Below are 115,343 nucleotides of genomic sequence, written 5' to 3'. Positions count from 1 at the left end.
AGCTGACCGAGGGCCCACAGCCGCCGCTGGGCGGGGGTCAGGGGAAGGGTGGTCATGCGACGGCCTCCGGTTCCGGGGTGCCCGCCTCGTCGCCGGAGCCGCCGCGCAGACCGGGGACGAGGAGGGCCAGGGCGGCGACCACCAGAACCGCGCCGGCCACCACGATGGAGGCCGCGATGCCGACGAGCCCGGCGAGCATGCCGCCGACGACCACGCCGAGGACGGTGAAGTTGACCATCAGGGCGTTGAGCAGGCCGACGCCGCGGCCACGCAGCTCCTCGGGCAGGTCGCTGAGCAGCGTGTTGGCGACCGGCACCTGGAACAGTCCCGAGCCGAGCCCGGCGAGGACGCACCAGAGCAGGACGACGGTCAGGCCGAGGCCGCCCCGCTCGGTGGCTTCCCACACCGTGCCGGTGGGCGCGAGCAGCAGCAGGGACGCGCCGAACAGCACGATCGAGCCGATGAGCAGCCCCCGGTCGGAGAACCGGCGCACCAGCGGCGGACCGGTGAGCGCGCCGATCACACAGCCCGCGCCGAACCCGGCCTGCGCCAGGCCGTACTCGAAGGCGGGCAGCTCGAAGACGCTCAGGAGCTGGGAGTTGAGGTTGGTGGTGAACAGGCCGAGGACCAGCATCACCGGGACCATGACGATGGCCAGGAACCGCAGCGACGGCACGGCGAGCACACCGGAGATCCCGGTGCGCAGCGAGGACCAGTACCCCTCGCGGCCGCTGTCGGCGCCCCGTACGGGCACCTCCCGCAGCACGGCCATGCTGGCGAGCAGCACCGCCGAGATCACGAACGTCGCGGCGTCCAGCACGAAGACCGCCGTGACGCTGCCGAACGCGATGAGCAGTCCGCCGAGCGCCGGGCCCACCAGGTTGAGGGTGTGGTTGGTGGACTGGAAGAGGGCGACCGCCGTCGGGATGCTGTGCCCGCGCACGATCAGCGGGATCGCGGTGATGCGTGCGGTCTCGAAGAAGGCCTTGGCGATGCCGCTGAGCAGGATGAGCACGAGCAGCAGCAGCGGCGAGTCCTGTACGACGATCATCCCGAGCACCAGGACGACGCGGACCAGGTCCGAGCCGACCATGAGCAGCCGGGCCGGCAGCCGGTCGGCCAGCGGTCCCACGAACGCGCCGAGCGCCCCGAAGGGCAGCAGCTGCGCGATGACGACCAGGGACACGTACAGGACCGGGTCGTCGGTCTCGGTGGCCACGACGTAGATCAGGGTGATCTTCGTGATGGCGTCACCGAGGAAGGAAGCGACCACGGCCAGCCAGTAACGGATGTACGTCCGGTCCTTCAGCAGGTCAAGCACGGTCGCCCTCCCCGTTCCGTGCGGTGCCGTTCAGCAGGTCGTTGAGCACCGCTGCGACGCCCTCGATGTGGGGGTGGCGCATCATCGTGTAGTGGTTGCCGTCGACCGTGCGGACGTCGAAGTGCTGCCCGGTCAGCTCGTTCCAGGAGGCGGCCAGGTCCCACTCCTCCTCGCCGGCGCGGAGCAGCGTGACCTTGCCCTTGACCGGGCTCGGCCGGAAGTTCCACACCAGGCGCAGGTTGGCGACCCACAGCTCGTGGATGTCGCGGATCTGCTCGCGGCCGGCGTCCGGCGGCAGGTAGCCCGAGGCGCGGGCGATGCCGAGCAGGTAGTCGAGGTGTTCGTCGGCGCCCATGGCCCGGAGTTCGGCGAGCGACTTGAGCCGGTCGCCGTAGTCCCACTGGAGGTTGGCGGCGATGGCCTCGACGATCTCGGCGGGGTCCGGCTCGGAGCCGGCCGGCACGACGGCGGGCGCGTGCGAGTCCATCATGAGCACCGACACCTCGGCGCCGCTCTTCTCCAACTCGCCCGCGACGGCGAAGGCGTTGGCGCCGCCGTAGCACCAGCCGACGACGGTGTAGGGGCCCTCGGGCTGGGTCTCGCGGATCAGCTCCGCGTACTGGGCGGCACGGTCGCCGAAGCCGGTGAACGGCAGCTCGCCGTCGACGGGCGGTGGAGAGGCCAGCGCGTACAGCGGGCGCCCGGCGGGCTCCACGAGCGCGGCGAACGGCATGTAGCAGACGACCTCGCTGCCGGCCGGGTGGGCGAAGAACACCGGGGAGCCCGTGCCGTCGCCGGAGCCGAGCTCGACCAGGTGCACCCCGGTCTCGTCCTGGTACCCCTCGCGCAGCATCCGGGCGAACCGCTCGACGGTGGCGCCCCGGAAGATCGCCGCCATCGGAAGCTGCCGCCCGAACCGCTTCTCGATCTCCGCCATCAGGCGCAGTACGAGCAGGGAGTGGCCCCCCAGGTCGAAGAACCGGTCGTGCAGGCCGATCGGGGAGACCCCGAGGACCTCCTCCCAGATGTGCGCGACCTCCAGCTCGACGGCGTCGCGCGGCGGCACGTATCCCGCCGCGTCGCGTTCGACGGCGGGGGCGGGCAGCGCGCGGCGGTCGATCTTGCCGCTGGTGCCCAGCGGGAAGGTCTCCAGGCGGACGATCGCGGCGGGGACCATGTAGTCGGGCAGGAGGCCGCGCAGGTGCTCACGCAGCTCCTCGGCGGTCAGCGACTCGTCGGCGGACTCGACGTACCCGGTGAGCCGCTTGTCGCCGGGGCGGTCCTCACGGACCAGGGCGACCGCGCGGCGCACCGCCGGGTGCTCCTCGAGCCGGGCCTCGATCTCGCCCGGCTCGATGCGGAAGCCGCGCAGCTTGACCTGGCCGTCGTCGCGGCCGAGGAAGACGAGCGTGCCGTCCTCGCGCAGCCGCGCCTTGTCGCCGGTGAAGTAGAGGCGGGCGCCGGGGCGGGCGCCGAACGGGTCGGGTACGAACCGCTCGGCGGTCAGGCCCGGCCGGCCGCGGTAGCCGCGGGCGACGCCGGTGCCGCCCAGGTACAGGTCGCCGGGCATGCCGACCGGGACCGGTTCGAGCCGTTCGTCCAGGACGTACACCTGGGTGTTGTCGAGCGGCCGGCCGATGGAGATCTGCTCGGCGCCGCTGTCCAGGCGCTGGAAGGTGGACCAGATGGTGGTCTCGGTGGGGCCGTACACGTTCCACGTACGGCCGGGCTCGCGGACCAGCTGCTCGGCCAGGGCGGGCGGCAGGGCCTCGCCGCCGACCAGGACGCGCAGCGAGCCGTCGTTGTGCCAGCCCGCCTCCACCAGGAGGTGCCAGGTGGCGGGGGTGGCCTGCATGACGGTGGCGCCGGTCTCCGCGAGCAGCTCGGCGAGCCGCCGGCCGTCCACGGCCTGCTCCTTGGTGACGACGTGCGTCCGGGCCCCGCTGATCAGCGGGGCGTACAGCTCCAGGCCCGCGATGTCGAAGGTGACGGGGGTGACGGCCGCGAGGGTGTCGCCCGGGGCGAGCCCCGTCTCGCGGGCCATCGCGAGGAGCAGGTTGACCAGGTTGCGGTGGGTGACCTCGACGCCCTTGGGGCGGCCGGTGGAACCCGAGGTGTAGATGACGTACGCGAGCCGGTCGTCGCCGGAGGCGGGCTTCGCCGGCGTGGCGGGCGCGGCGGCGATCACCTCGGCGTCGGTGTCCAGGCAGACCCGCTCGCCGGGGCACTCGGCGAGCGCGTCGAGCAGGTCGCCGCGGGTGAGCAGGAACGCGGTGCCGGCGTCGCCGGTCATGTCGGCGAGGCGCCGCGCCGGGTAGGCGGCGTCGAGCGGCAGATAGGCGCCGCCCGACATCAGTACGCCGAGCAGGGCGACGACGAGGTCCACCGAGCGGTCCAGGCAGACGCCGACGACCGTCTCGGGGGTGACGCCCCGGGCCTGCAGGTGGGAGGCCAGCCTGCCGGAGCGCTCGACGAGTCCGGCGTACGTCAGCTGCTCGTCGCCGCAGGAGACGGCGACCGCGTCCGGGGTGGCGGCGGCCTGACGGCGCACCAGGTCGTCCGGGCACAGGCCGGGCTCGCGCTCGACCGCGGTGCTGTTCCACTCGACGAGCAGGGTGTGTGCCTCGTCGGCGTCGATCAGGGACAGCTCGCCCAGGGCGCGTCCGGCGTCCTCGGTCATCTGCTCCAGGACGCGCACGACCTGGCGGGCCATCCGGGCCATCGTGCTCTCGTCGAACAGGTCGGTGTTGTACTCGAACATGCCGTGGAGGTGGTCGGCGGCGAGCATCGGGTCGTCGACGAAGCCGAGGAACACGTCGTCCTTGGCGGTGGCGTTGTCGAGCATCAGCTCCTCGACGCGCAGCCCGGCCATCGGCGGCGGATCCTCGTGGACGAAGTCCACCAGGATGAACGAGGCCTGGTAGATCGGGGTGCGGCTGGGGTCGCGGACGATGTCCAGCTCGTCCAGGAGGGTGCCGAACGGTATGTCGAAGTGGTCGAAGGCGCCCAGCATGGTCGAGCGGGTCGCCTGGAGCAGCTCGCGCACGGTCATGGTGGGCGAGACCGTGGTGCGCAGCGGCAGCATGGTGAGGAAGTAGCCGATCATCGGCTCGATCTCGGGCCTGCCGCGGGTGGAGGAGGTCGTGCCGACGACGATGTCCTCCTGGCCGCTGAGCCGGTGCAGCAGCGTCTTCCAGGCGGCGAGCAGCACGATGTTGATCGTCACGTCCTCGCGCTTGGCGAGGTCGCGGATCGCCTGGGTCAGCTCCGGGGTGAGCGGGAACTGGTAGCGGGCGCCGTTGGAGGTCATCAACGGCGGGCGCGGCCGGTCGGTGGGCAGTTCCAGGACCAGTTCGGCGCCTTCGAGCTGCTTCTTCCAGTACGGCAGGTGCTTGCGCTCGACCTCCTCGGCCAGCCACCGCGGCTGCCACTCGGCGTAGTCCGCGTAGTGCACCTCGATGGCGGGGAGCCGGGGCTCCCGACCGGTCGCGAACGCCGTGTAGAACTCGGCGAACTCGGCGTTGAAGATGCCCATCGAGCCGCGGTCCCAGACCAGGTGGTCGACCGTGCCCACGAGCACGTGCTCGTCGTCGGCGACCCGCAGCATCGTGATGCGCAGCAGCGGTCCCTCGACCAGGTCGAAGGGGGTGCGCATCTCCTCGGTGGCGAGGCGCGTCAGTTCGGCCTCGCGCTCCTCGTCCGGTACGGAGCGCAGGTCGACGTGGCGGACCGGCACCTTCATGGCCGGGTGGACGACCTGGACGGGGGCGTGGCCGTCCTGCTCGAAGGTGGTGCGCAGGGCCTCGTGGCGCTGCACGAAGGCGTCGGTGGCGCGCTGGAGCGCGTCGCGGTCCAGCTCACCGTGCAGCTTCGAGGCGAAGTACACGTTGTAGAGCGGGTCTTCGTCGTCGAACTGGTGGATGAGCCAGATGCGTTCCTGGTCCACGGTGAGCGGCACCCGGTCGCCGCCCTTGCGCCGGGGGACGGGGCCGGCCGTCACGGGCGTCCGGGCGCGCTCCCGCATCTTCTTGTCCAGGAGGGCCCGCTGGGCGGGGGTGAGGCCGGCCAGCCGGCTGGCGAGTTCGGTCACGGCTGCTCTCCTTCGGCGTCGGCCTCGGCGGCCCGGTACCGGTTCTTGAGTTCGGTGAGGTGTTCCAGGCCCTTGACGACCTGGTCCGGCGCGAGGCCGAAGTCGACCAGGCAAGCCACCTCGTCCACGCCGATGTCGACCAGGTCCTCGATCAGGGACTCGCACTTGTCGGGCGTGCCGAGGAGCGCGAGCGTGTCGAAGTACCGCTCGAAGGTGGCGTTCAGCATCACGTCGCGCTCGGTCGCGGAGAGCTTGGAGAAATCGCTGCCGAAGCTGTCCTGCTGGGCGAGGAAGGTCTTGAGGTAGCCGGTCAGCGGCGCCCGCACGATCTCCCGGGCGCCGTCGTCGTCGGAGTGCAGGAAGGTGTGCACCATCGCGGTGACCTTGGCGCGGGCAGGGTCGTGCCCGGCGCCGACGAGCGCCTCGCGGTAGGCGGCGATCTTGTCCTTGAGGTCGGCCGGCCGCTGGGCGACCAGGCCGGTCAGCAGGTACGCACCGGCCTCACCGGCCTTGACGAAGGTGTCGGGGCTGCCCTGCGCCGCCACCCATACGGGGAGCTCGGCCTGGAGCGGGCGCGGCAGGGTGCGTACGGACTGCGTCGAGCCGTCGGCGCGCGGAAGCCCGACGCTCTCCCCGGCCCACAGCCGCTGGATCGTCTCGATCGCCTCGAACATGTCCTCCTTGCGGTGCGGGTAGCGCTGCTGCCCGTCGCCAGGGGCCAGGAGGAAGTCGTCGGGGTGCCAGCCGGAGGCCGCGGCGATCGCGGCCCGCCCGCCGGACAGGTTGTCGACGACCGCCCACTCCTCGGCGACCCGCACCGGGTGGTGCAGCGGCAGTACGCAGCTGCCCGCGCGGATCTGGATCCGCTGGGTCTGTACGGCGATGGCCGCGGCCAGGACCGACGGGTTCGGGTAGAGCCCGCCGAAGTCCACGAAGTGCCGCTCGGGCACCCAGATCCCCGCGAACCCGTTGGCGTCGGCGAACCGGGCGCTCTCCATGAGCATGTCGTACTTCCCCGGTCCGGCGGCGGTGCCGTCGCCGGAGAAGAAGAACAGGCTGAACTCCATGGTGCTCTCCGGGCGCCGGGCGCGGCGCGGCGCGGCGGCCCGCCTGGCGTCGGCGTTCTCCCCCGCGTCCACGCCGGTGGGCGCCTTGACGCCGCGCTCCCGCATGGAGCGCTCGAGGACCGCGCGCTGCTCGGGGGTCAGCGAGGAGAGCCGTTCCCGGAGCCTGCGCGCCTGCGCCGCCTCGATGCCGGTGTGCGTGTTCTCGTCAGCCATGGTCAGCTGTCACCCTTCAGCTTCTGCTCGGCCTCGGCGGCGGAGAGGGCTTCGACTTCGCGCAGCATCGCCTCGAAATCGTCCAGACCGATGGACTCGGCCTGGTGGGCGCGGATCGCCGCCGCGAGCCCGGGTACGGTCGGCGCCTCGAAGACGGCGCTCATCGGGAAGTCGCCGTGCGCCTGGCGCAGCCGGCCCACGATCTGGATGGCGAACAGCGAGTTGCCGCCCAGGTCGTAGAAGTCGTCGTCCGGGCCGATCGGGGAGGCGCCGAGCATCTCCTGCCACACCCGGGCCACTGACTGGGCCAGTTCGTCGTCCGGCCACACGGTGGCGGGGTCCCAGTCGCCGGCCTCGCCGCGGCCGCTGCCCAGTGCGTCGGTGAACGAGGTCGCGGTCAGGCCCTCCTGGTCGGCCAGGACGTCATGGAAGTCCGCTCGGGACACGACCAGTTGGGGCAGCCCGGCGAAGAGTGCGGCGCGGGCCAGCGCGAGGCCGTCGGCGACGGGGATGCCCTGGGTCAGGCGGAGCCGCTCGTACAGCTCGCGCACCTCGGGCAGCCCGGCCATCTGCTGCTCGAACCAGTCGTCCCACTCCCACTGCGACCAGTCGAGGGTGACGGTGTTGCGTCCCGCGGCGGATCCGGCGGCGGCGAAGGCGTCCAGGAAGGCGGCGGCCGCGCAGTTGTCGGCCTGACCGAAGCCGCCGACGATGCCGGTGGTGGCCGAGCAGGTCAGGAAGAAGTCCGGCTCGTCGGCGGCGAGCAGCTCTTCGAGGAGCAGCGTGGAACGCACCCGCGCCCCGAGCACGGCGTCGAAGTCGTCCCGCGACTTGAGCGCGACGAGTCCGGTGCCCCGGGCGTCCGCGCAGTGCAGTACGCCGTTGACGGCGCCCAGCACGGTCCGGGCCTCCTCGACCAGGAGCCGGGCCTGCTCCGGGTCGGCCAGGTCGGCGGCCCGGTAGGTGACGGCACCGGGCCGGGCGGCGCGCAGCGCGGCGAGCCGCTCGGCGCGGCTGCGCTCGGCCCCCGCGGGCAGCGCGTCCCAGTCGCTCTCGGCCGGGAACTCCGGGTCCCCGACGAGCACCAGGCGGGTGCCTGCCTCGGCGAGCTGCTCGGCGAAGCTGAGCCCGGCCTCGCCGGACGCACCGGTGACCAGGTAACCGGCGCCGGCCCGCCATGCCCGCCCGGCGGGTACGGCGGCCGGCTCGACCGGTGCGAACGCGCGGCGCAGCCGCTGGGCGCCCCGGTAGGCGACGAGCGGTTCGGCGCCGGGACCGGTCAGTTCGGCGGTGAGCTGCGCGGTCAGCAGGGTCCGCGCGGCGGTGTCCGCCGGGGGCAGCACGTCGATGCTGCGGCAGGTCAGCCAGGCGTACTCCTGCGGCAGGACGGTGACCGCGCCGTACAGGGCGGCCCGCTCGGGGCGGGTCACGGCCGAACCGTGCGCGTCCTGCAGCCGGTCGGTGAGCACGTCGACGCGCACGGGGGTGTCCGTGCCGCTCTCGCCGAGCGCCTGCGCCAGCGAGACCAGGCTGTGGAAGCCGGTGGCCAGACCGTGGGCGTAACGGTCCTGCACGGTCGAGGGGGTGGTGCTCTCCGGGTCGGTCACGGACCAGGCGTGCACGATCCGGTCCGGGACCGGCCCCTCCTGGCGCAGCTCCTTCAGGATGCGGCCCAGGTGCTCGGCGTCCGCCGGGTCGGCGTCGAAGCCGTGCTCGGAGGTGCGGGCGTACGCCGTCGCCTTGCATACGACGGTGACGCTCTCGCCGCGCTCGCGCAGGGCGGCGACCAGGTCACCGGTCAGCCCGCGGCCGTCGGCCAGGACCAGCCAGGCGGCCGGCCCGGCCTGCTCCGGCCCGGTCCGCTCCGGAGCGGCGGTGGCCAGCGGCGCGCGGTGCCACACCGGTGCGTACGTCCACCGGGCGCTGTCCGTCCGGACGCCGGTGGTCACGGTCGGCTTGGGCAGCAGGAAGCTTCGGCCCTGGAAGGGGTAGGCGGGCAGCGGGACCCGGCGGCGCGCGCCGCCGGTGTGAAGGGCCGGCCAGTCGACGCTGACACCGTGGCGCCACAGCTCGGCCAGGCCCTCGCGGACCGCGCGGCCCTCGGCGGGGACCTCGGCGCCGGCCCGCGGCTTGCGCAGCAGGCTGACGACGGGGCCCGGCTCCGGGTGGGTCCTGACGAGCCCGCCCAGCTGGCTGCCGGGACCGGCCTCGACGAACACGACGGGGCCGCGCCGGGCGAGGGTGGCGACGCCGTCGGAGAACCGGACGGGCCGGCGGGTGTGGGCGACCCAGTACGCCGGGTCGGTGGCCTGCTCGTCGGTGATCCAGGTGCCGGTGACGTTGGACAGGAAGGGGATCCTCGGCGCGTGCAGCGTGACCGAGCGCAGCACCTCCTCCAGGGCGGGCAGGGCGGGCTCGACCAGCGCGGTGTGGAAGGCGTGCGAGGTCTCCAGCTCACGCACCGAAGCGCCCTGTTCCTCCAGTACGCGGCGGGCCTCGGCGACCTCCTCGGGCGTACCGGCGACCACGCAGGAGCCGGGCGCGTTGACCGCGGCGATCGTGGCGCGGCCGTCCAGCGCCTTCGTCAGCGCCTCCTCGTCGAGGAGCACCGACAGCATCCGGCCGGGCGCGAGGTCCTGCATCAGCCGGGCGCGGCGGGCGACCACGCGCACGATGTCCTCCAGGCTGAACACCCCGGCCAGGCAGGCCGACACGTACTCGCCGAGGCTGTGCCCGGTCATCGCGTCCGGCGTGACGCCCCAGGAGAGCAGGAGCTGCGCGGTGGCGTAGTCGAGGGAGAAGACGGTGGGCTGGGTGTAGAGGGTCTGCCGCAGCCGCTCGCGGGTCTCCTCGCCGTCGTCGGCGAATGCCACGTCCCGTACGTCCCAGCCCAGTTCGGGCCGGAGAAGCTCGGCGCACCGGTCGAGGGCCGCGCGGAAGACGGGCTCGGTGCGGTACAGGTCCGCGCCCATGCCCGGGTACTGGGCCCCCTGGCCGGGGAAGAGGAACACCACGCCGGGGGCCTGGTCGCCCTGCCCGGCGGCCACGGCGGGCCGGTCCTGGCGCAGCGCGGCGGCGGCGCCCTCCCGGCTGTCGGCCACCACGGCGCGGCGGTGGGCGAACTCGGCCCGGCCCGACTGCAGCGTGTGGGCGGCATCCGCGAGCCCGGCACCGCTCTCGGTGAGCGCGGTCGCGAGGCGCTCGGCGGCGGCGTCCAGGGCTTCGGGGGTACGGGCCGACAGTGGCAGAACCTGCCAGTCGCCGTCCGCCTCGGGCTCCGTGGTCACGGCGGCGTTCACGGCGGGCGCGGCCTCGAGGACCACGTGCGCGTTGGTGCCGCCGAAACCGAAGGCGCTCACCCCGGCGCGCGGCGGGGTCGCCGTCCGCGGCCACGGGGTGCCTTCGCCGCTGACCACGAACGGCCCCTTGTCCAGGGCGAGTCGGGGGTTGGGGGCACGGAAGTGCGCGGTCGGCGGGATGAAGCGGTGCTCCAGGGCGAGCGCGGCCTTGATGAGGCCGGCCACGCCCGCGGCGGCGTCGAGGTGGCCGATGTTGGCCTTCACCGAGCCCAGGTGGACCGAGCCGGCCGGCGCGTCGGTACCGAACACCTCGGTGAGCGCCTCCACTTCGATGGGGTCGCCGAGCGGGGTGGCGGTGCCGTGCGCCTCGACGTACTGGACCGTGCCGGGCTCGACGCCCGCGACGGCCAGCGCCTCTGCGATGACCTCGGCCTGGCCGTGCGGGGACGGTGCGGTGAAGCCGATCTTGGCGGAGCCGTCGTTGTTGACGGCCGAGCCACGGATCACGGCGTGGATGTGGTCGCCGTCGGCGACCGCGTCCTCAAGGCGCTTGAGGACGACCAGGGCGACGCCGTCGCCCGAGACGGTGCCGGAGGCGTCCGCGTCGAACGGGCGGCAGTGGCCGTCCGTCGAAAGGATCGCGCCCTCTTCGTAGCGGTAGCCGCGGGGCTCGAACGCGCGCACCGCGACACCGCCGGCGAGGGCGAGGTCGGATTCCCGGCCGAGCAGCGACTGCACCGCGAGGTGCACGCCCACCAGCGAGGAGGAGCAGGCGCTCTGCACGGTGAAGCTGGGCCCGGTCAGGCCGAGCTTGTAGGAGACGCGCAGCGCGAGCATGCCGGGGTCGTTGCCGATGGCGACCTGGATCTCGTCGGAGGTCTGCCCGTCCGAGCCGGGGCCGGCGACGCGCTCGCGCAGGTAGCCGCTGCCCGAGGTGCCGGCGAAGACGCCGGTGCGGCCCTCGAAGGTGCCCGCGGGGTAGCCGGCCCTCTCCAGGGCCTGCCAGGCGGTCTCCAGGAGCAGCCGGTGCTGCGGGTCCATGAGTTCGGCCTCGGATCGGGTGACACCGAAGAACTCGGCGTCGAACCGGTCGAACCCGTCGACGGGGAAGCCGGACTTCACATAGGCCGGGTCGGCGAGCAGCCGCTCGGGCACGCCCGCCTCGGCGAGCTGCTCGTCGGAGTAGTCGGTGCGCCCTTCTTCGCCCGCCGCCACCATGCGCCACAGAGCGTCGACATCGCCGGCACCGGGGAAGCGGCCGCTCATTCCGATGATGGCCACGGACTGCTCGGGCAGCGGCGGTTCCGCTTCGTACGTCATGCGTTCTCCCCGTACGGGTTGGTTATGGACTGTGCGGCGAGCAGCTCTTCCACGGCGCCCGCGAGTTCCCGGACCGTGGGCAGGTCGAAGAGGAGCCGCAACGTCACGGCGACGCCGAACTGCTCCTTCGAGCGGGCCACGACCTGGGTCGCGAGCATCGAGTGCCCGCCGAGTTCGAAGAAGTCGTCGTCGAGGCCGACGCGGTCCACCGAGAGCGCATCGGCCCAGATGTCCACGAGGGCCTTCTCCACCGGGGTGCCGGCCGCCTCGAAGCCGCCGCCCAGGTCGGGACGTACGGCCTCGGGCGCGGGCAGCGCGCGCCGGTCGACCTTGCCGTTGAGGGTCAGCGGAAGCCGGTCGAGCTCCACGAAGACGTTCGGCAGCATGTACGCGGGCAGGGTGCGCCCCAGGTGCTCGCGCAGCTCGGTGGTGCTGTCGGCGAGTCCGGCCCCACCGGACACCCAGTACGCGACCAGGCGCGGCTCGCCGACCGAGTCCTCGTCGACCGTCACGACGCAGTCCCGGACGTCCGGGTGGCGGGTCAGGGCGTTCTCGATCTCGCCGAGTTCGATGCGGTAGCCGCGCACCTTCACCTGGTGGTCGAGCCGCCCGAGGTACTCGTGGTCGCCGTCCGCGCCGCGCCGGGCGCTGTCGCCCGAGCGGTAGCGGCGGGAGCCGGGCACGGCCGCGTCCGGGTCGGGCAGGAAGCGCTCGGCGGTCAGGGCGGGCCGGCCCAGATAGCCCCGGGCCACCCCGGCGCCGCCGACGAACAGCTCGCCCGCCTCGCCGTCGGCCGTTTCGGTGCCGTCGGCGGCGGCGACCTTCGTCGTCCAGCCCTCGAAGGCGCCGCCGATCATGCTGCCGGCCGCGGCGTCGAGGTCGGCCGAGGTCATCCGGCGGTAGGTGGAGTGCACGGTGGTCTCGGTGATCCCGTACATGTTGACCAGCTCGGGCCGGTCCTCGCCGTGCCGGGCGATCCACGGCCGCAGCGTCTCGGGCGGCAGGGCCTCCCCGGCGAAGACCACGAGTCGCAGCGCGTCGAGGGGCGCGGGGCCGCCCGTCGGGCCCTGCTCCTCCTCGTACCGCACCAACTGCCGGAAGGCGGACGGGGTCTGGTTGAGGACGGTCACCCGCTCGCGGTGCAGCAGCGCGTGGAGCTCCTGCGGCGAGCGCCGGGTCTCCTCCGGCACGACGACGAGCCGGCCGCCGTGCAGCAGCGCGCCCCACATCTCCCACACCGACACGTCGAAGGCGGCGGAGGCGAACATCGACCAGACGTCCTCGGGGCCGAAGCCGAAGTGGGCCCGGGTGCCGGTGAGCAGGCCCGTCACATTGCGGTGCTCGATCATGACGCCCTTGGGGGTGCCGGTCGAACCGCTGGTGTAGATGACGTACGCGAGGCCGGCCGGTCCGGTGCCCGGCTCCTCGGGCGCGGTGTCCGGGTACGCGGCCAGGTCGGTACCGCCGGGGCCGGTCAGAACGGTGTGCTCGGCGGCGAGACCGCGCCCGGCCCGGTCGGTGACCAGGACGCCCGCGCCGGCGTCGGCGAGCGTGAAGGCGATCCGCTCGTCCGGGTTCGCCGGGTCGAGCGGCACGTACGCGCCGCCCGCCTTGAGCACCGCGAGCAGCGCTGTCACCAGGGCGGTGGTGCGCTCCATGCAGACGGCGACCGGCACTTCGGGGCCGACGCCGAGGGAGCGCAGGTGGTGGGCGAGGCGGTTGGCGGCGCGGTCGAGCTCGGCATAGGTCAGCCGGCCGTCGGTGCCGGTCACGGCGACCGCGTCGCCCCGCTCGGCCGCCTGCCGCCCGAACCAGGCGTCGATGGTGCCCGGCTCTGTGGTGGCCAGTGGGTCAGCGGTCACGGTGAGTGTTCCTCTCGGAGCCGGACACCTGGAACCGGACCGCTGCGAGATCCAGAACCGGCTTGTCCGGGAAGGTGATTGCGTCGTGCAGCGTCTGCTCGTAGGCGGCGAGGAATGCGGCCGGGGTCTCGGGTCCGAACAGGTCGGTGTCGTATTCGAGGGTCAGCGCGACGCCCGAGCCGCCCTCCTGCGCGTACAGACTGAGGTCGTACTTCGCGGTGTCCTGCGGTCCCGTGAGGTCGAGGGAGCAGTGGTCGAGCCCGGCGAAGAGGGGCGCGGACTGCTCGTTGAGGAAGCTGAACATCACCCGGAACACCGGCAGGAAGTCGCGGCTGCGCCGGGAGACCAGGGCCTCGACCAGCTTGTCGAAGGGCAGTTCCTGGTGCGCGGAGGCGTCGAGCAGCGCGGTACGGGTGCGGGCGTGCAGCGCGCGGAAGCCCGGAGCGCCGCCGAGTCCGACACGGACCGGGACCATGTTGATGAAGCAGCCGAGGAGCTCCTGGAGCTCGGGCCGGGTGCGGCCCGCGACCGGGATGCCCACCGTGACGTCGTCGGTCCCGGACCAGCCCGCGAGCAGCGCCTGGAACCCGGCGAGCAGCGTCATGTTGAGCGTCCCGCGCTCGCTCCGGCCGAACTCACGGAGTCGGGAGGTGAGTTCGGGCCCGAGCTCGCGGGTGACGACCGCGCCCCGGAAGGAGCGGTACCGGGGCCGGGGGCGGTCGGTGGGAACGGCGAGGGCCTGCGGGTCGTCGCCGAGCACCGCGCGCCAGTGGGCGGTCAGGGCGTCCAGTGTGTCGCCCTGGAGCCGGTCACGCTGCCAGACGGCGTAGTCGGCGTACTGCAGCGCGGGCCCGTTGCCCGTATCCGCGCCGCCGTACAGCTGCCCCAGCTCCCGGAAGAAGATCTCCACGGACCAGCCGTCGATGGCGATGTGATGGAACGTCATCACCAGGTGGTGCTCGTCGGAGCCGAGCCGCAGCAGGTGGGCCCGCAGCGGCGGGCCGACGGCGAGGTCGAAGACGTGGGCACCCGCCTCGGCGGTGATGCGGGCCGCCTCGGCCGCAGGGTCGCCCTCGCCGGTCAGATCGGTGTACGGGAGCGCGACCTCCCCGGGCACGGCGACGACTTGGTGCGGTACCCCGGACGACGTCTCGTAGCTCGTACGCAGCACCTCGTGCCGGGCGACGAGCGCGGTCAGCGCCCGGCCGAGCCGGCCGCGGTCGAGGCCGCCGTGCAGCCGCAGCACGGTCGGCACGTTGTAGAGCGTGGTGTCGGGATCGATCTGCTGCATGAACCAGAGCCGTTGCTGGGCGAAGGACAGTGGCGGCCGCTCCGGGCGCGCCCCGGACCCCGGGCCCGCCGGTCCGGCCGCCGCCGGCCCGGCCGTCGTGCTCCTGGCCGCCATGGCGTCCCGTACCAGGCGGGCCATGCCCTCCAGGGTGGCCGCGTCGAGCAGCCCCTCGGGCTCGACGCGCGTGCCGAGCTCTTCGTCGATCCGGTCGGCGAGGGTGCGTACCGTCTCCGGCCCCCCGCCGAGCGCGCGCCAGCCGGAGGCGAGCGTCACACCGGTGACGTCCAGGATCTCGGCCCACATCTGGGCGAGCTCTTCCTCCACGAATCCCATGACCGTCATACCAGTTGTGTCCCGGGGTGAGAGTGACGCACGGCGTCCTGGAGCAGTTCGAGGAACCTCGGCGGGTTGCCGCTGAAGTAGAAGTGATCGCCCTCGAAGACGTGCACGGTGGCGCCCGCTGTCGTGTGGGCGCCCCACGCACCGGCCTCGGCGGGCGGCACGTCGGGGTCGTTGTCGGCGACGAAGACCGTGACCGGGCAGGCGATCCCGGCACCGTCGTCGAGCCGGTAGCCCTCCAGGGCGCGCAGGTCGGCGCGGATGGCGGGAAGCACGAGCTGCAACAGCTCCGGGTTCTGGCGCACCCCCTCACGGGTGCCGCCCAGGCCCATGATGCGGGTCAGCACGGCTTCGTCGGTCTCGGCCTCGCCGCGGGACGCGCCGCTGCCGGCGGTCAGCCGGTCCGTACGCACCGAAGGCGCCGAACTGGCCGACACGACGAGGGCGTCGGGGACAGGCCCCCCGGCCGACTCCAGCCGCCGGGCGACCTCGAAGCCGATGAGCCCACCCATGCTGTGTCCGAAGAAGGCCGGGCGCCGCGGCAGCCGGGGACGCAGCGCCTCGTACACGCCGTCCGCCAGCGCCGCCACGGAACCCGCGGGCTCCTCGAAGAGCCGTTTCTCGCGCCCCGGGTACTGGATGACCAGCATCTCGATGTCCGGGTCGAGCGCCGCCGAAAGGCCGAAGTAGTAGCTGGCCGACCCTCCCGCGTGCGGAAAGCAGACCAGGGTGTGCCGAGCCGTGGGCTTCGGGTGGAAGCAGCGGATCCAGGGGGTGGGGGCGGGGGCGGAAGCGGGGTCGGGGGCCGTCGCCGTGGCCGTGCCGCTGTCGGGACAGTGGCCGTCGTCGGTGCCGCTCATCGGGCGGACACCGCCTCGGCCGTGAGCGCCCGGAGCGCCCGGTGGGCCCGGCGTGCCTCCGCGAACTCGACCACCTGCCCGGCCAGCGTGGTCAACTGCCCCTGGATGTGCGGGTCGTCGCACGCGCCGTCCGCGCCGAACCCGGCCGTCGCGCTGTTGAGCGCCACCCCCAGCGGGGTGGTCCAGCCGCGCAGGGCGTGCACGATGTCCCGGAGCGCGGCGAGCGTCGTCACGGCACCCTGCCAGCCCAGACCGACGGAGATGCAGCCGACGGCCCGGCCCGAGAGGTACGGCCGGGCGTCGTCCCGGAGCTCCTCGGTGTAGTCCAGGGCGTTCTTCAGGAGCCCGGACACCGTGCCGTGGTACGCGGGGCTGGCCAGCACCACCCCGTCCGCCGAGGCCACCTTGTCGAGCAGCCGGCGCGCCTGCGGCGGGCAGCTCGCCACGCGCGGGTCGTACAGCGGCATCACCAGGTCGGCGCCGCTGACGAGAGCGACCTCCGCACCCAGCCGGGCGGCCTCCGCGAGCACCACCCGCAGCCCCAGCTCCGCGGTAGCGCCGGGTCGGGGGGACCCTCCGATTCCGACGACCTTCACGGCCTGCTGCATGAACTCCCCGTTCCCCAGTGGTCGATGCGGTCGATCGCCCGGTCGATCAGGACCGGCCACAGCCTTCGGCAAGCGAACGTGCAGGTGCAACGCCCGCCGTCCGGGAGTTCCGATGGCCGGGTTCAGGCATTCCGATGACGCTCGCGTCGGTCCGCGGTCGATCGTTCCCGCTGATGGGAGCCATCGGAGATGCCCGTCGGGCACCCGTTGCCGCCCGCCCCGGATGCGTGGATCATCGGTCCGGCGCCGATCGCGCACACCGCCCCACGCCGAGCTTCCGGCGCGTACTCGAACAGGGTCATGTCCCGGAGCCGACGGCCCACACGGCCGTCTGGTGTCCGTGTCCTTCCCTGCCCTCCGCGGATCCGAGAAGCCCATGCCCAAGGTCGACGACCCCACCGCCCCCCGAATCGCCGTCGTCGGAGCGACCGGCGCGGTGGGCGGGACCCTGCTCGAACTCATCGAGGGCCGCCGCCTCCCGTACCGGCGACTGCATCTGCTGGCCTCCCCCCGCTCGGTCGGCCGTACGATCCCCGTCGACGGCCGGGACCACCGCGTCACCGAGCTGTCCCGGTTCGACTTCGGCGTGGTCGACGCCGCGCTGTTCTGCGCCGGCGAGGAGGTCAGCAGGGCCTGGGTCCCCGTCGCTGTCGCCCACGGCGCCCTGGCCATCGACAGCACCCCCGCCTTCCGGATGGCTCCGGGCACTCCTCTGGTCGTCCCGCAGCTCAACGCGGGCGAGCTGGGCCGCCGTCCGGCCGGCGGGGTGATCGCGGTGCCCGGCGCCGTCACGGTCCCCCTGGTCCGCGTGGTGCGGGACGTGGAGCGCCGCTGGGGGATCCGCCGGATCGTCGTCAGTACGTACCAGGGGGCCTCGGGCGCCGGGCACGCCGGCGTCGAGGAGCTCCAGGACGGCTCGCGTACCGTCCTGCAGGACCCGGGGGCCACCGTGGTCTCGGCGGAGTTCTCGCCCGCGCTGGCCTTCAACGTGCTGCCCGGCATCGGCGACGTGCTCGAGGACGGCTCGACCCGCCAGGAGCGGGAGGTGGTCGACGAGGTCCGCAAGGTCCTGGGTCTTCCCGGCATCGAGGTCACGGCGACCTGCGTACGGGTCCCGGTGGTCAGCGGGCACGGCGCGGCGGTGCGGGTGCAGTGCCGTTCCGTGGTGGACCGTGCCGAACTGGTCGCCCTGCTCAGGGCGTTGCCCGAGGTCACGGTCCATGACGGCGCCGGCCCGACCCCGGCGGCGCTGAGCGACCCGGACCGCCTCCACGTGGGTCGGATCCGGGTCTCGGCCACCGCCCCCGACGGCTTCTGGCTGTGGCTGGCCAGCGACAACCTCAGGGTCGGCGGCGCGCTGGACGTCGTACAGATCGTGGAGGAGCTCCTGGCCCGGGGCACCCTGTGAGCGGTCAGTGGGCCACCAGCGGCCGGTCCTGCTCCATGAACCGGACCATCCAGTCGATGAACACCCGCATCTCACGCGTGAGGTGACGCCCGCACCGCCAGGCGATCTGCGTGTACACCTCGAACGGCGCCTGCCAGTCCAACACGGTCAGCGACTTCGCCGCGACCTCGTCGGCCACCGCCATCGCGGGCAGCACACTGACGCCGAGACCGGCCGAGATCCCACGCTTGATCGACTCGATGTTGCCGAACTGCAGCAGTGGCACGGGCTCCTCGGCGCCGCCGTTGAGCTCCGCCTCGAACATCGCCCCGTACGAGCAGCCGGCCTCCGGCGCCAGGATCGGCACCGTGCGCAGATCGCTGGTGGAGACGTCGCGGACGCCGGCCAGGACATGGTCCGGGGCGGCGACCGCGACCAGCGGTTCGGGGCCGAGGACCTCTGTCCTGACCCCCGGGTGCTCGGTGTCGGCCTCCATGAGGAAGCCCAGGTCGAAGCTGCCCTGCCGCAGCGCCTCGCAGGTGTCCCTGCACAGGCTGGGCCGCAGGGCGAGCTGCAGCCGCGGGTAGCGGTGGTGGAAGTATTCGAGGACCGGGGGCATCCGGTAGGAGGTGATGCTCTCCATCGTGCCGATGGTGAGGACCCCGGACGGCTCGGCCCGGCCGGTTGTCCGGTCCCGGGCCTCGTCGACCAGGGACAGGATCTGCTCGGCGTACGGTACGAGCCGCTCACCGGCCGGTGTCAGCCGGATCCGCCCCCGCAGACGCTCGAAGAGCTCCACACCCAGCGCCACCTCCAGGCCCTTGACCTGGGCGGTCACGCTGGACTGCGCGTACTTCAGGTCGGCCGCGGCGCGGGTGAAGCTGAGCAGCGTCGCGACCCGGTGGAAGGTGGTGAGCTGCTTCAGATCCATGCGCTGTCCCGGCGCCGCGCCGTCCCCGGGGTGGCGGCGGTCACTGCCAGCCCATGTCCGGCCGCGGGGCGCCCGTGACCGGCGCGGACGCCTCGACGGCCTGCGGCACCGCGGTGGTGGCGGCCTGTGCGGCGGCGGGCGCGAGCAGCGCCGCGGCGCCTATGGCGATGGTTGCGGCGGCCTTGACCATACGTATGCGAAGCATGACGAACATCCCCCTGTGATTTCGCTCAGCCACAGCATCACCATCCATCACAGGGCCGGGAAGGGTTTCCGGGTGGCCGGATTGGGCCCTGGCCCAATCCGGCCACCCGGGCCGTGTCGGCCGTGGCAGGGATAATGGCGGCTACGGGATGGACGGGGGCCGATGCTCGAACCACTGGGACTGGACAAACCGACCGAGGCTGTCTACCGGGCGATGCTGAGCCGCCCCCGGGACGACGCCGAAGCGCTGGCCGAGCGGCTCGGGATGTCGGAGGAGGCCGTGCGCGAGGCGTGGGACCGGCTGTCCGAACTCTCGCTGGTGCAGTACGCCCAGGACGCCGCCGACCGCCCGACCGGCGCTTCGGCCCCGCCCCGCGCGGTCAACCCGGAGGTCGGCCTGGACTACCTGCTGGCCCAGCGGCAGGCCGAGTTCGCCCTGGAGAGCCAGCGCATCGCGGGCGCCCGGGCGGCGGCGCGGCAGCTGATCTCCGAGTACGAGGACCTGCGCCCGGTCGGGGCGCCGGTCAGCGTGGAGCACCTCGCCGACGTCGACGAGGTCCGGGCCCGCCTCGCGGTGCTCACCGAGAACGTCCGGACCGAGGTGATGGCCTTCGTCCCCGGCGGGGCGCAGACGGAGGCGAACATGGCGGCGTCCCGCCCGCTCAACGAGCGGCTCCTGGGCCGGGGCGTCACCATGCGGACGATCTATCTGGACAGCGTGCGCAACCACCAGGCCGGCGAGGCGCACGCCAAGTGGCTGACGGAGCTGGGCGGCGAGGTCCGCACGGTCGCCGTGCTGCCGCTCCGGATGACCATCGTCGACCGTACGACCGCGATCCTCCCCGTCAACAGCGAAGACAGCGGTGAGGGCGCGGTCGCCCTCACCGGCCAGGGCACGCTCACCGCCTTGTGCACCCTCTTCGAGACGGTGTGGCAGAACGCCCGCCCGCTGGGCCGGGCCCCGCGCCGCGACGAGGGCGAACTGGACCACCAGGAGGCGGCCGCCCTGCGCCTGCTCGCCGAGGGCCACACCGACGAGGGCATCGCCAAACGCCTCGGCGTCTCCTACCGCACGGCCCGCCGCATCGCCACTGTCCTGATGGAGCGCCTGGGAGCCCGAAGCCGCTTCGAAGCCGGCGCCCGAGCGGTCCAACGCGGCTGGCTTCCCCCGGGCGCGTAGCCCTACCGCACGCTCAGCGGCCGCTGGTCCGTCCACACCTCGTCGATGTGCGCGAGGCACTCTTCCCTGGTCCCCGCCACACCCGTGTCCCGCCATCCCAGAGGCAGTTCGCGCCCTTCGGCCCAGATCGAGTACTGCTCTTCCCCGTTGACGACAACGGTGAACCGCTCCACGCCGCACCTCCACGTACACGCCGGCCCGACAGCCCGGCTACCTCATTGCGCGCCCCAGCCTGATCGGCCCACCCGCGCACCACAACACCCACCCCATACCGGCTCCCGAACCCCACTATCGCCGCAGCCGATTGCCGCAGCCGCAGCGGCTTCTGGGTGAGCCGTCCTCGGGATCCGAACCTCAGAGCTCAGCTGACGCGGTGATCCAGCCGACTCCGTGTTCATGGCCCCGCACTTGGGCCAGGGCAGTGGGCCCGGTGGCTTCGTTGCTGGCGCAGCACCGTCGGAAGGCGTGGGGACCGTGGCAGGAGTGGGACCTTCAGCTGATGCCCCGCCTTGAGCGATAGAAATCAGAGCACAATCAGAGTACAGTCTGAGTATGGGCATCGCATCTTTGGCATTCGAATCGGAGTCTGTCTCGTTCACCGATCTGTCGCGGAACCCGAAGGCTGTCGCCGCCAGGGCCGCCGCCCTGGGATGCCTGCGTGTCACGCACCGTGACGCGCCCGACATGGTGCTGACCACGGCCATACACGCAGAGCGCACCGAGGAGAACCTGACCACCGCGTCCCGGCTGTTCCTTGCACTCATGAAGCAGGACGACGGTGCCAAGTCGCTTCTGCTCGCGTTGCCCGAGGTGTTCCCGTGGGTGCGTCACCTGGACGCCGAGGAGGTCCGGGAATTCACTGTCGAGCTCCTGGGAGCGCTGTCCGACGCCGCTGAGCTGGGCGCCAGGGAGGCTGTGCATCGAGCGATCGTCTCGTGGCGGGCAACTGCCCGCATCAACGCCGACCCCGACCAGCTCAGGGAAGCCCTCCGTCCGCTCGGTGACGTCGACCTCGGCCCGGTCGAGGTGCACGAGTGAGCCCGAAGAAGGGCGATCGGGTCAGCGTCCCTCCGCTGAGCGGCTGGAACGTCATCCACGGGACGACCGAGGCCGCGACCGGTTGGGAAGAGTTGTGCCGGGTGGCGCTGCCGAACGCGCACCGCTGCCTGGAAGCCCTTCGCACGGACCCGCTGTCGCGGGCCGACTGGAACCGTCAGCACCAGCTCCGCGGTCGGCATGCCACCAGGGAGTGGAAGGGCTCCGAGCTGGAGCAATGGGAGTACGAGATCACCAGCGGCGGCCGGGTCCGCTACTTGGTCAGCCCGGAGACCTCGACCGTGATCCCCGTCTATGCCTCCCCGCGACACCCGAAAGACACTGAGTAGCACCGTCGCTCCAGGTGCTGGCGAGGCCGACACGACGGGCGGTCCTTCGATCAGTCGGCGGCTGGGCAGGGCAACCGTCGGTACGCGGACAACGTCCCAGCCTCTGCGGCACCGGCGTAGGCGGCCTCGGCCGGGCGGGCGAGGCCGCCGTTTCGTCGAGGGAGCGCAGTTTCAGGAGGACGAAATCGTCCTCCGCGTCGATCCGTTCGGCGCGGCCCAGCGCGGTGGACCACAGGGCCCATTCGCATCGGCGTCTCGGTGATCCGTGGACGGCGGACGCGGCCCGCGGCATGCTGCGGCGGGCCGCCACGGGCTGCCTCGGGTAACGTCCAACCTTCTTGCTTGGGGAGAGCCCGGCAGACACCCCCGCATCGCTAAAAGGCCGCCTTGAGTCGCTTGGCTGCCTCCTGGAGGACCTCCGTCTGCTTGCAGAAGGCGAACCGTACGAAGGGTGCGCCGGCCTCGCGGTGGTCGTAGAAGACGGCGTTGGGGATGGCGACGACGCCCGCTCGCTCCGGAAGCGCACGGCAGAAGGCGAAGCCGTCGGACTCGCCGAGCGGGCGGATGTCGGTGGTGATGAAGTACGTGCCCGCGGTCCTGAACACCGAGAAGCCCGCCTCGGTCAGGCCCGCGCTCAGCAGGTCACGCTTGGCCTGCATGTCCGCGCGGAAGGCGGCGAAGTACGCCTCGGGCAGGTTCAGCGCCTCCGCGACGGCGTACTGGAATGGCCCCGACGACACATACGTCAGGAACTGCTTCGCCGACCGGACCGCCGTGACCAGTTCCGGCGTCGACGTCACCCAGCCGACCTTCCAGCCGGTGAACGAGAACGTCTTGCCCGCCGAGCCGATGGTGACGGTCCGGTCCCGCATCCCGGGGAACGTCGCGATCGGCAGGTGCTCGGCGCCGTCGAAGACCAGGTGCTCGTATACCTCGTCGGTGACGACGAGCAGGTTCCGTTCGACGGCCAGGTCCGCCACCGCGGCCAGTTCCTCACGCGTCAGGACGGTGCCGGTCGGGTTGTGCGGGCTGTTCAGCAGGATCAGCCGGGTGCGTGCCGTGACCGCGTCGCGTAGTTCGTCCACGTCGAGGACGTGGCGGCCGTCACGCGGATGCAGGGTGACGGGTACGCGGCGGGCACCCGCCATGGCGATGCACGCGGCGTAGGAGTCGTAGTACGGCTCCAGCGCGATCACCTCGTCGCCGGGCTCCAGCAGCGCCAGCAGGGACGCGGCGATCGCCTCCGTGGCGCCCGCGGTGACCAGGACCTCCGTGTCGGGGTCGTGGACCAGCCCGTACAGCCGCTGCTGGTGGTCGGCGATCGCGGTGCGCAGTTCGGGCACTCCGGGGCCCGGCGGGTACTGGTTGCCGCGCCCGTCGCGCAGGGCCCGGACCGCGGCCTCACGGATCTCCTCCGGCCCGTCGGTGTCGGGAAAGCCCTGGCCGAGATTGATGGAGCCGGTCCGCACTGCCAGTGCGGACATCTCCGCGAAGATCGTCGTTCCGAATTCCGCGAGACGGCTGCCGAGCAGCGGTCGTCGGGGCTCCTGCGAAAGGCGTCCGCTCATGGCGGCCATCCTGCGCAAAGCTCTGGACTTCCTCAAGTGTGCTTTGACCCGGCGTGGCCCGGGGGATCCCTGGCACAAGCGATCGAAGGAAGAAATCGAGCCGATTCGGGAAGCAGGTGGGGATCATGGGAGCGGTCGTCTTCGTGATCGTGGTACTGGCAGTGGTGGGCGTGGTGCTGGCCATATCCAAGGCAGCCGGTTCCGGGGGCGCCGACCGGGCGCGCAGGCGCCGTCGCCGCAGCTGGGCCGGTGACTCCTTCTCGTCGTACGGCAGCGGATCTTCCTCCTGCGGCGGCTCCTCCTGCGGCAGCTCGTCGTCGTGCGGCGGGGGCGGAGGCGGGGGCTGCGGCGGCGGCAGCTGATTCCGGCCTATGCCCGGCGGATTTGCTCCACCATTGAACAGTTGAACCGTGTGGCCCCCGAGGGGATGGAAACCGCGCGAAGTTGGGTAAAAACGCTGTGAGCGCTGCGCAGTTCATGATTCCCTCGCTGTTGAGAAAACAACAGCCGTTGTTCCTCACGGGCGGACCCCAGCAGCCGGTCCGGGTCCCCCTGTTCCCCCACACGTTCCGCCGGACGATCCCGGCCAAGCCGCCTTATGTGTGTTTGCGGAGCCCACCCATGCTCACGAGCCTCAAGACCGCCTATTCCGACACGCGTGCCGCCGATCTCGCCTGGGCCCTGGGCCGGGAACCCCTGCCGGCCCTCGCCGTGCTCGACCTCGAACTCTCCGGTGCCCGGATCCAGTTGAGGCTGCTGGGCGCCTCGCACCAGGTCCTCCTCGAAGAGGAGGCCGGAACGTGTTCCGAGACGGTCGCCTGCATGCCCGGCAGCAGCACCCCGCTGCCGCTGGGCGTGGCCAAGCACTTCGGTGCCTGGGAGTACGAGTTCGCGGCACGCGTCGAGACGCTGTCCCAGGGGTCCTTCGCCGGCCGGGCTCAGGAACTGCTGGCGCTGGTCGCCGACCACCCCAACGGCCTGGCCGGCACCTTCCCCGGCAGCCCGCACGCCTTCACCGCGATGCTCGCACAGCGGTACGAGGGACAGGTGTGGTGGCGCACCTGGCACGCCTATCCCCAGGACGGACAGCTGGTGGTCACCAGGACCAGGGTCGGGGTGCGCGCCCACGCCACGCTCTGAACGGCACTCCGAAGTCACCGACTTGCACTCGTGTGGGTGACAAGCGGTCCAAGGGCTCGTGACGTAGCGTTCCCGACATGATCGAAGCGCAGGGCACCGTCGTGTCCGGTGGCCCGGTGCCGCCCGGACCCCCGGGGAGCGCCCGGCGGCTTCCCGTCGGCCCCCGCACGGGCCGGCTGCTCGTCCTCGCCACCGTGTTCCTCTGCGCCGCCTGCGGCCTCGTCTACGAGCTCGAACTGGTCGCCCTCGCCTCCTACTTGACCGGCGACTCCGTCACCCAGGCCTCGGTGGTCCTGTCCGTCATGGTCTTCGCCATGGGCATCGGCTCCCTGCTGGCCAAACGGCTCCGCTGCCGGGCGGCCGTGGGATTCTGCCTGATCGAGGCCGCGCTCGCCGTAGTCGGCGGCAGCTCGGCGATCGTGCTGTACGCGAGCTTCGCCTGGCTCGGCGGCGAACGGTACGCGCTCGTGGCCTTCTCCCTCGCCATCGGGGTGCTCATCGGTGCCGAGATACCGCTGCTGATGACGCTGATCCAGCGGGTCTCCCGGCAGGACGCGGGCGGCGCAGTCGCCGACCTCTTCGCCGCCGACTACGTGGGCGCGCTCGTCGGCGGCCTGGCGTTCCCCTTCCTGCTGCTGCCGATGCTCGGCCAGCTGTCCGGCGCCCTGCTCACCGGCGCGGTCAACGCCGCGGCGGGCGGCGCGCTGGTGCTGTGGCTGTTCCGCCGGGACCTCACCCCCCGCCTCCGCGTGCTGCTCCTCGTCGTCAACCTCACCGTCGTGACCGGACTGGTCTGCGTCTCGCTCCTCGTCGACGACTTCGAGCGGGCCGCCCGGCGCGCCGTGTACGGGCCGCAGGTGCGGGTCGCGGTCCGGACGGAGGTGCAGGAGGTCGTCCTCACCGGCCGGGCCGGCGGCGGGCCGCTCGCCCTGTACATGGACGGCCGGCTGCGCGTCAGCGGCCGGGACGGGCGCCTGTTCCACCGTGCCCTGGTGCGGCCCGCGATGCGCGGCCGGCACGAGCGGGTGCTGATCCTCGGCGGCGGTGACGGGCTCGCGGCCCGCGAGGTGCTCGACCGGCCCGGCGTCCGCTCCGTCACCCTCGTCGAGCTCGACGAGACCGTCGTCCGGCTCGCCCGCACCGACCCGGCGCTGGCCGCGCTGAACGGGCGGGTCTACCGCGATCCGCGGCTGCACGTCGTCACGGCCGACGCGTTCCGCTGGTTGCGCACGGCGCCACGGCACGCCTTCGACGTGGTGATCTCGGACCTGCCCGATCCCAGCGCCACGGCGAGCGCCAAGCTCTACTCCGCTGAGTTCTACGGCCTCGCCTCCCAGGCCCTCGACGACGGTGGCCGTCTCGTCGTCCACGCGTGTGCCCCGTCGGCGCGGCGGCAGGCCTTCTGGACCGTGGACGCCACCCTGCGCTCCGCGGGCCTGCGCACCCTGCCCTACCGGGGTCCGGACGCGGCCTGGGGCTTCATCCTCGCCTCGCCCCGCGAGCCCCTGCCGATCGGGACCGGGACCGGACTGAGCCCGCTCGGCACCCCGCCCCTGCCGGGGCCGCCGCCGTCGACACTGGTGCATCCGCGGTACGCGTGGCATCCGTGAGGCCCGGCAGACCCGTGCGGCTCCGCGTTCGGGGGTCACACGGCACGGTCCATGGGTACGCTCGGGTTCCATGGAACACGAGGTCTACCTTCCGGTTCCCGCAGAGGCGCTGCGCGAGGTGCTGCGCGATCCCGCGAGGGTCGCCGGATGCGTTCCGGGCCTGCAGCAGGACGCCGGCGGCGCCCCTGGCAGCGGCCGTCTGAGGATCCGCATCGGCGGGCACTCCATCACGTACCGGGGCGCGCTCCGCGTCTCGGAGGGGGACGACGGCTTCGCCGTCGAGGGCGAGGGCACGGAGGCCCGTGGGACGGGCTCCGTGAAGCTGGCCCTGACGGTCGTCCTTACCCCCGCCGGCAGCGGTACGTCCCTGGCAGTCACGGGCGAGGGGCACCCCGAGGGCCGTATCGCGGAGCTGGACCCCGCGGTGGTGTGTGCCGCGTCCCGCCGGCTGCTGGACCGGTTCGCCGAGGCGCTGGCCGGTGCGGCGGGTACGGCGACTGCGGCGCGGCCGGCGGGTACGGTCACGGCCGACGCGGGTGACGACGGGAGCCCCGGGGGACGCCCCGATCCCGAGGACCCTGACCGCCCGGAACCGTACTCAGGCGACGACACCTCCGCCGACGACGAATCCCCGGAGGACGCCGAGGAGGCCGAGGCCGCGGCCGACGAGTCCGCCGACGAGTCGGACCGCGCGGACGCCGAGGCCCCGGCCGTACGGGACACCGCCGCGGACGTCGGCGCCGACCCCGAGGACGACCCCGACGACGAGGGCGAGGACGCGGGCAACGGCAACGGCGGCGAGAACGGCGAGAACGGCGAGGGGAACGGCGACGAGAACGGCGACGACGTGATCGGTGACGATCTCGACGCCGAGCTCGGCGTACCGGACTCCGACGGCCGGCGTTCGGTGTTCGACGCCGAGGTCCCGCCGCCCTCGCTGGATCCCCTGTCCGAGGAGGAGTTCGAGCTGCTGGAGGAACCAGAGCCCGCCGCCGAGGCCGCGCACGCCCGCCGCACGATGATCGGCCGCAGCGCGGAGGAGGTCGACCACGCCCCGCCGCGCGGCCGCTACGCACCGGTGCCCGCCCCTTCCGCGGCCACCGCGGGCACCACCCTGCGCTGGATCGCCCCGGCCGCCGCGCTCGCCGTGGCCTCCGCAGTGGTGGTCGGGCGCGTCCTGCGGCGCCGCAAGTAGTGTCGGGCTGTGAGTAGCGAACACGAGAGCACCGGGCGCGACGGGGTCCTCCTGTCCGCCGCGGACGTGGAGTTGACGGTCCGTCCGGAGGACGGCTGCCGGATCGCGAGCCTGCTGGTCGGCGGCACGGAGCTGCTGCGGCAGGGCGACGACTACGGATGCTTCCCCATGGTCCCCTGGTGCGGGCGGCTGGAGCACGGCCGGTTCCGCGACGGCGCCGCCGTCCACCGGATGCCGCTGAACGCCCCGCCGCACGCCATCCACGGTCTTGCGCGGGACGGGGTCTGGCATACGGCGCAGGCGGGCAAGGCCGAGGCCTCCTTCACCTACGACCTGGCCGACCCCTGGCCGCACCCCGGCAGGGTCACCCAGGTCTTCGAGCTGGAGCCGGACTCGCTCACGGTCCGGCTCGGCATCGAGACGTACCAGGACTCGTTCCCCGCGCAGGCCGGCTGGCACCCCTGGTTCCGCCGCAGCCTCGACGACGGCTCGGGCGACGGGGACGTACGGATCGCCTTCACCCCGGCGTGGCAGGAGGAGCGCGGTGAGGACCACCTGCCGACCGGCCGGCGCATCGGTCCGGCCCCCGGCCCGTGGGACGACTGCTTCGGCATGCCGGACGGCGTGGACGTGACGCTCACCTGGCCGGACCGGCTGGAGCTGAACGTGCGGAGCCGTGAGCAGTGGGTCGTGGTCTACGACGAGCAGGACGAGGCGGTGTGCGTCGAGCCGCAGTCGGGCCCGCCGAACGGTCTGAACACCGCTCCGCGCCTGGTGACCCCCATCGATCCGCTGGAGGTCTCGATGACCTGGTCCTGGCGGCGGCTGGGCCGCTGAGCGCGCATTAGGCTCGTGAGCATGAGCGACGCACGTGGTGACCTGCTTCAGCAGATCAAGGACAAGGCCGTGGTGCACGGCAAGGTGACCCTCTCCTCCGGCAAGGAGGCCGACTACTACATCGACCTGCGGCGGATCACCCTCGACGGCACGGCGGCGCCGCTGGTCGGCGAGGTGATGCTCGACCTGACGGCCGAGCTGAACTTCGACGCCGTCGGCGGACTGACCATGGGCGCCGACCCGGTCGCGGGTGCCATGCTGCACGCCGCCGCGGCCCGCGGCCGCGCCCTTGACGCGTTCGTCGTCCGCAAGGCGGCGAAGGCCCACGGGCTGCAGCGCCGTATCGAGGGCCCGGAGATCAAGGGCCGCCGGGTCCTGGTGGTCGAGGACACCTCGACCACCGGGGGCTCCCCGCTGACCGCCGTCGAGGCGGTGCGCGAGGCGGGCGGCGAGGTCGTCGCCGTGGCCACGATCGTCGACCGCGCCACCGGCGCCGGCGAGAAGATCACCGACGGCGCGGGCGTTCCGTACCTCTTCGCGTACTCGCAGGAGGACCTCGGTCTGGCCTGACCCGGGTGCCGGAGCGGCCCGGTCCCGGCCGCTTGTCCGGGCCACCTGTCCGGCTACCGGTCGGGCCGCCGGACCGGGGTCCCGGCCGGGCTACCGTCAGGCCCGGTCCGGAGCCTTCCGGAACCTGACCTTCCGTCGGCTGCAGGCCTGGTGGCCAGCGGTTATTGCGCCGCGTGGAGAGTTTCACGTGAAACGCTCCACCCCAGGCCGCGAAGAGGGGAGAGTCTGGGAAGATAGGGCGCGACGATGACGTCGACCCCAGGTCAGGGCCAGCACAAATCGCACACCCGCACATCACAAGGAGCGGACGTATGCCCATCGCAACCCCCGAGGTCTACAACGAGATGCTCGACCGGGCGAAGGCAGGCAAGTTCGCCTACCCGGCCATCAATGTGACCTCGACGCAGACCCTGCACGCTGCGCTGCGCGGCTTCGCGGAGGCCGAGAGCGACGGCATCATCCAGATCTCCACCGGCGGAGCGGAGTTCCTGGGCGGCCAGCACAAGAAGGACATGGTGACCGGCGCGGTCGCGCTCGCCGAGTTCGCGCACATCGTCGCCGAGAAGTACGACGTCCACGTCGCGCTGCACACCGACCACTGCCCGAAGGACAAGCTGGACGGCTACGTCCGCCCGCTGCTCGCCGTCTCCGAGGAGCGCGTCAAGGCCGGCCGCAACCCGCTGTTCCAGTCGCACATGTGGGACGGCTCCGCCGAGACCCTGGCCGACAACCTGGCCATCGCCCAGGAGCTGCTGCCCCGCGCCGCCGCCGCGAAGATCATCCTTGAGGTCGAGATCACCCCGACCGGTGGCGAGGAGGACGGCGTCACCCACGAGATCAACGACGAGCTGTACACCACCGTCGAGGACGCGATCCGCACCGCCGAGGCCCTGGGCCTGGGCGAGAAGGGCCGCTACCTGCTCGCCGCGTCCTTCGGCAACGTCCACGGCGTCTACAAGCCGGGCAACGTCGTGCTGCGCCCCGAGCTGCTCAAGGACCTGCAGGCGGGCGTCGGCGCCAAGTTCGGCAAGGCCGCCCCGTTCGACTTCGTCTTCCACGGCGGTTCCGGCTCCAGCAAGGAGGAGATCGCCACCGCCCTGGAGAACGGCGTCGTCAAGATGAACATCGACACCGACACCCAGTACGCCTTCACGCGTCCGGTCGCGGACCACATGTTCACGAACTACGACGGTGTCCTCAAGGTCGACGGCGAGGTCGGCAAGAAGAGCACCTACGACCCGCGCAGCTGGGGCAAGCTCGCCGAGGCCGGTATGGCCAAGCGTGTCCTGGAGGCCTGCCACGACCTGCGTTCCGCGGGCACCAAGCTGAAGTAGCAGTCCCCGCACCAGCCGTCCGGGCCCGGCGCTCCCGCTCCGCGGGGGTGCCGGGCCCGCGGAACGCGGGGACCATCGCGGTATGGGCACCACCGGCCAGCCCGTCCCCGCCGGCGGGGTACGCCTCTCGACCGCGACCGGGCGCCGGGTGCTGCTCACCACCGTCCTCGGATCCGGCATGGCGATGCTGGACTCCACCGTCGTCAACGTCGCCCTGCCCCGCATCGGCGAGGACCTGGACGCCGATCTGGCCGTCCTGCAGTGGACCGTCAACGCCTACATGCTCACCCTCGCCGGGCTGATCCTGCTGGGCGGGGCCCTCGGCGACCGCTACGGACGGCGCCGGGTCTTCGTCGTCGGCGTCGTGTGGTTCGCGGCGGCCTCGCTGCTGTGCGGCCTCGCGCCCACTGCCGGGGTGCTGATCGCGGCCCGGGCCCTCCAGGGCGTCGGCGGTGCGCTCCTCACCCCCGGGTCGCTCGCCCTGATCCAGGCGAGCTTCCAGCCGGACGACCGCGCCCCCGCGGTCGGCGTCTGGTCGGGGCTCGGCGGCGTCGGAGCGGCGATCGGCCCCTTCCTCGGCGGCTGGCTGGTGGACGGTCCCGGCTGGCGCTGGGTGTTCCTGCTGAACGTGCCGCTCGCCGCCGTGTGCGTCCCGGTGGCCCTGCGGCACGTGCCCGAGTCCCGGGACCCCGCCGCACGGGGACGCTTCGACGCCCTCGGCGCCGTGCTCGGCGCCCTGACCCTCGCCCTGGTCACCTACGCCCTCATCGAAGTGGACCCGTGGACGGGCGTCGCCGGCCTGGTCGCCGGTGTGGCGTTCGTGGTGGTGGAGAAGCGGCAGCCGAACCCGATGCTGCCCCTGTCGATCTTCGAGTCCCGGCTGTTCACCGCGGTCAATCTGGTCACGCTCTGCGTGTACGCGGCGTTCAGCGGCTTCTTCTTCCTGGCCGCGCTGCAGCTCCAGGTCGTCGTCGGCTACTCGGCGCTCGGCGCGGGCGTGGCGCTGCTGCCGATCACCCTGCTGATGCTGCTGCTGTCCGGGAAGTCCGGCGAGCTGGGCCAGCGGATCGGCCCCCGCATCCCACTTACTGTGGGACCCGTGGTGTGCGCGGCGGGGATGCTGCTGATGCTGAGGGCCGGCGAGAACGCCACCTACGTGACCGACGTGCTGCCCGCGATGGTGGTGCTGGGCCTCGGGATGACCACCCTGGTCGCGCCGCTCACCGCGACCGTCCTGGCCTCCGTGGACGTCGGCCGTGCCGGTCTGGCCAGCGGCGTCAACAACGCGGCGGCCCGCGCGGCAGGGCTCCTCGCGGTGGCCGCGCTGCCGCTGCTCGCCGGGATGGGCCCCGAGTCGTACCGCTCGGCGACGGAGTTCCAGGAGACGTTCCGGCGTGCGCTGCCGATCTGCGCCGGGCTGCTGCTCGCGGGCGCAGTGCTCGCCTGGGCGACCGTCCGCGTCCCGAAGGAGGCGGCGGTGTGCCACCCCGAGTGCACGATGCACTGCGGGGTGACCTCGCCCCCGCTGGAGCCGGCCCACGAGGAGGAGCACCCGGGACACACGAGCCGCCCGGACCTGTGACACTGGGATCATGTCCATCCACGAGAACCTGCTGGGGGGACCGCCCCCCACCCGCCTGCCCGACGAACCCGAGCCCCGGGAGCTCCTCGCGAACGGCACGGCGCCCGCCGACGTCGCCGCGAAGTACCCGACGTCGTCGCTCGCCTGGGCCCAGCTCGCCGACGACGCGTTCGCGGCCGGCCGTACCGTCGAGTCGTACGCCTACGCGCGGACCGGCTACCACCGCGGGCTCGACGCGCTGCGCCGCAACGGCTGGAAGGGCCATGGCCCGGTGCCGTGGGAGCACGAGGCCAACCGCGGTTTCCTGCGCGCGCTGTACGCGCTGGCGCGGGCCGCGCAGGCCATCGGCGAGCAGGAGGAGTACGAGCGTTGCAGCACGTTCCTCCGCGACTCCTCGCCCACCGCGGCGGAGACGCTGCGCTGAACCCCGCCGTGTGAGCACCGGACACCGGGCGGCCGAGCGTCCCGGACTGCCGAGCGTTCCCGCGCATCGGGACGTTCCCCGCGGCCGAACGTTTCCGGCGACCGAGGGTTCCTGACGGTCCGTCGGTCGCCCGCCCGGTGTCGCCCGCCCGGTGTCCGGGGCCTGAACCCGTACTCCGCATGGGCGTTGGCCAACGCCTGTACGCTCGCACGCATGACGAAGCGTGGGGCCCACAGGGCGAGCCGGCAGGGACGACGAAAACCCCGGCAACCGGGCCGGGGCCGGGTCGCGTTGCTCGGCGGCATGGTCGTGACGTCCGTGCTCGTCGGGGGCGCCGCGCTCGCCGACTGGCAGCAGGGGGAGCGCGACCGGAAGGACCGCGCGGTCGCGGAGCCGCCCGCGGACCGGGACGAGCAGCCGCACGCCCCGCCGGGGGATACGACGCCGGGCGAGCGGCCCACCGCCGACACCCCCGCCTCCCGGGGGGCCCCGCGTCCCCCGTCCGCCCGGAAGCCGTCCGTTCCGGCCCCGGGATCCTCCACCGCGAGCGGATCGCCGGCCCCCTCCGCGAGCGCGTCCGGCCGCGGCACCTTCCAGGCCTCCCCCACCGCCGGCGAGCCGGTCGGCAGCGGCAAGCTGCGCCGCTACCAGGTCCAGGTCGAGGACGGCACGGGACTCTCCGCCCCCCAGGTCGCCGAAGAGATCGAGGCGATACTCGCCCATCCGCGCGGCTGGGCCGCACACGGCCGGGGCACCTTCCAGCGGGTCGACCGGAAACCCGACTTCGTGATCAGGATCGCCACCCCCGCCACCGCCGACAAGCTCTGCCTCGCGGAGGGCCTGGACACGGGCGGCGAGCTGAACTGCGAGACCCGTGAGGGCGTCGTGGTGAACCTGCGCCGCTGGCTGACCGGCTCGCCGCAGTTCGACGGCCCGCCCGCCGACTACCGGCACCTGATCATCAACCACGAGATCGGCCATGAGATCGGCATACGCACCCATATGGGCTGTCCGGGTCCCGGCAAGGCGGCGCCCGTGATGCAGCAGCAGATCAAGGGCCTGGACGGCTGTGTTTCCAATGCCTGGCCCTACGCCGAGGACGGGACGTACATCACAGGCCCCGTCCTTCCGTGACCGTGCTTATGATGCCGGTGGGGACCGGGGCTCCACAGCCGAATTGCCTGACGGAAGGGGCGGACCGCTACCCGGACAGTCGAGGAGACAGCGATGTCGCAGTACCCCGATGCCCCCGGAGCGAGTTCGGAGACCCCGAACCTCGACTTCGACGGCACGACCCCCTACGAGGACTATGTCCAGGCCGACGTCCTCACCCACCTCCAGCACCCCCTCTCCGACGACCCCGGAGAAATGGTGTTCCTGGTGACCACGCAGGTCATGGAGCTGTGGTTCACCGTCATCGTCCACGAGTGGGAGACCGCGTCGCGTGCCCTGCGCCGGGACGACGTGCCCGTCGCGGTGGCCGCGCTGAAGCGCTCGGTGCGCGAGCTGGAGGCCCTGAACGCCTCGTGGACGCCGCTCGGCCAGCTCACCCCCGCGCAGTTCAACTCGTACCGCGCCGCGCTCGGCGAGGGCTCCGGCTTCCAGTCGGCGATGTACCGGCGGATGGAGTTCCTGCTCGGCGAGAAGTCCGCGTCCATGCTCGTACCGCACCGGGGCTCCCCCCGCGTCCACGCCGAGCTGGAGAAGGCCCTGCACGAGCCGAGCCTCTACGACGAGGTGCTGCGGCTGCTCGCGCGCCGCGGGCACGCCGTGCCGGCCGCCGTGCTGGAGCGGGAGCTCGGCCGCAGGTACGAGTCCGACCCCGGCGTCGAGGCCGTCTGGGCCGCGATCTACTCCGGTGACCAGGACGACGAGCTCGTCCGCCTCGGCGAGGCCCTCACCGACGTCGGCGAGCTGGTGTGGCGCTGGCGCAACGACCACCTCGTCGCGACCCGCCGCGCCATGGGCTCCAAGACCGGCACGGGCGGCTCCGCCGGTGTCGCGTGGCTGGAGAAGCGCGCCGCGAAGAACGTGTTCCCCGAGCTGTGGACGGCGCGCAGCCATGTCTGAGAACCGCGCCGCCATGCCCGACGACCGCGCCGCCGTGTCCGAGAACACCGAGCTCGCACTCCTGGCCGCCAAGCGCGACGAGAACGACGAGCTGGCCCACAAGCGCGCCGAGTTCGTCCTCGACGACGTGGTGTACCTGGACGGGAACTCGCTGGGTGCGCTGCCCGCGTCCGTGCCCGCCCGGGTCGCCGACGTCGTCACCCGCCAGTGGGGCGAGCTGCGCATCCGCTCCTGGGACGAGAGCGGCTGGTGGACCGCGCCGGAACGGATCGGCGACAGGATCGCCCCGCTCGTCGGCGCCGCCCCCGGCACGGTGGTCGTCGGCGATTCCACCAGCGTGAACGTCTTCAAGGCGCTCGTCGGCGCGGTGCGGCTCGCCCCCGCCGGCCGGGACGAGATCCTGGTCGACGCGACCACCTTCCCCACCGACGGGTACATAGCCGAGTCCGCTGCCCGGATGACGGGCCGCACCCTGCGGCCCGTCGACCCGTCCCGGATCGCCGAGGAGACGGGCCCGCGCACCGCGGCGGTCCTGGTCAACCACGTCGACTACCGCACGGGCCGGCTCCACGACCTGCCGGGCACCACCGCCGCGGTGCACGCGGCGGGCGCCCTCGCCGTCTGGGACCTGTGCCACAGCGCCGGAGCCCTGCCGGTGGGCCTGGAGGAGCACGGCGTCGACTTCGCCGTCGGCTGCACCTACAAGTACCTCAACGGCGGACCGGGCTCCCCCGCGTACCTGTACGTGCGGGGCGAGCACCAGGGGTCCTTCGACTCCCCGCTGCCCGGCTGGAACTCGCACACCGACCCGTTCGGCATGACGCCCGGGTACCGTCCCGCGGACGGTGCGGTGCGCGGCCGGGTCGGCACGCCGGACATCCTGTCGATGCTGGCGCTGGACGCGGCCCTCGAGGTCTGGGACGGGGTGACCGTCGACTCCGTCCGGGTGAAGAGCCTGGCCCTGACGGACTTCTTCCTGGAGTGCGTCGAGGCCTACGCCCCGCCCGGCCGGGTCACGTCCGTGACCCCGGCCGCCCACGCGGAGCGCGGCAGCCAGGTCGCGCTGCGCTGCCACGACGCGGGTGAGGTGATGAGCCGTCTCATCGCCCGCGGCGTGGTCGGCGACTTCCGCCGGCCGGACGTGCTGCGCTTCGGGTTCACCCCGCTCTACGTCGGCTTCGCCGACACGGAACGGGCGGCGCGGATCCTGGGGGAGATCCTCTCGGAGCAATGATCCCGAGGGCGGACCGGGGCGGGGGAGAGGGTGGTACGGTCCCGTCGCGAGATCCAATTCCGGTCCGCCGGGGAAAGGCTGGGGCATGTCCGATCCCGCGCCGAAGGATGCCCGGGACGCCGTCGCACGCGACGCGGCGGAGGCCGAGTCGGCCTTCGCGCACCCGGTCGTCGAGCCGGCCGCCACCGTGGCGTACGGCGACCACCCCGACCAGATCGTCGACCTGTATCCGCCGCAGGACGGCCGTCCGAGCGCCCCGCTCGTGGTCGTCCTGCACGGCGGGGCGTGGCGTGCCCCCTACGACCGGAAGCACGTCTCCCCGTTCGCGGACTTCCTGGCCCGGCGCGGGTTCGCCGTGGCCAGCGTCGAGTACCGGCGCGGCAGCACCCTCCCGCAGCAGGACGAGGGCGTGCACATCGCGGGCCGCTGGCCGGACACCTTCGACGACGTGGCCGCCGCGCTGGACGCACTGCCCGGGCTGGTGGCGGAGGCGCTCCCGCAGGCGGATCTGCGGCGTACCGTCCTCACCGGCCACTCGGCGGGCGGTCATCTCGCCCTCTGGGCGGCGGCGCGGCACGTCCTGCCGAAGGACGCGCCCTGGTACCTGCCGGAACCTTCCGAGCTGAGGGGCGTCGTCGCGCTCGCCCCGATCGCCGACCTGCGGCTCGCCGAGGACCTCGGGGTCTGCTCGGGCGCGGCCGGCCAGCTGCTGGGCGGCGAGTCGCTGCTCGCCGGGCGTCTGCCGTACGCCGACCCCGCCGTGCTGCTGCCGACCGGGATCGCGACCACCGTGGTGCAGGGCCGCACCGACATCGTCGTGCCCCAGGAGGTCGCCGAGTCCTACGTCGACGCGGCGGCGAAGGCGGGCGAGACGGTCGGGTGGACGCTGCTGGAGGACGTCGGCCACTTCCCGCTGATCGACCCGGCGGTGGACGCCTGCGCGGTGGTGGCGGAGGAGATCGCCCAGCTGGCCTGGTGAGCCGGCCGGGCCGGTGAGGTAGTACTTGCGACGGACGCCGAAGGATCCGCATCACAGGTGACGACCGCGTCCGCCGCGCCCCCTACCGTGGCGTCGTGACCGAGACACACACCACCTCACGGAGCCCCGAGTTCCGGCTGGCCATGGACACCCTCGGCGGACTGCGCCGGGAACTCCTCCACGGCGCGTTCGCCTACCGCCCCCTGCCGAAGGGCACCGGGAAGGGGCGGCTCGCCCGTCTGGTCCCGCGCCGGATACGCGGGCACGCGGGCTGGTTCCGGCACGCCGTGGTGTTCGGGTGCGCGCTGTTCGCGTTCCTCCTGGCGACCGCGCCGGCCGACGTGGGCGACGACCTGCGGCCGGCCGTCATCGGGATCCTCTCCGCGGTCCCCGTGGTCATGGCCCTGACCCGGCCGGTCCTCGCGTTCTGGACGTCCCTGCTCGCCACCCCGCTGGTGACGGCCGTGGCGAACGACTACGACTTCCCGTGGGTGCCGTCCTCCTTCTTCGCGCACCTGGTGGTGCTGGTGGTCGTCGCGGCCCGCACCGGGCCCCGGGCGGCCCTGTGGATGTGGACGCTCACCCTGGGACTGGGTGTGGCCATGGACGCCCTCGGCCCCGACTGGCACGGGTCCGACACCGGTCCGATGGCGGTGATGTCCGCGCTGGCGCTGCTGGTCGTGTCCCTGGTGCACACCCGCCGCACGGCGGAGCGCGAGGTCAGCGCCCAGCAGACCGTGACCGCGATCGAACGCGACCGGCGCACGCTGCTGGAGGAGCGCACCACCATCGCCCGGGAGCTGCACGACGTGGTCGCGCACCACATGTCGGTGGTCGCGATCCAGGCCGAGGCCGCCCCCTACCGCGTCGAGAACCCGCCGCCGGAGCTCACCAAGTCCTTCGAGGTCATCCGGGAGAACGCGGTGGCCGCACTGACCGAGCTGCGCCGGGTCCTCGGGGTGGTCCGGGCCGAGGACCACGAGGCCCCCGACGCCCCCCAGCCGACCCTCGCCGATCTCGACGGACTCCTCGCGAACGTCCGCGACACCGGCCTGACCGTCGAGAAGACGGTCACCGGCGCGGTGCGCGAGCTGCCGCAGGGCGTCGAACTGTCCGCGTACCGGATCATCCAGGAAGCCCTCAGCAACACCCTGCGGCACGCGCCCGGCGCGAGCGCCCGTGTCGAGATCAGCCATGTGCTGGGCGGCCTGGGCCTGCGTATCGTCAACGGCGCCCCGACCGGCGACGTCCGCCCGTCGCCCGGCGCCGGGCACGGCATCACCGGCATGCGCGAACGGGTCGCCATGCTGGGCGGCGAGATGACGGCCGGGGTGACGGACGACGGCGGGTACGAGGTCGCCGTGTTCATCCCCGTCGCAGCCGGCCCCGACCTCCGCAAGGACGGCGCATGACCATCCGTGTGCTGATCGCGGACGACCAGATGATGGTCCGCGAGGGATTCTCCGTCCTGCTGGGCGCGATGCCCGACATCGAGGTGGTCGGCGAGGCGGTCAACGGCAGGGAGGCCGTCGCCCGGGTCGCCGAGCTCCGGCCCGACGTCGTCCTCATGGACATCCGCATGCCCGAGATGAACGGCCTCGACGCCACCCGGGAGATCGTCTCCGCGGACGCCGAGGCGAAGGTCCTCGTGCTCACCACCTTCGACCTGGACGAGTACGTGTACCAGGCGCTGCGCGCCGGAGCCTCCGGGTTCCTCCTCAAGGACGCCTCGGCACGGCAGCTCGCGGACGGCGTGCGGGTGGTCGCCGCGGGCGACGCCCTGCTCGCGCCGTCGGTCACCCGCAGGCTGATCACCGAGTTCTCCCGCATCGGTACGCCGAAGCCGCCCGCACAGAGCCAGGTCGGCGATCTCACGGAACGGGAGACCGAGGTGCTCGTGCTGATCGCCCAGGGCCTGTCCAACGGGGAGATCGCCGCCCGGCTGGTGGTCGCCGAGTCGACGATCAAGACCCATGTGAGCCGCATCCTGGTCAAACTCGGCCTGCGCGACCGCACCCAGGCCGCGGTGTTCGCGTACGAGGCCAGGCTGGTAACCCCGGGCTGACCCTGGTCTCCCCGCTGCGGCCCGGCTAGCGTCGGGCCATGACCGACCTCTTCGACCCCTGGTCACCGGCGTTCGTCGCCGACCCGTACCCCGTGTACGCCGAGCTGCGGGCCCGGGGGCGGGTGCACCACCACGAGCCGACGGACCAGTGGCTCGTCCCGCACCACGCCGATGTGTCAGCGCTGCTGAGGGACCGCCGGCTCGGGCGGACGTACCGGCACCGATTCACCGACGAGGAGTTCGGCCGTACGCCCCCGCCGGCCGCCCACGAGCCGTTCCACGTGCTGAACGACCACGGGCTGCTCGACCTGGAGCCGCCGGACCACACCCGTATCCGGCGGCTGGTGTCGAAGGCGTTCACCCCGCGCACGGTCGAGGCGCTGCGCCCGTACCTGGAGGAGCTGGCGGGGGACCTGGTCGGCGCACTGGTGGCGGAGGGCGGCGGGGACCTGCTGACCGCGGTGGCTGAACCCCTGCCGGTGGCCGTCATCGCCGAGATGCTCGGGATCCCGGAGTCCGACCGCGGACTGCTGCGGCCCTGGTCGGCGGACATCTGCGGCATGTTCGAGCCGCACCCGTCGGAGGAGACCGCCGCCCGCGCGGTGCGGGCCGCGCTGGCCTTCTCCGCCTACCTGCGGGAGCTGATCGCGGAACGCCGCACGGACCCGGGGGAGGACCTGGTCTCGGCGCTGATCGCCGCGCACGACGAGGGCGACCGGCTGAGCGAGCAGGAGATGATCTCCACCTGTGTGCTGCTGCTCAACGCCGGTCACGAGGCGACCGTCAACACCACCGTGACGGGCTGGTGGACGCTGCTGCGGCACCCCGACGCGCTGGCGGTGCTGCGTGCCGACCCTGCGGGCCTGCTGCCGACGGCGATCGAGGAGCTGATGCGGTTCGACACCCCGCTCCAGATGTTCACGCGCTGGGTGCTGGACGACATCGAGATCGGCGGGACGACCGTGCCGCGCGGGGCGCAGGTCGCCCTGCTGTTCGGCTCCGCGAACCGCGACCCCGCGGTCTTCGAGCGGCCCGGTGAACTGGACCTGGCCCGTGCCGTCAATCCGCACATCACGTTCGGGGCGGGGATCCACTACTGCCTGGGCGCACCTCTGGCCAGGATGGAACTAGCCGCGTCGTTCGGGGCTTTGCTGCGTGCCGCGCCGGGGCTGCGGCTCGCCGCGGAGCCGGAGTGGCGGCCCGGTTATGTGATCCGGGGACTGGAGGAGCTCCTGGTCGAGATCCCGTGAGCGGAGGGACCGGACCGCAGGCCTTGTGGAGGGTGGGCCTTGTGGACTGTGGGTCCTGTGGGCTGTGTGAACTGCGTGCCCCGTGAACGGCGAAGGCCGCCCCGGAGCGGGGCTCCGGGGCGGCCTTCGCGGTGTGCGCGTGGTGTCCGCGCGCTGTGCGTCCGACGCGTCAGTCCTGCTCTGCGCCGGGCGGAAGCTGGCGCAGCTTCATCTGCTGTGCGGTCTGCGAGCCGAAGGTCCAGTCGAGCATCTTCGCCGCGTTGGTGAAGCGGGACGAGGTGCTCGGGTCGTTCAGGACGACACCGATGACGGTGCGGCCGTTGCGGGTCGCGGAGAAGACCAGGCAGGGGCCGGCGCTGGTGCCGGTGCCGGTCTTTATGCCGTTGGCGCCGCTGTAGGAGCCGAGCAGCTTGTTGGTGTTGTACCAGGTGTACGTGCGGTTCCCGCTCGGGGTCGTGCTCTTGTGGACGGTCTGCTTGACGATGCCGGTGAAGATCCCGTTCGTCATGGCGTTGCGGCCCAGCTTGGCCATGTCGCGAGGGGTGGAGACGTTCCTGCCCGTCGTCGATATGCCGTCGAAGGAGTCGAAGAAGGTGTTGCGCATGCCGAGCGCCGCGGCCCTCTTGTTCATCATGCCGACGAACGACTTGGTGCGCTCGTTCATGGAGTTGCCGACGCCGAAGGTGTCCGCCAGGGCGTACGCGGCGTCACAGCCGGAGGGCAGCATCAGGCCGTTGAGGAGCTGACGGACGGTGACCTTGTCGCCGGTGCGGAGGTCGGCCGTGCTGGCGCCGGTCCGCGTGACGTAGTCACGGTACGCCTGCTTGATCGTGACCTGCTTGTTCAGGTCGAGACCGCGCGCCTGGGTGACGATCACCGCCGTCATGATCTTGGTGGTGCTGGCCATCTGGCGCTTGGTGTCGGCGTTCTTGCTCCACAGATGGGAGCCGTCCGACGCGTTCATCAGGAAGGCGTTCTGGGAGGTGACGCCCGAGGGGCTGCCGGCTGCGTGGGCCGGGGTCGCGGCGAGGGGGGCCGCAACGAGTGCCGTTCCGGCTGCGAGCAGGGCCGCGATGCCCCGCTTACGGGCACCCTTGAACCCAAGTCTCAATGCATGCTCCGTTGACTGTGAGGGGGTGGTCTGAAGGGTCACATCCTGACAGCGGTTCAAAGGGTGATGTCACCGCGAGGTTGAGAATGTGACAGAGCTGTGGCGAAACGGAGTGGGCGGCTCGGCAAGCCGAACGCCTGAATGCCGTCGAAGCCGGGCATTCAGGCGTTCTTTCTCAGGGTGGGAGGCGGGGTGGGGGCGCCGTGACGGCCGGGGCCGTCAGACCGTGAGGTCCCTGCGCCGGAGCGCCGCCAGGCCGCCCGCCACCAGAGCCGCGGCCAGCGCCGTCAGCACCAGCACCGGCGTCCACGCCATCTCCGCACCCGGCAGCTTGGGCAGGTGGCCGAAGGGTGAGAGGTTCATCACCGGCTGCGGCACCCTCAGCGCGGGGCCGACCCAGCCCAGCGCCAGACACGTCCCGGCGGCCGCCCAGCCCGCCGCGGCCGCCCTGGGGAGGGCCCCGTGGAGCAGCACCGCCACCGCGGCCAGGGTCCACACCGCCGGCACCTGGACCAGCGAGGCCCCGAGGAGGGCGGGCATACCGCCGCCGTGCCCGATCGCGAGACCGGTCCCGCTCAGGAGGAGGATCAGCACCGATCCCCCGAACGCGACCAGCAGGTGCCCGGCGGCCCAGCCCGTCCTGCTCACGGCGCCCGCCAGCAGCGGCTCGGCGCGCTGCGAGGTCTCCTCCCCGTGCAGCCTCAGCACCGAGCCCACCGCGAACAGCGCGGCGACCATCCCGAACATTCCGGTCATCGTGGCGAGGAAGGCGTCGACGAGTCCGCTCCGGCCGCCCATCTGCTCGATGATGTCCCGGGCCTTCTCGTTGCCGCCGATCAGATCGGCCGCGCCCGCCGCCATCCCGCCGAAGACGGTCCCGGCGAGCAGGAACCCGGCCGCCCAGCCGCCGAGGCCGCCCCGCTGGAGCCGCCAGGCCAGCCCGTACGCCGTGGAGATCCGCCCCTCGGCCGGCCCGGGCCGGGCCGGCAGGAAGCTCATGCCGAGGTCGCGCCGCCCGGCGAGGGCGTACGCGGCCGAGCACAGCGCCGCGACCGCCGCCGCCATGAGCAGCAGCACCGGCGGGCGTTCACCGGCGAAGGCGCGGACGTTCTCGGCCCAGCCCACCGGTGACAGCCAGGTCAGGGCCGACGAGCCGTCGGCCGTCCCGGCGTCGCCGGCCGCGCGCAGCGCGAACGCCGTGCCGAGCACCGTGGCGGCCAGGCCCTTGGCGAGCCGGGCGCTCTCGGTGAGCTGCGCGGTGACGGCGGCGACCCCGGCGAACACCATGCCGGTGCCTCCGACGGCGAGCCCCAGGGCGAGCGCTCCGGCCGGGTTCTCGCCGGCCAGGCCCGCGGTGACGAGCAGGGCGACCGCGGCGTTCGCGGCCAGCGCCGCCAGCAGTGCGGCGGTCAGCGGCGCTTGGCGGCCCACCATCGCGGAGGAGAGCAGTTCCTGACGGCCCGTCTCCTCCTCCTCCCGGGTGTGGCGGACCACGACGATCAGGCTCATGACCGCGGCGAGCACGGCCGCGAAGGTGCCGAACCGCCAGGCGACGAGTGCGCCGACCGAGTCGCCGAACACCGGTCCGTAGAGGGAGCGCAGAGAGCCGTTCGCCGTCATCGACCGGGCGAGCCCGGCCCGCTCGGCGGCCGTGCCGTACAGCGCGGCGAGGGTGCCCCTGCCGCTGACGACCATGCCCGCGGTGACCAGCACCCACATCGGCATCATGAGCCGGTCGCGGCGCAGGGCGAGCCGCAGCAGCGCGCCGGTGCCCGCGAGCCGGTGCGTTCCGCCCGCCGTGCGTACGGCGGGCGTGGCCGCGGAGGTCATCGCGCCACCGCCCCTTCCCGGAGGTCGTCCTGGTAGTGACGGAGGAAGAGTTCCTCCAGGGTGGGCGGGGTGCTGGTCAGGGACCGCACGCCCGCGGCGGTGAGGGATGCCAGCACGGCGTCGAGCTTGTCGGTCTCGGCCTGGAGGCGCACCCGGCTGCCCGGCCCCCCGGCGACCGCCTGGACGACGACGTCGTGGACGCCGGGCAGGTGGGCCAGTCCGTCCGGAGCCGTGGCCAGTTCGGCGGTGAGGCTCGTACGGGTGAGGTGCCGCAGGTCGGCGAGCGAACCGGTCTCGACCGTCCGTCCCTTGCGGATGATGCTGACCCGGTCGCAGAGGGTCTCGACCTCGCCGAGGATGTGTGACGAGAGCAGGACGGTGCGGCCGCGGTCGCGTTCCTCGCGCACGCACTGCTGGAAGACCTCCTCCATCAGCGGGTCCAGTCCGGAGGTCGGCTCGTCGAGGACGAACAGGTCGGCGCGGGAGGCGAAGGCCGCGACGAGGGCGACCTTCTGCCGGTTGCCCTTGGAGTACGTACGCCCCTTCTTCGTCGGGTCCAGTTCGAACCGTTCGACGAGGTCCGCGCGCCTGCCCTTGTCGAGTCCTCCGTGCAGCCGTCCGTAGAGGTCGATCACCTCGCCGCCGCTGAGGTTCCGCCACAGGGTGACGTCCCCGGGGACGTAGGCGATCCGGCGGTGCAGCTCGACCGCGTCGTGCCAGGGGTCGCCGCCGAGGATCCGGGCCTCGCCGGAGTCGGCTCGGAGCAGACCGAGCAGGATCCGGATGGTGGTGGACTTCCCGGCGCCGTTGGGGCCGAGGAACCCGTGGACCTCTCCCGTTCCGACGGTGAGGTCGAGACCGTCCAGCGCGTGCGTCCGGCCGAACGACTTGTGCAGTCCGGTGACGCTGATTGCCTTCGTCATGGTTCGGAACCTACGCTGGTTTCACAAACTTGTGAAGTTAACGAAGCGTTAAAATCAACGACAGGTGGCGGACCACGGGAGACGATGAGCCGATGACCAGCGAGAACAGCAGCACGGACGGCCGTGACGACGAGGCCGTCGCCCGGTTCGTCGAGCGGTTCGCCGCCGAACTCACCGAGGCCGGGATGCAGCGGATGGCGTCGCGTGTCTTCGCCGCGCTGCTCGCGTCCGACGACGGTTCGATGACCTCCGCGCAGCTCGCGGAGCGCCTCCAGGTCAGCCCCGCGGCGGTCTCCGGCGCGGTCAACTACCTCACCCAGGTCTCCATGATCGGACGCGAACGCGACCCGGGCTCCCGGCGCGACCGCTACCGGCTGCACCAGGAACTCTGGTACACCACCTTCGCCCGCCGGGACCAGATGCTGAGCCGCTGGGAACACACGCTGCGGGAAGGCGCGGACGTACTCGGCCGTGGCACTCCGGCGGGGGCGCGGGTCGCCGAGACCGTCGAGTTCTTCGAGTTCCTGCAGAAGGAGATGGTCGCGATGCTGGACCGCTGGCGCGAGCACCGGGCGACGCCGGACCTGACCTGACCTGACCTGACCTGGCCTGGCCTGGCCTGGTAGCGCTCGACCTGGCCTGGCCCGACCTGACCTGGCCTGGTAGCGCTCGACCTGGTCTGACGCGACCTGGCCTGGTAGCGGTGCCCGGTCGCCTACTCCGGCAGCATCAGCGTCCAGGAGTCCGGACGGACGGTCCACGTCCGCGTGCGGACCGGGCCGTTCGTCAGCGCGTCCGCGCGGTAGCGGAACGAGGCGCCGGAGACGGTCACCGCATGGGCCTTGGCCCGGACCGGATCCGCGCCGTGCGGCCGGACCACGACCTCGGCCACGCCGTCCAGGGCGCGCACCGTGACGTCGTCGACCGGCCGGTCGAGGTCGCTGAGCAGGACGCCGTCCGCCTCGACCCGCAGCCGGTGCGTCCGGGCGGGACCGCCGGCCGGCGCGGCGGGCGCCGACCGTGTCAGCGTGCGCACCAGCGACCGGCACGCCGACCAGAGGGACGGCGTGTGTACGGAAGGCGCGTGCATGTCGCCGGGGACGACCAGCTTGCCCAGCACCACCCCGTCGCTGTCGTCGGCGAGCAGGTCGAGCCGCTGAGCCGCACCGTCCAGGACCGTGCGCGCCGCGGCCACCGCACCCGTGGGCACGCCCAGCGCGCCGGCCAGCTCCAGCGTCGCGTGCGTACCGACGGGCACCAGCGACAGAGCGACGCCGTCCAGCTCACGCCCGCGGTGCAGCGCGGTCACGGTCCGTAGCAGTGCCCGGTCGTCCCCGATCACCACGGGGCGCCTGCTGCCCCGCCGGGCGAGGGCCCGGACGAACTCCTCCGGCCCTTCCGGCAGGCAGACTTTCACTGTGGCGGCTGCACACAGCACATCTTTCGCGATACGGACCGACTCGCCGTCAGTCCTGCGAGCGACCGGGTCGATGACCACCAAGAGCTGGTCGTGAGCCGACACCTCGGTCCTTCCTCGGGTAGCATCTTTGTGCAAGAGCCCCTTGCGCTATTGCGCCAGGGGCTTCGTCTATTCCGGGGCACCCGGTCCGACGGCTCAGCCCTGCGGTGTACATCGTCGTACGCCCCCTGACGTTGGACATGCCCCGCCCGGAAGGGGTGTACGCCTGTGCCCGCACTTGTGCTGCTCGGTGCTCAGTGGGGTGACGAAGGCAAGGGAAAGGCCACTGATCTCCTCGGTGGATCCGTCGATTATGTAGTGCGCTATCAGGGTGGCAACAACGCCGGTCACACCGTCGTCGTCGGTGACCAGAAGTATGCGCTGCACCTCCTCCCTTCCGGAATCCTCTCGCCGGGATGTACCCCGGTCATCGGCAACGGTGTCGTCGTCGACCCGGCGGTCCTGCTCTCCGAGCTGAGCGGGCTGAACGAGCGTGGCGTCGACACGTCCAAGCTGCTCATCAGTGGTAACGCCCACCTGATCACCCCGTACAACGTGACCCTCGACAAGGTCACCGAGCGCTTCCTCGGCAAGCGCAAGATCGGCACGACCGGCCGCGGCATCGGCCCGGCCTACGCCGACAAGATCAACCGCGTGGGCATCCGGGTCCAGGACCTCTACGACGAGTCGATCCTGACCCAGAAGGTCGAGGCGGCGCTGGAGCAGAAGAACCAGCTCCTCGCCAAGGTCTTCAACCGCCGGGCGATCGAGTCCGGGCGCGTCGTCGAGGAGCTGCTGGGCTACGCCGGCAAGATCGAGCCGTACGTCGCCGACACCACGCTGATCCTCAACAACGCGCTCGACGAGGGCAAGGTCGTCCTCTTCGAGGGCGGCCAGGGCACCCTGCTGGACGTCGACCACGGCACGTACCCCTTCGTCACCTCCTCGAACCCGACCGCGGGCGGCGCCTGCACGGGCGCGGGCGTGGGCCCGACGAAGATCAGCCGGGTCATCGGCATCCTCAAGGCGTACACGACCCGCGTCGGCGCCGGTCCGTTCCCCACCGAGCTGTTCGACGAGGACGGCGAGGCCCTGCGCCGCATCGGCGGCGAGCGCGGTGTCACCACCGGCCGTGACCGTCGCTGCGGCTGGTTCGACGCGGTCATCGCGCGCTATGCGACCCGGGTCAACGGTCTGACCGACTTCTTCCTGACGAAGCTCGACGTGCTGACCGGCTGGGAGCAGATCCCGGTCTGCGTGGCGTACGAGATCGACGGGCGGCGGGTCGAGGAACTGCCCTACAGCCAGACCGACTTCCACCACGCGAAGCCGGTGTACGAGTACCTCCCGGGCTGGTCCGAGGACATCACCAAGGCCAAGACCTTCTCCGACCTGCCGAAGAACGCGCAGGGCTATGTGAAGGCGCTGGAGGAGATGTCGGGCGCCCCGATCTCCGCCATCGGTGTCGGCCCGGGCCGTACCGAGACGATCGAGATCAACTCCTTCCTGTAGGAACGGGTGCGCGGTAGCGCCCCGTCGGCCGACACGGCCGGCGGGGCGCTTCGCCGTTCCGGTGGACGTTCCAGGTGCTCGGCACCGTCGCCGTCCCGGAGGCCGCCGGTGACCCGGACCGGGCTCCGTGCCGCTGTCCGGGGTGGCCGGATCGATGCGGCCGGCGGCCGGGACGAGGACCGGATTCTGGTCTAGACCTTGACAGGTGCAGACCAATTCCGGTTCAGTGCGGATACCCCCACGGGATACCCCCCCACAGGTTCGTCCGTCCCCACTGCGCCACCGCACGCGCTCGCTCCTCCGTCCGTGCACTCCGTGCGTGCTTCGCGCGACCCCCACACGGAAGGCCGATAACGTTGTCACGACGTACCCTCACGACCCTGCTCACCGCCTTCGCGGCCGCCGTCGGGCTCGGAGTGTTCCTGCCCGCCGCCCCCGCCTCCGCAGCCGCCTGCGCCGCCGGATGGAACTCCTCGTCCGTGTACACCGGCGGCATGACCGCCTCCCACAACGGCCACAACTGGCGCGCCAAGTGGTGGACCCAGGGCGAGACGCCCGGCCGCGCCGAGGTCTGGGCCGACCAGGGCACCTGCGGAAGCGGCGGTGGCACGCCGGTGCCGGACCCCTCGGGCTTCGTTGTCAGCGAGGCCCAGTTCGACCGGATGTTCCCGAACCGGAATCCCTTCTACACGTACAGCGGGCTCACTGCGGCCATGGGCGCGTACCCGGCCTTCGCCAGGACGGGCAGCGACACGGTCAGGAAGCAGGAGGCCGCGGCCTTCCTCGCGAACGTCGCCCACGAGACGGGCGGCCTGGTACACGTCGTCGAGCAGAACACCGCCAACTACCCGCACTACTGCGACCGTTCGCAGTGGTACGGCTGTCCCGCGGGTCAGGCCGCCTACTACGGGCGCGGCCCGATCCAGCTCAGCTGGAACTTCAACTACAAGGCCGCCGGTGACGCACTCGGCATCGACCTGCTGAACAACCCCTGGCGGGTGGAGCGCGAGGCGGCCGTCGCCTGGAAGACCGGCCTCTGGTACTGGAACACCCAGAACGGCCCCGGCACCATGACCGGCCACCGGGCCATGGTCGACCAGGCCGGCTTCGGTCACACCATCCGCTCGATCAACGGCGCCCTCGAATGCGACGGCAGGAATCCGGCACAGGTCCAGAGCCGGGTGAGCAACTACCAGCGCTTCACGCAGATCCTCGGTGTGGCGCCGGGAGGGAACCTCTACTGCTGAGACGTCGCCGGACTGCCTCGGCCGGCCGCTGCCGGGTCCTTCCCGGTCAGCCGTCGGCCGGGGCTGCGGTCGGTCGCGACGGGCTGCGGTCGGGGCCGGGCCGGGGTCCGTCCCCGGCCGGTTCCGTCCTGGTCGGTTGTCGGGCGGCGCCCGGCTCCGGGCAGCCGCCGACCGGCCCCCGCTCAGCCGTCAGCCGCTCAGCCGCTCAGCCGTCGGCCGGATGTCGGCGTCGGCCGACCGTGGACGGACTCGTGCGGTCCGCGGGCCGGCCGCCCGCATGTCACCCTGGGCGGGCGGGGCCACCAGAGCGTCGGACTGGTGCGCGCGGCGAAGGGAGTCGGCGACGAATCCGCCGGCCTTCAGTTCCTCGACGATGTCGTGGAGGAACCGTACGGTCTCCGGACGCCGGGTCCTTGTGGTGCCCACCGCCTGGCGGATCTGCATGAACCGTTCCTCGATCAGCCGGATTCCCGGAGTCGCCGCGACGAACTCCGTCATCGGCTGCCGGATGCCGGCCGCGACCTCCAGGCCCTCTGAGCGGAACGCGTCGACGCCCTCCGCCCCGCGCACGACGGTCGCGTGCCGGAGGGTGCGGGTGAGGAAGAGGTCGTAGGCGGAGCCTCGTTTCACCCCGATGCGCACGCCCTCGCGGTCGACGTCGGCGGCCGTGGTGAGGGGTGAGTCGTCGGGCACGGCGTACACGCCCTCGATCACGACGTACGGTGCGGTGAAGGCGACTTCGGCCTCACGGGCGGGTTCCACGGCCAGGAAGCAGATGTCGGCCCGCCCGGTCGCCATGGCCTCGTACGACTTCCGTGCGGCGTCGAAGCAGACGAGTTCCACCGGCACGGCCAGCCGCGCGCCCACCTCGCGCGCGATGTCGACCGTGATGCCGGCCGGTGCCTCCGGAGTGCCCTGGGCCAGCACCGGATTGCCCAGATTGATCGAGGCGCGCAGTACGCCGCTCGGCGCCAGGTCCCCGGTGATGGCCGCAGTCACGTTCCCCATGGCAGGGGAGTCTAGGTCACGCTTTCGAGGGCATCCCGGCGCCTCTCGACGGCATTTCCTCCGCGCCTGGCACGCGGAACACCCCACGGGCACGCGCACCGAGGCGCTGGCCGCATGGCGCGCTCACCGGGCGCGGCCAGGGGACCCGGACGTGTCCCCGTCGGACGGGCCAGGTCAGGCCGGATAGTCGTCGTAGCAGTCCGGGACCGGGTAGTAGAGGGCCCTCCAGGTGGCGGCGCCGATGACGCCGTCCTTGGCGAGGCCGTGGCAGCCCTGGATCCACTTGATCTTGGCCAGGGTGTACCGGCCGAACTTCCCGTCCGTGGCGAGCTTCGGCACCCCGTTCCACACGTTGCTCAGGCACTGGGCCTGCCGCACGGCCGGGCCGGTGGTCCCGTACTTCAGCACGGGACGCTGGGAGGCGGCGACGTACGAGCATCCTCCCGGCGTCGTGGCCGGGGCCGTCTGCGGTGCGGCCACCCCCATCGTCCCCGCGGCGAGGAGCGTCGTGCCGAGCACGGATGCCACGCGTCGTCGCATACGTCTTTCTCCTTGGTTTCCCTGCCTCGTGGGTGAAGCGATTCCGAGGGCCGTAAGAACTGTGCCGGTGACTGTGCCCCGTTGGCGTGGTGCGCACCTGTTCCCGCTGCCGATGTCACCCGTGCGCCGGACCCCTGCGCCGGATTGTGCGCCGGATCGTGCGCACGTAGGCGCCACGCCACGACGGCGCCGGGAGGCTCGCCCGCAGGCCCCTTCGTGCCCCGGCCGGCACAGGGGTGGGGGCGAGCGGCCGCGGCCGCGCGTCGGCCCGTGCGGCCCGATCGCCACCGCACGTGCCTCAACGCTACGCGGGTGGCCCGAATCGGGCATCCGGAGTGTTTCCGGGCCCGTCGGCCCGGTACCGCACCCGACAGGCGGCAGCCTCATGCGTCTGCATCCTCCCCGTGTCCGACGCCGACGGTTCGACGCGGTCGCTCGACGACCCGCGCCGGTACGTGCTCGACGGCTCATGGCACAGGTGGTCCTCCCAGGGCGCCGGCACTGCCTCCGACCTGCCCGGATACTCGGCGTGTCCAGAGCCCGGAGCACACCGAGGCGAACTTGTCCGGTCCCCGTCAGTGTGTTGGGATGTGACGGGCGATCACGGGGGTGGCCCGTGCGACGAGGGGGTTCGGCGAAGCGTGCTCGGTGAACTGCGCGCCCGATCGCCTCGGTTCATCGGCCCCTACCGGACCCTGGCGCGGCTCGGCGCGGGCGGCATGGGCGAGGTCTTCCTCGGTGTCGACGACCGCACGCGCGCGGTCGTCGCCGTGAAGACCGTACGCGCCGACCTCGCGAACGACGCCGGCTTCCGCAGCCGCTTCCGGCGGGAGATCGCCCTCGGCCGGTCCGTCGACAGCCGTTTCACAGCCCGTCTGCTGGACGGCGACGCCGACGGCGTCTCCCCGTGGCTCGCCACCGAGTACGTTCCCGGCCCCACCCTGGAGAAGGCCGTCAGGGAATGCGGACCGCTGCCCCCGGCGGCCGTCCGGGCCCTCGGCCTCGATCTCGTACGGGCCCTGCGGAGCATCCACCACGCGCAGGTGCTGCACCGCGACCTGAAACCCGCGAACGTGCTGCTCACCGGCCACGGCGCCAAGGTCATCGACTTCGGCATCGCGCGGGCCTTCGGCGCCAGCACGATGACGCAGACCGGCGTGATGGTCGGCTCGCCCGGGTTCATGTCGCCCGAGCACGTATCGGGCAGCCGGAACGTCGTCGCGGCGTCCGACGTGTTCTGTCTGGCGAGCCTGCTCTGCTACGTGGCGACCGGCCGTATTCCGTTCGGCGACGGGCCGCTCGCCGTCGTCCTCTACCGGATCGCCCACGAGGAGGCCGACCTCGGCGGCCTGGACGCCGTCGACCCGTGGCTGCGGGCCCGGCTCGCCGACTGCCTCCACAAGGACCCGTCCGCGCGGCCGGACACCCGGGAACTCGAACGCCGGCTGGGCGAGGGCACGTCCGCCCCCATGGCCTGGCCCGCCCCCGTGGACCGGCTCATCGGCACGTACGAGCGGGAACTCGACGCCGTGCTCGCCGACCAGTCGCGGTACCAGCCGCCCGTACCGACTGCGCCCGACCCCGGGTCCGCCGGCCCCCACGTGCCGTACCTCCATGGCGCCGCTCCGGACATCCACGGCCTCCCGACCACAGCCCCGGACCTCCATGGCCTCCCGACCACAGCCTCGGGCACGCCGCCCGCATCCGTGCCCGGGCAGCACCGGCCCGACCGCCGCCGACGCAGGACGCTGATCGCCGCGGTGTGCGCGCTTGCACTCGCCGCAGGTGGTGTCCTCGCCGTACGGGCGTTCCAGCCCGGGGAGGGCACGTCACCGGAGCGCCCCTCCGACGCGGCGGGCGCGTCCCGCATCGACACCGCCGCCGTCCGGCAGGCCGAGTTCGTCGACGAACTCGGCAGCTCCGACCGCAATCTGTCCTTCGACAAGAACGCGACGGCACGCCCGGCGGGCTGGAAGCCGTGGAACGCACGGCTCGCCGGGCGGCCGAGCGACTGCGGGCTCGCCGGACCCGCTCTCGTCTGCCGTCTCGTCGACGGCCGCCTGCAGACCCTCGACGCGGCCGGCGGTACGGAGGCGTGGCGCGCCACGGCGAAGTCCGCGCGGGGCGCCGGCGCGCCCGTGATCGCCGGCGATCTGGTGATCGCCGCCGAGGACGGCCGGCTGCGCGCCCGCGCGGTCGGTGACGGCCGGGTCCGGTGGGACCGTCCGCTGGGCGGGCCCCCTGTCGACCGTCTCGTCACTGCCGGTGGCCAGGTCTTCGCCACCTGGTCGGACAGCGATGGCGTCCATGCCTCCGGCCACTCCGCCGCGGACGGGAAGCCCTTGTGGACCAGGACGGTCGGACCGGTCGGCGCCACGGACCTCGGCGTCCTGGCATTCGCCGACGACGTCCTGTTCGTCGGCACCGAGCAGGGGCTCCAGGCCTGGGAGGCCACGACCGGGAAACCGCGGACCGGGGAACGGCAGACCACGTCCCGGGTGCGCTGCGGCAGGGGCGCCCGCATCGTCGCCGGCACGATCCTCTGCCCGGACGCGGACGGCCGGGAAGTGAAGGCGTACCGCACCGCCGACTTCTACGAGTTGCCCCCCGAGAGCCGCGTCCGGCTGCCCGACGCACCGTCCGCCACCGCTGCCCGGCTCGGCACCGGAGACGTCGGCACCATGCTTCTCGCCCTCCCGCAAGCCCGGCGCGTCACCTGGCTGCCGGGGGACGAAGACCGCGGAGATGTCGGCCCGATCGTTTCCGCCGCGGACGGCCGGGCGGCGGCCGTCACCCCGCCCGTACGGGTCGCCACGACCAGCGTCTACGCCGACAGCATCACCCTCTACGCCCGTGCGGACGGCGGTGCGCTCGTCACCGTCCCCGTCGGAGGGGCGTCCGGGCGAACCCCGGACGCCGCCAGCGCGCCCGAACTGCTCACGGCCGGCGGGGTGGTCCACCTCGTCCGCGGTGACGGCACGGTCGGCTCCGTGGCCCTGCCCTGAGGACGAGAACACCGCACAGGCCCGCCGGAAGGAAAGAAGAGTTGCTCGAACCGCTCGGAGCGGACACCCCGCGCCGCGTCGGACCGTACCTGCCGTTCGCCCGGCTCGGCGCCGGGGGCATGGGCGAGGTCTGCCTCGCCCGCCGGGAGGACGCGCCACAGTCGCTCGCGGCCGTGAAAACGATCCGCGCGGACATCGACATCGACCCCGCCTTCCGGGTGCGTTTCCGCCGCGAGGCGGACGCGGCCCGCGCGGTGCGCAGCCCGTACACCGCCGCCCTGCTGGACGCCGCGCCGGATGCCGATCCGCCGTGGCTGGCCACCGAGTACGTCGCCGGACCCTCGCTGCAAGAAGCGGTGGCCCGCTGCGGGCCGCTGCCCGTGCCCGCCGTCCGGGCGCTCGGCGCGGACCTGGCCCGGGCGCTCAAGGCCGTCCACGGCGCGCGGATCCTGCACCGCGACCTCAAGCCGGCGAACGTCCTGCTCGGCGCCGACGGCCCCAAGGTCATCGACTTCGGTATCGCGCGCGCTTTCGACGGCACCGCGCTCACCGCCGTCGGCGGCGTCATCGGCACGCCCGGCTTCATGTCCCCGGAGCACCTGACCGGCGGTGACGGCGTCGTGCCGGCGTCGGACGTGTTCTGTCTCGCCGCGCTGCTGGTCTTCGCCGCGACCGGCCGAGGACCGTTCGACGACGACGAACTCGTCGCCGTCATCCATCGCATCGCCCAGGCAGAGGCCGATCTCACGGCCGTCCCGGACGAGTTGCTGGAGATCGTCACCACCAGTCTGCGCCTCGACCCGACCGCCCGCCCCACGGCCGACGAACTGATACGCCGCCTCGACGTGCCCCGCGTCGAGGGCGGCCCCTACCCGTGGCCGTCCTCCGTCCATCAGCTGATCGGCGCCCACGGGGAGGAGGTACGGCGGTACGCGTCCGCCCCCGTCCCGCCACCGCCCCCCGTGACTCCCGCCCAGGTGAGCCCGCCCGCGTACCCGCCGTCTGCGGCGAATCCGTCCGCGTACCCGGCGTCCCCGGTGGGCCCGTCCGCATACCCGCCGCAGGCGTTCGCCCCGGGACCGCCCGCGCCGACTCCGCCCGTTCCGGCCGACGGCCGGCCGCCCGCCGAGCGGCGCAACGGCCGGCGCATCGCCCTCGCGGTCCTCGCCGGGCTCCTCATCGGCCCCCTCGCCGTCCTCGGCATCCAGTGGCTGCGCCCCGACACCCCGAAGGGCGGGAAGGGCACTCCGCGCCCGTCCGCCACGGCGCCCGCCGAGGACCCGGTCGAGCCCATCGCCGTGAACGCGGCGAACGGGGCGCGCACACTCGTCTACGAGAACGCCGGCCGGAAGGGTGAGGGCCGCCCCGCCGGGTGGAAGCCCTGGCACGTCAGGGCGCCCCAGGGCGCGACCGGCTGCGTCATCGCCGAAGGACTGCTGATCTGCGCCTCCAAGACCACGGTGGAGGCGCGCAGCACCGCGGACGGCAGCCTGAAATGGAAGCACGACAACCCGGAGGCCGCCGACATCGCCGCCACCGCACCGGGCGTCTCCCACGGCAAGGTGTACCTGCCGGAAGGCGACGCGATCGTCGTCGCCGGTCTCTCCGACGGCAAGCCGGTCGCCCGCTGGCCCGGCACCGAGGGCTACCTCGCGGCCCTCGCCGTCGCGGCCAAGGGCGTCGTCTACGTCGCGTACCAGGGCGACACCGGGAACACCGGCTCCAACACGATGATGTTCCGCGCCTACCGCGAGAGCGACGGCAAGATGCTGTGGACGACGAAGCGGAACTACGTCTGGCCGCAGAGCATGACCCTGGCCGCCGGCCGACTGCTCATCACCGGCGACCGCCCCGTGGCGCTGGACCCCGCCACGGGGGACGTCGTCCACGAGGGCGTCCCGTGCGGCGACTTCACGGGCCCGGACGGCCGGGTCTACTGCAACAAGCCCGAAGCCATCGGCGCCCCGGACACCACCCGTGTCCTGGACCCGCGCAGCCTGAAGGAGGAGCGCCGACTGCCCGGCCGGCCGCTCGTTGCCGGCAAGGGCGGTTTCCTGCTGGTCCAGAGGGAGTTCCAGGACGGTCCCGGCCTGCGGGCCGTGGACGTCGCGACGGGCGAGGACACCTGGCTGATGCCGCCGCTCGACCGCGAGGCGATTCCCCATGTGGGCAACGCGTACGTCGTCGGCGACCGGCTGCTGCTCGTCGGCAAGGAGCGACTGCTGACGGCCTCGCTGAAGGACGGCCAGGACATCCGATCCGCCACACCCGTAGGCTGGCCCGCGCCCGACCCGACCTACGACGTGCCGCCGCTGCTGCTCGTCCAGGGCGACGTGGTCTTCACCGCGCACAAGGACGGCACGATCGTCTCGGCCGCCCTGCCGTAGGGCTCTCCTACGCGGCCCAGGACACGAACGCGGCCCAGGACTCCGGCGCCACGGCGAGCGTGCCGGCGCCGGGGTCCTTGGAGTCGCGGACGTGCACGGTGTGGCGGCATGCGGCGACCTCGACGCAGTTGCCGCCGCCGCTGTCGCTGTAGCTCGACTTGTGCCAGTTGAAGGCGACCTCGACGCAGTCGCCGCCGCCGCCGTCGCTGTAGCTGGACTTGAACCACCGGAGGGTGCTGGTCATCGCTCTTCTCCTGCCAACCGCTCAATGAGGCTCAGGGAGTCGTCAGGACTCAGGGCCTGTGCGCGGATCTTCGCATACCGGTGCGAGAGTTGGCTCACCTCGGCCGGTCTGCTGACCAGGAGGCCCTGGTCCTCGATCTCCATGTAGACCACATGGTCGTGCTCCTTGGTCTCCACCAGTTTCATGGGTCCGCGGTCACCTGCGTAAGAGCCTCGCAGGCCACGGTCCAGCGGCAGCACCTGCACGGTGACGTTGACCCGGCGGGCGTCCTCGGCGAGGGACCTCAGCTGGGCCCGCATGATGTCCCGGCTGCCGAACGGCCGCCGCAGCACGGACTCTTCGAGGATCAGCTCGATCATCGGCAGGGGATCACGGTCGAACAGGGCCTTGCGAGCCAACCGCGCCTCGACCAGCTCCTCGACCTTGGCCTCGGACACGGCCGGATAGCTGCCACTGATCAACGCCCTTGCGTAGTCTTCTGTCTGGAACAGCCCGTCGACGACCAGGGTTGCATAGGACGAAAGCGTAAGCGCCCCCGCCTCCAGCCGGGAGAAGTCCCGAAAGCGCGCAGGGTACTTGTCCATCAGCACATACGGCCGCGCCACCTCGAAGATGCCCAAGCCGGCGCCGATGGCCTTCTCCAGCCTGACGAGCATGTCGTCACTCGCAGGCTGCGCCCCCGTCTCCATGGCACTCACCGCCGACCCCGTGTATCCGAGCTGTCTGCCCAACTCCTCCTGCGTCAGCTTCTGCTGCGTCCGCATGATCCTCGCGATCTCCGCGACGAACCGCGTCGCCGATCCGGCGGTCTCCTTGTTCTCCGCTCGCGCCAAAGCGATCACCATCCCGATCCAACCGGACTCAACCGGTCACAACAGAACAGCGTCCCCTTCGTACTGTGATCGAAGGTCGACGCAGTGTCATGGAGAACGCTAACTCTGGGCACTGACACTGGCACTGTGAATACGCAAAGTCACCGCCGCGCACCAGCCTGGGTGCCCACGTCAGGCCTGCAACTCCGTAAGGCAGGCGTTCAGTTCGACGCCGTCCGGGTGGACGGGGACGTCGGGCGGCGGCTCGCGGACGTCCTGGAGGCGATGACGGTCGGGGACCCCGGCCCCATCGTCGCCGCGTCCAACGGGCGCCGTGGCGTCTACTTCCTCGTCCCGCCGGGCAGCACGGCGCACCGCCCCTGGCCGGCTGCCGTCACCCGCCTGACCGCCGGGCCGAACCAGGTCTGCTACATCCCCGTACCCGCCCTGCGCGGACCGACGTGGCCCCTCGCATGGCGCTGTCCTCCGTCCGAGGAGGGGCGCTTCGTACACCCACTGCTGCTGCGGAGCGCGCTGTCGGTGCTGCTGAACTGAGCCCGGTCCGGTCCGGTCCGGACCGGCCGCCCGCCACCGGCCGCCCCCACCGGCCGGTCCGCCCTCACCCTCAGCTGCCGACGCGAGCCATCTGCTCCTGCGTCGCGCCCTTCGGGCCGTCCGAACGGCTGACGTACGCGTAGTCCTCGCCGTTCGGTGTCATCACCAACGTGCTCTTCACCGGACACCTGCCCTTGCCCTTGCCCGGGACGAACGGGCCGAGGAGCAGCCGGTCGCTGTGCGAGCCGGCGAGCAGCGACGTCCATGTGCAGCCGGCGTACTTGTCCTCGCCCGTCGCGGTCGCGACCGCCGAGCCGACCGCTCCCTGCTTGATCGTGACCTTCAGACGGTACGCCGGGGAGTCGGTCAGAAGGTTCCAGGTGCCGAGGTACTTGGGGTGGACGGCGGCGTCGTTGGTCGCGGACGTGGCCGTCCGGAGCGTCGACTTCCCGCCCGACATCTCCCAGTCCAGCTGACCGTCGTCCCGCATCGTGAGCGTCTGCTTCGGGGCCGGCTCGCAGAGCCGGGATCCGCTCGGAACGCTCTTCACGGGGGTGCCCTTGCCGAGGACGAGCTTCTTGTCGTCGGCCGACACCAGGGGGCTCCGGGAGGTGCACATCACGTTCGAGTAGGTGAACGTGACCGTGGCGACCTGCGCGCCCTTCTTGCCCTGCACGATCTGGAACCGGCCCTGGAAGCCGCTCTCCGGGCCCAGACTCATGTCCCCTTCCCAGGCGTTCAGATACAGCTCGGGGATCACCCCCCTGGGCTTCGCCTCCTCCTTCTTCTCCTCCCCGAGGGGGAGCAGGCCGAGCACCACCCTGCCGACCACGGCGATGCCGACGAGACCGGCGATGACGAGCAGACCGAACTTGGGGCCGGCCAGTCTGCGCGGAGCGGGCGCGGGCACGGGTGGCGGCGTCGGCACATGAGCGGGCCCGGTCGGCTGCGGGGGCATCGCCATCGGGCCGGGCGCGTACGGGCCCTGCGGATAGCCGTGCGGGCCGGGCGAGGGCGCGGGCGACTGCGCCACCGCCGTGGGGGCGTAGGGCTGGAGCTCCGGGGGCGTGGGCGCCGTCAGGAACGACGGGCGCGGGGCGGGCGCCTCCGCGTCGAGGAGCTGCGCCGCCCGTCGGCCGAGCTGGGCCAGCAGTTCGCCGGGCAGCCAGGCACCGGCGGGGTCGGCGTCCTTGGTGGCGTCGATGAGCTCGGCGACCGTCGGCCGGCCCGCAGGATCCTTGATCAGGCAGGCCCGCACGAGTCCGGCGATGCTCGACGGGACACCGGTGAGGTCCGGTTCCTCCCGCACGATCCGGTACATCAGCGTGTGGACCCCGCCGTCACCCTTGCCGAAGGGGGTCTTTCCGGTCGCCGCGTACGCCAGCACCGCACCCAGGGCGAACACGTCCGAGGCCGGGGTGATGGTCTCGCCCATCACCTGCTCGGGCGACATGAAGCCGGGGGAGCCGACCACGGCGCCGGTCCGGGTCCGGACGTCACTCGCCGCGGCGGCGTCCAGGGCGCGGGCGATGCCGAAGTCGATGACGCGCGGCCCGTCGACCGTCACCAGGATGTTCGACGGCTTGAGGTCGCGGTGCACCAGGCCGACGGAGTGGATGGCCTCCAGCGCCCGGGACAGCCCGCTCCCCAACGCCCGTACGGACGTGTCGGGCAGGGGCCCGTGGTCCTTGCCGACGACCTCCGTCAGGGACGGGCCGGAGATGTAGCCGGTGGCGACCCACGGAATCGCAGCTCCCGTGTCGGCGTCCAGCACCGGCGCGGTCCACCGTCCGCCGACCCGCTGTGCGGCGGACACTTCCTGAGCGAACCGCCGCCTGAACTCGGGGTCCCTGGCGAGCTGTTCGAGGACGAGCTTCACGGCGACGGTCCGTCCGCCCTCGCTGCGTGCGAGATACACACGGCCCATTCCGCCTTCCCCCAGACGACCGAGGAGGCGGTACGGGCCTATCCAGGCAGGGTCTTCCGCGGTGATCGGCTGCACGCAGGGATCCTCGCACAGTCCCTTACGCGGCCTCCCCGAGAGGTCTCCGCCCGCCCGGGCACCTCCGGGCGGCCGAATGCGGCGCGACAGCCCGTCAGCCGCTCCTTGTCGCGGCCGCTCCCCGTCAGCCGCCCTTCGTGTACTCCAGGGCCTCGCCCGTCGAGTTGTTGACGCGGCGCAGGGTGCCGTCGGGCTGGATGGTGAGCGTGGTCGGGGCGCCCGGCGTGCAGGAGGACCTCGGCCGGCCCTCGGTGACCTGGGACGGGCCGACCCGCAGCGGGCTCCCGGGGCTGCCCGTCGAGGCGAGCGGCGCCGTGAAGACGCAGTGGTAGGTGCTGCCCCCGGCCAGCGGGCCGTCCGCGGTGAGGGTGAGGACGTACTGGCCGGTTCCGCCCTGGGTGATGACGAGACGTCGGGAGTTGTAGCCGTCGTCGTTGGTGATGGAGCTGTTCCAGGTGCCGATGAACTCGGGCGGTACGCCTCCGTCCTGGGACTGCGACGGGCTGGGGGAAGGCGTGTCGGCCGGGGCCGTCGGAGTCTGAGCCTGCTGCGTGGGGCCGCCGGTGGTGGACGACTTCGGGTCGTCGGTACCGGAGGCGGTCGGGGTGTTCCCGCCCTTGCCGTTGTTCAGGAAGGCGTACACCGAGCCTCCTGCGGCGACCGCGACGACGAGGGCCACCGCGACGAGTGCGACGGTGGCCGCGCCGTTGCGCCGCGGCGGCTGGGGCGCCTGGGCCGGCGTGGGGCCGTACTGCGGCGTCGGCCCGTAGGGCGGCGTCGGCCCGTACGCGGGCGTCGCCGCGTAGGCGGCGGACGGGCCGGCCGGGGGTGTGTGACCGTAACCGCCGGGCGCGGCCTGCGGGTAGCCGTACCCGTACGCGCCCTGCGGGTAGCCGTATCCGGGCGGGGAACCGTACGGCGGGGTGCCGGGAGCCTGCCCCGGAGCCGGAGCCGGAGCCGGAGCCGGAGCCGGAGCCGGAGCCGGAGCCGGCCCAGGCGGGGGCGACGGCACGTGGGCGGCGGCCGCCGGGCCGACGCCCATCGTCGGCAGCGTGTGCACCGATCCGGGACCGCCCGGTACGACGCCGGGGTAAGGAGGAGCGGGTTTCGCGGGCCCGGGCTTGCCCAGGTGCACGGGCGCAGCGCCCGCGCCGCTGTCCGGGGCCGCCACAGTCGGAGTCGGAGCCGGAGCCGGGGCCGGGGCCGGGGCACCGGGAGTCCCGGCCGACGTCGAAGACGGGGCGGAGACGGGGCCCGGAGCAGCGGCCGGGCCGACTGGCGGGGCAGCCGACGAGACCGGGGCCGGGGCCGTGCCGGGCGGCAGCGGTGTCGATCCCGTGGGGTCCTCCACCTCCAGCAGCCGGACGGCGTGCGAGCCGAGCTGGGCGACCAGGGCACCCGGCAGCCACGGCTCGCCCGGTTCCCTGCCGCCACCGGTGCGCCGCAGGATCTGCTCGGGCGTCGGCCGGGTGGCCGGGTCCTTGCGGAGGCAGTCGCGGATCAGGTCCTGGAGGCTCTCCGGGATGCCGGTGAGGTCGGGGGCCTCCTCGGCTATCCGGTACATCAGGGCGTGCGACCCGTTGTCGGCGGAGCCGAACGGCAGCCGGCCGGTGGCCGCGTAGGCGAGGACCGAGCCGAGGCAGAAGATGTCGCAGGCCGGGGTGATGCGGTTGCCGCGGACCTGTTCGGGGGCCATGAAGCCGGGGGAGCCGACGAGCGCACCGGTCCGGGTGAGGCCCCCGTCGGTGACCGTCTCCAGGGCACGGGCGATGCCGAAGTCGATGACGCGCGGGCCGTCGATGGTGACCAGGACGTTCGACGGCTTCAGGTCGCGGTGGATCAGCCCGGCCGCGTGGATGTCCTCGAGGGCGTGGGCGAGTCCGGCGGCCAGGATGCGCACGGAGCGCTCCGGCAGCGGGCCGTGCCCGCCGGAGACGACGGACTGCAGGGACGGGCCGGCGACATAGCCCGTGGCGACCCAGGGCACGGCGGCCTCGGTGTCGGCGTCGAGGACCGGCGCGGTCCAGTCGCCGCCGACCTGCCGGGCGGCCTGCACTTCCTGGCGGAAGCGGTTGCGGAACTCCTCCTGCACGGCGAGTTCCTGACGGACCAGTTTCACGGCGACCGTGCGTCCTCGTCCGGACCGGGCGAGGAACACCTGGCCCATGCCGCCCGCGCCGAGGCGGGCGAGGAGCCGGTACGCGCCGATGTGCTGCGGATCACCCGGTTCCAGCCTGTCCATGGCCGACTGCCCTCCCCCGTGCGTTGCGGCGCCCCTCCGGTCGATGTGGAGGTGCCCACTGAGAATAGTGCGCGGGTCGGACGGACCGGCCGGGAGAACGCTCTACGGTTCAGTAACAGCCGTGGCCCGCTTGCCGGGGAGCCCCGCGGCGGCCTCCGCGGTCCCGGCGGGCGGCGCGGTGAGGGCTTCCATGACCTTCGAGAGGTGTTCGAGCGCGCGTACGGTCTCCGCGAGTCCGTCCTCGCCCAGTTCGGCGGTGAGCCGCCGGGCGAGCGCGGCGTGCCCCGGGGCGATCCGGCCGATCGCGGTGCGGCCCTCCTCGGTGGGGCGCAGCAGCTTGGCGCGGCGGTGCGCGGGATTCGGCACGTACTCGGCGAGGCCCCGGGCGGCGAGCAGATCGGCGACGCGCTGCACGCTCTGCCGGGTGATGCCCATCGTCCGGGCGATGCCGGCGACGGACTGCGGCTCGTCGAGGACGGCGCCGAGGACCTGCCACCAGGCGGCGGTGAGTCCGGCGGGCCGGGCCAGTTCCTCGGATGCGGCGAGGAACTGGCCGTTCAGCCGGAATATGCCGAGCGCCGTCCTGCTGAGCAGGTCCTGTTCGATCCTGGTCACCGCTGCTCCTGGTGTTCCGCCGCCATGAGGACCTCGAACGCCGACTCGTCGGAGTCGTGGAACAGCCGGTACCAGGCGTCGAGCACCTTGCCGTCGTAGACGCCGAGCCGGGAGAACACCTCGCGGGCGAGTGCCACGGGTTCGGTCGGGCCGGCGGTGATCAGGTCGCCGTCGGTGACGGCGTCGGCCTCGCGGTAGAACGCGCCCCCGCGGTAGCCGGTCGCGGCGAGGTATCCGGCCGCGGCGCTGGTGTGCGGGCGGTCGTCGAGCAGCCCCTCGCGGGCGAGTCCGGCCGTGGCCCCGCAGATCGCCGCGACGGGCACCCCGGCGTCCAGGAACGTGCGGGCCGCGCGGGCGAAGGGGGCCAGCTCGTCGCCCGCGTCCCAGGACTGCGCACCGGTGAGGATCAGCAGGTCGCTGTCCTCGGGGCGGAGGTCGGCGAGGGCGAGGTCGGGCTGGATCTGCACGCCGCCCATCGTGGTGACGGGGGCCTTGGTGGGGCCGACCGTCCGCACGGTGTATCCGGCCTGGGCGAGGTGGGCGGTGGTGTGACCGGTCTCCCAGTCGGCGAACGTGTCGTAGACGGCCAGGTGGGCGGTCCTCGTGCGGTTCATGACGCCTCCTCGGGCGGATGTGCTCCGTGCAGGGCTCTGACGATCCCTATGTCAGTAGACTGTCATGAAGACAGCATGCTGTCAATGTGACGCCTGGGGTCCGGGCGACAGAATGTCGCGATCCGGCCAATACGGCAGACACCACGCCGATGTCCCGGCCCCTCCGCGGACACCTAGCCTGACCCGCATGACCCCTCATGCCGACCCGCAGGCGGGAGCCGCCGTCAAGGCCGCCGACCGCGCTCACGTGTTCCACTCCTGGTCCGCGCAGGGCCTGATCGACCCGCTCGCCGTCGCCGGCGCCGAGGGTGCCCACTTCTGGGACTACGACGGCAACCGCTACCTCGACTTCACCAGCGGTCTCGTCTTCACGAACATCGGCTACCAGCACCCGAAGGTCGTCGCCGCGATCCAGGAGCAGGCCGGCCGGCTCGCCACCTTCGCGCCCGCGTTCGCCGTGGACGCCCGCTCCGAGGCCGCCCGGCTGATAGCCGAGCGCACCCCCGGCGACCTCGACAAGATCTTCTTCACCAACGGCGGAGCCGAGGCCAACGAGAACGCCGTGCGGATGGCCCGGCTGCACACGGGCCGCACCAAGGTGCTCTCCGCGTACCGCTCGTACCACGGCGCCACCTCCACCGCGATCAACCTGACCGGCGACCCGCGCCGCTGGCCCTCCGACACCGCCTCGGCCGGCGTCGTCCACTTCTGGGCGCCGTTCCTCTACCGCTCGCCGTTCTACGCGGAGAACGAGGAGCAGGAGTGCGAGCGCGCGCTCCGGCACCTGGAGGACACCATCGCCTTCGAGGGCCCGGCGACGATCGCCGCGATCGTCCTGGAGACCGTCCCCGGCACCGCCGGGATCATGGTCCCGCCGCCCGGCTACCTCCCCGGCGTACGGGAGATCTGCGACCGCCACGGCATCGTCCTGGTCCTCGACGAGGTCATGTCCGGCTTCGGCCGCACCGGCAAGTGGTTCGCCGCCGAGCACTTCGACGTCGTGCCCGACCTGATGACCTTCGCCAAGGGCGTCAACTCCGGATACGTGCCGCTCGGCGGTGTCGCCATCTCCGCCGAGATCGCCGCGACCTTCGACAAGCGCCCCTACCCCGGCGGGCTCACCTACTCCGGGCACCCCCTCGCCTGTGCCGCGGCCGTCGCCACGATCGACGTCATGGAGGAGGAGGGCGTCGTCGAGCAGGCCGCCCGCCTCGGCGAGACGGTCATTGGCCCCGGCCTGCGCGCCCTCGCCGAGCGCCACCCCAGCGTCGGCGAGGTCCGTGGCCTCGGCGTCTTCTGGGCGCTGGAACTCGTCAAGGACCGCCGGACCCGCGAACCGCTGGTGCCCTACAACCCCGCCGGCGAGGCCAACGCCCCCATGGCCGCCTTCGCCGCCGCGTGCAAGAAGAACGGCCTGTGGCCCTTCGTGAACATGAACCGCACGCACGTCGTACCCGCATGCAACATCACCGAGGCGCAGGCCAAGGAGGGGCTCGCCGCGCTGGACGAGGCGCTATCGGTCGCCGACGGGTGCTGCGCCTAGCGGTACTCGCGGGTAACAGCTCGGCCGCCGGACGGCGCGTACCGCTCCGGCCACCGCCTAAGGTGGCCGGAGCCGTACGTGAGGAGACACGCCATGCCCGCCAGCGGAGCTGTGACCCGCAGCACCCTGCGACAGCAGATCGCTGACGCGCTGCGCGACGAGATCCTCGCCGGACGGCTGGCGCCCGGGCGGGAGTTCACCGTCAAGCAGATCGCCGAGCAGTACGGGGTGTCCGCCACGCCCGTCCGCGAAGCCCTCGTCGACCTCGCCGCGCAGGGCCTCCTCGACTCCGACCAGCACCGGGGCTTCCGCGTCCACGAGTTCACCGTCGACGACTACCGCGGCATGGTCGAGGCCCGGACGATGATCGCCGACGGCATCTTCCGGCACCTCACCGAGAACGTCCTCGACGGCTCGTTCCACCGTCCCCTGGTCTCGGTCCGGCGCCGTGCCGAGGAGGCCGCACGGGCCGCCCGGAACGGCGAACTCGACGTCCTCATCGCCTACGACCTGAGGTTCTGGCGCGAACTCGGCGCCCTCGCCGGGAACCGCTACATCGCCGACTTCCTCCAGCGGCTCCGGGTGCAGTGCTGGGTGTTCGCCGTACCGCACCTGCGCAGACGCGACGACCTCGGCGACTGGCTGTGGGGCGGGCACGAACAGCTCGTGGACGCGGTGAGCAGCGGCGACGCCGACGAGGCGCACGCGGTCCTCGCCGCGTACAACGCGCACTCCCTCTCCTGGGCCGACCGCCTGGAGGCCCTGGAGAAACGCACGGAACCGGGGAACGCGGAGTGACCGCCGCCGACCCGACCACGCACATGCCGCGGCCGCGGGCCACGGCCGACGGCACGCCCGGCGCCGCCGCCACCCTGGACACCGGCGCGGAGACCGGCCCCGGCACCGTCGACCTGTCCGTGGTGATCCCCGCGTACGACGAGGAGGACCGGCTCGGCCCCACCCTGGACGCGGTCCGCGCCCACCTCCACGGGCTGCCCGGCAGCTGGGAACTGATCGTCGTCGACGACGGCTCCAACGACGGCACCGGCGGCATCGCCCGCGGGGCCGCCGCCGCGGACCCCCGCATCCGGGTCCTGGACGGCGACACCAACCGCGGCAAGGGCCACGCCCTGCGGCGCGGCGTCCTCGCCTCCCGCGGCCGCCGCGTCCTGCTCACCGACGCCGACCTGGCCACCCCCGTCGAGGAACTGGACCACCTCGCCCGCGCCCTCGACGAGGACGGCACCGACGCCGCCATCGGCTCCCGGGCGCACCCCGGCGCCACGATCGAGGTCCACCAGAGCAAAGCGCGCGAATGGCTCGGCCGCCTCGGCAACGCACTCATAAGGGCCGTCGCAGTCGCCGGGATCCGGGACACCCAGTGCGGATTCAAACTGTTCGACGGCGACAAGGCCCGCGCCGCGTTCGCCGACGCACGGCTCGACGGCTGGGGCATCGACGTCGAGGTGCTGCGCCACTTCCGGCAGGCCGGCTGGCGGATCCGCGAGGTCCCGGTGCGCTGGGCACACCAGCACGGCTCCAAGGTCCGGCCCGCCGACTACGCCAGGGTCCTGATCGACCTCGTCCGGCTGCGGACACGCGCCCTCCGCTCCGCCGACCTCACGGTCGCCGGACTGTTCCTCCTCGCGTCCGTGATGCTCTACAACGGCCTCTGGAAGGGCCTCGACCGCCGCTACCTCTCGGACTCGATGCAGGACCAGAACCAGTGGGAGTGGTTCTTCGCCGTCACCGCCGACAACGTCTCCCACCTGCGGAACCCGCTGTTCACCACCCTCCAGGGGTTCCCCGACGGGGTGAACCTCATGGGGAACACACCGATGCTCGGCCTCTCGGTGCCGCTCACCCCCGTCACGCTCGCCCTCGGACCCACCGTCACCTGGGCGCTGGTCCTCACGCTCGGCCTGGCCGTGACCGGTGTCGCCTGGTACCGGCTGCTGCGGAAGTGGGTCACGTCCCGGCCGTGGGCCGCCGGACTCGGCGCCGCCCTGTGCGCGTTCGGGCCGCCGATGATCTCGCACGCCAACGCCCACCCGAACTTCGCGGTGCTGTTCATGATCCCGCTGATCGTGGACCGCGCCCTGCGTCTGTGCACCGGCCGAAGGACCGTCCGCGACGGCGTGCTGCTCGGACTGTTCGCCGCGTACCAGATCTTCCTCGGCGAAGAGGTGCTGCTGCTCGCGGCCGTCGGCATGCTGCTGTTCTGCGTCTGCTACGCCCTGGCCCGCCGCGAGGTCGTCCGCAGCGCCGCACCACCCCTGCTGAAGGGCCTCGGCATCGCGCTCGCGGTCTGTCTGCCGCTGGTCGCCTACCCCCTGTACTGGCAGTTCGCCGGGCCGCAGAGCTACACGAGCGTGCTGCACGGCGAAGGAGCCGGGAACAGCCCGCTCGCCTTCCTGGAGTTCTCCGGGCGCTCCCTCTTCGGCGACGAGAGGACCGCCGACCCGCTCGCCCTCAACCGCACCGAGCAGAACGCCTTCTACGGCTGGCCGCTGATCGCCCTCGCCTTCGCGATCACCCTGCGGCTGCGGCGGCTGCCGCTGGTCCGGGCCGTGGCGGTCACCGCGCTCGCCGCCGCCGTGCTGTCCATGGGGCAGCGGATCCGCATCCCGTACACCGACGTGGTGCTCCCCGGGCCCTGGCGTGCGCTCGCCCACCAGCCGCTGTTCGAGTCGGTGATCGAGGGTCGCGTGGCGATGATCTGCGCCCCGGCGCTCGGCGTCCTGGTCGCCCTCGCCGTCGACCGGCTGCACGCCGCCCCGGTGGCCGCGCACCGGACCGCCGGGCTCACGGCGGTCGCCGCCGCACTGATCCCGATCATGCCCACCCCCATGCCCGTGCACGACCGGCCGTCCGTCCCGGCGTTCATCGCCGACGGCACCTGGCGCTCGTACGTGGCGGAGGGCGAGACGGTCGTCCCGGTACCGCTGCCAGATCCCGGCGCGGCCGAGGCGCTGCACTGGCAGTCGGCCACCGGCCTCGGCTTCCCCGTCCCCGGCGGCTACTTCAACGGCCCGTGGGGCCCGGACCGCATCGGGATCTACGGAGCCTCACCCCGTCACACGTCGAACATGCTGCGGGAGGTCCGCTACAGCGGCCGGATCCCCGGCATCGGCCCCGAATGGCAGCGGCAGGCCCGCTCCGACCTGGAGTACTGGCGGGCCGGTGTCCTCGTCCTCGCTCCGCAGGACAACGACCACGCCCTGCGCGAGACGGTGAAGCGGCTGCTCGGCCGGGAGGGCCGGTGGATCGGCGGCGTCTGGATCTGGGACCTGCGCCACGGCCGGTGACCGGCATCTGTGCGGAGCGTGCCCGGGGCACTACGCTGTCCGACCCGACCGTCGTACGACACCCACGACCCGATCCGGAACCCGACACCACCACCAGTGGAGAGCGAGCCTTGCGTGGCATGTGACCTGTGGCTGGTCCCCCTCGTCGATGTGCTGTGCCACAGCCCCGACAATCCCTTCGCCGAGGAGATCGCGGCGTACGACAAGGCGCTCGGCGCCGCCGGACTGCCGTCCGTACCGGTCTTCGCGTACATGCCCGGCCTGTCCGGTGACGTCGCGCCCGTCGCCGGCTTCGACTACGACGCCCTGCACTTCCTGCGCCGCGCCTACCTGCTGCAGCTCTGCGGGCTGGCCGTCACCCCCGTCGACGAGCTGGGCGGCGACTACGAGCAGCTGCTGGAGATGTTCGAGGCGACCGCCCAGCAGTCGCACCTCGTCTGGCACTACGACCACGCCGGCGCCTACGTGCCGGTCGACTTCGCCTCCCCCCTCGCCAACGAGGAGCTCCTCGCCGGCGGCGGTCCGCTCGGCTCCTCCCAGGGCCTGCTGCGCGAGCTGGAGTTCGTCGCCCCGTCGGTCGGCATCGACCCGGCCAACCCCCCGGCCGCCCCGGCCCCGCCGGCCCGCCCCACCTCGCTCGAGGAGCCGGCCGGCCCCATCCCGCCGGACGACAGCCCCTTCGCGCGGGAACGCCACGTCTGGCTCGGCCTGCACTCTGCGGCGACCCGCAGCCTCGCCCAGGGCTCGATGATCATCTTCAGCTGATGTCCGCGCCGGGCTCCGCCTGGCGTCTCTGCCCGGTGTCCTCGCCCGGTCCCCGCCTGCTTTCCGGCGGCGGCCGCACCCACCCCTCGTTACGATCGGTTGGGGGTGAGGAGGGCCGTCCATGTCCACCATCGCCGTGCGTTCCGCAGTGTTGCGCGAGGATCTCTCCCTCCCGTACGCCGAGGCCGGCTACCCCGACGGCACCCCCGTGGTCCTGGTGCACGGGTACGGGGACTCGTGGTGGACGTTCGAGCCGATGCTGCGGCGCTTCCCCTCCTCGCTGCACGGATACGCCCCGACGCAGCGCGGACACGGCGACGCGGACAAACCGGCCGAGGGCTACCGGCCCGAGGACTTCGCGGCCGACCTCGTCGCGTTCCTGGACACCGTGGGGATCGGGCGGGCCCTGCTCGTCGGCGGTTCCTCGGGCGGGGTCCCTGCACGGATCGTCGCGGGCTCCTACCCCGACCGGGTCGCGGGACTGGTGCTGCTCGGCACACCGGCCGCACTGGCCGACAAACCGGCCGTCACCGCCCTCTGGGAGGAGGTCCGGACCCTGGAGGACCCGGTGGACCGCGGCCTCGCCGAACGGCTCCCCGGCAGGTCCACGGCCGCCGCCACGATCGGCGGGGGCTTCCTGGAGACGGTCATCGAGGAGAGCCTGAAAGCCCCCGCCCGTGTGTGGCGGGAGACCCTGCGCGGCCTGGTCGAGAGCGACCTGCGGGCGACCCTCGGCGGCATCCTCGTACCCACCCTCGTGGTGTGGGGCGACCACGATCCGCTGCTGCCGCGCAGCGACCAGCAGGTGATCCTCGACGCGATCCCCGGCTCGCGGCTGGTCGTCTACGAGGGCGCGGGCCACGCCGTCCACTGGGAGCACCCGGACCGCGTGGTCCGGGACGTCGCCGCGTTCGCCGCCACGCTGCCCCGCGGTGTTCAGCGGGGCGTCTCCGGCGGCCGCTGACGGGGCATGTTCGGACGGGTGACCGGCGGCAGCGGAAGCCGGCCCGGGTGGCCGACCGGTTCCGGGCGGGCGCCGTTCGTACCGCCCGACTGCATCACCAGCGGCGCGGGACCCGACCGGAACGCGACCATCCAGTCCGCGGTCTCGGCCCGCACCAGCTCCGTGACATCCTCCGAGAACCTCCGCAGGATCAGCAGACAGCGCTCGGCCGCCTCGCTCGCCGTGCCCTCCGTCGGGCCCAGCACCTCCCGCACGCTCTCCGCGGCCCAGTCGAACTGGAGCGTCTGCAGCCGGCGCTGCACCGCCTGTGCCGTGGCCACGTCCCGCATCCACCCGGCGGTCAGCCCGAACCAGCGGTCGCAGGCCACGCACGCCGCGCCCAGCAGGAGCGCCAGATACCCCCAGCCCGCGGCCCCCTGCGCCGCCCCGGTCAGATCCAGTACGGGGAGCGCCGCCCCGACGGTCGCCCCAAGCGCGGTGCCGGCCCGCAGCGCGCGGGCGCCGCGCCGCTTCCACTGGCGGTCGGAGAGGTACCAGTCGGCGGTGCGCAGCGCTCCTGCCTCGACCCAGCGGTAGAGCTCGTCCAGGCGCTCGGCCGGCTCACCCCAGTTGCCGAGCGGAAACGGCCGCCCGGTCAGATCGCACGGCTGAGCGCCACCGCCTTCCTCCATGTCCGGCTGGCTCACCCGGGCGCTCCCTCCGCGCTGCTCATCATGACTCTGCGTAATATAAGTAACGTTGCGTAACGTTCCGAGTGACCCTGCGCTTGTGGCGTGCGGCGTGACCGGCGGTGCGCTCGTGTGCGCCGATGCGTATGTTCTCGCATGGCCTTCCTACCGCCGAATGGAGGGTCCCGGTGGCGGGATCCCCGGAATTCCGCCCATAAGTGGGGTCCGATCGGATATAGGAATGTGCCCGGACTCACTCGAAAGAGTTGCCGACGCGGGCCGACGGTGGAACACGTAGGCTCGGAGTGCGGCCCGCACCCCGACCCGTGTCGCGGGTTCCGGACCGCCGGAAACCGCAGTCGACCCGCACGGAGTGAATCGTGATCCCTGGTGGTGGCCAGCCCAACATGCAGCAGCTGCTCCAGCAGGCCCAGAAGATGCAGCAGGACCTGGCGCGCGCCCAGGAGGAGCTGGCACAGGCCGAGGTGGACGGACAGGCGGGCGGCGGCCTGGTGAAGGCGACGGTCACCGGCTCCGGCGAACTGCGCGGCCTGGTCATCGACCCCAAGGCCGTGGACCCCGAGGACACCGAGACCCTCGCCGACCTGATCGTCGCCGCGGTCCAGGCCGCCAACGAGAACGCGCAGACGCTCCAGCAGCAGAAGCTCGGCCCGCTCGCCCAGGGCCTCGGCGGGATGCCGGGCCTGCCCTTCTGAGGAGGCATGGCCGCGGGGCTTCTTGAGCCCCGCGCCCACCAACTACGGTAAGAGCACAGCAATCCCGGAAAGGCGTTCCGTTGTACGAAGGCGTGGTTCAGGACCTGATCGACGAACTGGGCAGGCTGCCCGGCGTCGGTCCCAAGAGCGCGCAGCGGATCGCCTTCCACATCCTCCAGGCGGAACCGACCGACGTGCGGCGGCTGGCGCACGCGCTGCTCGAAGTGAAGGACAAGGTCCGCTTCTGCGCGGTGTGCGGCAACGTCGCGCAGCAGGAGCAGTGCGCGATCTGCCGGGACGCCCGTCGCGACCCGGCGGTCATCTGCGTCGTCGAGGAACCCAAGGACGTCGTGGCGATCGAGCGGACCCGTGAGTTCCGGGGCCGTTACCACGTGCTCGGCGGCGCCATCAGCCCCATCGAGGGCGTCGGCCCGGACGATCTGCGGATCCGCGAGCTCCTCGCCCGGCTCGCCGACGGAGCCGTCACGGAACTGATCCTCGCCACCGACCCCAACCTCGAGGGCGAGGCGACCGCCACGTATCTGGCGCGCATGATCAAGCCGATGGGACTCAGGGTGACCCGGCTGGCCAGTGGGCTTCCCGTGGGAGGCGATCTGGAGTACGCCGACGAGGTCACGCTGGGGCGTGCCTTCGAGGGAAGGCGGCTGCTGGATGTATGACGAGGGAACGGACCAGGGAACACGCGCACGCCGGTCCGCGGCGGCGTAGAGGGAGGCCTGCTCGATGTCTGACGCCACGCTCAACACCGCGCTCCCCGGCCATGCGCCGGACGACTTCGCGGTCCAGATCGCCGATCAGATCGAGTCCTTCATCCTGGCCGTCACCGAGGTGGCCAGGGGCGACGAGCCGGACAGTGCCGTCCCGTTCCTGCTGCTGGAGGTCTCCCAGCTGCTGCTGGCCGGCGGCCGGCTGGGCGCCCACGAGGACATCCTCCCCGACGAGCGGTACGAACCGGATCTCGGTCCGGAGCCGGACGTGGACGAGCTCCGCGAGCGCTTCGCCCGCATCCTCGACCCGGTGGACGTCTACTCCGAGGTGTTCGACCCGTACGAGCCGCGCAAGGCGCCCGTCGCCTGCCGGATCTCCGACGACCTCGCGGACGTCATCGCCGACCTCCGGCACGGACTGGCCCACTACCACGCGGGCCGCACCACCGAGGCACTGTGGTGGTGGCAGTTCTCGTACTTCTCCAACTGGGGCGCCACGGCTTCCGCGGCCCTCCGTGCCCTCCAGTCCCTGGTCGCGCACGTCCGTCTGGACCAGCCGCTCCAGGAGCTGGACGGCCTCGACACCGACTCCCCGACGGACGAGGACGCCCTCGCGGAGGAGGCGGGCCGGGTGATGGCCCAGGAGATCGCCGGCCCGCTGGGGCTGCGGACGGGCCGATAGGGCTGCGAGTCGAGGACGGCCGACAGGGCCGTCAGGGCTGCGAGGGAGCGGACGGGCCCGTCAGGGCCCCGAGGCCAGGACGTGAGAGGTGTATCTCATCATCCGGTACACCTGGGTCGTGTTCGAACCGGTCGTTAAACTGGGCCGACCGCGGCTGTGCGGGCTTCCGGGCCGGGCCCGGAAGGAGACGGACTGAGCGAGGAGCGCACGTGGGCCTTGTCGTGCAGAAGTACGGAGGCTCCTCCGTAGCCGATGCCGAAGGCATCAAGCGCGTCGCCAAGCGGATCGTCGATGCCAAGAAGAACGGCCACCAGGTGGTCGTCGTGGTATCCGCGATGGGCGACACGACGGACGAGCTGATCGATCTCGCCGAGCAGGTTTCCCCGATTCCTGCCGGGCGTGAGTTCGACATGCTGCTGACCGCCGGAGAGCGGATCTCCATGGCCCTGCTGGCCATGGCGATCAAAAACCTGGGTCACGAGGCCCAGTCGTTCACCGGCAGCCAGGCAGGTGTCATCACCGACTCGGTCCACAACAAAGCGCGCATCATCGATGTCACGCCGGGCCGGATCCGCACCGCCCTCGACGAGGGCAACATCGCCATCGTCGCGGGCTTCCAGGGTGTGTCCCAGGACAAGAAGGACATCACCACGCTCGGTCGCGGAGGCTCCGACACCACCGCCGTCGCCCTCGCCGCGGCACTGGACGCCGAGGTCTGCGAGATCTACACCGACGTGGACGGCGTGTTCACCGCCGACCCCCGGGTCGTGAAGAAGGCCCGGAAGATCGACTGGATCTCCTTCGAGGACATGCTGGAGCTGGCCGCGTCCGGCTCCAAGGTGCTGCTGCACCGGTGCGTCGAGTACGCACGCCGATACAACATCCCGATCCATGTCCGTTCGTCCTTCTCCGGACTGCGCGGGACCTGGGTCAGCAACGAGCCGCAGGGAGACCAGCAGGTGGAGCACGCCATCATCTCCGGAGTCGCCCACGACGTCTCCGAAGCGAAGATCACGGTCGTCGGGGTGCCGGACAAGCCGGGCGAGGCCGCGGCGATCTTCCGGGCCATCGCGGACGCCGAGATCAACATCGACATGGTCGTCCAGAACGTCTCCGCCGCGTCGACCGGGCTGACCGACATCTCCTTCACCCTCCCCAAGACCGAGGGCCGCAAGGCCATCGACGCCCTGGAGAAGGCCAAGGCCGGGATCGGCTTCGAATCACTGCGCTACGACGACCAGATCGGCAAGATCTCGCTCGTCGGCGCCGGTATGAAGACCAACCCCGGTGTCACCGCCTCCTTCTTCGAGGCGCTGTCCGACGCCGGCGTCAACATCGAGCTGATCTCGACCTCCGAGATCCGCATCTCGGTCGTGACCCGCGCCGACGACGTCAACGAGGCCGTGCGCGCCGTCCACACCGCCTTCGGCCTGGACAGCGACAGCGACGAGGCCGTCGTCTACGGAGGCACCGGGCGATGACCCGCAAGCCGACGCTCGCGGTCGTCGGGGCGACCGGAGCGGTCGGTGGAGTGATGCTCCAGATCCTGTCCCAGCACGCGGACGTCTGGGGCGAGATCCGTCTGGTCTCCTCACCGCGCTCGGCCGGCCGCAAGCTGACCGTGCGCGGCGAGGAGACCGAGGTGCTGGCGCTCACCGAAGAGGTCTTCGACGGCGTCGACATCGCGATGTTCGACGTCCCCGACGAGGTCTCCGCGCAGTGGGCACCCGTCGCGGCCGCCAAGGGCGCCGTGGTGGTGGACAGTTCCGCCGCCTTCCGGAACGACCCCGACGTGCCGCTGGTCGTCCCCGAGGTCAATCCGCACGCCCTGCGCATCCGGCCGCGCGGCATCGTCGCCAGCCCGAACTGCACCACGATGACGCTGATCGTCGCGGTCGGCGCCCTGCACGCCGAGTTCGGACTCGACGAGCTGGTCGTCTCCTCGTACCAGGCCGCGAGCGGCGCGGGCCGGGCCGGCGTGGAGACCCTGCGCGAGCAGCTGTCGCTGGTCGCCGGCACCGAACTGGGGACCGCACCCGGCGACGTACGCCGGGCCCTCGGCGACGGCCCCGGGCCGTTCCCGGCGCCGCTGGCCCTCAACGTGGTGCCGTGGGTGGGCTCGCCCGCCGAGGACGGCTGGTCCTCTGAGGAGCTGAAGGTCCGTGCCGAGACGCGCAAGATCCTCGGCCTGCCCAAGCTGCGGGTGACCGCGACCTGCGTGCGGGTCCCGGTGATCACGACGCACTCGGTCGCCGTGCACGCCCGCTTCGAGCGCGAGGTCACCGTCGCGCGGGCGCACGAGATCCTGGCGACCGCCCCCGGTGTGGTGCTCTTCGACCACCCCGCGGCCGGCGACTTCCCCACGCCCGCGGACGTGGTGGGCACCGACCCGACCTGGGTCGGCCGGGTCCGGCGGTCCCCGGACGATCGCAGGACGCTGGAACTCTTCGCCTGCGGCGACAACTTGCGCAAGGGGGCCGCGCTCAACACGGCGCAGATCGCGGAGCTCGTCGCGGCCGAGTTCCTTTCGTCCTGAGGAGTTGCCGTCCGCCCCGGGGGAGGCAACGGCGTATCCATGCCCGGCGGATCCGTGCGCCGCGGGCGTTTGTAGGATCTGTGAACACCGTGTGGGCAAGACGCTGGTCTGGACCGCTTGATCAGCGACAGCTCGGTGTAACACGATTCAGCCACGGTGGTCCTGCAACCGGCTGCCTTGGACGGGGCGTCTTTGCTGTCACTCCATTTCAGGCTGCCACGGAAAAAGGGGCATTGGGGGAGAACTGGTACGCATGAGGGCTTTTGGTGCACCGTCAAAAGCGGTGCGTTACGCGTACAACCCTGACGGGGGGAAGCGTGTCCAACTGGCGTGGCAGAGGTACTCGACATTTCGGCGGGCCCGGCAGGGGGAGCGGTCGTTCTCCCGTTCCGGCGGTCCCGCGCGGCCGGCGGCATGCCGGTGATCGCGCCCATGCCCGCGACGCGTCCCACTCGTATCCCGCCCCAGCGCTCACAACACGACGGCGCTGACGACACGATGGCCGCGGGCACCACCGTCGACCACCTCACCGAAACGTACCGCGCCCACTACCGTTCCCTCCTCGGCCTGGCCGCACTGCTCCTCGACGACACCGCGTCCTGCGAGGACGTGGTGCAGGAGGCGTTCATCCGGGTCCACTCGGCACGCAACCGCGTCCGCGACCCCGAGAAGACCCTTGCCTACCTCCGCCAGACCGTCGTCAACCTCTCCCGCTCCGCGCTGCGCCGCCGCATCCTCGGGCTCAAGCTGCTCTCCAAGCCCATGCCCGACATGGCGAGCGCCGAGGAAGGCGCCTACGACCAGCTGGAGCGCGACGCACTCATCAAGGCCATGCGCGGTCTGCAGCGGCGCCAGCGCGAGGTGCTGGTGCTCCGGTACTTCGCCGACATGACCGAAGTCCAGGTCGCCGACACGCTCGGCATCTCGCTGGGCTCGGTGAAGGCATACGGCTCACGCGGTATCGCGGCGCTGCGCGTCGCCATGGGGGCGGCGGAATGAACGAGCACGGCCCCGAGCGCGAGTGCGAGCACGAGGTGGGGGAGCAGCCCGGCCGGGAGATCCGGAGCGGTGACGATGGCGGTCACGCGCCCGGGTCGGATGGCGGTGCTGCTGCGGCTGGTGGTGCTGGCGGTGGTGCCGGTGGTTTGGGTGCCGGTGCTGCCGCTGGTGGTCCGGGTGTCTCAGCTGGTGCGGACGTCGCCGCTGGCGCGGAGGCGGAGACGTCGACGGGAGACGCGTCGGTGACCGGTGCGTCGGTGACTGGTGACCCGGTGGGCGCCGGCTCTGCTGGTGCTGCGTATGCGGGCTGGGCGTCTGCGGATGCGGGGGCTCAGCGGTGTGGGGCGGAGGGCTCCGACGCGGCCGTCGCCGAGGATTCCACGGACACTGGGGACTCCACGGACGCCGCCTCTGGTGCGGGTGCCGTGACAGGTGCGGACGATGCGGTCACCGGGACTGACGAGCCCGCCGGGACTGACAAGGCTGCCGGGACCGCCTGGACTGACGAGGCTGCCGGGACCGTCGATACGCCTGCAGCCGCCGACGTGCCTGCACCCTCGACCACCATCGCTCCCACCACGGACCTCGTCGACATCATCGCCGAGCTGCGGCGACCGGGCGCCACCGCCGTCCACGCCCCGTATGCCGCCCACGAGGAAGGTGCGGGCGTGGCGGGCAGGGCGAACACGGCGGCCGACGCAGGGGATGCCGCCGTCGAGGCCGACGCGAGCGACGCGTTCGAGCTGGACGAACTCGTCCTGCGCCGGCTGATGCAGGGGGCCGTCAAGGGCCTGGCCCCGTCCGACAGCGCGCTCGAACACCTTCGGACGGCCGTTCCCGCGCGACGCGCCCGCCGCCGGCAGGCCGCCGTCGGGATGGTCGCAGCGGCCCTGCTCGTCGGCACCGCCGTCCCCGCGCTCGTCCACGTCACCAAGACCGGCGGCGTGACCGACCGGCCGTCCATCGCCGGACACGGCGCAGAGGCACAGGGCGGCGCAGGCGAGCAGCCGAGTATTCAGGCGGGCGGTCCGACAGTCGGACGCGCCAGCGGCTCCCCGCACCCCACCGGCCCGAGCGCGAGCCCTTCGGCCAGCGCCACGCCGACTGCGGGCGCGAGCCCCGGAGCCGTGAGCGGTCGCACGACCGAGCCCTCCGGGGCGTTCCCCGCCGGGCCCGCCCTCTGCGATTCCGCGCAGCTCCGCGCGACCGCCCAGGCCGGCACCCCGGGGGCCGACGGCGCGGTGTACGGCGCGTTCCGCGTCTCCAACGTCTCCGGCGCGGACTGCGTCGTCGGAGGCCGTGGCACGGTGTCGTTCCAGGCGGGCGGTGCGGCCGACCCGGCACGGATCTCCGCGGTGGAGCACACCCAGGGAGACCCGGCGACCGGGCTTCCCGACCCGTCCGAGGAGACCACCGGCCTCGTCCTGGAACCCGGCACGGCGTATGAGGTGAAGTTCGCCTGGGTGCCCTCCGAGACCTGCCCGACCACGGGCGCCTCGCCCGAACCCAGCCCGACCCCCGACGGCGCCTCCGGCACCGGAACCGGTACCAACAGTGCGGGCGAGAACACCGCACCGGCGAACACCGAACCACAGCTCGCCGCCAAGGAGGGGGGCCAGACCCAGGACGGAAGCGTCCAGGTCACCCACACCGCGGAACCGGGGTCGCCGAGCGCGGTGACGACCGTCACCGACGCGTGCGCGGGGACGATCTACTACACCGGAGCGATCAAGGCGTCGTAGGCGGCATGGCCGGGTCCCGGCCCGAGTCCGGGCACGGCCTGTTCAACCCTGGGCCTGTTCCCGGGCCGAGGGCCGCGCCACAGCCTGTGCGGTGTCGGGTTCCGCGTCCGAGCCTCCGTCGGCCTCGACCTCTGTTTCGGCCTTCGCATCGGCCTGTGCGGGCACGAGCCCGAGCGCCACATCGCGGGCTGCCTCGGCCTCCCGCCGTACGAACCGAGCCCACATGAACAGCACGAACGCGGCGAACGCGAACCATTCGAGCGTGTAGCCGAGGTTCTGGAACGACTTCAGGTCCAGCCCGGTGCCCTGCGGCGCCTTCGCGGGCACCGCCCGCATGCCCGCGTCGCCCACGGCCAGCGTCACCCACGCGTCGTACACGTCGTACGGCACGAGGTTCACCAGCGAGGCCGCGCTGATGATGCCGAGCTGGCCTTCGGGCAGACCGCCGCCCGTGCGGACCCCGTCGGTGCCGGCCGTCTCCGAGGCCTGCAACGCACCGGTCACCGTCACCTCGCCGGACGGCACGGGGGGCACCTTCGCCCCCTTCGCGCCGGCGGCTCCGGGAAGCCAGCCGCGCACGACCGGCAGCGCCTGCCCGTCCCCGGTCTTCAGCAGGCCCAGCACGTAGTAGCCGCGCTTGCCGTCCAGCTGCCGGTCCGGCACCAGGAACTGCTCCGCGTACCGCCCGGTCGCCGTGGCCGGACGCCCCGAGGTCTCCTTGTCCACCGGCAGCAGCTCCGCGAGGGGCGCGGGCTTACGGCTCGCCTGCTCGGGCAGCTTCTCGGCCGCCCGGTGCGCGTCCACACGGTCCTCGAACCGCCCGAGCTGCCAGGTCCCCATGAACACGCAGAAGGGGATGGCCAGGGCCACGAAGAGATGGATCCCCATCCAGCGGGGCGTCAACAGGAACCGGTACACGCCTCCACGGTACGGTCCCCCGCGCCGCGGCCCGCCCCCGGGCCCGGCGTGAACGGCTGGCCCGGGCGTCGGGGCCGCCCCCGTGGTGGCCCGCGGCGGCCCGGCCCTGAGCCCATGGCGACCACCGGGCCCGGCCGTGGATCCATGGTCACCGGTTGCGGTCACGAGCACCTGACCGCCTGGCCGTCACCCGTAGCCCGGCCCTCACCCGGTCCCGCGTCAGACGTCACCCCCCGCACCCGACGCAACCGGCACGGCCGTGTGCGACGCCCCGGTCAGGTGTCTCGCCACGAAGTCGAGCTCGAGGCGTATCTGCCGGATGCGTTCCTCCACGACAAGTGATCCATGGCCCGCGTCATAGCGGTAGACCTCGTGGACCGCGCCCCGAGCGGCGAGGCGGTTCACGTAGTTGTCCACCTGGCGGATCGGGCAGCGGGGGTCGTTCACGCCGGCGGAGATGTGGACCGGCACCCGTACCGCGTCCACATAGGTCAGCGGGGAGGAGGCGGCCCAGCGCTCCGGGACCTCCTCGGGCGTGCCGCCGAGGAGCGTACGGTCGAGGGCCTTCAGCTGCTCCGTCTCGTCGTGGTAGGCCGTCACGTAGTCACCGACGGGCACGCCCGCGAGGCCCAGCGACCACGTGCCCGGTTGGGTGCCGAGGCCGAGCAGCGTGAGGTAGCCGCCCCACGAGGCACCGGCCAGCACCAGCCTCGTCGGGTCCGCCAGGCCGGAGGCCACGGCCCACTCCCGGACCGCGGCGACGTCCTCCAGCTCGATCAGACCGACCCGGTGCTTCAGCGCGTCGGTCCACTCGCGTCCGTAGCCCGTCGAACCCCGGTAGTTGACGCGCACCACCGCGAAGCCGTGGTCGATCCATGCGGCCGGCCCGGCGGCGAACGCGTCGCTGTCGTGCCACGTGGGACCGCCGTGGATGTCGAAGACGGTCGGGAACGGCCCCTCGCCCTCCGGCCGCTGCACCAGCGCGTGGACCCTGCCGCCCGGGCCCTCCACCCACACGTCCTTCACCGGCACCGATCCGGGTGCCTTCGCGCCCGGCGGGTCGAGGACCACGCCGCCCGCCGTGGACCGCACCTCCGGGGGCTGCGCGGCGGACGACCACAGGTACTCCACCGTCCCGTCCGGGCGGGCCGTCGCCCCCGACACCGATCCGGGCGGTGTCTCGATCCGCTCCAGTGAGCCCGACGCCAGTTCGTACCGCCACAGCTCGCTGCGCGCCTCGAAGCTGTGCACGATCAGCAGCGCCGACCCGTCCGGGTACCACTCGGCGGTCACGTCCCCGGGCAGGTCCAGGGCGAGGTCCGTCTCGTCGCCGGACAGCACGTCCCACACCATCGGCTCCCAGCGCCCGCGCCGCTGGTGGCCGACCAGCAGCCGGGAGTCGCCCGCCACCGGCGCGAAGCCGAGCACCTCGAGGCCGAGCTCCTTGCGGCCGCCCTTGGAGTCGTCCAGCTCGGAGACCGTGGCCCCGGAGTCGGCGTGCAGGACCCGCAGCGCCGAGTGCATGGCGTCACCGTGCTCGGTGTGCTCGATCGCGACCAGCGTCCCTTCGTAGGAAAGGTCACCGACGCCCGCCGACTCGCGGTGCCGGTAGATCTCCACCGGCGCCTGCCCCGGCCGCACCACATGGACCGTCGAGCCGTCCTCGTCGGTGGACCGGCCGATCACGGCCGTGCCGTCCCGGCCCAGTGCCAGCCCGGCCGGATACGAGGGCTCCAGTCCCGGAACGGCGGGCTCGTCGGCGCCCCCGCCGAACGGCTGGCGCATCCACACACCGAACTCGTCGCCGTCCTTGTCCGCGAACCACCAGATCCATGCGCCGTCCGGCGTCAGCACCCCGTCCGTGGTGCCGTTCGCCCGGTCGGTCGCCTGGCGCTGCACACCCGATGTCCGGTCCCACGCATACAGCTCGTACGTCCCGGTGGCATTGGAGACGAAGAGTGAGCGGTCAGGGGCGTCCTCCGCCCAGTCGGGCAGCCCGACCCGGGGCGCCCTGAACCGCTGCTCCCACTTCGGCGTGGTTCCGCTGGTGTCAGTCATGTCCACCATTCTGCGCCGTGCAGCACACAGCCATTCCCGGCCTGTGGAAAACCTCGCGGTCGAGCGGAATTACCTCTTCCGTTTGGCTTGTCGCTCCCACTCCCGTCGTCGCTTCAGCCCCTGCCCCTGCCCCTGTCTCGGACCCTGTCCCTGCTTCCGCCGTTGCCGCTCATCCCCTGCCGCCGCCCCGCCCTGACCCGGCTCCGCCTCCGCCTCCGCCTCCGCGGCCGTCCGCGGCAGGCCTCGATCGGGCGATGCCGTCGCCGCCCGCCGGACCGTCGGTTCATTCATTCCCGCGGCGGGATCCGGTCCAAGCCCCGGCTCTGAACGGGTGAATTTCCCCGCCGTTCCTCCCCGCCGTTCCTCCGGGGAGTTCCGGTGAAAGCTTCTGACGTACCGCCACGACACACAGAGGAATGGCCCGTTTCGCCGGTTGTCGGCCGTTTATTGTGGTGGCGCACATGTGATGCTGCATCCGGGTGCATCCAAGGTGCCGGCATGTTCGTCGTCGTCTACCGTGGCCGGGGAATTTCGGACCACGGATGCCAGTCCGATAGCGCGGCAATCCGATAATTGATTGCCCGGGCAGGGGAACGGCAGGGAAAGGCCGTTCTTCGATTTCGTACGAACTGTGATCGCGTGGACAGGAGTGCAATGGCTCGGCAGAAGGCGCCCGCCGGTGAGCGGCTGGCCGACTGGGCGGACGGCCGGCTCGGCATCTACAGCCTGGCCAAGGCCAACATGCGCAAGATCTTTCCGGACCACTGGTCCTTCATGCTGGGCGAGATCGTCCTGTACACGTTCATCATCATCATCCTGACGGGCGTGTACCTGACCCTGTTCTTCCATCCGAGCATGAACGAGGTCGAGTACCACGGCGCGTACGTGCCCCTGCAGGGCGTGCTGATGTCCGAGGCGTTCGCGTCGACGCTCGATATCAGCTTCGACGTCCGCGGCGGACTGCTCATCCGGCAGATCCATCACTGGGGCGCCGTCATCTTCCTGGCCGGCATGTTCGTCCATATGATGCGCGTGTTCTTCACCGGGGCGTTCCGTAAGCCGCGGGAAATCAACTGGATGTTCGGCTTCCTGCTGTTCATCCTCGGCATGTTCGTCGGCTTCACCGGTTACTCGCTCCCGGACGACCTGCTCTCCGGCACCGGCGTCCGCTTCATGGAGGGCGCCATCCTTTCCGTGCCGATCGTCGGCACGTACCTGTCCTTCTACCTTTTCGGCGGGGAATTCCCCGGAACGGACTTCGTGGCGCGGTTCTACTCGATCCACGTATTGCTGCTGCCCGGCATCATGCTGGGGCTCATCGTCGCCCATCTGATCCTGGTCGTGTACCACAAGCACACCCAGTTCGTGGGGCCCGGCCGGAACAACGACAACGTCGTCGGCATGCCGCTGCTGCCGATCTACATGGCCAAGGCCGGAGGCTTCTTCTTCCTCGTCTTCGGCTTCGTGGCGGTGCTCGCCGGCATCGCCTCCATCAACCCGATCTGGGTGCTCGGACCGTACCGACCCGACCAGGTGTCCACCGGCGCCCAGCCCGACTGGTACATGGGCTTCGCCGAAGGACTCATCCGGGTCATGCCCGGTTGGGAGATCAACCTCTGGGGACACACGCTGGTCCTCGGCGTCTTCATCCCGCTGGTGATCTTCCCGCTGATGCTCGGCGCGATCGGTTTCTACCCCTTCATCGAGCCGCTCATCACCCGGGACCGGCGCGAGCACCACATCGCCGACCGGCCGCGCAACGCACCCACCCGCACGGCGTTCGGCGCCTCGTTCGTCTGCGCCTACGGCGTCATGCTCATCGGCGGCGGCAACGACATCTTCGCCACCCACTTCCATCTGTCGATCAACGCCATCACCTGGTTCGTCCGGATCTTCTTCTTCGTCGGCCCGGTCCTGACGTTCGTCATCACCAAGCGGGTCTGCCTCGGCCTCCAGCGCCGCGACCGGGACAAGGTGCTGCACGGCCGCGAGACGGGTGTCATCAAGCGTCTCCCGCACGGCGAGTTCGTCGAGATCCACGAACCGCTCTCGCGGGCCAAGCTCTACACCCTCACCGCACACGACCAGTACGAGCCGATGGAACCGCCCCCGACGGTCGACGAGAACGGCGTCGAACGCAAGGTTCCCCGCTCGGAGAAGCTGCTCGTCATGCTGACCAAGGGCTACTTCGGTGAGGAAAGCCAGATCGTCAAGCCGACGGCCGAGGAATACCGGGAGAGCGCGAGCCGCCACGGCCACCACTGAGCCGGCCCAGGGGCGCCGGGCGGAGGCAGGGAGACAGAACCGTGCCGTACCGAAGCGACGAACTCGCCTCCGTCCGACGCCTCTGGGTCATCACCTACACCCAGGACGGCGCCCCCGTCCGCACCCCTTCCTGGGTCGTCCCGGACGACCCCGCCATCGGCATCTGCGTCCCCTCCGACTCGCCCCCCGCCGAATGGGTACGCCACTGCCACACCCTCCTCATCGCCCCCGACGCCGACACCACGACCGCCCTGCGTGCCAGGGCCCGGCTGTGCGGACCCGAGACCACCGCCGAGTACCGCATCCGCGTGATCAACAAGTACGGTGCCTCCGCCTTCTTCTCACTCGCCCTCAGCCGCTGGCGCCACGGCCTCGACGGCACCGTCGGCATCCGCATCACCCCCGCCGGAGCCCGCCACCTCCTGCTCGGCCCGGCATGGCGCCCCACCGGGACGTACAGCCTCAACTAGCCGTCCCGAGCGGTGCGCGCCATTCGGATCCAGCGGGCCGCCCGCAAGCACCTAGAACGCTTCAGCAGAGGCTCTCGAACGCGTTCAAGTACCGGGGGTCTCCTGGGGAGGGGACTGCACCGTGCGGTCCACGATCAGGCGCTGGACCCTCCCCGGACCCGGGCCCGGCTCCACTCGGCGAACCGCCGGTGCGCGGTCGGCCCGATGTGGGGCTTCGGCGGTCGCGCGTACTCCTTCGCCTTCGGCCGCCGGCTGGACGTCCGTACGATCCGTTCCGCCGACTTCGACGGCGGCCAGGAGCTGACCGAGCGGGCCGCGGTGGCGTACATCGCCGCGTGCCGAGGTCCGACCGCGCACGGCGGAGTGCAGTCGCGGAGGCGTCGCCTCTCCAGCAGACCGCGGGCCGGGCGGAACGACTCCGTTCTGTCCGGGGGCCAGGTGGGTAGGTGGTGGATAGGTGTCTCCCTGAGGGAGGCTGGTTCGATGCCGTGGTTCGTATGGCTGCTCGCCGCCGCGGCGCTTGGTGTCGCGGAGTTTTTCACCCTGACGCTCGTCTTCGGGTTGTTGGCGGGCGCTGCCCTGGTCGCAGCTGTAGTCGCCGGCGTGGGCATCGGCCTCCTCGGCCAGCTTGTGGCGTTCGGAGTGGCAGCGGCGGCGGGTCTCCTCCTCGTCCGTCCTGTCGCGTTGCGGCAGATGGCGAGCGCACCCCTCACGCGTGAGGGCAGCGATGCGCTGATCGGCAAGCGGGCCGAGGTCATGCAGGAGGTCACCGCGACCCGCGGCCTGATCAAGATCTCCGGTGAGGAGTGGTCCGCTCGCGCTCTCGACGAAAGCCTGGTGATCCCTGTGGGAGCGCTGGTGGACGTGATGGAGATCGACGGCGCGACGGCTGTTGTCTACCCCCGCGAACTCCTTCCGTGAACGGCTGAACACGTCCCAAGGGAGGCATGGTGGATCCGGTTGTCATCCCGATTCTCGTGGCGGCGCTCGTTGTCGCGTTCCTCGTGGCCGCCACGGTGAGGATCGTCCCGCAGGCGCGCCGCTACAACATCGAGCGGTTCGGCCGGTACCGGCGGACGCTGCAACCCGGCCTGAACTTCGTCGTGCCGGTGGCGGACCGTGTCAACGCCAAACTCGACGTGCGCGAGCAGGTGTATTCGTCCGACCCCAAGCCGGTGATCACCGAGGACAACCTCGTGGTGAACATCGACACGGTGCTCTACTACCAGATCACCGACCCGCGGGCGGCGGCCTACGAGGTCGCCGACTACCTGCAGGCGATCGATCAACTCACCGTGACCACGCTGCGGAATGTCATCGGCTCCATGGACCTGGAGGAGACGCTCACCTCACGTGAGGAGATCAACGCCCGGCTCCGCACCGTCCTCGACGATGCCACCGGCAAGTGGGGCATCCGGGTCAATCGCGTCGAGATCAAGGCCATCGATCCCCCGGCCACCATCAAGGAGGCGATGGAGAAGCAGATGCGGGCCGAGCGTGACAAGCGAGCGGCCATCCTGCACGCCGAAGGGGAGCGGCAGGCCAAGATTCTCACTGCGGAGGGCACGAAGCAGAAGGACATCCTGGAAGCGCAGGGCACGCAGCAGGCCATGATCCTGCGGGCGGACGGCGAGGCGAAGGCGGTGGAGCGTGTGTTCCAGGCCGTTCATCGCAACAATGCCGACCCGAAGGTCCTGGCCTACAAGTACCTTGAGACGCTCCCGCATCTCGCGAAGAGCGACAACAACACGTTCTGGGTGATCCCGGGGGAGCTGACCGAGGCAGTTCGCGCCGTCACCCAAGCCTTCGGCGATCACTCGACGATGGGTCTTCCCGGATCCGCACAGCAAGAGGAAGAAACCACTACCGCTGCCGACGGCGCGGCGGACGAGGGCGGGGCACCGGAGCTCGAGGCAGGCTCGTCGCTTTCGCTCGACGCTGCCGCGGCTGCCGATGAGGTCGCGAAGCAGGCCGCCGCCGTAGTGAGCGGCGCGAAGGCGGAGGCCGAGGCCGCGAGGACCCAGGTGCCGGGCCGGGGGCAGGCGTCCGGCGATTGAGCGCTGAGAGCGTCGACGCAACGCCCCGGCGTCTGCGCCACGAGAGCGCCTTTGACGAGTTCCTGATGCGCGCGGACCAAGAGTGGCACGTCGCTCCTCGGGGGGCGTCTCCGGCATCAAGAAGACGTAAAAGACTGCCGGTTCACGGCAATGCCGACACGGCTCCTGCTGCGCCAGGATGGTCTCGCGGGAGGCCGCCGGCGTCGAACCGCTGCCTGGAACCGGAAACTTCGAGACATCAAGGGGGAACGATGGGGGAGTTCCTGAACGCCGTCGTCGGCTTCCCGGCGGTGCTGTTCACTGCCGCCCTGATCCTCGTCGCGGGCTTCTGGCTGCTGGTTCTGTACGGTGTGGCGGAACGCGACGGCTTCGACTCCGACGTCGACACCGAGGCCCTGCGTCTCGACGGGGTGACGGTCTCCGTGGCGGCGTCCTTGTTCGTCGTGGCCGGCTGGCTGGTGAGCGTGGGCGGCACGGTGGTGCCCCTGGGACGTGTCGTCCTGCCCGGCTTCCCTTTGCCCCTGCTCTCCACAGCCCTGCTGCTGGTGACCCCGCTCCTCTCCTGGCTGGGGACGCGACGGCTCGTCGGGCCGTTGGCGCGGCTGTTCCCCGACGATCCCGGGTGGTCCCCGTCGGACGTCACAGGTCTGTCAGGTCCGCCCGAACGGGACCGATCCGCTGCCCGCGGGCAGCGTCGCGCCGCCGTGCCCGCAGGCCGAGGCCGGTAGCTCGTCCACGGCGCGCCGCCGATGTGGCGCCCGCCCCCTCAACGCCCTTGACGCCGCTGCTTGAGCCGGCGGCTCCCCATCTCTTCCATCGACACGGGGTTTTTCATGGATGCCACCACTGTGGGCATCGGCGTGTCCGTCGCCGCTGTCCTGCTGTTCGTCGCTCTGCTGTTCGTGGTCAGTCGGCTGTTCCGGAAGGTGGAACAGGGTAAGGCGCTCATCGTCTCCAAGATGCGGAAGGTCGACGTCACCTTCACCGGACAGGTCGTGCTGCCGGTTTTGCACAAGGCCGAGCTCATGGACATCTCGGTGAAGACGATCGAGATCAGCCGGACCGGCCGGGACGGGCTGATCTGCCGGGACAACATCCGCGCCGACATCCGCATCTCGTTCTTCGTCCGCGTCAACAAGACGGTCGAGGACGTCATCAAGGTCGCGCAGGCCATCGGAACCGCTCGCGCCAGCGACAAGGAGACGCTGCAGGAGCTGTTCAACGCCAAGTTCTCCGAGGCGCTGAAGACGGTCGGCAAGCAGATGGACTTCACCGACCTCTACACCAAGCGCGAGGAGCTGCGCTTCAAGATCATTGAGCTCATCGGCATCGACCTCAACGGCTACAGCCTGGAGGACGCGGCCATCGACTACCTGGAGCAGACCCCGCTCTCCCAGCTCGACCCCGGCAACATCCTCGACGCCCAGGGCATCCGGAAGATCACCGAACTGACGGCCGTCGAGAACGTCCGCACGAACGAGTTCCGCCAGCACGAGCAGAAGGAGATCACCCGGCAGAACGTCGATGCCCGCGAGGCCATCCTCGAGCTGGAGCGGCGCCAGGCCGATGCCGAGATCAAGCAGAGGCGCGAGATCGACACCGTACGGGCCCGTGAGGAGGCCGAGACCGCCCGGGTGGTGGAGGAGGAGCGGCTGCGCGCGCAGAGCGCATTCCTCAAGACGGAGGAGCAGCTCGGGATCCAGCGCGAGAACCAGGCTCGCGAGGTCGCCGTCGCGCAGAAGAACCGCGAGCGCGTCATCGCGATCGAGAACGAGCGGATCGAGAAGGACCGGCTGCTCGAAGTCATCGCCCGGGACCGGGAGACCGAACTGACCCGCATCTCCGCCGACAAGGAGGTCGAGGCCGAGCGCCGCGAGATCGCCGAGGTCATCCGGGAGCGGGTGGCCGTGGACCGCACGGTCGCCGAGCAGGAGGAGTCCATCAAGCGGCTCCGCGCTGTCGAGGAGGCCGAGCGCGAGCGGCAGGCCCTCGTCATCGCTGCGGAGGCTCAGGCGCAGGAGAAACTGGTCAAGGACATCAAGGCCGCCGAGGCCGCCGAGCAGGCCGCCGTGCACCGCGCCGCCGAGGAACTGACCCTTGCCGAGGCCCGCAACAAGGCCGCCGACATGGACGCCCGCGCCAAGATCCGCCTCGCCGAGGGCATCCAGGCCGAAGCCGCCGCGGAGGGCCTTGCGGCGGTCCAGGTACGGGAGAAGGAGGCCGACGTGATCGAGAAGGCCGGTCGCGCCGAGGCCGAGGCCACCGAGGCACGACTGCGCGCCGAAGCCGAAGGGGTACGGGCCAAGGCGCTCGCCGAGGCCACTGCCATCGGCGAGAAGCTGAAGGCCGAGGCCGAAGGACTCAACCAGAAGGCGATCGCCGTGGCCGCGTTCGACGAGGCGTCCCGTACCCACGAGGAGTACCGGCTGCGTCTGGAGGCCGAGAAGGACATCCGCCTGGCAGGGCTCGACGTCCAGCGGCAGGTCGCAGAGGCGCAGGCCACCGTGCTCGCCACCGGCCTGGAGAACGCCGACATCAACATCGTCGGCGGGGAGTCGGTCTTCTTCGACCGCCTCGTGCAGTCGATCGCGCTCGGCAAGTCCGTCGACGGCTTCATGGAGCACAGCCAGACCGCGCAGACCCTCGCCGGTCCCTGGCTGAACGGAGACGGCTCCTTCACGGAGGACCTGACCAAGGTGCTCGGCTCTCTGTCCAGCGCCGACGTGCAGAACCTGAGCGTGTCGGCGCTGCTGGCGAAGGTCATGAAGTCGGGTGTCCTCGACGCGGGCACCGACACCGGCGTTCTGAACGGCGCCGTCAAGAGCTGACCGCCCAGCGGTCACCGCGGGGCCGGTGCCGACGCACGGGGGTCGACGGCACCGGCCCCGCAACGATCACGGAACAAGGGAGCGGAACGGGATGAGCGCGGGAATCGACCAGGACACGTACGCGGTGCTGCGCGACCGCCTCGTCGCGCAGGCAGGCGAGCTGGCCCGGCGCGCCGAGACTCTCAACCAGGCCCGGATAGCGGAGTTCGGTTCGGGCGCACTGGCACTCACGGGTACCGAACGCATCCGCGCGGAGCGCAGCGGCCTGGCCCGGGACCTCGCCGCTGTCGGCGAAGACGTCCTGCTCCTCGGCCGCCACTCGACGTCCGCGGGGAATGCCGAGACCTCGGTTTCCGATGTCTTCACGCTGTACGACCGGGAACTGAACCCGCTGCCCGAGGGCGCCGTGCCCGGTCTCCTCGACGACCCGGACTTCGTACGGGAGTTCACCGGCCTGCATCGCTACTTCCGCGGCACGCGCCTGCTGCGGCTGCGCCGCCTGGAAGGCCGTCTCCTCGCGGTCTTCCGGACGGGGGAGCAGGCCGACGACCTCCGCGTCCTGCGCTGGTCCGTCGGACCGTCGGGCGAAATGCGTTTTCTCGACGCCCAGGGCGAGCGCGACCACGTCTTCCCGCCCTCCCACGACATCGACTGGGTGGAGACGACCCGCGAGGACCACGTACTGGGCCGGCACCCGCACATCTCGCTCGACGGCCGCCTCTTCGTCTCCACGGTCGGCGGGGCGTTGACGGTGAAGACGGAGAACGACGCCGAGACCGACGAGGGCGTCCACAGCGAGCCCGTCGACGAGCCCCTCCAGTCCCTGGCCGACGCGGAGGTCGCGTACGCGGCAGTGGGCGCGCTGATCCTGGTGCGCGTCCGCCCGTACAAGGAGGAGATCCGACGGCACCTCGTCTTCAACACGTTGACCGGGACCGTGGTCCGCCTCGACGGCATCGGACAGGCGTGCCTGCGGCTGCCCGAGGACGAGGGCATCGTCTTCCCCGGCGGCTACTGCCTCGCCTCCGGCACGGTGAAGACCTTTGGCATGGACTCGGCGGAGCTGACGTTCGAGCGGGCGATCCGTTCTCCCAACGGCGAGGACATCCTCTTCGTCTTCCACGCCCAGGGGGCCGGCCGAAGCCTTCTCCTCCCGTACAACCTGATCCGCAAGGAGATTGCCACCCCGGTCTCGTGCCGCGGATACGGGCTGCTCGACGACGGAACGATGGTCGTGCTGCGGGCCCAGGACGGGGATCCCGGTCGCGTGCACCCGGTGCAGATCTGGCAGACCCCGTACGTGGCGGAGACCCACGTGACGCGGCCGGGCGACGGACCTCTGGCCCGCATCGGCAACGCGGACCTCGTCCGGGGCATCTCCGACTGCCTCGCCATCGCCCGACAGGCCACCGCACCGACGCATGCCGGTGCGGTGTACGAGTCGCTGGTCGCCGCCTGCGAACGCGCGGCCGACCTCCACCACTGGCTGCGCGACCCGGAGACCGGCGACCTGCACGGCCCGCTGGCCGAGCTGCGGGGCACCGCCGCGCAGGTCCTCGACGAGTTCGAGACCGTGACGACACTCACCCGGCAGGCCGCCGAGGCGCTGGCCGAGTCCGCCCAGCGGATCTCCCGGCTGGTCCGGCGCATCCGGGGCGAGGCTCCCGCCACGGCCGAGGAGTGGATCGCGCGCATCACCGAACTCCGCCAGGCACAAGGGCACCTGGTCACCCTGAAGGAGATGCGGTACGCCGACACGGAGGGGATCGACACCCTGGCCCGGGATGTCGAGGCCGACATCGCCTCGGCCGCGCAGCGGGCCGTGGCGTTCCTTCAGCGCGAGGACGCCTTCACCGGCCACCACACGGAAGCCGAAAGGCTCGCCATGGAGGCCGGGGAGCTGACCACCGTCGCCGAGGCGGGCTCCGTCGGCGACCGGCTCGACGAGCACACCCTCGGTCTCCGGACGCTCAGCGAGATCGTTGCCGGCCTCGACATCGGCGACGCGACCGTACGCACGTCGATCCTGGAGCGGATCGCCGACGTCCTCGGCTCCCTCAACCGTGCCCGTGCCGTCCTCGCTTCCCGGCGCGCCGAGCTCCTCGACCAGGAGGGCCGGGCGGAGTTCGCCGCCGAGCTCGCCCTCCTCGGCCAGGCCGTCACCGGCGCTCTGGCGGCGGCGGACACCCCGGAGCGCTGCGACGACCAGCTCGGCCGACTGCTGCTCCAACTGGAGAACCTGGAGTCCCGCTTCGCCGAGCACGACGGTTTCCTGGCCGACATCGGCGACAAGCGCACCGAGATCTACGACGCCTTCACGGCGCGCAAGCAGTCCCTCCAGGACACCCGCGCCCGGCGCGCGGAGCGTCTCGCCGAGTCTGCCGGCCGGGTGCTCGAGGCGGTCGCCCGGCGCGCCTCCACCCTGGGCGACCTCGACGAGGTGCACACGTACTTCGCCTCCGACCCGATGGTCGCCAAGGTCCGGCGCATTGCGGCGGAACTGCGGGAGCTCGGCGACCAGGTACGGGCGGAGGAGCTGGACGGCCGCCTCGGAGCCGCCCGACAGGAGGCCGGGCGCGCGCTGCGGGACCGTACCGATCTGTTCTCCGACGGCGGCGACACGATCCGGCTCGGCCGGCACCACTTCGCTGTCAACCGGCAGGCCCCGGAACTCACCCTCGTACCGTACGAGGACACCCTCGCCTTCGCGCTGACCGGAACCGACTACCGCGCCCCCGTCACCGATCCGGACTTCGCCGCGACCCGGCCGTACTGGAACCGGACACTGCCGTCCGAGTCGCCGGAGGTCTACCGAGCCGAGCACCTGGCAGCCCGCCTGCTGGCCGAACACGGCGCGGACGGCCTGGCCGGCGCGGACGTCGTCGAACTCGCACGGCGGGCTGCCGAGACCGCCTACGACGAGGGGTACGAGCGCGGCGTCCACGACCATGACGCGGCGGCGATCCTGGAGGCGCTGCTCAGGCTGCACGAAGGCGCCGGACTTCTCAGTCACCCGGCGAAGGCGCGCGCGGCCGCCCAGGCGTTCTGGGCCCATTCCGCCACCCCTGAGGCGCGCGACCAGTGGACCCGGCGCGCGGTATCGCTGATGCAGGTCCGTGATCTCTTCGGCTCGGCACCGGCCCTGGACGGACTCCGTCGGGAGCTGGCCGAGGAGATCGGCGACGAGACCGCCGCTGAGTACCTGATCGCGGAACTGGCCTCCGGTCCGCCGGGCTTCGCCGTCTCCGACCAGGCGCACACACTGCTGGACAAATTCCGCCACGCCGTCGGCACCTCCACGTACGGCGAGACCCTCGCCGCTCTCACCGATCCGGGCGCGCGACGCCAGCTCGTCGAGGCATGGATCACCTCGTACGCATCGGCCTCCGGTGAGCGGCTCGACGAGGGGATCCTGGCCGAAGCCGTCGCCGTGGAGCTGGCACCGCAGCTCGACCGCTACGAGGTGAGCGCCCCGACCACGACGACGGTCACCGGGCTGCTCGGCAGCCACCCGCGTGTGGAAGGACGCGGGCTGGAACTGCGCCTTGACGAGTACCTGGCCAGGACGCGGGCCTTCGCAGAACTGGACGTGCCCGCCTTCCGTGCCTATCAGCAGCACCGGACGGAGCTCGTCACGGCCGAGCGCGCACGACTGCGCGTGGACGAGCACCGTCCGCGCGTCATGTCGTCCTTCGTCCGCAACCGCCTCGTCGACGAGGTCTACCTCCCCCTGATCGGCGACAACCTCGCCAAGCAGCTCGGCGCGGCAGGAGACGCCAAGCGGACCGACTCCCACGGCCTGCTCCTGCTCCTCTCCCCGCCCGGCTACGGCAAGACCACACTGATCGAGTACGTCGCCGAACGCCTCGGCCTGCTCCTGGTCAAGGTCGACGGTCCCGCCCTCGGCCAGGACACGACCTCGCTCGACCCCGCCGAAGCGCCCGACGCCGCCGCGCGTCGGCAACTGGAGAAGATCGCTTTCGCCCTGACAGCGGGCAACAACGTCCTGCTGTACGTGGACGACATCCAGCACTGCTCGCCGGAGTTCCTGCAGAAGTTCATCCCCCTCTGCGACACCACCCGGACTCTGGGCGGCCACGACCTGCGCGGCAAGCGCTTTGCCGTCTGCATGGCCGGCAACCCCTACACCGAGTCCGGACAGCGGTTCCGTGTCCCGGACATGCTCGCCAACCGGGCCGACGTGTGGAACCTCGGCGACGTGCTCACCGGCAAGGAGGACGCCTTCGCGCTGAGCTTCGTCGAGAACGCCCTCACATCCCACCCGGTCCTCGCCCCGCTCGCCGGCCGGGAGCGTGCGGACCTGGAGCTCCTCGTACGGCTCGCGGCGGACGACCCGACCGCGCGCCGGGACCGGCTCACCCACCCCTACGCCCCCGCCGAACTGGACCGCGTCCTCGCCGTCCTGCGCCACCTGCTGACCGCCCGCGAGACCGTCCTCGCGGTCAACGCGGCCTACATCGCCTCCGCCGCCCAGGCCGACGACGCCCGCACGGAGCCGCCCTTCCGGCTCCAGGGCTCGTACCGGAACATGAACAAGATCGTCGCTCGCATCTCGCCCGCCATGAACGACACGGAACTCGCCGCCGTGATCGACGACCACTACACCGCCGAGGCCCAGACCCTCACCACCGAAGCCGAGGCCAACCGCCTCAAGCTCGCGTCGCTGCGGGGCACGCTCACCGCCTCGCAGGCCGTCCGCTGGTCGGAGATCACCGCCGCCTACACGCGCACCCAGGCACTCGGCGGTCCCGCAGACGACCCCCTGACCCGGGCGGTCGCCGTCCTCGGCCTGCTCGCGGACCGCATCACGGCCGTCGAGGCTGCGATCACCCGCGCGACGGACCCGCGCCACCTCCTCGCCCGCCCGGCGGGTCGGCATGCTGCACGTTGCGCTGACGTGCCTGCTCCCGAGCCTCGTGGGACTGACACAGGAGGCTGAATGGGGTCCTCGTCGCCCTGCTGGAGCCGTTCGTCGACACGGTCGTCATCTGCACCATGACCGCGCTGACCATCGTCATCGCCGACCCGGCCAGCCGGGGCGAGGCGCGCAAGGGTGAGTCCATCGGCGGCGTGACGATCACCTCCGACGCCTTCGCGACGGTGCTGCCCTGGTTCCCGTACATCCTGACCCTCGCGGTCATACTGTTCGCCATCTCCATGGTGCTGACCTGGGACTGCATGAAGGCGTGGTCGCACCTGTTCGGCCGCAGCCGCGTCAGCGAGCTCTTCCACAGCCTCGACGAGGAGCGGCCGGCCCAGCCTGAGCAGGCAGCCGCAAGGGCGACCGAGCCGTTCTCCGTGCCCGGTACGCAGACCGGCTCCGCGCAACCTCGCCGTCCTGTCGTTGCTCCGGCGACCCGCCTGCGGGCCCGTCCGCCGCGTCGACTGCAGCAGTACGGAACTGTCGCGTGACCCGATCGAATCTGCCGTAGACGAGGACAAGGAAGAGGCGGACAGCGGGACTTGGGTTTCGCGGAGAAGCGCGGAAACTACTGGCGCGGCCGGTACAAGGTGGTGCCCGGCAAGCACCACACGGTCGTCGACGAGAACGGCAAGGCGATCCGATTCGCCACCAATGGCCAGGCCCGACGGGCGGCGGCTGAGGCCGAGAACAAGTACCGTCGCGGCGACTGGCGCGACCCGGCCCTCGGCCTGGAGACCTTCGGCGAGACGCTAACCGCTGGTACGAGGCTCAGGGCCTGGCCGCCTCCACCATGCAGAACTACAAGCGCCATATCGAGGAGCACTTCCTCCCGAGTCCGAGGACAAGGCGCTCGCCGGCATCCTGCGCACGGACGTCGACCTGTGGGAGAAGAAGGAGAAGGCCCTCTATGCGGCCTCCAGCGTCAAGACCTGGCGCTCGACGCTCCACCTGGTCTTCGAGGACGCGATCGACGAGGGCCTCATCACGTCCAACCCGGCTGCTCGGCGGCGCGGGCGGGGCAAGCGCGCCGGCCGCTCCCGAGACCGTGGTCCGGAGAAGGTGGTCACCGACGCGCTCGGCATCCTGCTGACCGCCGAGCGCGCGGCCCTGCGCAGGGCATCTTGTACGTCCTGTACCAGGACACTGCCTTGCAACTCCTGCCCCACGGATCGTGATCGCGTTACCGGATCTCAGAAGACCGGCGCGCGACCAGCTGCACCCACCGTCGTGCGTGAGCCGTGCCTGACGAATGTCGCAATTGCCCTGCACAAGGCCGTGGCACCGGGTAGTTTTCCCTGCCTTGGGGATGCCGGGAGCCTGTCTGCGCCCGGCCGAGCGGGGAGGTGCGGGAGCGGTGGGTGGATCGGCAACTGTGCTCGGCCGGGAGATCGGCAAAACCGGGCGGGAGATGAACGTGCTGCTGCACAGGTATGGCTACCTGACAGGCGAGCCAGGCGCGTACTCCCTAACCGACAAGGGAAAGAAGTACGGCACCCAAGAGGATCATTACAGGGGCAACGTCAGGTCCCTGCACTACTACCGCCAGTGGACCACAACGACATGGAGCGATGAGACTCTCGCGGCTCTGCTGAACGACATGGCCAATGCACCGACTTCGCCCGAGCCCGCCGAGGCGTTCCCTGACGACGACGTGACCGTCGCCGAAGCCGAGCCGGTCGGTGCCACTGACCGGGGTGCACCCGGTAACACCGGTACGCGTGTCGATCTGCGAATGGTTGCGATCGCTGCTGCGCTGCTGGTCGGGGCGAAGGCTGCGCAGATCGCGGCTCCGCACGCGCGACGCTGGTGGTCTGAGACTGCCGTGCCCGCGACATCGCGCGTGTTGAAGCGACTGAAGCGGCAGGACCCGTCGGACAACGACGCCGGGACGTAAGCCTGCCTGAGTCCGCTGTCGCGGTAGAACGCATCAACGGGTCTCCGTGACATGCCAGGCGCTGCCATGGTGGGGAGGAAGGGGAGCGACCAGGGGAGCCGGGTTTCGACGTTGGCTCCCAAACGGCTCCCAAAACGGCCCCCGGAACCACTCAGGGGCCCGACCCGCGCTGCGGATCAGGCCCCTGACCTGGTACTTCACTGTCGGGGTGGCGGGATTTGAACCCACGACCTCTTCGTCCCGAACGAAGCGCGCTGCCAAGCTGCGCTACACCCCGATGTCGTTCGCTCTCGCGGCGACGTCGTTTACTTTAGCCCACGCGCGGCCGGAGACGAAATCCGGTTTCGGCGGGTGGGCGCGGTGGGTCAGTCGCGGGGGACGAGGGTCAGCAGGGTGGCTTCGGGAGGGCAGGCGAAGCGGACCGGGGTGTAGCGGTTGGTGCCGCAGCCTGCGGAGACGTGGAGGTAGGACTGCAGGCCGGCGTTGCGGTGGGTGGAGAGGCCCTTGGCACGGTCGGTGTCGATGTCGCAGTTGGTGACGAGCGCGCCGTAGAAGGGGATGCAGAGCTGGCCGCCGTGGGTGTGACCCGCGAGGATCAAGGGGTAGCCGTCGGCGGTGAATGCGTCGAGGGAGCGCAGGTAGGGGGCGTGGACGACGCCGATCGAGAAGTCGGCGTCCGGCTCGGGGCCGCCGGCGACGCGGGAGTAGCGGTCACGCTTGATGTGCGGGTCGTCGAGTCCGGTGAACGCGATCTCCAGGCCGTCGAGCTTGAGCCGGCCGCGGGCGTTGTTGAGCCCGACCCAGCCGACCGTGTCGAACGCGTCGCGGATGTCCTCCCACGGGTTGTGGACGACGCCCACCGCCGGAGCGTTGCCGTTGAGGCCGTGCCGGCCCTGGACTTTCTCCAGCAGGTAGCGGGCGGGGTTGCGCAGTTTCGGACCGTAGTAGTCGTTGGAGCCGAAGACGTACACGCCGGGGAATCCCATCAGGGGGCCGAGCGCGTCGAGGAGCTCGGGCACGCCCTCCGTGTCGGAGAGGTTGTCGCCGGTGTTGACCACGAAGTCGGGCCGTAGTCCTGCCAGCTCCTGGAGCCAGCGCCGCTTCTTGTGCTGGCCTCGGACCATGTGGATGTCGGACACCTGGAGAACGCGCAGCGGACGCACCCCGGCCGGGAGGACCGGGACGGTCACCCGCCGGAGCCGGAACGACCGGGCCTCGAAGCCGGCGGCGTACACGAGGCCGCCCGCGACGGCCGCAGTGATTCCCAGGGGTACTCCGTAGCGTGCGCGCATGTGCTTATCGTGTCAGACCCGCTACCGGCAGGAAATCCGCGGGCACCGGCGTGGACCCACCTGACACACTGGGCCCCATGACCACGCTCAAGTCCAAGCTGCAGGAAGACCTCACCGGGGCGATCAAGGGGCGCGACGAGCTGCGCTCCTCGACGCTGCGGCTGACCCTCGCCGCCATCACCAAGGAGGAGGTCGCGGGCAAGACCGCGCGCGAGCTCTCCGACGACGAGGTACAGAAGGTGATCGCCAAGGAGGCGAAGAAGCGCCGTGAGGCCGCCGACGCCTTCGAGCAGGGCGGTCGCCCCGAGCAGGCCGACCGTGAGCGGGCCGAGGGCGAGATCCTCGACGCGTACCTGCCGAAGCAGCTGACGGACGAGGAGCTGGACGGGCTCGTGGCGGAGGCGGTCGAGGAGGCGAGGGCCGCCGGTGCCGAGGGCCCGCGGGCGATGGGCGCCGTCATGAAGATCGTGAACCCGAAGGTGGCGGGCCGCGCCGAGGGCGGCCGGGTGGCCGCCGCGGTGAGGAAGCTGCTGGCGGGCTGAGGCGGGCCGGTCCGGCCCGCATGGTCCCTACGCCGGTCGGGCTGCGGCGGACCGGGCGGGTTACAGCGCACCGGCCGGGGCTGCGGCGCGGCCGACCCTTGGGGGACTGCCGCGCGGCAGGTTCCCCCGACCTCGGAGCCCCGCGGGGGCAGGTGCCGCCGCGCGTACGGTCGGCCTCCTGCCGCGCCGGGCCCGGGCGGCCCGGCCCCTGACGGCAGGTCGCACGCGCACCCGGTCCTCATGAGCACGCCGAGTACCGCGGACGGATACGAGGAAGGGCGCCCGGTGCCGATGCACCCGGCGCCCTTCCTCGTATGTGCGGCTAGTGGCGGCGCGCGCCGTTCCCGCCCTGGAGGCCACCGAGGAAGTCCGGCGGGAAGGAGAAGTCGGGGAAGGGCTTGTCGGGACGGCCGCCCGGCTTGTCGTTGCCCCGGCGGTCCCGCTCGTCCCGGCCGTCCTCGTCCCTGTCCTGCTCCCGCTGGGGCTCCGGGATGTCGACGGAGGTGAAGCTCATCACGGGCTTGCCGTCCAGCGCGCCGGTCACCGCGTCCTTCCAGATCGGGCCCGGGACCTGGCCGCCGTAGACCTTGGCGTAGTAACGGCCGCCGATGGTGATGCCTTCCATCTTGATCTGCTGGGTGGCGCTGCCGACCCATACGGCACCGGCGATGTTCGGGGTGTACCCGACGAACCAGGCGTTCTTCCGGCTGTCGGTGGTACCGGTCTTGCCCGCGCTGTCGCGATTGTCGAGTCCGGCGGCCTCACCCGTACCGGAGTCGATCACGCCACGCAGCAGCGTGTTTATCGTGTCGGCGGTGCGCTCCGACATCACGCGTTCGCAGGAGCTGCGCGGCACCGGGAGGTTGTTGCCGTCCGCAGTCCTGATGGACTCGACGGCGACCGGGGAGCAGTAGGTGCCGCGGTTGGCGAAGGTCGCGTAGGCGTTGGCCATGGTGAGCGGTGCGACGCCCTGCGAGCCCAGGGCGATGGAGGGCACCTGGGGCAGCCGCTTGCCGTCGCCCTGCTGGACGTGGAGCTTGTCGAGCATCTCCTTCACCGGGCACAGGCCGATCTCGGAGATCATCTGGACGAAGTAGGTGTTGACCGACTTGGCCATCGCCTCCTTCATCGCGTACGGCCCGACCTCTTTCTCGTCCTCGTTCTCCACGCGGTCGCCGGTGTTGATCCAGGACTTGTCGCAGGTCTGGACCGGGCTCGGGTAGGGCATCGAGTAGGGAGAGTCGTAGCTCTTGGTGGCCGGGACGCCCTGTTCCAGGGCTGCCGCGGCGACGAACGGCTTGAACGTCGAACCGGTCGGGAAGCCGAAGTTCGCTCCGCCGTGCTTCTTCCCGACCGAGTAGTTGATCTGGGTCTCGTTCTCGCCGAAGCCGTACGGGCGGGACTGGCCCATGCCGAGGATCTTGCCGCTGCCCGGTTCGATCAAGGTGACCGCGGTGGCGACCTTGTCCTTCTTGTTCACATGGTCGGCGATGGACCGCTGGACGGACTCCTGGGCCCGGGGGTCGAGGGTCGTGCGGATCGTGAGGCCGCCCTGGTTCCAGAGCTTGGCCCGGTCCTCCTTCGTCTTGCCGAAGACCGGGTCGGAGAGGAACACCTCACGGACGTAGTCGCAGAAGAACCCTGCGCCGCTGACAGCGGTGATGCAGCCGTTCCTCGGCTTGCTCACCTTCAGCCCGATCGGGGTCGCCTTGGCGCGGTCGGCCTCCTCCTGGGAGATGTCCTTCACGTCGGCCATCCGCTGGAGGACGATGTTGCGCCGCAGCTTGGCCTCTTCCGTGTCGTTCACCGGGTCGAACCGGCTGGGCGACTGGACGATGCCGGCCAGGAGTGCGGACTCCTCCAGCGTGAGGTCCTTGGCGCGCTTGCTGAAGTAGCGCTGGGCGGCGGCCTCCACGCCGTATGCCTGCTGGCCGAAGAACGTGATGTTGAGGTAGTTCTCGAGAATCCGCTTCTTGCCGAGGTTCTCCTCGACCTGGATGGCGAACTTCAGCTCCCGGATCTTCCGGCCGAGCGTCTGCTGGGTGGCCTCGGCGACCTTGTCGGGGTTGTCGCCGGCCTCCTCGACGAAGACGTTCTTCACGTACTGCTGGGTGAGGGTCGAGGCGCCCTGGGTGACTCCGCCGGACTGCGCGTTCCGGTTGAGTGCGCGCAGCACACCCTTGAGGTCGATCGCGCCGTGCTCGTAGAACCGCGCGTCCTCGATCGCGACGATCGCCTTCTGCATGTACGGCGAGACGTCCTTGAGCTTCACCACCTTGCGGTCGCGCGAGTAGACGGTGGCGATCTGGCCGCCCTTCGCGTCGAGAATGGTGGTGCGCTGGCTCAGCGGCGGGGTCCTGAGATTGGCGGGGAGTTCGTCGAACCCCTCGACCGTCCCCTTGGCGGCCAGACCCAGGGCACCGGCCGCCGGTAGGGCGATGCCGGCGAGCACCGCGCCTGCGAGCACGCTGACTCCGAGGAACTTCGCGGCTTGCTGGGTGCCGGTCAGGCCACCGCCCGAGCGCTTGTTTGCCATGAGGGCAGCCTAATCCGTAGCCCTGAGCGTTCCGCAGGAGCAGGGGCCCCTCGGAGCGTTCGAGTACCAGACCGTGACATCCAGGGGCGGCCGGGCCGCGAGGCCTCATCGTAGACCGGTGCGCGGTCGTGGTGCTCGTGGTGGTGGCGGTCATGTGAAAGCCGGGCGGAGGCCCATCCGATCCCGGGCGCATCGGTGCCGTCCGGCGCGGTCATCGCACCTGGACCGGACGCCGACGACTGGCACCAGCGGCTCCACGGCCGCGCCGTGTTCGGAGGCCTCGGTCCATGAGCTCGACGGCATGGCGACGTGAGGCGGCTACGTTCTCATTCGCCGGACACGCGTATATGCCTTGGCCTAAGCTGCTCTCAACTGTCACAGCAGTGCGGCCGCGTATCAAGCCCCCGGCGGAATTCGCTGAGTTCTGCACCGTTCCGCCGTTCCCGAATCCGGCGGGGTGGCGCCCGATTCAGCCCCATGCGTCATTCGACGCCCGTTTGGCTCCGAGGAAATATCCCATTTTCCGCGGGATTTCTGTTATGTCCTCCCGTCACTCCGTTGGGTGATCTGCCGCGTACGCATAGTCCGTTCGGGCCATTCAAGATTGGGCCCGAAGGGGGTGTTGCGCTGTGTCCACCTTCCGTAACGTCCTCAACTGGCAGCGGTGAATATGCCGCTGCCGCCGTGGGGGAGCCTCGATTCGGGAGAGGACGGCGCCGGCATGGGCTGGGTAGCTGACTGGAGTGCGCAGGCGGCCTGCCGCACGACGGATCCGGATGAACTGTTCGTACAAGGGGCAGCGCAGAACAGGGCCAAGGCGGTGTGCACCGGATGCCCGGTGCGGACCGAGTGTCTGGCGGACGCGCTCGACAATCGCGTCGAATTCGGCGTCTGGGGCGGTATGACCGAGCGGGAGCGCCGCGCACTGCTGCGCAGGCGCCCCACCGTCACCTCCTGGCGCCGACTGCTGGAGACCGCGCGTACGGAGTACGAGCGGGGCGCGGGCATCCTGCCCGTGCTGACGGAGGAGGAGTACGCGGCCGTGGGCTAGGGGCTCCCCCTGAGACCCGACAGGCGTACGAACCGGCGGAGTCAAGGGATGTCCCCTGAGTCCGACGGGTGTACGAACCGGCCGGCCGCCGCACGGCGGTCGAACACGAGGTCAGTCGCGCCATCGGCGCCGCGCTTGCAAGGGGCCGGCCCCGGGGTGAGGCTGTCGCTCAGGCGGCCCCGGACGGGGCGTTGTCGTTGACCGCGAGCCGGTCGCCGACGGCACGGAGTCCGGCGAGGTCGTGCACATCACCGGCCAGCGCGCCCACCTCCACCACCGCCACCTCGGGGTGGAGCGCGGTGAAGCGGTCGCGGGTGCGCCGTTCGCGCGCGATCACCTGCATCCGCTCCGCGTGCAGCCGTAGCAGACCGGCCGTCAGACGTGCCACGGAGGCGGGATCCTCCGCAGCGCCGGCATCGGCACCGTCGACAGGACCGGGTTCGAGCCGTTGTGCATCCGAGCCGACCCGGTGGGGGGCGACCGGATCGGCTCCGAGTGGGTTGCCGTGCGTGATCTTCTGCTCGACGACCGGGCCTCCGCTCAGGTCTTCGCTCGGGTCGGTGCGCGTACCGCTCGCGTCGACCGGGTCGTCCATCGAGGTGTGGCGTGTGCCGTGGGGGGCTTCACGTACTTCGGGAGAGGTGACCGCCGTGTCGGGGACACCCCGGCGGTCACGCACTCCAGCCTTCCCGGCCCACTGATCCACAATGCCGTCGTCGTCAAGATTTTCTGCGGCGGCGAGCGCACGCTCGGCGGACAGCTGTTCGGCACCGCTGCCGTGCACCCGGTTCAGCACCAGCCCCGCCAACGGCATGTCCTCCGCGGCCAGCCGTTCCACGAAGTACGCAGCCTCCCGCAATGCGTCCCGTTCGGGCGCCGCGACCACCAGGAACGCCGTACCGGGCGCCTGCAGCAGTTGGTACGTGGCATCGGCCCGCGTACGGAAACCGCCGAACATGGTGTCCATCGCCGCCACGAACGTCTGTACGTCCTTCAGCAACTGGCCGCCCAGCAGCTTCCCCAGTGTCCCGGTCATCATCGACATACCGACATTGAGGAACTTCATCCCCGCACGCCCGCCCATCTTGGCGGGAGCCACCAGCAGTTTGATGAACTTCCCGTCCAGGAAAGATCCCAGCCGCTTCGGTGCGTCCAGGAAGTCCAGTGCGGACCGCGAGGGGGGCGTGTCGACGATGATCAGATCCCACTCGTCGCGGGACCGCAGCTGGCCCAGCTTCTCCATCGCCATGTACTCCTGCGTGCCGGCGAAGCCGGCCGACAGGGACTGGTAGAACGGGTTCTCCAGAATCGCGCGGGCTCGCTCGGGGTCCGCGTGCGCCTCGACGATCTCGTCGAACGTGCGCTTCATGTCGAGCATCATCGCGTGCAGTTCCCCGCCCGCCCCGTCCACGCCCTCGACCCGCCGCGGAGTGTTGTCGAGCAAGTCGATGCCCATGGACTGCGCCAACCGTCGGGCCGGGTCGATGGTGAGAACCACCACTTTCCTGCCCCGCTCCGCGGCCCGTACCCCCAAGGCGGCCGCGGTCGTGGTCTTGCCGACTCCGCCCGCACCGCAGCACACGACGATACGAGTGGCGGGGTCGTCGAGCAGCGGGTCGATCTCCAGCCTCGGAGCCGCTTCCAGAGTCATTCGCCCGCCCCTTGCTTCCGCAGTTCCGTCGCCAGTTCGTACAGCCCGGACAGATCCACTCCCTCGCCGAGCAGCCCGAGTTCGTACATGGGCAGGCCGAGCCCGGACAGGGCGAGCCGCTGCTCGCGCTCCAGCTCCACGCGCTGCGCGTGCTGGGCGGCCTGCTCCAGCAGCGGGCCGACCAGCCGTGCCCCGCCCGACACCCCGGCGGCCGCCAGGGCTTCGGCGACGGCGGGCCGGTGATCGCCCGCGGCGGCCCGTACGGCCTCCTCGTCGAGGATGTGCGGGCGGATCATGTTCACGACGACGTGGCCGACCGGGATGTCGGCGTCCCGCAGCTCGGCGATGCCGTCCGCGGTCTCCTGGACCGGCATCTCCTCCAGCAGCGTCACCAGATGGACGGCCGTCTCGGGCGACTTGAGGACCCTCATCACGGCCTGCGCCTGATTGTGTATCGGGCCGATCCGCGCCAGGCCCGCCACCTCGTCGTTCACGTTGAGGAAGCGGGTGATGCGGCCTGTGGGCGGCGCGTCCATGACGACGTAGTCGTAGACGTACGCGCCCTGCTTGGTCTTGCGCCGGACCGCCTCGCACGCCTTGCCGGTCAGGAGCACGTCCCGCAGACCCGGTGCGATGGTCGTCGCGAAGTCGATCGCGCCGAGCTTCTTCAGTGCCCGCCCGGCCCCGCCGAGCTTGTAGAACATCTGGAGGTAGTCCAGCAGCGCCAGTTCGGGATCGATGGCGAGGGCGTACACCTCCCCGCCGCCCGGTGCGACCGCGATCTTCCGCTCCTCGTACGGCAATGCCTCCGCCTCGAAGAGCTGCGCGATGCCCTGTCTGCCCTCGACCTCGACGAGGAGGGCGCGCTTGCCCTCGGTCGCGAGAGCGAGTGCGAGTGCCGCGGCGACCGTGGTCTTTCCGGTCCCGCCCTTGCCGCTGACCACCTGAAGCCTGCTCACGCCCTCGAGCCTAACCAGTCGGGCCGCGACTGAAGCAGGAGGCTGCCTCTCTGTGGACAACTCCACGGCTGCCTGTGGACCATTCGCGGGCCCGCCTGCGCCAGCGGCTACAGTCGGCTCCATGACCAAGTGGGAATACTCGACCGTGCCCCTTCTCGTGCACGCGACGAAGCAGATCCTGGACACCTGGGGCGAGGACGGCTGGGAGCTGGTCCAGGTCGTACCCGGGCCCAACCCCGAGCAGCTGGTGGCCTACCTGAAGCGGGAGAAGGCATGAGCGCGGTCGAGGAGAAGCTCGCCGAACTCGGCCTGACCCTTCCGGAGGTCGTGCCGCCCATCGCCGCGTACCAGCCGGCCGTGCAGTCCGGGCCGTACGTGTACACCGCGGGCCAGCTCCCGATGGTCGAGGGCAAGCTCGCGGTGACCGGCAAGGTCGGTGCCGAGGTGACGCCCGAGACCGCCAAGGACCTGGCGCGCACCTGTGCGCTGAACGCCCTCGCCGCCGTCAAGTCGGTGGCGGGCGACCTGGACCGCATCGCGCGGGTCGTGAAGGTCGTCGGTTTCGTCGCGTCCGCGCCCGACTTCACGGGTCAGCCGGCCGTGCTGAACGGCGCCAGCGAGCTGCTGGGCCAAGTGCTCGGCGACAAGGGCGTGCACGCGCGCAGCGCGGTCGGCGTCGCCGTCCTGCCGCTGGACGCACCGGTCGAGGTCGAGATCCAGGTCGAGCTCGTCCAGGGCTGAGGCAGGCGGCTGTCGGGGGCGGTCGTCCGGTCCGGGGCCGGCGCCGCCTCTCGGGTAGGTCGTCCGGTTCGGGTCCGCCGCCCGTCGGGATCGGTCTGTCAGGGCCGGCTCGAGCTGTGCCCGTGGGCGTCGAGTGCCCGGCCTGTGGAGGCCGGGTGCCCGGCCGTCGGAAGTGCCCGGCCGTGCAGAATCGGCCGCGCCCCGCCACCCGCGCGCCGGGTGCCGTCCCCGCCCGCCGGTCCCGTCCACACCGCGCGCCGGGTCCCGTCCCCATCCGTACGCCGCTCCGTGCCCCGTACGCCGCTCCGTGCCCCGTACGCCGCTCCGTGCCCCGTACGGGGCGGCGTAGGCCTTCCAGGGGCTCACACCGCCTCACCCAGGGCTCCGGCACGGAGGCTCAGCGCCGTAGGACGCGTGCATCATGCACTCGACCTCTCGAACATCCGGCCTGCAGCGGATAGCCTCCGGCACATGGCGAATGGTCAGTGGTATCCGCCCGAGTGGCCCGACCGGATCCGAGCGCTCGCGAACGGCGAGCTCACCGCTGCGGCCCCCAAGCGGGCCGCCACGGTGATGCTGCTGCGCGACGGCGCCGACGGTCCTGGCGTGCACATGCTGCGCCGACGGGTCTCCATGGCCTTCGCAGGCGGCGCGTACGCGTATCCCGGAGGAGGTGTCGACCCGCGCGACGACGCCCTGCTGGTGCGCTGGGCGGGGCCCTCGCGGGAGACCTGGGCGGACCGGCTGGGCGTGGACCCGGCGTCGGCTCAGGCCATCGTGTGTGCGGCGGTGCGCGAAACCTTCGAGGAGGCCGGCGTACTCCTCGCCGGGGAGACCTCCGACACCGTCGTCGGTGACACCACGGGCGACGACTGGGAGGCCGACCGCGAGGCGCTGGTCGCCCGCGAACTGGGCTTCGCGGAGTTCCTGGACCGGCGCGGACTGGTCCTGCGTTCCGATCTGCTCGGGGCCTGGGCCCGCTGGATCACCCCCGAATTCGAGCCGCGCCGCTACGACACCTGGTTCTTCGTGGCCGCGCTCCCCGAGGGCCAGCGCACCCGGGACGTATCCACCGAGGCCGACCGCACCGTGTGGATCCGGCCCGCGGACGCCGCCGACGGGTACGACAAGGGCGAGCTGATGATGATGCCGCCGACCATCGCCACCCTGCGCACCCTCGCCGAGCACGGCACGGCCGCAGCGGCACTCGCGGCGTCCGCCGGGCGTGATCTGACGCCGGTACTCGCCCGGGCCAGACTGGAGGGGGACGACGTGGTGCTCAGCTGGCCCGGCCACGACGAGTTCACCAAGCACGTGCCGACGGCGACGGGAGACTCCGCATGACCGACGCAGCGGCCTTGCCGGGCCGGCCCAGGGGCGGGGTGCTGTCCGGCCGCGCGACCGAGCGGGCGGTCAACGTCCTCGCGCCGAACCCGTCCGCGATGACCCTGGACGGCACCAACACCTGGATCCTCTCGGAGCCGGACTCCGACCTCGCGGTCGTCGTCGACCCCGGTCCGCTCGACGACGCCCACCTGGAGAACGTGGTCGCCACCGCGGAGAAGGCCGGCAAGCGCGTCGCCCTCACCCTGCTGACCCACGGACACCCGGACCACGCCGAGGGCGCCGGCCGCTTCTCCGAACTCACCCGGACGAACGTACGGGCCCTGGACCCGGGCCTGCGCCTGGGCGACGAGGGTCTGGGCGCCGGTGACGTCGTCCGCGTCGGAGGTCTGGAACTGCGGGTGGTGCCCACCCCGGGCCACACCGCCGACTCGCTGTGCTTCCACATCCCCGCTGACCGGGCCGTCCTGACGGGCGACACCATCCTCGGCCGCGGCACCACGGTCGTCGCCCACCCCGAGGGGCGACTCGGCGACTACCTCGACTCGCTGCGGCGGCTGCGCTCCCTCACGGTCGACGACGGCGTCCACACCGTCCTCCCGGGCCACGGCCCGGTGCTCGACGACGCGCAGGGCGCCGTCGAGTTCTACCTCGCGCACCGCGCCCACCGGCTGGCACAGGTCGAGACCGCCGTGGAGAACGGTCACACCGAGGCGCCGGACGTGGTCGCCCACGTCTACGCGGACGTGGACCGCTCCCTGTGGCCGGCCGCGGAGCTTTCCGTCCGGGCCCAGCTGGAGTACCTCCGGGAGCACGGACTGATCTGACCCGTACGTGACGCGCCCGCCGCCCCGGCCGCGTCGTGCCCTACCCTCCCTGTGCGCGCCCGCTGAGCGGCGCGTCCTGTCACAGTTCTGGGGGTCCTCGTGTTCGTCCTGTCCATACTGCTGCTCATCGGCGCGGTGGTGCTGTTCTTCGTGGGGCGTTCCCGTGACGCGGGAGGGCTGAAGCTCGGCGCACTGGGGTCGCTGATCGCCGCAGTGTTCTTCGGCATCGCCAGTTGTGTGTCCGTGGTCAGCGCGTACGAGGTGGGCGTGCCGGTGACGTTCGGGAAGGTGGGGCAGCCGATGACGTCCGGCATGAACGCCACCTCCCCCTTCACCACCGTCACGTACTTCTCCACCCGGCCGGTGGACCTCAACCTGTCCGACAAGGACGTGGTGGAGGTGCGCTCCTCGCAGGGCGGCGTCATGTACGCGGAAGTGACCGTGAAGTGGGCGGTGACCCCGTCGAAGGCCGTGGAGCTCTACAAGCTCGCCGGCAGTGAGGACGCCATCCAGCAGCGCCTGGTCTACCCGGACAGCCGGGAGATCGTGCGCAACGTCTTCGCCCGCCACACCAGCGAAGAGGGCTACACCTCGGCCCGCGAGAAGATCAACGCGGAGATCGGCGATCTGATCAAGGAGCGGCTGGCGCCCCGCGGTATCGCCGTCACCACCGTCAACCTGCGAAATGTGAAGCCCTCGGACCGGCTGCAGGAGCAGATCGACCGCAAGATCCAGCAGCAGCAGGCCACCGAGCGGGCCACCGAGGCGGCCCGTACCGCCAAGGCGGAGGCCGAGCGGCGGCGGATCGAGGCCGAGGGCATCGCCAAGGCCAACAAGATCCTCAACGACTCGCTGACGGACAAGGTCCTGATGAACCAGTGCATCGAGGCCTACAAGGAGGCGGCAGCCAAGAACCCGGTCTACGCCGTTCCGTGCGGCTCCGGCTCCGGCAACCCGCTGATCGTGGACGGCAGCAAGCGCTGACGGAGCGTACGGCCGGTCGACGTACCTACGGGCGTACATCCGGCCCTACGGGCGTACAACCGACGGTGGTGCACTGGGGCGCGCCGAGGCCGCCACTCCGCGACGGACCGGAGGGCGGCCGTACGTCCGCCTGCCGCCCGTCCGCAGGAACGGTGCGGGAGTGTCGCCGTATGCGCTGCACGCACTACGAGTGACGTCCGTCCGGCATGCGAAAGGGACGCCCGGCAGATTGCCGGGCGCCCCTTTCGTCCGAACGGTGGTGCCGGACGGCTACGGGGAGCCGTCCGACTAGCGCGAGCGCTTCGCGAGACGCTCCACGTCCAGCAGGATCACCGCACGCGCCTCCAGGCGCAGCCAGCCGCGCTGGGCGAAGTCGGCGAGCGCCTTGTTGACGGTCTCGCGGGAGGCGCCGACCAGCTGGGCCAGCTCCTCCTGGGTGAGGTCGTGCACGACGTGGATGCCCTCCTCCGACTGCACGCCGAAACGGCGCGAGAGGTCGAGGAGCGCGCGGGCGACGCGGCCCGGCACGTCGGAGAAGACCAGGTCGGACATCTGGTCGTTGGTCTTGCGCAGTCGGCGGGCGACCGCGCGCAGCAGCGCGGAGGCCACCTCGGGCCGGGCGTTCAGCCAGGGCTGGAGGTCGCCGTGGCCGAGGCCGAGCAGCTTGACCTCGGTCAGCGCGGTCGCGGTCGCGGTGCGCGGGCCGGGGTCGAACAGGGACAGCTCGCCGATCAGCTCGCCGGGGCCGAGCACGGCCAGCATGTTCTCGCGGCCGTCGGGCGAGGTGCGGTGAAGCTTGACCTTGCCTTCCGTGACCACGTAGAGGCGGTCGCCGGGGTCGCCCTCGTGGAAGAGCGCGTCACCGCGTGCGAGGGTCACCTCAGTCATCGAGGCGCGGAGCTCCGCGGCCTGCTCGTCATCGAGCGCCGCGAAGAGCGGGGCGCGCCGCAGAACGTCGTCCACGAGTTCTCTCCTTGTCGACCTGCTCAGGGGACGGTGGTCCCATGATGCCGGACGTGGGTCTTCCACTCCCGGGACCCAACCATGGGCCTCGGCAGTAATACATCGCGCAAGCAATATCGTGCGATCAATCACAAGTTTGACGCACCTGCGTGCCCAATCGTGCGGCAGGGGGCCGATTGGGTTGGGGATGGCCGTGGCCGGGGCGGACGCGGGGCCCGGGCTTTAGGCTGGCCGGGTGTCCAATATGCCGGTAAGAGCGCAGGCCAAGGGGGCTGGGCGAGTGACCGCACGCCGCAATTCCGCTGTGGGCGAACAGGGTGCTGGAGAGTCGGAAAGGGCGACGAAAGCCCCCATAACCCCTGCTTCGGCCGTCTCCGGTCCTGACGTCGAGGCGGCAGATGCCGTGGCCGGAACAGGGTCGGGGGCCGCCGCGCCCGATCCCGCCGCGGCGAAGACGCCCGCCGCGACCCGACGCGCGGCGAAGACCGCGAAGACGGCCTCCACGAGGACGACCGCGAAGACGGCCTCCGCGAAGACGGCCTCCGCGAAGACGACCTCCGCGAAGACGGCCTCCACGAAGACGTCCACGAAGGCCTCCGCGGCCGGGAAGGCCGCCTCGCGGAAGCCCGGAGCGAAGCCCGAGAGCCGGCTAGCCATGGTGCGCCGCGCCCGTCGCATCAACCGCGAGCTGGCCGAGGCCTACCCGTACGCCCATCCCGAGCTGGACTTCGAGAACCCCTTCCAGCTGCTCCTGGCGACCGTCCTGTCCGCGCAGACCACCGATCTGCGGGTGAACCAGACGACGCCCGCGCTGTTCGCGAAGTACCCCACGCCGGAGGACCTGGCCGCCGCGAACCCGGAGGAGGTCGAGGAGCTCATCCGTCCAACCGGCTTCTTCCGCGCCAAGACCAAGGCGATCATGGGCCTGTCGGCGGCCCTCAGAGACGAGTTCGGCGGGGAGGTCCCCGGGCGTCTCGTCGACCTGGTGAAGCTCCCGGGAGTGGGCCGCAAGACCGCCTTCGTGGTCCTCGGCAACGCGTTCGGCGTCCCTGGGATCACCGTGGACACGCACTTCCAGCGGCTCGTACGACGCTGGAAACTGACCGAGCAGGAGGACCCGGTGAAGATCGAGGCGGAGATCGCCACGATTTTCCCGAAGAGCGAGTGGACCATGCTCTCGCACCGGGTGATCTTCCACGGCCGGCGGATCTGCCACGCCCGCAAGCCGGCCTGCGGAGCCTGCCCGATCACCCACCTCTGCCCTGCCTATGGAGAGGGCGAGACCGACCCGGAGAAGGCGAAGAAGCTGCTCAAGTACGAGAAGGGCGGCATGCCGGGCCAGCGCCTCAAGCCGCCGCCCGGCTATCCGGGCAAGCCGGCACCGCCGCTCGGCGCGGCCGAGTGACGGCGCTGCCCCCTACGGGGGCGGCCCGGCGGGCCCGTACGGGACGGACGCCGCGATCCGTACGGGATGCCCGTTCCGTACGGTCCGCAGGGGCCACGGAAACGGATCGTTCCCCGCGAGCGGAACGATCCGGGCCGTCCGTGACGTTGTGCGGACGGGGGTGCTGATGACGCACGCGAGAGAGATGCACGACGACTACATCGCCGTTTCCAGGGATGGGCTGCCCGCCTGGCTGGACCCGGTGGTCCACGCCGCCGAGACCGTCCGCCCGGAGCAGCTGAGTCGCTTTCTGCCGCCCGAGGGCGGCGGCGGACGCCAGTCGGCGGTGCTCGTGCTGTTCGGCGAGGGGCCGCGCGGGCCCGAGCTGCTGCTCATGGAGCGGGCCACCCAGCTGCGCTCCCACGGCGGCCAGCCCTCCTTCCCCGGCGGCGCGCTCGACCCCGAGGACGGCGATCCGCTCGCCACGGGCCCGCTCCGGGCGGCGCTGCGGGAGGCGCAGGAGGAGACCGGACTCGACCCCGACGGCGTGCAGATCTTCTCCGTGCTGCCCCGGCTCTACATCCCGGTCAGCGGTTTCGTCGTCACCCCCGTTCTCGGATGGTGGCGCAAGCCCAGTCCGGTCGGCGTCGTCGACCCCGCCGAGACGGCCAGGGTCTTCACGGTCCCCGTGGCCGATCTCACGGACCCGGCGAACCGTGCGACCGCCGTCCATCCGCGTGGCCACCAAGGTCCGGCATTCCTGGTCGAATCGGCCCTGGTCTGGGGTTTCACGGCCGGTGTGATCGACCGCCTGCTGCATTTCTCCGGCTGGGAACGACCATGGGACCGGACCAAGCGGGTCCCACTCGACTGGCACGCATGACAGGCTTGCAGAACGAAACCCGGCCATGGGGCGCGCCGGTGCGAGACCAGGGCCGGGGGCACGACGTCCGGCGACTATTTGCGAGGCATAAACGGTGAACGTGCTGGACATCCTGTTGCTGGTCGCCGCCGTGTGGTTCGCGATCGTCGGCTACCGCCAAGGATTCGTCGTGGGCATCCTGTCCGTGATCGGCTTCCTCGGCGGTGGTCTCCTCGCCGTCTATCTGCTGCCCTTCCTGTGGGACCAGTTGACGAACGGGGCCGAGGTCTCCACCGCCGTCGCCATCGTCGCGATCGTGGTGGTGATCGTCTGCGCCTCCGTGGGTCAGGCCTTCACCACGCACCTCGGCAACAAGCTGCGCGTGCACATCACGTGGTCGCCCGCCCGTGCCCTGGACGCCACCGGCGGAGCCCTGGTCAACGTCGTGGCCATGCTGCTGGTGGCATGGCTGATCGGTTCCGCGCTCGCCGGTACGACCCTGCCCACGCTCGGCAAGGAGGTCCGCGGCTCGAAGGTGCTGCTCGGGGTGTCCCGGGTGATGCCCGCGCAGGCGAACACCTGGTTCACGGACTTCTCCTCGGTCCTCGCGCAGAACGGGTTCCCGCAGGTCTTCAGCCCGTTCGCCAACGAGCCCATCACCGAGGTCCGGCCCCCGGACCCGGCACTCGTCAACAGCCCGGTGGCCGCCCGCGCCCAGCGGTCCATCGTCAAGGTCGTCGGCACCGCCCGCAGCTGCGGCAAGGTCCTCGAAGGCACCGGCTTCGTGTTCGCCGAGCGGCGCATCATGACCAATGCGCATGTCGTCGGCGGAGTCGACGAGCCGACCGTCCAGATAGGCGGGCAGGGCCGGCTGTACGACGCCAAGGTCGTCCTCTACGACTGGCAGCGCGACATCGCCGTCCTCGACGTCCCGGAGCTGCGTGCCCCCGTCCTGCAGTTCGCCGGGCAGGACGCCCGTAGCGGCGACAGCGCCATCGTCGCCGGCTTCCCGGAGAACGGCGGGTACGACGTGCGCTCCGCCCGCGTCCGGGGCCGCATCAATGCGAACGGCCCGGACATCTACCGCCGCGGCACGGTCCAGCGCGACGTCTACTCGCTCTTCGCGACGGTCCGCCAGGGCAACTCCGGCGGTCCGCTCCTCACTCCCGAGGGCCAGGTCTACGGAATGGTCTTCGCCAAGTCGCTCGATGACCCCGACACCGGATACGTACTGACCGGCGAAGAGATCCGCGGGGCCGTCGAGCGTGGTGCGACCGTCAACCAGCAGGTCGACAGCCAGGGCTGCGCCCTGTGACGGCCGGTCCCCGCACGCGGGGAGGGCCGGGTGGCCGCACGGCGCCCGTCGCGGGCCGCGCCCTGCGACGGGCGCCGTGAGACCGTCTCCAGGGCCGTGAGGGCCATGAGGTGATCTGTGGGGATGCCCGTGGGGACTGTGAGGCCGTGCGAGGCCTGTGGGACCACCTGTGCGGCCGACGTGGCCTGTGAGACGGCCGGTGCAGCCGGAAACCCTGTGATCGGCAACTCTGTGAGGTCGGCATGAGGCACACGAGGCTCACCATCCTTGGCGGCGGCGGTTTCCGCGTGCCGCTCGTTTACGGGGCGCTGCTGCGTGACCGTGCCCCTGGCCGGACCACCCGGGTCACGCTCCACGACCTGGACGCGGCACGGCTCGCCGCCATCGCGCGGGTCCTCCGCGACCAGGCGAGCGGGTATGCCGACGCGCCGGAGGTGACCGTGACCACCGACCTCGACGAGGCGCTGCGCGGCGCCGACTTCGTGTTCTCCGCGATCCGGGTCGGTGGTCTCCAGGGGCGTGCGGCAGACGAGCGGATCGCGCTCGCGGAGGGCGTGCTGGGCCAGGAGACGGTGGGCGCGGGCGGCATCGCGTTCGGACTGCGGACCGTACCCGTCGTCGACCGCATCGCCCGCCGTATCGCCGCCGTGGCACCCGACGCCTGGGTCATCAACTTCACCAACCCGGCCGGCCTGGTCACCGAGGCCATGGCGCGCCACCTCGGCGACCGGGTCGTCGGTATCTGCGACTCCCCGGTCGGCCTGGCCCGCCGGGTCGCCCGTGTACTCGGCGCGGACCCCGACGCCGTACGCGCCGACTACGCGGGCCTGAACCATCTCGGCTGGCTGCACGGCCTGTACGCGGGGGAGGAGAACCTGCTGCCGCGCCTCTTCGCCGACGACGCGCTCCTCACGTCCTTCGAGGAGGGCAGGCTGTTCGGCGCGGACTGGCTGCGCTCCCTGGGCACGGTTCCCAACGAGTACCTGCACTACTACTACTTCAACCGTGAGGCGGTGCAGGCGTACCAACGGGCCGAACGGACCCGCGGCACCTTCCTCCTCACCCAACAGGCACGCTTCTACGACGAGATGGCGCAGGGCACCGCCAACGCCCTCGCGGCGTGGGACCGTACCCGCGCCGAACGCGAGGCCACGTACATGTCCGAGAACCGCGAGGTCTCGGGTGCGGGCGAGCGCGCAGGCGAGGACCTGGGGTCGGGCGGGTACGAGAACGTCGCCCTGGCCCTGATGCGTGCCATCGCCCGAGGGGAGCGCGCCACACTGATCCTCGACGTGCGCAACGGCACCACGCTCACGGCACTGGACTCCGACGCGGTCGTCGAGGTGCCCTGCCATGTCGACGCGTCAGGGCCGCGCCCACTGCCGGTCTCGCAGCCCGACGGCCACGGGACCGGTCTCGTCATCGCCGTGAAGGCGGTCGATCGGTGCGTACTGGAGGCCGCAGAGTCCGGGTCAGCGCGGACCGCGGTCAAGGCATTCGCCCTGCACCCGCTGGTCGACTCCGTACAGGTGGCGCGTCGGCTGCTCGACGGCTATCGCGACGCGCACCCCGGACTCGGCTATCTGCGGGGCGTTCAGTCGCGCTGATGGCGCAGCCGCGCCGACACCCAGCGGGCGCGGCGGCGGAGGATGCGCGGGATCCCGAGCCGGGGATCGGTCCCCGGCGCCTGAGAACCGCCTCGCTCGCGAGTGACCGGCCCAGCGGCCGAGCGGCGGTTGCGTGCTGTGTCACCGAAGTCGTGCGTCCAGCCCATACCCCGACGTCTGCCCGGGCCTCATGGTCCGTAATCGCCTCCGGGGCGTCCAATTGGCCTATGCGCCGGGCAATTGGCCGATCGTAGGACAAGCGTCGCCCAGTGCTCGGGTCACCGGTCCGGTTCGGGATCCTGGAGCCAGCTGACGAGTTCCGTGGAGAAACCCAACGGATCCTCCTCATGGGGGAAATGCCCCAGTCCGTCGAACAGTCGCCAGCGGTAGGGCGCCTCCACGTACTCTCCGGAGCCCGCCGCGCTGCGGGTCCGCATCACCGGGTCGAGGGAGCCGTGCAGATGCAGCGTCGGTACCCGAACGGGCCGCTTCATCCGCCGGTTGAACTGGATGCCGTCCGGGCGGGCCATCGAGCGGACCATCCAGCGGTACGGCTCGATCGCGCAATGGGCCGTCGAGGGAATGGTCATGGCGCGGCGGTAGACCTCGACCGCGTCGTCCTCGGGGGGCCGGGGGCCGGACCACTCGCGGATCAGACGGCCGACGTGCGCGGCGTCGTCCGCGACGAGTTGACGCTCCGGCAGCCATGGGCGCTGGAAGCCCCAGACGTAAGAACCGGCGCGGGTCTGTGCGAAGTCGGACAGCATCGCGGAGCGCCAGCGACGCGGATGCGGCATCGAGGAGACCACCAGCCGGCGCACCAGCTTGGGGCGCATGACCGCTGCTGTCCAGGCCAGGTAGCCCCCCAGGTCGTGACCGACCAGTGCGGCGTCGGGCTCGCCCAGCGAGCGCACCACGCCGGTCACGTCGAGCGCCAGGTTCGCCGGGTCGTAGCCCCTGGGGGTGCGGTCGCTGCCGCCCACTCCGCGCAGATCCATCGCCACGGCGCGGAAACCGGCGTCTGCGAGGGCGGTCAACTGGTGCCGCCAGGTCCACCAGAACTGGGGGAAGCCGTGCAGCAGCAGAACGAGCGGCCCCTCGCCCAGCTCCGCGATGTGGAAACGGGCACCGTTCGCGGCGACGTCCCGGTGGATCCAGGGGCCCTCCGGACGGATGACGGAGGCCGGCGTGCCGTTGCCGGTTCCGTTGCCGCCGTTCCCGTTCCTGCCGGCGGCGCTCCCGCTGTCGGGGGTGGTCATGCAGACGAGCGCGCCGCAGCCGGCGTCTGGTCCGTGGCGGGTCGCGGATGGGGTTTGACGCCCTGGAGCACGGCCGCGGTCTCCTTGGCCGAGGCGATCGACTTCTCCGGTGGCTTGACCTTCTTGAACTTGGAGACGGCCAGCAGCGCCAGCAGTCCGGCCAGCAGCAGGAAGGCGACACCCACGATCAGGAAGGACCAGGCGAGGCCCAGCCCGAGGTTGTGGATGCCGTACGCGGCGGCGAAGCTCAGCACGGGCAGCGAGAACAGGGCGAACACGCCGGCGACGCCCATCGCGGTGCCGCCGACGGCGCCGCGCCTGACGTCCTGCCTCAGTTCGGCCTTGGCAAGGGCGATCTCGTCGTGCACCAGCGCGGACATCTCCGCCGTGGCCGTGGCGACCAGCTGGCCGAGTGTGCGATCAGTGCCGATCGCGTTGTTGCCGGGGTCGCTCATCGCTGACTCCCTCTTCGTCTTCTACCGCAATTTCCAGAGACTGTTTCGTCGCAGTCTTCTACAGATCCGCTGTCAGATCATGCCGGACAGCTCTCGTCGCCGCCCGTCGCCCCCACCGTTTGCGAGCTTCAGGGGGTTTGCTCCGGGTTTCCGGCTTCTGTCGTCCTGGCTTCTCTGGTCTCGGCTTCTGTGGTCCTGGCTTGTGTGGTTCCGGCTTCCGTGCCCCCGGCTTCCGTGGCCCTTGATTCCTCGGCGCCGGTCTCCGTCGTGCCGGTTTCCGTGGTTCCGGTCGCCGCAGCGCCGGCTTCCGCGGCGCCGGCCCCCGCGCTTCCGCCGGTATCCGCTGCTTCCGCCAGTCGGCGGTGTGACGCGGCCCGGGCCTCCAGGATCGCGGCCATCCGAAGGTGGTACTCCTGGTTGCCGACCTCGTAGACGTCCGGGATGCCGTCCTGGTCCTCGTCCCGCTCTTCCTCGTCCAGGAGCGCGCGGTACCGGCGGACACGCAGTTTGAGCAGCACAGTGGCGCACACGGCGGCGATGAACGAGCCGATCAGCACGGCGGCCTTCACCTCGTTCCCCAGGGAAGCGTCGTCCGCGAAGGCCAGTTCCCCGATGAGCAGCGACACGGTGAAGCCGATGCCGGCGAGCGTGGCGACCGCGAAGACATCGGGCCACGCGAGCTCCTTGTTCAGCTCCGCCCTGGTGAAACGGGCCGCGCACCAGGTGCCGCCGAAGATGCCGACCGCCTTTCCGACGACCAGTCCGAGGACGACGCCGAGCGTCTCCGGCCGGGTGAAGACCTCGGCGAGTGCGCCTCCGGACACCGGAACCCCAGCCGAGAAGAGTGCGAACAGCGGTACGGCGAGGCCGGCGGACACGGGACGCACCAGGTGCTCGATGTGCTCGCCGGGGGAGTGCTGCTCGCCCTCTCGACGGGTGCAGCGCAGCATCAGGCCCATGGCGACGCCGGCGATGGTGGCGTGTACGCCGCTGTTGTACATCAGGCCCCAGATCACCAGCGCGAGCGGTACGTACAGGTACCAGCCGTGGACCCCTCTGCGGAGCAGCACCCAGAAGACGGCGAGGGCGGCGAGTGCGCCGCCGAGTGCGGCGAAGTTCAGGTCGCTGGTGAAGAAGATCGCGATGATCAGGATGGCGACGAGGTCGTCGACGACGGCGAGTGTGAGCAGGAACGCGCGCAGCGGGGACGGCAGAGACGTACCGATGACCGCGAGGACGGCGAGGGCGAACGCGATGTCGGTGGCCGTGGGGACCGCCCAGCCGGCCAGGGAGCCGCCGCCGATGGCCACGGTGAGCGCGTAGACCACGGCGGGGGTGGCCATGCCGCAGACAGCGGCGACGACGGGCAGCGCGGCGGCTCTGGGGTCGCGCAGTTCACCGGCGACCAGTTCTCGCTTGAGCTCGATGCCTGCGACGAAGAAGAAGATCGCGAGGAGGCCGTCGGCGGCCCAGTGCTGGACGGAGAGGTCCAGGCCCAGGGCCGACGGGCCCAGGTGGAAGTCGAGGACAGCCTCGTAGCCGGCGGCCAGGGGGGTGTTCGCCCAGATGAGGGCCACGATGGTGGCCACCAGCAGCAGTACGCCGCCGACGGTCTCCGCACGGAGGGCCTCGACGACGAAGTTCCGCTCGGGTAGCGAGAGTCGTCCGAGGAACGTACGGCGAGGGGCGGGCGCGGCCACGGGTGGGACCTCCGGTCGTCGGCGGGCATGTCTGTGCTCGTGCCGACCAGACTTCCCGGCGCACCTATGGTCACTTCGAGTGAATTTTGTCGCGACGTTGACGCGATCGTTAGCTTACCTAAGAGGGTCCGGGGCCGCCCGGCGAGCTGCTCGGGCGCTCCTGGCCCGGGTGCGGTGCGAGGGACGCGGCAGAAAGAGGGAGGCGGCAGAAGGGTGCGGAGGCGTAGAGGTGGAGCGTCGCACCAGGGCCGCGGCGAGAAGGGCAGGCTCGCACAACGCGCAGGGCGCCCGGCGGGTACGTGCGCCGGGCGCCCTGTGCGGTGGTGCGTGGCCCGCTGGTGGCCGGGCCGTCAGTCCTCGCTTGCCGCGGTGGGGAGTTTGGTCTGGATGAGGTCCATGACGGTGGAGTCGGTGAGGGTGGTGGTGTCGCCGAGCTGGCGGTTCTCGGCGACGTCGCGCAGGAG

General features: G+C 71.7%; 94 protein-coding genes, 1 tRNA gene and 2 pseudogenes (1 of these 97 running past the window's edge). 59 read left to right on the top strand and 38 right to left on the bottom strand.

Annotated features, from left to right (window positions below; translation table 11 throughout):
- The 9 genes in view from ACZ4Z5_RS26585 to ACZ4Z5_RS26545 are tightly spaced (at most 2 nt apart) and all read right to left on the bottom strand, a layout consistent with a single transcriptional unit that may run on beyond the window.
- Positions 1-56 carry the 5' portion of a non-ribosomal peptide synthetase gene (locus ACZ4Z5_RS26585; RefSeq protein WP_468266976.1) on the bottom strand. 3,118 nt of this gene lie to the left of the window's left edge, so only the first 56 of its 3,174 coding nucleotides appear in the window; it begins with the start codon at positions 54-56; its stop codon lies off the left edge, out of view.
- On the bottom strand, positions 53-1,321 hold the full coding sequence (locus ACZ4Z5_RS26580) for an MFS transporter (protein WP_468266974.1): 1,269 nt from the start codon (positions 1,319-1,321) through the stop codon (positions 53-55). Before ACZ4Z5_RS26580 ends, ACZ4Z5_RS26585 begins: the two co-directional genes overlap by 4 nt.
- Complete coding sequence (locus tag ACZ4Z5_RS26575; protein ID WP_468266972.1) at positions 1,314-5,411, bottom strand: non-ribosomal peptide synthetase; 4,098 nt, start codon at positions 5,409-5,411, stop codon at positions 1,314-1,316. Before ACZ4Z5_RS26575 ends, ACZ4Z5_RS26580 begins: the two co-directional genes overlap by 8 nt.
- Positions 5,408-6,691, bottom strand: coding sequence for a MupA/Atu3671 family FMN-dependent luciferase-like monooxygenase (locus ACZ4Z5_RS26570; protein WP_468266970.1), 1,284 nt, complete (start codon positions 6,689-6,691; stop codon positions 5,408-5,410). The genes ACZ4Z5_RS26575 and ACZ4Z5_RS26570 overlap by 4 nt, the downstream gene beginning before the upstream one ends.
- Positions 6,692-6,693: 2 nt before the next feature.
- Positions 6,694-11,310 carry a type I polyketide synthase gene (locus tag ACZ4Z5_RS26565; RefSeq protein WP_468266968.1) on the bottom strand — a complete coding sequence of 1,539 codons (4,617 nt, stop codon included), beginning with the start codon at positions 11,308-11,310 and terminating at the stop codon, positions 6,694-6,696.
- Complete coding sequence (locus ACZ4Z5_RS26560; protein ID WP_468266966.1) at positions 11,307-13,172, bottom strand: amino acid adenylation domain-containing protein; 1,866 nt, start codon at positions 13,170-13,172, stop codon at positions 11,307-11,309. Before ACZ4Z5_RS26560 ends, ACZ4Z5_RS26565 begins: the two co-directional genes overlap by 4 nt.
- Positions 13,162-14,805, bottom strand: a complete 1,644-nt coding sequence (locus ACZ4Z5_RS26555; RefSeq protein WP_468266964.1) for a condensation domain-containing protein — start codon at positions 14,803-14,805, stop codon at positions 13,162-13,164. The genes ACZ4Z5_RS26560 and ACZ4Z5_RS26555 overlap by 11 nt, the downstream gene beginning before the upstream one ends.
- Positions 14,802-15,662 (bottom strand): thioesterase II family protein, encoded by an 861-nt coding sequence (locus ACZ4Z5_RS26550; RefSeq protein ID WP_468266962.1) that lies wholly within the window; start codon positions 15,660-15,662, stop codon positions 14,802-14,804. Before ACZ4Z5_RS26550 ends, ACZ4Z5_RS26555 begins: the two co-directional genes overlap by 4 nt.
- The gene (locus tag ACZ4Z5_RS26545; RefSeq protein WP_468266960.1) at positions 15,659-16,270 is read right to left on the bottom strand and encodes an NADPH-dependent FMN reductase; all 612 of its coding nucleotides are present in this window, start codon (positions 16,268-16,270) and stop codon (positions 15,659-15,661) included. Before ACZ4Z5_RS26545 ends, ACZ4Z5_RS26550 begins: the two co-directional genes overlap by 4 nt.
- A 376-nt stretch (positions 16,271-16,646) precedes the next feature.
- Here ACZ4Z5_RS26545 and ACZ4Z5_RS26540 point away from each other — a divergent pair, with 376 nt between their 5' ends.
- Positions 16,647-17,678 carry an aspartate-semialdehyde dehydrogenase gene (locus tag ACZ4Z5_RS26540; RefSeq protein WP_468266958.1) on the top strand — a complete coding sequence of 344 codons (1,032 nt, stop codon included), beginning with the start codon at positions 16,647-16,649 and terminating at the stop codon, positions 17,676-17,678.
- Between the two features lie 4 nt (positions 17,679-17,682).
- Here the strand turns inward: ACZ4Z5_RS26540 and ACZ4Z5_RS26535 are convergent, their stop codons facing one another.
- Entirely contained in the window at positions 17,683-18,588 is a 906-nt protein-coding gene (locus ACZ4Z5_RS26535; protein WP_468266956.1) for a LysR family transcriptional regulator, read from the bottom strand.
- Between the two features lie 40 nt (positions 18,589-18,628).
- Complete coding sequence (locus ACZ4Z5_RS26530; protein WP_468266954.1) at positions 18,629-18,793, bottom strand: hypothetical protein; 165 nt, start codon at positions 18,791-18,793, stop codon at positions 18,629-18,631.
- A 162-nt stretch (positions 18,794-18,955) separates the two neighbouring features.
- On the opposite strand from ACZ4Z5_RS26530, the gene ACZ4Z5_RS26525 reads away from it, so the two are divergent.
- Positions 18,956-19,972 (top strand): helix-turn-helix domain-containing protein, encoded by a 1,017-nt coding sequence (locus ACZ4Z5_RS26525; RefSeq protein ID WP_468266952.1) that lies wholly within the window; start codon positions 18,956-18,958, stop codon positions 19,970-19,972.
- Between the two features lie 2 nt (positions 19,973-19,974).
- Here the strand turns inward: ACZ4Z5_RS26525 and ACZ4Z5_RS26520 are convergent, their stop codons facing one another.
- Positions 19,975-20,145, bottom strand: coding sequence for an MbtH family protein (locus ACZ4Z5_RS26520; RefSeq protein WP_468266950.1), 171 nt, complete (start codon positions 20,143-20,145; stop codon positions 19,975-19,977).
- Between the two features lie 379 nt (positions 20,146-20,524).
- On the opposite strand from ACZ4Z5_RS26520, the gene ACZ4Z5_RS26515 reads away from it, so the two are divergent.
- Together ACZ4Z5_RS26515 and ACZ4Z5_RS26510 are read left to right on the top strand one after the other, a co-directional pair.
- Entirely contained in the window at positions 20,525-21,010 is a 486-nt protein-coding gene (locus ACZ4Z5_RS26515) for a prevent-host-death family protein (RefSeq protein WP_468266948.1), read from the top strand.
- Positions 21,007-21,357: a hypothetical protein gene (locus ACZ4Z5_RS26510; protein ID WP_468266946.1), complete on the top strand. Its 351-nt coding sequence runs from the start codon at positions 21,007-21,009 to the stop codon at positions 21,355-21,357. The genes ACZ4Z5_RS26515 and ACZ4Z5_RS26510 overlap by 4 nt, the downstream gene beginning before the upstream one ends.
- Before the next feature lie 374 nt (positions 21,358-21,731).
- Here the strand turns inward: ACZ4Z5_RS26510 and ACZ4Z5_RS26505 are convergent, their stop codons facing one another.
- On the bottom strand, positions 21,732-22,934 hold the full coding sequence (locus ACZ4Z5_RS26505) for a pyridoxal phosphate-dependent aminotransferase (protein ID WP_468267028.1): 1,203 nt from the start codon (positions 22,932-22,934) through the stop codon (positions 21,732-21,734).
- A 116-nt stretch (positions 22,935-23,050) separates the two neighbouring features.
- Between ACZ4Z5_RS26505 and ACZ4Z5_RS26500 the strand changes: the two genes are divergently transcribed.
- The 16 genes from ACZ4Z5_RS26500 (at position 23,051) to ACZ4Z5_RS26425 (ending at position 39,215) form a co-directional block, all read left to right on the top strand.
- On the top strand, positions 23,051-23,287 hold the full coding sequence (locus ACZ4Z5_RS26500) for a hypothetical protein (RefSeq protein ID WP_468266944.1): 237 nt from the start codon (positions 23,051-23,053) through the stop codon (positions 23,285-23,287).
- Between the two features lie 259 nt (positions 23,288-23,546).
- Positions 23,547-24,065: a DUF2617 family protein gene (locus ACZ4Z5_RS26495; RefSeq protein ID WP_468266942.1), complete on the top strand. Its 519-nt coding sequence runs from the start codon at positions 23,547-23,549 to the stop codon at positions 24,063-24,065.
- A gap of 77 nt (positions 24,066-24,142) precedes the next feature.
- On the top strand, positions 24,143-25,675 hold the full coding sequence (locus ACZ4Z5_RS26490) for a polyamine aminopropyltransferase (protein ID WP_468266940.1): 1,533 nt from the start codon (positions 24,143-24,145) through the stop codon (positions 25,673-25,675).
- 70 nt (positions 25,676-25,745) lie between these two features.
- A complete protein-coding gene (locus tag ACZ4Z5_RS26485) occupies positions 25,746-26,870 on the top strand; it encodes an SRPBCC domain-containing protein (protein ID WP_468266938.1) in 1,125 nt (374 codons plus the stop codon).
- 9 nt (positions 26,871-26,879) lie between these two features.
- On the top strand, positions 26,880-27,707 hold the full coding sequence (locus ACZ4Z5_RS26480) for an aldose epimerase family protein (RefSeq protein ID WP_468266936.1): 828 nt from the start codon (positions 26,880-26,882) through the stop codon (positions 27,705-27,707).
- A 21-nt stretch (positions 27,708-27,728) separates the two neighbouring features.
- Complete coding sequence (gene pyrE, locus ACZ4Z5_RS26475; RefSeq protein ID WP_468266934.1) at positions 27,729-28,277, top strand: orotate phosphoribosyltransferase; 549 nt, start codon at positions 27,729-27,731, stop codon at positions 28,275-28,277.
- Positions 28,278-28,588: 311 nt separating this feature from the next.
- A complete protein-coding gene (fbaA, locus tag ACZ4Z5_RS26470) occupies positions 28,589-29,611 on the top strand; it encodes a class II fructose-bisphosphate aldolase (RefSeq protein WP_468266932.1) in 1,023 nt (340 codons plus the stop codon).
- 82 nt (positions 29,612-29,693) lie between these two features.
- A complete protein-coding gene (locus tag ACZ4Z5_RS26465; RefSeq protein ID WP_468266930.1) occupies positions 29,694-31,193 on the top strand; it encodes an MFS transporter in 1,500 nt (499 codons plus the stop codon).
- Positions 31,194-31,203: 10 nt separating this feature from the next.
- Complete coding sequence (locus tag ACZ4Z5_RS26460) at positions 31,204-31,617, top strand: DUF3151 domain-containing protein (RefSeq protein ID WP_468266928.1); 414 nt, start codon at positions 31,204-31,206, stop codon at positions 31,615-31,617.
- A 213-nt stretch (positions 31,618-31,830) separates the two neighbouring features.
- Entirely contained in the window at positions 31,831-32,751 is a 921-nt protein-coding gene (locus ACZ4Z5_RS26455) for a DUF3152 domain-containing protein (protein WP_468266926.1), read from the top strand.
- 93 nt (positions 32,752-32,844) lie between these two features.
- Positions 32,845-33,687, top strand: a complete 843-nt coding sequence (locus tag ACZ4Z5_RS26450) for a tryptophan 2,3-dioxygenase family protein (protein WP_468266924.1) — start codon at positions 32,845-32,847, stop codon at positions 33,685-33,687.
- Positions 33,688-33,700: 13 nt separating this feature from the next.
- Positions 33,701-34,921, top strand: a complete 1,221-nt coding sequence (gene kynU / locus ACZ4Z5_RS26445; protein WP_468267026.1) for a kynureninase — start codon at positions 33,701-33,703, stop codon at positions 34,919-34,921.
- A gap of 85 nt (positions 34,922-35,006) precedes the next feature.
- Complete coding sequence (locus tag ACZ4Z5_RS26440) at positions 35,007-35,900, top strand: alpha/beta hydrolase family protein (protein WP_468266922.1); 894 nt, start codon at positions 35,007-35,009, stop codon at positions 35,898-35,900.
- Positions 35,901-36,043: 143 nt separating this feature from the next.
- Positions 36,044-37,312, top strand: a complete 1,269-nt coding sequence (locus ACZ4Z5_RS26435; RefSeq protein ID WP_468267024.1) for a sensor histidine kinase — start codon at positions 36,044-36,046, stop codon at positions 37,310-37,312.
- Positions 37,309-37,965 (top strand): response regulator, encoded by a 657-nt coding sequence (locus ACZ4Z5_RS26430; RefSeq protein WP_468266920.1) that lies wholly within the window; start codon positions 37,309-37,311, stop codon positions 37,963-37,965. The genes ACZ4Z5_RS26435 and ACZ4Z5_RS26430 overlap by 4 nt, the downstream gene beginning before the upstream one ends.
- A 38-nt stretch (positions 37,966-38,003) precedes the next feature.
- Positions 38,004-39,215: a cytochrome P450 gene (locus ACZ4Z5_RS26425; RefSeq protein WP_468266918.1), complete on the top strand. Its 1,212-nt coding sequence runs from the start codon at positions 38,004-38,006 to the stop codon at positions 39,213-39,215.
- 169 nt (positions 39,216-39,384) lie between these two features.
- Here the strand turns inward: ACZ4Z5_RS26425 and ACZ4Z5_RS26420 are convergent, their stop codons facing one another.
- From ACZ4Z5_RS26420 to ACZ4Z5_RS26410, 3 genes are all read right to left on the bottom strand, one after another.
- On the bottom strand, positions 39,385-40,326 hold the full coding sequence (locus ACZ4Z5_RS26420) for a D-alanyl-D-alanine carboxypeptidase family protein (protein ID WP_468266916.1): 942 nt from the start codon (positions 40,324-40,326) through the stop codon (positions 39,385-39,387).
- A gap of 219 nt (positions 40,327-40,545) precedes the next feature.
- Positions 40,546-42,156: an ABC transporter permease gene (locus ACZ4Z5_RS26415; RefSeq protein ID WP_468266914.1), complete on the bottom strand. Its 1,611-nt coding sequence runs from the start codon at positions 42,154-42,156 to the stop codon at positions 40,546-40,548.
- Complete coding sequence (locus ACZ4Z5_RS26410; protein WP_468266912.1) at positions 42,153-43,079, bottom strand: ABC transporter ATP-binding protein; 927 nt, start codon at positions 43,077-43,079, stop codon at positions 42,153-42,155. Before ACZ4Z5_RS26410 ends, ACZ4Z5_RS26415 begins: the two co-directional genes overlap by 4 nt.
- 92 nt (positions 43,080-43,171) lie before the next feature.
- On the opposite strand from ACZ4Z5_RS26410, the gene ACZ4Z5_RS26405 reads away from it, so the two are divergent.
- Positions 43,172-43,672, top strand: a complete 501-nt coding sequence (locus ACZ4Z5_RS26405) for a GbsR/MarR family transcriptional regulator (RefSeq protein ID WP_468266910.1) — start codon at positions 43,172-43,174, stop codon at positions 43,670-43,672.
- A gap of 122 nt (positions 43,673-43,794) precedes the next feature.
- Here the strand turns inward: ACZ4Z5_RS26405 and ACZ4Z5_RS26400 are convergent, their stop codons facing one another.
- Entirely contained in the window at positions 43,795-44,601 is an 807-nt protein-coding gene (locus ACZ4Z5_RS26400; RefSeq protein ID WP_468266908.1) for a diacylglycerol kinase family protein, read from the bottom strand.
- A 165-nt stretch (positions 44,602-44,766) separates the two neighbouring features.
- Between ACZ4Z5_RS26400 and ACZ4Z5_RS26395 the strand changes: the two genes are divergently transcribed.
- On the top strand, positions 44,767-46,050 hold the full coding sequence (locus ACZ4Z5_RS26395) for an adenylosuccinate synthase (RefSeq protein ID WP_468266906.1): 1,284 nt from the start codon (positions 44,767-44,769) through the stop codon (positions 46,048-46,050).
- Between the two features lie 356 nt (positions 46,051-46,406).
- A complete protein-coding gene (locus ACZ4Z5_RS26390; protein ID WP_468266904.1) occupies positions 46,407-47,297 on the top strand; it encodes a glycoside hydrolase family 19 protein in 891 nt (296 codons plus the stop codon).
- Positions 47,298-47,486: 189 nt separating this feature from the next.
- Here ACZ4Z5_RS26390 and ACZ4Z5_RS26385 read toward each other — a convergent pair whose 3' ends face one another.
- Complete coding sequence (locus ACZ4Z5_RS26385) at positions 47,487-48,305, bottom strand: transporter substrate-binding domain-containing protein (protein ID WP_468266902.1); 819 nt, start codon at positions 48,303-48,305, stop codon at positions 47,487-47,489.
- A 174-nt stretch (positions 48,306-48,479) separates the two neighbouring features.
- Entirely contained in the window at positions 48,480-48,845 is a 366-nt protein-coding gene (locus tag ACZ4Z5_RS26380) for a peptidoglycan-binding domain-containing protein (RefSeq protein ID WP_468266900.1), read from the bottom strand.
- 641 nt (positions 48,846-49,486) lie between these two features.
- Between ACZ4Z5_RS26380 and ACZ4Z5_RS26375 the strand changes: the two genes are divergently transcribed.
- Together ACZ4Z5_RS26375 and ACZ4Z5_RS26370 are read left to right on the top strand one after the other, a co-directional pair.
- Positions 49,487-51,850 (top strand): protein kinase domain-containing protein, encoded by a 2,364-nt coding sequence (locus tag ACZ4Z5_RS26375; protein ID WP_468266898.1) that lies wholly within the window; start codon positions 49,487-49,489, stop codon positions 51,848-51,850.
- A 41-nt stretch (positions 51,851-51,891) separates the two neighbouring features.
- Positions 51,892-54,237 carry a serine/threonine protein kinase gene (locus ACZ4Z5_RS26370; protein WP_468266896.1) on the top strand — a complete coding sequence of 782 codons (2,346 nt, stop codon included), beginning with the start codon at positions 51,892-51,894 and terminating at the stop codon, positions 54,235-54,237.
- Between the two features lie 7 nt (positions 54,238-54,244).
- On the opposite strand, the gene ACZ4Z5_RS26365 is transcribed toward ACZ4Z5_RS26370, so the two are convergent.
- A complete protein-coding gene (locus ACZ4Z5_RS26365; protein WP_468266894.1) occupies positions 54,245-54,481 on the bottom strand; it encodes a DUF397 domain-containing protein in 237 nt (78 codons plus the stop codon).
- A complete protein-coding gene (locus ACZ4Z5_RS26360; RefSeq protein ID WP_468266892.1) occupies positions 54,478-55,326 on the bottom strand; it encodes a helix-turn-helix domain-containing protein in 849 nt (282 codons plus the stop codon). The genes ACZ4Z5_RS26365 and ACZ4Z5_RS26360 overlap by 4 nt, the downstream gene beginning before the upstream one ends.
- 114 nt (positions 55,327-55,440) lie before the next feature.
- Between ACZ4Z5_RS26360 and ACZ4Z5_RS26355 the strand changes: the two genes are divergently transcribed.
- Positions 55,441-55,848: a hypothetical protein gene (locus ACZ4Z5_RS26355; RefSeq protein WP_468266890.1), complete on the top strand. Its 408-nt coding sequence runs from the start codon at positions 55,441-55,443 to the stop codon at positions 55,846-55,848.
- Positions 55,849-55,918: 70 nt separating this feature from the next.
- On the opposite strand, the gene ACZ4Z5_RS26350 is transcribed toward ACZ4Z5_RS26355, so the two are convergent.
- From ACZ4Z5_RS26350 to ACZ4Z5_RS26335, 4 genes are all read right to left on the bottom strand, one after another.
- Positions 55,919-57,775, bottom strand: coding sequence for a serine/threonine protein kinase (locus ACZ4Z5_RS26350; protein WP_468266888.1), 1,857 nt, complete (start codon positions 57,773-57,775; stop codon positions 55,919-55,921).
- A gap of 199 nt (positions 57,776-57,974) precedes the next feature.
- Positions 57,975-60,092, bottom strand: coding sequence for a serine/threonine-protein kinase (locus ACZ4Z5_RS26345; RefSeq protein ID WP_468266886.1), 2,118 nt, complete (start codon positions 60,090-60,092; stop codon positions 57,975-57,977).
- A 102-nt stretch (positions 60,093-60,194) separates the two neighbouring features.
- Entirely contained in the window at positions 60,195-60,707 is a 513-nt protein-coding gene (locus tag ACZ4Z5_RS26340) for a MarR family winged helix-turn-helix transcriptional regulator (RefSeq protein ID WP_468266884.1), read from the bottom strand.
- Positions 60,704-61,321, bottom strand: coding sequence for a type 1 glutamine amidotransferase family protein (locus tag ACZ4Z5_RS26335; protein ID WP_468266882.1), 618 nt, complete (start codon positions 61,319-61,321; stop codon positions 60,704-60,706). Before ACZ4Z5_RS26335 ends, ACZ4Z5_RS26340 begins: the two co-directional genes overlap by 4 nt.
- 187 nt (positions 61,322-61,508) lie before the next feature.
- Between ACZ4Z5_RS26335 and ACZ4Z5_RS26330 the strand changes: the two genes are divergently transcribed.
- From ACZ4Z5_RS26330 to ACZ4Z5_RS26310, 5 genes are all read left to right on the top strand, one after another.
- Positions 61,509-62,864 (top strand): aminotransferase class III-fold pyridoxal phosphate-dependent enzyme, encoded by a 1,356-nt coding sequence (locus ACZ4Z5_RS26330; protein WP_468266880.1) that lies wholly within the window; start codon positions 61,509-61,511, stop codon positions 62,862-62,864.
- 93 nt (positions 62,865-62,957) lie between these two features.
- Positions 62,958-63,662 (top strand): GntR family transcriptional regulator, encoded by a 705-nt coding sequence (locus ACZ4Z5_RS26325; protein WP_468266878.1) that lies wholly within the window; start codon positions 62,958-62,960, stop codon positions 63,660-63,662.
- A 23-nt stretch (positions 63,663-63,685) separates the two neighbouring features.
- A complete protein-coding gene (locus ACZ4Z5_RS26320; protein ID WP_468267022.1) occupies positions 63,686-66,172 on the top strand; it encodes a dolichyl-phosphate beta-glucosyltransferase in 2,487 nt (828 codons plus the stop codon).
- A gap of 114 nt (positions 66,173-66,286) precedes the next feature.
- A complete protein-coding gene (locus ACZ4Z5_RS26315; RefSeq protein WP_468266876.1) occupies positions 66,287-66,937 on the top strand; it encodes a hypothetical protein in 651 nt (216 codons plus the stop codon).
- A gap of 121 nt (positions 66,938-67,058) precedes the next feature.
- A complete protein-coding gene (locus ACZ4Z5_RS26310; RefSeq protein ID WP_468266874.1) occupies positions 67,059-67,901 on the top strand; it encodes an alpha/beta fold hydrolase in 843 nt (280 codons plus the stop codon).
- Here the strand turns inward: ACZ4Z5_RS26310 and ACZ4Z5_RS26305 are convergent.
- Positions 67,874-68,572, bottom strand: a complete 699-nt coding sequence (locus tag ACZ4Z5_RS26305; protein WP_468267020.1) for an SLATT domain-containing protein — start codon at positions 68,570-68,572, stop codon at positions 67,874-67,876. The genes ACZ4Z5_RS26310 and ACZ4Z5_RS26305 overlap by 28 nt on opposite strands.
- Before the next feature lie 377 nt (positions 68,573-68,949).
- Between ACZ4Z5_RS26305 and ACZ4Z5_RS26300 the strand changes: the two genes are divergently transcribed.
- The 7 genes from ACZ4Z5_RS26300 (at position 68,950) to ACZ4Z5_RS26270 (ending at position 75,972) form a co-directional block, all read left to right on the top strand.
- A complete protein-coding gene (locus ACZ4Z5_RS26300) occupies positions 68,950-69,285 on the top strand; it encodes a YbaB/EbfC family nucleoid-associated protein (RefSeq protein ID WP_468266872.1) in 336 nt (111 codons plus the stop codon).
- An 80-nt stretch (positions 69,286-69,365) separates the two neighbouring features.
- The gene (gene recR, locus ACZ4Z5_RS26295) at positions 69,366-69,965 is read left to right on the top strand and encodes a recombination mediator RecR (protein ID WP_468266870.1); all 600 of its coding nucleotides are present in this window, start codon (positions 69,366-69,368) and stop codon (positions 69,963-69,965) included.
- A 64-nt stretch (positions 69,966-70,029) separates the two neighbouring features.
- Positions 70,030-70,695, top strand: a complete 666-nt coding sequence (locus ACZ4Z5_RS26290) for a DUF5063 domain-containing protein (protein ID WP_468266868.1) — start codon at positions 70,030-70,032, stop codon at positions 70,693-70,695.
- A gap of 209 nt (positions 70,696-70,904) precedes the next feature.
- Positions 70,905-72,176, top strand: coding sequence for an aspartate kinase (locus ACZ4Z5_RS26285; protein ID WP_468266866.1), 1,272 nt, complete (start codon positions 70,905-70,907; stop codon positions 72,174-72,176).
- Complete coding sequence (locus ACZ4Z5_RS26280; protein WP_468266864.1) at positions 72,173-73,231, top strand: aspartate-semialdehyde dehydrogenase; 1,059 nt, start codon at positions 72,173-72,175, stop codon at positions 73,229-73,231. Before ACZ4Z5_RS26285 ends, ACZ4Z5_RS26280 begins: the two co-directional genes overlap by 4 nt.
- 414 nt (positions 73,232-73,645) lie before the next feature.
- Positions 73,646-74,230, top strand: a complete 585-nt coding sequence (locus ACZ4Z5_RS26275) for a SigE family RNA polymerase sigma factor (RefSeq protein WP_468267018.1) — start codon at positions 73,646-73,648, stop codon at positions 74,228-74,230.
- A gap of 545 nt (positions 74,231-74,775) precedes the next feature.
- Positions 74,776-75,972, top strand: a complete 1,197-nt coding sequence (locus ACZ4Z5_RS26270) for a hypothetical protein (RefSeq protein WP_468266862.1) — start codon at positions 74,776-74,778, stop codon at positions 75,970-75,972.
- A gap of 42 nt (positions 75,973-76,014) precedes the next feature.
- Here ACZ4Z5_RS26270 and ACZ4Z5_RS26265 read toward each other — a convergent pair whose 3' ends face one another.
- Both ACZ4Z5_RS26265 and ACZ4Z5_RS26260 read right to left on the bottom strand, forming a co-directional pair.
- Positions 76,015-76,890 carry an SURF1 family protein gene (locus ACZ4Z5_RS26265; RefSeq protein ID WP_468266860.1) on the bottom strand — a complete coding sequence of 292 codons (876 nt, stop codon included), beginning with the start codon at positions 76,888-76,890 and terminating at the stop codon, positions 76,015-76,017.
- 219 nt (positions 76,891-77,109) lie between these two features.
- A complete protein-coding gene (locus ACZ4Z5_RS26260; protein WP_468266858.1) occupies positions 77,110-78,948 on the bottom strand; it encodes a S9 family peptidase in 1,839 nt (612 codons plus the stop codon).
- A gap of 654 nt (positions 78,949-79,602) precedes the next feature.
- On the opposite strand from ACZ4Z5_RS26260, the gene qcrB reads away from it, so the two are divergent.
- The 10 genes and pseudogenes from qcrB (at position 79,603) to ACZ4Z5_RS26210 (ending at position 93,407) form a co-directional block, all read left to right on the top strand.
- Complete coding sequence (gene qcrB, locus ACZ4Z5_RS26255) at positions 79,603-81,213, top strand: cytochrome bc1 complex cytochrome b subunit (protein ID WP_468266856.1); 1,611 nt, start codon at positions 79,603-79,605, stop codon at positions 81,211-81,213.
- 41 nt (positions 81,214-81,254) lie between these two features.
- Positions 81,255-81,683, top strand: a complete 429-nt coding sequence (locus ACZ4Z5_RS26250) for a PPOX class F420-dependent oxidoreductase (protein WP_468266854.1) — start codon at positions 81,255-81,257, stop codon at positions 81,681-81,683.
- 483 nt (positions 81,684-82,166) lie between these two features.
- Entirely contained in the window at positions 82,167-82,604 is a 438-nt protein-coding gene (locus tag ACZ4Z5_RS26245; protein ID WP_468266852.1) for an NfeD family protein, read from the top strand.
- Positions 82,605-82,633: 29 nt separating this feature from the next.
- Positions 82,634-83,740, top strand: a complete 1,107-nt coding sequence (locus ACZ4Z5_RS26240) for an SPFH domain-containing protein (protein WP_468267017.1) — start codon at positions 82,634-82,636, stop codon at positions 83,738-83,740.
- 251 nt (positions 83,741-83,991) lie between these two features.
- On the top strand, positions 83,992-84,468 hold the full coding sequence (locus ACZ4Z5_RS26235; protein ID WP_468266850.1) for a hypothetical protein: 477 nt from the start codon (positions 83,992-83,994) through the stop codon (positions 84,466-84,468).
- A 105-nt stretch (positions 84,469-84,573) separates the two neighbouring features.
- Complete coding sequence (locus ACZ4Z5_RS26230) at positions 84,574-86,568, top strand: flotillin family protein (protein WP_468266848.1); 1,995 nt, start codon at positions 84,574-84,576, stop codon at positions 86,566-86,568.
- 91 nt (positions 86,569-86,659) lie between these two features.
- Positions 86,660-91,528, top strand: coding sequence for a DNA repair ATPase (locus tag ACZ4Z5_RS26225; protein WP_468266846.1), 4,869 nt, complete (start codon positions 86,660-86,662; stop codon positions 91,526-91,528).
- 8 nt (positions 91,529-91,536) lie between these two features.
- Positions 91,537-91,815, top strand: a pseudogene (locus ACZ4Z5_RS26220) (alanine:cation symporter family protein); the annotation flags it as partial.
- A 237-nt stretch (positions 91,816-92,052) separates the two neighbouring features.
- A pseudogene (locus tag ACZ4Z5_RS26215) lies at positions 92,053-92,623 on the top strand (LacI family transcriptional regulator); the annotation flags it as partial.
- A gap of 244 nt (positions 92,624-92,867) precedes the next feature.
- Entirely contained in the window at positions 92,868-93,407 is a 540-nt protein-coding gene (locus ACZ4Z5_RS26210; RefSeq protein ID WP_468267030.1) for a hypothetical protein, read from the top strand.
- Between the two features lie 203 nt (positions 93,408-93,610).
- Here ACZ4Z5_RS26210 and ACZ4Z5_RS26205 read toward each other — a convergent pair.
- Both ACZ4Z5_RS26205 and ACZ4Z5_RS26200 read right to left on the bottom strand, forming a co-directional pair.
- Positions 93,611-93,684: transfer RNA gene (locus ACZ4Z5_RS26205), tRNA-Pro, on the bottom strand.
- A gap of 88 nt (positions 93,685-93,772) precedes the next feature.
- Complete coding sequence (locus tag ACZ4Z5_RS26200; protein ID WP_468266844.1) at positions 93,773-94,699, bottom strand: metallophosphoesterase; 927 nt, start codon at positions 94,697-94,699, stop codon at positions 93,773-93,775.
- 77 nt (positions 94,700-94,776) lie between these two features.
- Between ACZ4Z5_RS26200 and ACZ4Z5_RS26195 the strand changes: the two genes are divergently transcribed.
- Positions 94,777-95,241, top strand: coding sequence for a GatB/YqeY domain-containing protein (locus ACZ4Z5_RS26195; protein ID WP_468266842.1), 465 nt, complete (start codon positions 94,777-94,779; stop codon positions 95,239-95,241).
- Between the two features lie 322 nt (positions 95,242-95,563).
- Here the strand turns inward: ACZ4Z5_RS26195 and ACZ4Z5_RS26190 are convergent, their stop codons facing one another.
- Positions 95,564-97,777, bottom strand: a complete 2,214-nt coding sequence (locus ACZ4Z5_RS26190; RefSeq protein WP_468266840.1) for a transglycosylase domain-containing protein — start codon at positions 97,775-97,777, stop codon at positions 95,564-95,566.
- A 721-nt stretch (positions 97,778-98,498) separates the two neighbouring features.
- Between ACZ4Z5_RS26190 and ACZ4Z5_RS26185 the strand changes: the two genes are divergently transcribed.
- A complete protein-coding gene (locus tag ACZ4Z5_RS26185) occupies positions 98,499-98,828 on the top strand; it encodes a WhiB family transcriptional regulator (RefSeq protein ID WP_468266838.1) in 330 nt (109 codons plus the stop codon).
- 169 nt (positions 98,829-98,997) lie between these two features.
- Here the strand turns inward: ACZ4Z5_RS26185 and bagB are convergent, their stop codons facing one another.
- Positions 98,998-100,479, bottom strand: a complete 1,482-nt coding sequence (bagB, locus tag ACZ4Z5_RS26180) for an ATPase BagB (protein WP_468266836.1) — start codon at positions 100,477-100,479, stop codon at positions 98,998-99,000.
- Positions 100,476-101,438, bottom strand: a complete 963-nt coding sequence (gene bagA / locus ACZ4Z5_RS26175) for an ATPase BagA (protein ID WP_468266834.1) — start codon at positions 101,436-101,438, stop codon at positions 100,476-100,478. Before bagA ends, bagB begins: the two co-directional genes overlap by 4 nt.
- A 121-nt stretch (positions 101,439-101,559) precedes the next feature.
- Between bagA and ACZ4Z5_RS26170 the strand changes: the two genes are divergently transcribed.
- From ACZ4Z5_RS26170 to ACZ4Z5_RS26150, 5 genes are all read left to right on the top strand, one after another.
- Positions 101,560-101,715 (top strand): DUF4177 domain-containing protein, encoded by a 156-nt coding sequence (locus ACZ4Z5_RS26170; protein WP_345038500.1) that lies wholly within the window; start codon positions 101,560-101,562, stop codon positions 101,713-101,715.
- Positions 101,712-102,179 carry a RidA family protein gene (locus ACZ4Z5_RS26165; RefSeq protein WP_468266832.1) on the top strand — a complete coding sequence of 156 codons (468 nt, stop codon included), beginning with the start codon at positions 101,712-101,714 and terminating at the stop codon, positions 102,177-102,179. Before ACZ4Z5_RS26170 ends, ACZ4Z5_RS26165 begins: the two co-directional genes overlap by 4 nt.
- 471 nt (positions 102,180-102,650) lie before the next feature.
- Positions 102,651-103,523: an NUDIX hydrolase gene (locus tag ACZ4Z5_RS26160; RefSeq protein ID WP_468266830.1), complete on the top strand. Its 873-nt coding sequence runs from the start codon at positions 102,651-102,653 to the stop codon at positions 103,521-103,523.
- Positions 103,520-104,350 (top strand): MBL fold metallo-hydrolase, encoded by an 831-nt coding sequence (locus tag ACZ4Z5_RS26155; protein WP_468266828.1) that lies wholly within the window; start codon positions 103,520-103,522, stop codon positions 104,348-104,350. Before ACZ4Z5_RS26160 ends, ACZ4Z5_RS26155 begins: the two co-directional genes overlap by 4 nt.
- Positions 104,351-104,449: 99 nt before the next feature.
- Positions 104,450-105,334 carry a prohibitin family protein gene (locus tag ACZ4Z5_RS26150; protein WP_468266826.1) on the top strand — a complete coding sequence of 295 codons (885 nt, stop codon included), beginning with the start codon at positions 104,450-104,452 and terminating at the stop codon, positions 105,332-105,334.
- Positions 105,335-105,622: 288 nt separating this feature from the next.
- Here ACZ4Z5_RS26150 and ACZ4Z5_RS26145 read toward each other — a convergent pair whose 3' ends face one another.
- Positions 105,623-106,297, bottom strand: a complete 675-nt coding sequence (locus tag ACZ4Z5_RS26145; RefSeq protein ID WP_468266824.1) for a Crp/Fnr family transcriptional regulator — start codon at positions 106,295-106,297, stop codon at positions 105,623-105,625.
- A 403-nt stretch (positions 106,298-106,700) separates the two neighbouring features.
- Between ACZ4Z5_RS26145 and nth the strand changes: the two genes are divergently transcribed.
- The 4 genes from nth (at position 106,701) to ACZ4Z5_RS26125 (ending at position 111,465) form a co-directional block, all read left to right on the top strand.
- Positions 106,701-107,702, top strand: coding sequence for an endonuclease III (gene nth, locus ACZ4Z5_RS26140; protein ID WP_468266822.1), 1,002 nt, complete (start codon positions 106,701-106,703; stop codon positions 107,700-107,702).
- 166 nt (positions 107,703-107,868) lie between these two features.
- Positions 107,869-108,564 (top strand): NUDIX hydrolase, encoded by a 696-nt coding sequence (locus tag ACZ4Z5_RS26135; RefSeq protein WP_468266820.1) that lies wholly within the window; start codon positions 107,869-107,871, stop codon positions 108,562-108,564.
- Between the two features lie 94 nt (positions 108,565-108,658).
- The gene (locus tag ACZ4Z5_RS26130; RefSeq protein ID WP_468266818.1) at positions 108,659-109,858 is read left to right on the top strand and encodes a MarP family serine protease; all 1,200 of its coding nucleotides are present in this window, start codon (positions 108,659-108,661) and stop codon (positions 109,856-109,858) included.
- A gap of 242 nt (positions 109,859-110,100) precedes the next feature.
- Positions 110,101-111,465, top strand: a complete 1,365-nt coding sequence (locus tag ACZ4Z5_RS26125) for a 6-phospho-beta-glucosidase (protein WP_468266816.1) — start codon at positions 110,101-110,103, stop codon at positions 111,463-111,465.
- On the opposite strand, the gene ACZ4Z5_RS26120 is transcribed toward ACZ4Z5_RS26125, so the two are convergent.
- The 4 genes from ACZ4Z5_RS26120 to nhaA all read right to left on the bottom strand — a co-directional run bounded on the left by ACZ4Z5_RS26120 (position 111,453) and on the right by nhaA (position 114,879).
- The gene (locus tag ACZ4Z5_RS26120; protein WP_468266814.1) at positions 111,453-111,632 is read right to left on the bottom strand and encodes a hypothetical protein; all 180 of its coding nucleotides are present in this window, start codon (positions 111,630-111,632) and stop codon (positions 111,453-111,455) included. The genes ACZ4Z5_RS26125 and ACZ4Z5_RS26120 overlap by 13 nt on opposite strands.
- A gap of 111 nt (positions 111,633-111,743) precedes the next feature.
- Entirely contained in the window at positions 111,744-112,724 is a 981-nt protein-coding gene (locus ACZ4Z5_RS26115) for an alpha/beta fold hydrolase (protein ID WP_468266812.1), read from the bottom strand.
- Positions 112,721-113,179: a phage holin family protein gene (locus ACZ4Z5_RS26110; protein ID WP_468266810.1), complete on the bottom strand. Its 459-nt coding sequence runs from the start codon at positions 113,177-113,179 to the stop codon at positions 112,721-112,723. Before ACZ4Z5_RS26110 ends, ACZ4Z5_RS26115 begins: the two co-directional genes overlap by 4 nt.
- Before the next feature lie 128 nt (positions 113,180-113,307).
- Positions 113,308-114,879, bottom strand: a complete 1,572-nt coding sequence (nhaA, locus tag ACZ4Z5_RS26105; RefSeq protein ID WP_468266808.1) for a Na+/H+ antiporter NhaA — start codon at positions 114,877-114,879, stop codon at positions 113,308-113,310.
- Positions 114,880-115,343: the final 464 nt, after the last annotated feature.

It is taken from the genome of Streptomyces sp. NPDC030222 (genome assembly GCF_055573115.1).
This window is presented reverse-complemented; position numbering and strand designations above follow the sequence as displayed.

Bases quoted from the DNA above. Each gene is read 5' to 3' on its own strand.
- ACZ4Z5_RS26570 (WP_468266970.1), bottom strand. From the start codon at position 6,691: ATGGCTGACGAGAACACGCACACCGGCATCGAGGCGGCGCAGGCGCGC.
- ACZ4Z5_RS26565 (WP_468266968.1), bottom strand. From the start codon at position 11,310: ATGACGTACGAAGCGGAACCGCCGCTGCCCGAGCAGTCCGTGGCCATC.
- ACZ4Z5_RS26555 (WP_468266964.1), bottom strand. From the start codon at position 14,805: ATGACGGTCATGGGATTCGTGGAGGAAGAGCTCGCCCAGATGTGGGCC.
- ACZ4Z5_RS26550 (WP_468266962.1), bottom strand. From the start codon at position 15,662: ATGAGCGGCACCGACGACGGCCACTGTCCCGACAGCGGCACGGCCACG.
- ACZ4Z5_RS26545 (WP_468266960.1), bottom strand. From the start codon at position 16,270: ATGCAGCAGGCCGTGAAGGTCGTCGGAATCGGAGGGTCCCCCCGACCC.
- ACZ4Z5_RS26540 (WP_468266958.1), top strand. From the start codon at position 16,647: ATGCCCAAGGTCGACGACCCCACCGCCCCCCGAATCGCCGTCGTCGGA.
- ACZ4Z5_RS26535 (WP_468266956.1), bottom strand. From the start codon at position 18,588: ATGGATCTGAAGCAGCTCACCACCTTCCACCGGGTCGCGACGCTGCTC.
- ACZ4Z5_RS26530 (WP_468266954.1), bottom strand. From the start codon at position 18,793: ATGCTTCGCATACGTATGGTCAAGGCCGCCGCAACCATCGCCATAGGC.
- ACZ4Z5_RS26525 (WP_468266952.1), top strand. From the start codon at position 18,956: ATGCTCGAACCACTGGGACTGGACAAACCGACCGAGGCTGTCTACCGG.
- ACZ4Z5_RS26515 (WP_468266948.1), top strand. From the start codon at position 20,525: ATGGGCATCGCATCTTTGGCATTCGAATCGGAGTCTGTCTCGTTCACC.
- ACZ4Z5_RS26505 (WP_468267028.1), bottom strand. From the start codon at position 22,934: ATGGCCGCCATGAGCGGACGCCTTTCGCAGGAGCCCCGACGACCGCTG.
- ACZ4Z5_RS26500 (WP_468266944.1), top strand. From the start codon at position 23,051: ATGGGAGCGGTCGTCTTCGTGATCGTGGTACTGGCAGTGGTGGGCGTG.
- ACZ4Z5_RS26495 (WP_468266942.1), top strand. From the start codon at position 23,547: ATGCTCACGAGCCTCAAGACCGCCTATTCCGACACGCGTGCCGCCGAT.
- ACZ4Z5_RS26490 (WP_468266940.1), top strand. From the start codon at position 24,143: ATGATCGAAGCGCAGGGCACCGTCGTGTCCGGTGGCCCGGTGCCGCCC.
- ACZ4Z5_RS26485 (WP_468266938.1), top strand. From the start codon at position 25,746: ATGGAACACGAGGTCTACCTTCCGGTTCCCGCAGAGGCGCTGCGCGAG.
- pyrE (WP_468266934.1), top strand. From the start codon at position 27,729: ATGAGCGACGCACGTGGTGACCTGCTTCAGCAGATCAAGGACAAGGCC.
- fbaA (WP_468266932.1), top strand. From the start codon at position 28,589: ATGCCCATCGCAACCCCCGAGGTCTACAACGAGATGCTCGACCGGGCG.
- ACZ4Z5_RS26465 (WP_468266930.1), top strand. From the start codon at position 29,694: ATGGGCACCACCGGCCAGCCCGTCCCCGCCGGCGGGGTACGCCTCTCG.
- ACZ4Z5_RS26460 (WP_468266928.1), top strand. From the start codon at position 31,204: ATGTCCATCCACGAGAACCTGCTGGGGGGACCGCCCCCCACCCGCCTG.
- ACZ4Z5_RS26455 (WP_468266926.1), top strand. From the start codon at position 31,831: ATGACGAAGCGTGGGGCCCACAGGGCGAGCCGGCAGGGACGACGAAAA.
- ACZ4Z5_RS26450 (WP_468266924.1), top strand. From the start codon at position 32,845: ATGTCGCAGTACCCCGATGCCCCCGGAGCGAGTTCGGAGACCCCGAAC.
- kynU (WP_468267026.1), top strand. From the start codon at position 33,701: ATGCCCGACGACCGCGCCGCCGTGTCCGAGAACACCGAGCTCGCACTC.
- ACZ4Z5_RS26440 (WP_468266922.1), top strand. From the start codon at position 35,007: ATGTCCGATCCCGCGCCGAAGGATGCCCGGGACGCCGTCGCACGCGAC.
- ACZ4Z5_RS26435 (WP_468267024.1), top strand. From the start codon at position 36,044: ATGGACACCCTCGGCGGACTGCGCCGGGAACTCCTCCACGGCGCGTTC.
- ACZ4Z5_RS26430 (WP_468266920.1), top strand. From the start codon at position 37,309: ATGACCATCCGTGTGCTGATCGCGGACGACCAGATGATGGTCCGCGAG.
- ACZ4Z5_RS26425 (WP_468266918.1), top strand. From the start codon at position 38,004: ATGACCGACCTCTTCGACCCCTGGTCACCGGCGTTCGTCGCCGACCCG.
- ACZ4Z5_RS26415 (WP_468266914.1), bottom strand. From the start codon at position 42,156: ATGACCTCCGCGGCCACGCCCGCCGTACGCACGGCGGGCGGAACGCAC.
- ACZ4Z5_RS26410 (WP_468266912.1), bottom strand. From the start codon at position 43,079: ATGACGAAGGCAATCAGCGTCACCGGACTGCACAAGTCGTTCGGCCGG.
- ACZ4Z5_RS26405 (WP_468266910.1), top strand. From the start codon at position 43,172: ATGACCAGCGAGAACAGCAGCACGGACGGCCGTGACGACGAGGCCGTC.
- ACZ4Z5_RS26385 (WP_468266902.1), bottom strand. From the start codon at position 48,305: ATGGGGAACGTGACTGCGGCCATCACCGGGGACCTGGCGCCGAGCGGC.
- ACZ4Z5_RS26380 (WP_468266900.1), bottom strand. From the start codon at position 48,845: ATGCGACGACGCGTGGCATCCGTGCTCGGCACGACGCTCCTCGCCGCG.
- ACZ4Z5_RS26365 (WP_468266894.1), bottom strand. From the start codon at position 54,481: ATGACCAGCACCCTCCGGTGGTTCAAGTCCAGCTACAGCGACGGCGGC.
- ACZ4Z5_RS26360 (WP_468266892.1), bottom strand. From the start codon at position 55,326: ATGGTGATCGCTTTGGCGCGAGCGGAGAACAAGGAGACCGCCGGATCG.
- ACZ4Z5_RS26350 (WP_468266888.1), bottom strand. From the start codon at position 57,775: ATGGGCCGTGTGTATCTCGCACGCAGCGAGGGCGGACGGACCGTCGCC.
- ACZ4Z5_RS26345 (WP_468266886.1), bottom strand. From the start codon at position 60,092: ATGGACAGGCTGGAACCGGGTGATCCGCAGCACATCGGCGCGTACCGG.
- ACZ4Z5_RS26335 (WP_468266882.1), bottom strand. From the start codon at position 61,321: ATGAACCGCACGAGGACCGCCCACCTGGCCGTCTACGACACGTTCGCC.
- ACZ4Z5_RS26330 (WP_468266880.1), top strand. From the start codon at position 61,509: ATGACCCCTCATGCCGACCCGCAGGCGGGAGCCGCCGTCAAGGCCGCC.
- ACZ4Z5_RS26325 (WP_468266878.1), top strand. From the start codon at position 62,958: ATGCCCGCCAGCGGAGCTGTGACCCGCAGCACCCTGCGACAGCAGATC.
- ACZ4Z5_RS26320 (WP_468267022.1), top strand. From the start codon at position 63,686: ATGCCGCGGCCGCGGGCCACGGCCGACGGCACGCCCGGCGCCGCCGCC.
- ACZ4Z5_RS26310 (WP_468266874.1), top strand. From the start codon at position 67,059: ATGTCCACCATCGCCGTGCGTTCCGCAGTGTTGCGCGAGGATCTCTCC.
- ACZ4Z5_RS26305 (WP_468267020.1), bottom strand. From the start codon at position 68,572: ATGGAGGAAGGCGGTGGCGCTCAGCCGTGCGATCTGACCGGGCGGCCG.
- ACZ4Z5_RS26290 (WP_468266868.1), top strand. From the start codon at position 70,030: ATGTCTGACGCCACGCTCAACACCGCGCTCCCCGGCCATGCGCCGGAC.
- ACZ4Z5_RS26280 (WP_468266864.1), top strand. From the start codon at position 72,173: ATGACCCGCAAGCCGACGCTCGCGGTCGTCGGGGCGACCGGAGCGGTC.
- ACZ4Z5_RS26275 (WP_468267018.1), top strand. From the start codon at position 73,646: ATGCCGGTGATCGCGCCCATGCCCGCGACGCGTCCCACTCGTATCCCG.
- ACZ4Z5_RS26260 (WP_468266858.1), bottom strand. From the start codon at position 78,948: ATGACTGACACCAGCGGAACCACGCCGAAGTGGGAGCAGCGGTTCAGG.
- qcrB (WP_468266856.1), top strand. From the start codon at position 79,603: ATGGCTCGGCAGAAGGCGCCCGCCGGTGAGCGGCTGGCCGACTGGGCG.
- ACZ4Z5_RS26245 (WP_468266852.1), top strand. From the start codon at position 82,167: ATGCCGTGGTTCGTATGGCTGCTCGCCGCCGCGGCGCTTGGTGTCGCG.
- ACZ4Z5_RS26235 (WP_468266850.1), top strand. From the start codon at position 83,992: ATGGGGGAGTTCCTGAACGCCGTCGTCGGCTTCCCGGCGGTGCTGTTC.
- ACZ4Z5_RS26230 (WP_468266848.1), top strand. From the start codon at position 84,574: ATGGATGCCACCACTGTGGGCATCGGCGTGTCCGTCGCCGCTGTCCTG.
- ACZ4Z5_RS26225 (WP_468266846.1), top strand. From the start codon at position 86,660: ATGAGCGCGGGAATCGACCAGGACACGTACGCGGTGCTGCGCGACCGC.
- ACZ4Z5_RS26200 (WP_468266844.1), bottom strand. From the start codon at position 94,699: ATGCGCGCACGCTACGGAGTACCCCTGGGAATCACTGCGGCCGTCGCG.
- ACZ4Z5_RS26195 (WP_468266842.1), top strand. From the start codon at position 94,777: ATGACCACGCTCAAGTCCAAGCTGCAGGAAGACCTCACCGGGGCGATC.
- ACZ4Z5_RS26190 (WP_468266840.1), bottom strand. From the start codon at position 97,777: ATGGCAAACAAGCGCTCGGGCGGTGGCCTGACCGGCACCCAGCAAGCC.
- ACZ4Z5_RS26185 (WP_468266838.1), top strand. From the start codon at position 98,499: ATGGGCTGGGTAGCTGACTGGAGTGCGCAGGCGGCCTGCCGCACGACG.
- bagB (WP_468266836.1), bottom strand. From the start codon at position 100,479: ATGACTCTGGAAGCGGCTCCGAGGCTGGAGATCGACCCGCTGCTCGAC.
- ACZ4Z5_RS26170 (WP_345038500.1), top strand. From the start codon at position 101,560: ATGACCAAGTGGGAATACTCGACCGTGCCCCTTCTCGTGCACGCGACG.
- ACZ4Z5_RS26165 (WP_468266832.1), top strand. From the start codon at position 101,712: ATGAGCGCGGTCGAGGAGAAGCTCGCCGAACTCGGCCTGACCCTTCCG.
- ACZ4Z5_RS26160 (WP_468266830.1), top strand. From the start codon at position 102,651: ATGGCGAATGGTCAGTGGTATCCGCCCGAGTGGCCCGACCGGATCCGA.
- ACZ4Z5_RS26155 (WP_468266828.1), top strand. From the start codon at position 103,520: ATGACCGACGCAGCGGCCTTGCCGGGCCGGCCCAGGGGCGGGGTGCTG.
- ACZ4Z5_RS26135 (WP_468266820.1), top strand. From the start codon at position 107,869: ATGACGCACGCGAGAGAGATGCACGACGACTACATCGCCGTTTCCAGG.
- ACZ4Z5_RS26125 (WP_468266816.1), top strand. From the start codon at position 110,101: ATGAGGCACACGAGGCTCACCATCCTTGGCGGCGGCGGTTTCCGCGTG.
- ACZ4Z5_RS26120 (WP_468266814.1), bottom strand. From the start codon at position 111,632: ATGGGCTGGACGCACGACTTCGGTGACACAGCACGCAACCGCCGCTCG.
- ACZ4Z5_RS26115 (WP_468266812.1), bottom strand. From the start codon at position 112,724: ATGACCACCCCCGACAGCGGGAGCGCCGCCGGCAGGAACGGGAACGGC.
- ACZ4Z5_RS26110 (WP_468266810.1), bottom strand. From the start codon at position 113,179: ATGAGCGACCCCGGCAACAACGCGATCGGCACTGATCGCACACTCGGC.